The sequence below is a fragment of the Loktanella sp. 3ANDIMAR09 genome, assembly GCF_001420005.1.
Lineage (GTDB): Bacteria > Pseudomonadota > Alphaproteobacteria > Rhodobacterales > Rhodobacteraceae > Loktanella.
In genome coordinates, this window is record NZ_LJAK01000002.1 from 391,630 (window position 1) to 479,103 (window position 87,474).

At 61.6% G+C, this 87,474-nt stretch carries 93 protein-coding genes and 2 tRNA genes (1 of these 95 only partly in view); 60 read left to right on the forward strand and 35 right to left on the reverse strand.

Annotated features, from left to right (window positions below; genetic code table 11):
- The 3 genes from AN189_RS04810 to purB all read right to left on the reverse strand — a co-directional run.
- Positions 1-607, reverse strand: the 5' portion of a protein-coding gene (locus AN189_RS04810) for a FliG C-terminal domain-containing protein (protein ID WP_056031827.1). The gene continues 443 nt to the left of window position 1, outside the view; the window shows 607 of its 1,050 coding nt (coding positions 1-607); the start codon lies at positions 605-607; the stop codon falls past the left edge of the window.
- 66 nt (positions 608-673) lie between these two features.
- Positions 674-826 carry a hypothetical protein gene (locus tag AN189_RS19095; RefSeq protein ID WP_157057378.1) on the reverse strand — a complete coding sequence of 51 codons (153 nt, stop codon included), beginning with the start codon at positions 824-826 and terminating at the stop codon, positions 674-676.
- Between the two features lie 73 nt (positions 827-899).
- Complete coding sequence (gene purB / locus AN189_RS04815) at positions 900-2,201, reverse strand: adenylosuccinate lyase (RefSeq protein WP_056032163.1); 1,302 nt, start codon at positions 2,199-2,201, stop codon at positions 900-902.
- A gap of 75 nt (positions 2,202-2,276) precedes the next feature.
- Between purB and AN189_RS04820 the strand changes: the two genes are divergently transcribed.
- Entirely contained in the window at positions 2,277-2,696 is a 420-nt protein-coding gene (locus tag AN189_RS04820; RefSeq protein WP_056031830.1) for a DUF6314 family protein, read from the forward strand.
- Positions 2,697-2,763: 67 nt separating this feature from the next.
- The gene (locus tag AN189_RS04825; RefSeq protein WP_056031831.1) at positions 2,764-3,363 is read left to right on the forward strand and encodes a biotin transporter BioY; all 600 of its coding nucleotides are present in this window, start codon (positions 2,764-2,766) and stop codon (positions 3,361-3,363) included.
- A 13-nt stretch (positions 3,364-3,376) separates the two neighbouring features.
- Here the strand turns inward: AN189_RS04825 and AN189_RS04830 are convergent, their stop codons facing one another.
- The 3 genes from AN189_RS04830 to AN189_RS04840 form a co-directional block, all read right to left on the reverse strand.
- Positions 3,377-4,198 (reverse strand): GGDEF domain-containing protein, encoded by an 822-nt coding sequence (locus tag AN189_RS04830; RefSeq protein ID WP_056031834.1) that lies wholly within the window; start codon positions 4,196-4,198, stop codon positions 3,377-3,379.
- Positions 4,199-4,248: 50 nt separating this feature from the next.
- Positions 4,249-6,720 carry a penicillin acylase family protein gene (locus AN189_RS04835; protein ID WP_056031836.1) on the reverse strand — a complete coding sequence of 824 codons (2,472 nt, stop codon included), beginning with the start codon at positions 6,718-6,720 and terminating at the stop codon, positions 4,249-4,251.
- A gap of 68 nt (positions 6,721-6,788) precedes the next feature.
- Positions 6,789-7,136: a DUF4345 family protein gene (locus AN189_RS04840; protein ID WP_056031839.1), complete on the reverse strand. Its 348-nt coding sequence runs from the start codon at positions 7,134-7,136 to the stop codon at positions 6,789-6,791.
- A gap of 153 nt (positions 7,137-7,289) precedes the next feature.
- Between AN189_RS04840 and AN189_RS04845 the strand changes: the two genes are divergently transcribed.
- Complete coding sequence (locus AN189_RS04845; RefSeq protein WP_056032166.1) at positions 7,290-7,805, forward strand: NUDIX hydrolase; 516 nt, start codon at positions 7,290-7,292, stop codon at positions 7,803-7,805.
- Here AN189_RS04845 and AN189_RS04850 read toward each other — a convergent pair.
- Positions 7,802-8,845, reverse strand: a complete 1,044-nt coding sequence (locus AN189_RS04850; protein ID WP_056031841.1) for an extracellular solute-binding protein — start codon at positions 8,843-8,845, stop codon at positions 7,802-7,804. The genes AN189_RS04845 and AN189_RS04850 overlap by 4 nt on opposite strands.
- Before the next feature lie 145 nt (positions 8,846-8,990).
- Between AN189_RS04850 and AN189_RS04855 the strand changes: the two genes are divergently transcribed.
- The 14 genes from AN189_RS04855 (at position 8,991) to AN189_RS04920 (ending at position 24,674) form a co-directional block, all read left to right on the forward strand.
- On the forward strand, positions 8,991-9,728 hold the full coding sequence (locus tag AN189_RS04855) for a DUF2182 domain-containing protein (RefSeq protein WP_056032170.1): 738 nt from the start codon (positions 8,991-8,993) through the stop codon (positions 9,726-9,728).
- 11 nt (positions 9,729-9,739) lie between these two features.
- The gene (locus AN189_RS04860) at positions 9,740-10,435 is read left to right on the forward strand and encodes a DUF1326 domain-containing protein (RefSeq protein WP_056031842.1); all 696 of its coding nucleotides are present in this window, start codon (positions 9,740-9,742) and stop codon (positions 10,433-10,435) included.
- A complete protein-coding gene (locus AN189_RS04865; protein ID WP_056031845.1) occupies positions 10,432-10,935 on the forward strand; it encodes a DinB family protein in 504 nt (167 codons plus the stop codon). Before AN189_RS04860 ends, AN189_RS04865 begins: the two co-directional genes overlap by 4 nt.
- Before the next feature lie 215 nt (positions 10,936-11,150).
- Entirely contained in the window at positions 11,151-12,134 is a 984-nt protein-coding gene (acuI, locus tag AN189_RS04870) for an acryloyl-CoA reductase (RefSeq protein WP_056031848.1), read from the forward strand.
- 86 nt (positions 12,135-12,220) lie between these two features.
- Positions 12,221-13,876 carry a BCCT family transporter gene (locus AN189_RS04875; RefSeq protein WP_056031851.1) on the forward strand — a complete coding sequence of 552 codons (1,656 nt, stop codon included), beginning with the start codon at positions 12,221-12,223 and terminating at the stop codon, positions 13,874-13,876.
- Between the two features lie 73 nt (positions 13,877-13,949).
- Positions 13,950-15,587, forward strand: coding sequence for a BCCT family transporter (locus AN189_RS04880; protein WP_056031853.1), 1,638 nt, complete (start codon positions 13,950-13,952; stop codon positions 15,585-15,587).
- 77 nt (positions 15,588-15,664) lie between these two features.
- The gene (locus AN189_RS04885; protein WP_056031856.1) at positions 15,665-17,092 is read left to right on the forward strand and encodes a deoxyribodipyrimidine photo-lyase; all 1,428 of its coding nucleotides are present in this window, start codon (positions 15,665-15,667) and stop codon (positions 17,090-17,092) included.
- Between the two features lie 124 nt (positions 17,093-17,216).
- Complete coding sequence (locus tag AN189_RS04890) at positions 17,217-18,422, forward strand: cyclopropane-fatty-acyl-phospholipid synthase family protein (protein WP_056031860.1); 1,206 nt, start codon at positions 17,217-17,219, stop codon at positions 18,420-18,422.
- A 29-nt stretch (positions 18,423-18,451) separates the two neighbouring features.
- Positions 18,452-18,892 (forward strand): TrgA family protein, encoded by a 441-nt coding sequence (locus AN189_RS04895; protein ID WP_172794856.1) that lies wholly within the window; start codon positions 18,452-18,454, stop codon positions 18,890-18,892.
- A 2-nt stretch (positions 18,893-18,894) separates the two neighbouring features.
- A complete protein-coding gene (locus AN189_RS04900) occupies positions 18,895-20,031 on the forward strand; it encodes an NUDIX domain-containing protein (protein ID WP_056031866.1) in 1,137 nt (378 codons plus the stop codon).
- Between the two features lie 32 nt (positions 20,032-20,063).
- On the forward strand, positions 20,064-21,092 hold the full coding sequence (locus tag AN189_RS04905) for a cysteine synthase A (protein WP_056031869.1): 1,029 nt from the start codon (positions 20,064-20,066) through the stop codon (positions 21,090-21,092).
- 2 nt (positions 21,093-21,094) lie between these two features.
- The gene (locus AN189_RS04910; protein ID WP_056031872.1) at positions 21,095-23,602 is read left to right on the forward strand and encodes a mechanosensitive ion channel domain-containing protein; all 2,508 of its coding nucleotides are present in this window, start codon (positions 21,095-21,097) and stop codon (positions 23,600-23,602) included.
- Entirely contained in the window at positions 23,599-24,321 is a 723-nt protein-coding gene (locus AN189_RS04915; protein ID WP_056031875.1) for an alanyl-tRNA editing protein, read from the forward strand. The genes AN189_RS04910 and AN189_RS04915 overlap by 4 nt, the downstream gene beginning before the upstream one ends.
- Entirely contained in the window at positions 24,321-24,674 is a 354-nt protein-coding gene (locus tag AN189_RS04920) for a hypothetical protein (protein WP_056031878.1), read from the forward strand. The genes AN189_RS04915 and AN189_RS04920 overlap by 1 nt, the downstream gene beginning before the upstream one ends.
- Here the strand turns inward: AN189_RS04920 and AN189_RS04925 are convergent.
- Positions 24,671-25,729, reverse strand: a complete 1,059-nt coding sequence (locus AN189_RS04925; protein WP_056032173.1) for an AI-2E family transporter — start codon at positions 25,727-25,729, stop codon at positions 24,671-24,673. The two genes, AN189_RS04920 and AN189_RS04925, sit on opposite strands and share 4 nt — an antisense overlap.
- A 205-nt stretch (positions 25,730-25,934) precedes the next feature.
- On the opposite strand from AN189_RS04925, the gene AN189_RS04930 reads away from it, so the two are divergent.
- From AN189_RS04930 to katG, 5 genes are all read left to right on the forward strand, one after another.
- Positions 25,935-26,024, forward strand: a tRNA-Ser gene (locus AN189_RS04930).
- A gap of 134 nt (positions 26,025-26,158) precedes the next feature.
- Positions 26,159-26,839, forward strand: coding sequence for a DUF6538 domain-containing protein (locus AN189_RS04935; RefSeq protein ID WP_056031881.1), 681 nt, complete (start codon positions 26,159-26,161; stop codon positions 26,837-26,839).
- A gap of 319 nt (positions 26,840-27,158) precedes the next feature.
- On the forward strand, positions 27,159-27,611 hold the full coding sequence (locus AN189_RS04940) for a YeeE/YedE family protein (protein WP_056031884.1): 453 nt from the start codon (positions 27,159-27,161) through the stop codon (positions 27,609-27,611).
- 3 nt (positions 27,612-27,614) lie between these two features.
- Positions 27,615-28,034 (forward strand): DUF6691 family protein, encoded by a 420-nt coding sequence (locus AN189_RS04945; RefSeq protein ID WP_056031887.1) that lies wholly within the window; start codon positions 27,615-27,617, stop codon positions 28,032-28,034.
- Between the two features lie 284 nt (positions 28,035-28,318).
- On the forward strand, positions 28,319-30,625 hold the full coding sequence (gene katG / locus AN189_RS04950; RefSeq protein ID WP_056031890.1) for a catalase/peroxidase HPI: 2,307 nt from the start codon (positions 28,319-28,321) through the stop codon (positions 30,623-30,625).
- Between the two features lie 416 nt (positions 30,626-31,041).
- Here the strand turns inward: katG and AN189_RS04955 are convergent, their stop codons facing one another.
- Entirely contained in the window at positions 31,042-31,500 is a 459-nt protein-coding gene (locus AN189_RS04955; protein ID WP_056031893.1) for an Lrp/AsnC family transcriptional regulator, read from the reverse strand.
- Positions 31,501-31,653: 153 nt separating this feature from the next.
- Between AN189_RS04955 and AN189_RS04960 the strand changes: the two genes are divergently transcribed.
- Positions 31,654-32,667 carry a 1-aminocyclopropane-1-carboxylate deaminase gene (locus tag AN189_RS04960; RefSeq protein ID WP_056031896.1) on the forward strand — a complete coding sequence of 338 codons (1,014 nt, stop codon included), beginning with the start codon at positions 31,654-31,656 and terminating at the stop codon, positions 32,665-32,667.
- 126 nt (positions 32,668-32,793) lie between these two features.
- A complete protein-coding gene (locus AN189_RS04965; RefSeq protein WP_083484262.1) occupies positions 32,794-35,127 on the forward strand; it encodes a transketolase in 2,334 nt (777 codons plus the stop codon).
- A 226-nt stretch (positions 35,128-35,353) separates the two neighbouring features.
- On the opposite strand, the gene AN189_RS19720 is transcribed toward AN189_RS04965, so the two are convergent.
- Together AN189_RS19720 and AN189_RS04975 are read right to left on the reverse strand one after the other, a co-directional pair.
- Positions 35,354-35,602, reverse strand: coding sequence for a DUF6538 domain-containing protein (locus AN189_RS19720; protein WP_083484246.1), 249 nt, complete (start codon positions 35,600-35,602; stop codon positions 35,354-35,356).
- A gap of 65 nt (positions 35,603-35,667) precedes the next feature.
- A tRNA-Ser gene (locus AN189_RS04975) sits at positions 35,668-35,757 on the reverse strand.
- Positions 35,758-35,889: 132 nt separating this feature from the next.
- On the opposite strand from AN189_RS04975, the gene AN189_RS04980 reads away from it, so the two are divergent.
- Positions 35,890-36,717, forward strand: coding sequence for a DUF2059 domain-containing protein (locus tag AN189_RS04980; RefSeq protein WP_056031905.1), 828 nt, complete (start codon positions 35,890-35,892; stop codon positions 36,715-36,717).
- 1 nt (position 36,718) lies between these two features.
- On the opposite strand, the gene AN189_RS04985 is transcribed toward AN189_RS04980, so the two are convergent.
- Positions 36,719-37,048, reverse strand: a complete 330-nt coding sequence (locus AN189_RS04985) for a hypothetical protein (RefSeq protein ID WP_056031909.1) — start codon at positions 37,046-37,048, stop codon at positions 36,719-36,721.
- A gap of 180 nt (positions 37,049-37,228) precedes the next feature.
- Between AN189_RS04985 and AN189_RS04990 the strand changes: the two genes are divergently transcribed.
- The 8 genes from AN189_RS04990 to AN189_RS05025 all read left to right on the forward strand — a co-directional run bounded on the left by AN189_RS04990 (position 37,229) and on the right by AN189_RS05025 (position 43,319).
- Positions 37,229-37,942, forward strand: a complete 714-nt coding sequence (locus AN189_RS04990) for a 50S ribosomal protein L21 (protein ID WP_056032176.1) — start codon at positions 37,229-37,231, stop codon at positions 37,940-37,942.
- Positions 37,943-37,954: 12 nt separating this feature from the next.
- Positions 37,955-38,224, forward strand: coding sequence for a 50S ribosomal protein L27 (gene rpmA / locus AN189_RS04995; RefSeq protein ID WP_056031912.1), 270 nt, complete (start codon positions 37,955-37,957; stop codon positions 38,222-38,224).
- 102 nt (positions 38,225-38,326) lie between these two features.
- Positions 38,327-38,884 (forward strand): GNAT family N-acetyltransferase, encoded by a 558-nt coding sequence (locus AN189_RS05000; protein ID WP_056031915.1) that lies wholly within the window; start codon positions 38,327-38,329, stop codon positions 38,882-38,884.
- Positions 38,854-39,378, forward strand: coding sequence for a GNAT family N-acetyltransferase (locus AN189_RS05005; protein WP_083484248.1), 525 nt, complete (start codon positions 38,854-38,856; stop codon positions 39,376-39,378). Before AN189_RS05000 ends, AN189_RS05005 begins: the two co-directional genes overlap by 31 nt.
- Complete coding sequence (locus tag AN189_RS05010) at positions 39,368-39,871, forward strand: GNAT family N-acetyltransferase (protein WP_157057379.1); 504 nt, start codon at positions 39,368-39,370, stop codon at positions 39,869-39,871. The genes AN189_RS05005 and AN189_RS05010 overlap by 11 nt, the downstream gene beginning before the upstream one ends.
- Positions 39,872-39,907: 36 nt before the next feature.
- On the forward strand, positions 39,908-40,954 hold the full coding sequence (gene obgE, locus AN189_RS05015; protein ID WP_056031925.1) for a GTPase ObgE: 1,047 nt from the start codon (positions 39,908-39,910) through the stop codon (positions 40,952-40,954).
- Complete coding sequence (proB, locus tag AN189_RS05020; protein WP_056031928.1) at positions 40,942-42,066, forward strand: glutamate 5-kinase; 1,125 nt, start codon at positions 40,942-40,944, stop codon at positions 42,064-42,066. The genes obgE and proB overlap by 13 nt, the downstream gene beginning before the upstream one ends.
- Positions 42,063-43,319, forward strand: a complete 1,257-nt coding sequence (locus tag AN189_RS05025; RefSeq protein WP_056031931.1) for a glutamate-5-semialdehyde dehydrogenase — start codon at positions 42,063-42,065, stop codon at positions 43,317-43,319. The genes proB and AN189_RS05025 overlap by 4 nt, the downstream gene beginning before the upstream one ends.
- A gap of 8 nt (positions 43,320-43,327) precedes the next feature.
- Here the strand turns inward: AN189_RS05025 and AN189_RS05030 are convergent, their stop codons facing one another.
- The gene (locus AN189_RS05030; RefSeq protein ID WP_056032179.1) at positions 43,328-43,924 is read right to left on the reverse strand and encodes a histidine phosphotransferase family protein; all 597 of its coding nucleotides are present in this window, start codon (positions 43,922-43,924) and stop codon (positions 43,328-43,330) included.
- A gap of 32 nt (positions 43,925-43,956) precedes the next feature.
- Here AN189_RS05030 and AN189_RS05035 point away from each other — a divergent pair, with 32 nt between their 5' ends.
- The 3 genes from AN189_RS05035 (at position 43,957) to AN189_RS05045 (ending at position 45,861) form a co-directional block, all read left to right on the forward strand.
- Positions 43,957-44,139 (forward strand): DUF3553 domain-containing protein, encoded by a 183-nt coding sequence (locus AN189_RS05035; RefSeq protein ID WP_056031934.1) that lies wholly within the window; start codon positions 43,957-43,959, stop codon positions 44,137-44,139.
- Between the two features lie 134 nt (positions 44,140-44,273).
- A complete protein-coding gene (locus tag AN189_RS05040; RefSeq protein ID WP_056031937.1) occupies positions 44,274-45,044 on the forward strand; it encodes a GNAT family N-acetyltransferase in 771 nt (256 codons plus the stop codon).
- Positions 45,028-45,861: a 1-acyl-sn-glycerol-3-phosphate acyltransferase gene (locus AN189_RS05045; RefSeq protein ID WP_056032182.1), complete on the forward strand. Its 834-nt coding sequence runs from the start codon at positions 45,028-45,030 to the stop codon at positions 45,859-45,861. The genes AN189_RS05040 and AN189_RS05045 overlap by 17 nt, the downstream gene beginning before the upstream one ends.
- On the opposite strand, the gene AN189_RS05050 is transcribed toward AN189_RS05045, so the two are convergent.
- Together AN189_RS05050 and AN189_RS05055 are read right to left on the reverse strand one after the other, a co-directional pair.
- Positions 45,833-46,456, reverse strand: coding sequence for a thiamine phosphate synthase (locus tag AN189_RS05050; protein WP_056031940.1), 624 nt, complete (start codon positions 46,454-46,456; stop codon positions 45,833-45,835). The genes AN189_RS05045 and AN189_RS05050 overlap by 29 nt on opposite strands.
- 68 nt (positions 46,457-46,524) lie before the next feature.
- The gene (locus AN189_RS05055) at positions 46,525-46,854 is read right to left on the reverse strand and encodes a TfoX/Sxy family protein (RefSeq protein ID WP_056031943.1); all 330 of its coding nucleotides are present in this window, start codon (positions 46,852-46,854) and stop codon (positions 46,525-46,527) included.
- Positions 46,855-46,917: 63 nt separating this feature from the next.
- Here AN189_RS05055 and AN189_RS05060 point away from each other — a divergent pair, with 63 nt between their 5' ends.
- The 4 genes from AN189_RS05060 to AN189_RS05075 all read left to right on the forward strand — a co-directional run bounded on the left by AN189_RS05060 (position 46,918) and on the right by AN189_RS05075 (position 51,118).
- Positions 46,918-47,646 (forward strand): RNA methyltransferase, encoded by a 729-nt coding sequence (locus AN189_RS05060; protein ID WP_056031946.1) that lies wholly within the window; start codon positions 46,918-46,920, stop codon positions 47,644-47,646.
- 63 nt (positions 47,647-47,709) lie between these two features.
- On the forward strand, positions 47,710-48,426 hold the full coding sequence (locus AN189_RS05065; RefSeq protein WP_056031950.1) for an SGNH/GDSL hydrolase family protein: 717 nt from the start codon (positions 47,710-47,712) through the stop codon (positions 48,424-48,426).
- Between the two features lie 77 nt (positions 48,427-48,503).
- The gene (gene ctaA, locus AN189_RS05070; protein ID WP_056031953.1) at positions 48,504-49,649 is read left to right on the forward strand and encodes a heme A synthase; all 1,146 of its coding nucleotides are present in this window, start codon (positions 48,504-48,506) and stop codon (positions 49,647-49,649) included.
- Positions 49,646-51,118, forward strand: a complete 1,473-nt coding sequence (locus AN189_RS05075; RefSeq protein ID WP_056031954.1) for a carboxypeptidase M32 — start codon at positions 49,646-49,648, stop codon at positions 51,116-51,118. The genes ctaA and AN189_RS05075 overlap by 4 nt, the downstream gene beginning before the upstream one ends.
- Positions 51,119-51,192: 74 nt before the next feature.
- Here the strand turns inward: AN189_RS05075 and AN189_RS05080 are convergent, their stop codons facing one another.
- Positions 51,193-51,972: an enoyl-CoA hydratase gene (locus tag AN189_RS05080; RefSeq protein ID WP_056031957.1), complete on the reverse strand. Its 780-nt coding sequence runs from the start codon at positions 51,970-51,972 to the stop codon at positions 51,193-51,195.
- Between the two features lie 51 nt (positions 51,973-52,023).
- On the opposite strand from AN189_RS05080, the gene AN189_RS05085 reads away from it, so the two are divergent.
- On the forward strand, positions 52,024-52,446 hold the full coding sequence (locus AN189_RS05085; RefSeq protein WP_056031960.1) for a PaaI family thioesterase: 423 nt from the start codon (positions 52,024-52,026) through the stop codon (positions 52,444-52,446).
- 1 nt (position 52,447) lies between these two features.
- Here the strand turns inward: AN189_RS05085 and AN189_RS05090 are convergent, their stop codons facing one another.
- The gene (locus AN189_RS05090; protein WP_056031963.1) at positions 52,448-52,675 is read right to left on the reverse strand and encodes a DUF1127 domain-containing protein; all 228 of its coding nucleotides are present in this window, start codon (positions 52,673-52,675) and stop codon (positions 52,448-52,450) included.
- A 91-nt stretch (positions 52,676-52,766) separates the two neighbouring features.
- Here AN189_RS05090 and AN189_RS05095 point away from each other — a divergent pair, with 91 nt between their 5' ends.
- From AN189_RS05095 to AN189_RS19560, 6 genes are all read left to right on the forward strand, one after another.
- Entirely contained in the window at positions 52,767-54,167 is a 1,401-nt protein-coding gene (locus tag AN189_RS05095) for a PLP-dependent aminotransferase family protein (protein ID WP_157057380.1), read from the forward strand.
- 171 nt (positions 54,168-54,338) lie between these two features.
- Complete coding sequence (gene rplM, locus AN189_RS05100) at positions 54,339-54,800, forward strand: 50S ribosomal protein L13 (protein ID WP_056031966.1); 462 nt, start codon at positions 54,339-54,341, stop codon at positions 54,798-54,800.
- Positions 54,800-55,306 carry a 30S ribosomal protein S9 gene (gene rpsI / locus AN189_RS05105; protein ID WP_056031969.1) on the forward strand — a complete coding sequence of 169 codons (507 nt, stop codon included), beginning with the start codon at positions 54,800-54,802 and terminating at the stop codon, positions 55,304-55,306. The genes rplM and rpsI overlap by 1 nt, the downstream gene beginning before the upstream one ends.
- A gap of 94 nt (positions 55,307-55,400) precedes the next feature.
- On the forward strand, positions 55,401-56,276 hold the full coding sequence (locus AN189_RS05110) for an ABC transporter permease (RefSeq protein WP_056032189.1): 876 nt from the start codon (positions 55,401-55,403) through the stop codon (positions 56,274-56,276).
- Complete coding sequence (locus AN189_RS05115; protein WP_056031971.1) at positions 56,273-57,073, forward strand: ABC transporter permease; 801 nt, start codon at positions 56,273-56,275, stop codon at positions 57,071-57,073. Before AN189_RS05110 ends, AN189_RS05115 begins: the two co-directional genes overlap by 4 nt.
- Positions 57,070-58,317: an ABC transporter ATP-binding protein gene (locus AN189_RS19560; protein ID WP_056031974.1), complete on the forward strand. Its 1,248-nt coding sequence runs from the start codon at positions 57,070-57,072 to the stop codon at positions 58,315-58,317. Before AN189_RS05115 ends, AN189_RS19560 begins: the two co-directional genes overlap by 4 nt.
- Here AN189_RS19560 and AN189_RS05125 read toward each other — a convergent pair.
- From AN189_RS05125 to mnmA, 6 genes are read right to left on the reverse strand one after another with little or no spacing between them, the layout of a single operon-like run.
- Positions 58,314-58,931 (reverse strand): TetR/AcrR family transcriptional regulator, encoded by a 618-nt coding sequence (locus AN189_RS05125; RefSeq protein ID WP_056031977.1) that lies wholly within the window; start codon positions 58,929-58,931, stop codon positions 58,314-58,316. The genes AN189_RS19560 and AN189_RS05125 overlap by 4 nt on opposite strands.
- Complete coding sequence (ppk2, locus tag AN189_RS05130) at positions 58,924-59,805, reverse strand: polyphosphate kinase 2 (RefSeq protein WP_056032192.1); 882 nt, start codon at positions 59,803-59,805, stop codon at positions 58,924-58,926. The genes AN189_RS05125 and ppk2 overlap by 8 nt, the downstream gene beginning before the upstream one ends.
- A 39-nt stretch (positions 59,806-59,844) precedes the next feature.
- Positions 59,845-60,846, reverse strand: coding sequence for an alpha/beta fold hydrolase (locus AN189_RS05135; protein WP_056031980.1), 1,002 nt, complete (start codon positions 60,844-60,846; stop codon positions 59,845-59,847).
- Positions 60,830-61,753 carry a homoserine O-succinyltransferase gene (gene metA, locus AN189_RS05140; protein WP_056031983.1) on the reverse strand — a complete coding sequence of 308 codons (924 nt, stop codon included), beginning with the start codon at positions 61,751-61,753 and terminating at the stop codon, positions 60,830-60,832. Before metA ends, AN189_RS05135 begins: the two co-directional genes overlap by 17 nt.
- Before the next feature lie 37 nt (positions 61,754-61,790).
- Positions 61,791-62,654 carry a hypothetical protein gene (locus tag AN189_RS05145; protein ID WP_056032195.1) on the reverse strand — a complete coding sequence of 288 codons (864 nt, stop codon included), beginning with the start codon at positions 62,652-62,654 and terminating at the stop codon, positions 61,791-61,793.
- A gap of 50 nt (positions 62,655-62,704) precedes the next feature.
- The gene (gene mnmA, locus AN189_RS05150; RefSeq protein WP_056031986.1) at positions 62,705-63,844 is read right to left on the reverse strand and encodes a tRNA 2-thiouridine(34) synthase MnmA; all 1,140 of its coding nucleotides are present in this window, start codon (positions 63,842-63,844) and stop codon (positions 62,705-62,707) included.
- 123 nt (positions 63,845-63,967) lie between these two features.
- On the opposite strand from mnmA, the gene AN189_RS05155 reads away from it, so the two are divergent.
- The 4 genes from AN189_RS05155 to recG all read left to right on the forward strand — a co-directional run bounded on the left by AN189_RS05155 (position 63,968) and on the right by recG (position 69,573).
- Complete coding sequence (locus AN189_RS05155) at positions 63,968-64,246, forward strand: DUF1153 domain-containing protein (RefSeq protein ID WP_056031990.1); 279 nt, start codon at positions 63,968-63,970, stop codon at positions 64,244-64,246.
- A gap of 89 nt (positions 64,247-64,335) precedes the next feature.
- On the forward strand, positions 64,336-65,049 hold the full coding sequence (gene ctrA, locus AN189_RS05160; protein WP_056031993.1) for a response regulator transcription factor CtrA: 714 nt from the start codon (positions 64,336-64,338) through the stop codon (positions 65,047-65,049).
- Positions 65,050-65,224: 175 nt separating this feature from the next.
- Positions 65,225-67,486: an NAD-dependent DNA ligase LigA gene (gene ligA / locus AN189_RS05165; protein ID WP_056032199.1), complete on the forward strand. Its 2,262-nt coding sequence runs from the start codon at positions 65,225-65,227 to the stop codon at positions 67,484-67,486.
- Positions 67,483-69,573 carry an ATP-dependent DNA helicase RecG gene (recG, locus tag AN189_RS05170; protein WP_056031996.1) on the forward strand — a complete coding sequence of 697 codons (2,091 nt, stop codon included), beginning with the start codon at positions 67,483-67,485 and terminating at the stop codon, positions 69,571-69,573. Before ligA ends, recG begins: the two co-directional genes overlap by 4 nt.
- Here recG and AN189_RS05175 read toward each other — a convergent pair.
- Genes AN189_RS05175 through AN189_RS05195 form a run of 5 tightly spaced genes read right to left on the reverse strand, consistent with a single transcriptional unit; the run spans position 69,570 to position 74,258 of the window.
- Positions 69,570-69,668 carry a hypothetical protein gene (locus tag AN189_RS05175; RefSeq protein WP_056031999.1) on the reverse strand — a complete coding sequence of 33 codons (99 nt, stop codon included), beginning with the start codon at positions 69,666-69,668 and terminating at the stop codon, positions 69,570-69,572. The genes recG and AN189_RS05175 overlap by 4 nt on opposite strands.
- A gap of 9 nt (positions 69,669-69,677) precedes the next feature.
- On the reverse strand, positions 69,678-70,256 hold the full coding sequence (locus AN189_RS05180) for a TIGR02281 family clan AA aspartic protease (protein ID WP_056032002.1): 579 nt from the start codon (positions 70,254-70,256) through the stop codon (positions 69,678-69,680).
- Positions 70,257-70,272: 16 nt separating this feature from the next.
- A complete protein-coding gene (locus tag AN189_RS05185; RefSeq protein ID WP_056032005.1) occupies positions 70,273-70,899 on the reverse strand; it encodes a MarC family protein in 627 nt (208 codons plus the stop codon).
- A 23-nt stretch (positions 70,900-70,922) separates the two neighbouring features.
- Positions 70,923-72,776 carry an ABC-F family ATP-binding cassette domain-containing protein gene (locus AN189_RS05190; RefSeq protein ID WP_056032008.1) on the reverse strand — a complete coding sequence of 618 codons (1,854 nt, stop codon included), beginning with the start codon at positions 72,774-72,776 and terminating at the stop codon, positions 70,923-70,925.
- A gap of 42 nt (positions 72,777-72,818) precedes the next feature.
- Positions 72,819-74,258, reverse strand: coding sequence for a sodium:alanine symporter family protein (locus tag AN189_RS05195; RefSeq protein WP_056032207.1), 1,440 nt, complete (start codon positions 74,256-74,258; stop codon positions 72,819-72,821).
- A 135-nt stretch (positions 74,259-74,393) separates the two neighbouring features.
- Between AN189_RS05195 and ndk the strand changes: the two genes are divergently transcribed.
- Positions 74,394-74,816, forward strand: coding sequence for a nucleoside-diphosphate kinase (gene ndk, locus AN189_RS05200; RefSeq protein WP_056032011.1), 423 nt, complete (start codon positions 74,394-74,396; stop codon positions 74,814-74,816).
- A 32-nt stretch (positions 74,817-74,848) separates the two neighbouring features.
- Here ndk and AN189_RS05205 read toward each other — a convergent pair whose 3' ends face one another.
- From AN189_RS05205 to AN189_RS05225, 7 genes are all read right to left on the reverse strand, one after another.
- Positions 74,849-75,232, reverse strand: coding sequence for a DUF4112 domain-containing protein (locus tag AN189_RS05205; RefSeq protein WP_056032014.1), 384 nt, complete (start codon positions 75,230-75,232; stop codon positions 74,849-74,851).
- Positions 75,229-75,402, reverse strand: coding sequence for a YqaE/Pmp3 family membrane protein (locus AN189_RS18715; RefSeq protein WP_083484250.1), 174 nt, complete (start codon positions 75,400-75,402; stop codon positions 75,229-75,231). Before AN189_RS18715 ends, AN189_RS05205 begins: the two co-directional genes overlap by 4 nt.
- A 68-nt stretch (positions 75,403-75,470) precedes the next feature.
- A complete protein-coding gene (locus tag AN189_RS19100) occupies positions 75,471-75,617 on the reverse strand; it encodes a hypothetical protein (RefSeq protein WP_157057381.1) in 147 nt (48 codons plus the stop codon).
- A gap of 128 nt (positions 75,618-75,745) precedes the next feature.
- Positions 75,746-77,908 (reverse strand): DEAD/DEAH box helicase, encoded by a 2,163-nt coding sequence (locus AN189_RS05210; RefSeq protein ID WP_056032017.1) that lies wholly within the window; start codon positions 77,906-77,908, stop codon positions 75,746-75,748.
- A gap of 36 nt (positions 77,909-77,944) precedes the next feature.
- Positions 77,945-78,814 carry a CPBP family intramembrane glutamic endopeptidase gene (locus AN189_RS05215; RefSeq protein ID WP_056032020.1) on the reverse strand — a complete coding sequence of 290 codons (870 nt, stop codon included), beginning with the start codon at positions 78,812-78,814 and terminating at the stop codon, positions 77,945-77,947.
- Between the two features lie 25 nt (positions 78,815-78,839).
- Entirely contained in the window at positions 78,840-79,064 is a 225-nt protein-coding gene (locus AN189_RS05220; protein WP_056032023.1) for a hypothetical protein, read from the reverse strand.
- Positions 79,064-79,717 (reverse strand): alpha/beta hydrolase, encoded by a 654-nt coding sequence (locus AN189_RS05225; protein ID WP_056032026.1) that lies wholly within the window; start codon positions 79,715-79,717, stop codon positions 79,064-79,066. The genes AN189_RS05220 and AN189_RS05225 overlap by 1 nt, the downstream gene beginning before the upstream one ends.
- A gap of 163 nt (positions 79,718-79,880) precedes the next feature.
- On the opposite strand from AN189_RS05225, the gene AN189_RS05230 reads away from it, so the two are divergent.
- The 8 genes from AN189_RS05230 to AN189_RS05265 all read left to right on the forward strand — a co-directional run bounded on the left by AN189_RS05230 (position 79,881) and on the right by AN189_RS05265 (position 87,369).
- Positions 79,881-80,342 (forward strand): Rrf2 family transcriptional regulator, encoded by a 462-nt coding sequence (locus AN189_RS05230; protein ID WP_056032029.1) that lies wholly within the window; start codon positions 79,881-79,883, stop codon positions 80,340-80,342.
- A 64-nt stretch (positions 80,343-80,406) separates the two neighbouring features.
- Positions 80,407-81,441, forward strand: a complete 1,035-nt coding sequence (locus tag AN189_RS05235) for a cysteine desulfurase family protein (protein ID WP_056032032.1) — start codon at positions 80,407-80,409, stop codon at positions 81,439-81,441.
- Between the two features lie 21 nt (positions 81,442-81,462).
- Positions 81,463-82,986: a Fe-S cluster assembly protein SufB gene (gene sufB / locus AN189_RS05240; RefSeq protein ID WP_056032035.1), complete on the forward strand. Its 1,524-nt coding sequence runs from the start codon at positions 81,463-81,465 to the stop codon at positions 82,984-82,986.
- 58 nt (positions 82,987-83,044) lie between these two features.
- Positions 83,045-83,800 (forward strand): Fe-S cluster assembly ATPase SufC, encoded by a 756-nt coding sequence (gene sufC / locus AN189_RS05245; protein ID WP_056032039.1) that lies wholly within the window; start codon positions 83,045-83,047, stop codon positions 83,798-83,800.
- Positions 83,800-85,086 (forward strand): SufD family Fe-S cluster assembly protein, encoded by a 1,287-nt coding sequence (locus AN189_RS05250; RefSeq protein ID WP_056032042.1) that lies wholly within the window; start codon positions 83,800-83,802, stop codon positions 85,084-85,086. The genes sufC and AN189_RS05250 overlap by 1 nt, the downstream gene beginning before the upstream one ends.
- Positions 85,086-85,583 carry a YIP1 family protein gene (locus tag AN189_RS05255; protein WP_056032045.1) on the forward strand — a complete coding sequence of 166 codons (498 nt, stop codon included), beginning with the start codon at positions 85,086-85,088 and terminating at the stop codon, positions 85,581-85,583. Before AN189_RS05250 ends, AN189_RS05255 begins: the two co-directional genes overlap by 1 nt.
- On the forward strand, positions 85,580-86,149 hold the full coding sequence (locus AN189_RS05260) for a Yip1 family protein (RefSeq protein WP_056032048.1): 570 nt from the start codon (positions 85,580-85,582) through the stop codon (positions 86,147-86,149). Before AN189_RS05255 ends, AN189_RS05260 begins: the two co-directional genes overlap by 4 nt.
- Positions 86,149-87,369 carry a cysteine desulfurase gene (locus AN189_RS05265; protein ID WP_056032051.1) on the forward strand — a complete coding sequence of 407 codons (1,221 nt, stop codon included), beginning with the start codon at positions 86,149-86,151 and terminating at the stop codon, positions 87,367-87,369. The genes AN189_RS05260 and AN189_RS05265 overlap by 1 nt, the downstream gene beginning before the upstream one ends.
- Positions 87,370-87,474: the final 105 nt, after the last annotated feature.

An 87,474-nucleotide genomic window follows, 5' to 3' on the forward strand; every position in this document is an offset into this window, starting at 1 on the left:
CGGTGTCAAGCGTGGTGCTGTAGTTTGCGATCAACGCGGCCCCGATCCGTGCGACGGACTGCGGCGCGATTGTTTCGGTCTGTTTGATCCCCACGGCGAGGCGGCGCGCCAGATCGCCCGGCAGTTTCCCCAGCAGTTCTGCCGCGCGCGGAACGGGCAGTTTCGACATCAGGATCGCACCGATGTGGGTGTTTTCTGCCGTCAGGATGCGCTGGATCGTCTCGTTGTCGAGGTTGATCAGCCGGTCCCAGGGGTCGGCATTGGCAGATCCCGTGACCCGACCGCGCAGACGCGTCGCGATATCGGGCGACAGATGGTCTGACAGCGCATCCAGCGCTGCCGCAACCCCGCCCGGTGCGCTCAGTCCGATGGCATCCAGCAAATCCGCGAATTCCGCAGCGACGGCGTTGACCGTATCGCGGTCGACCAGACGAATGGAGGCAAGTTCGGCGGTCAGGTCCTCTTGCAGGCGGTCGGGCAGGTCCGCCAAGGACAATTTGCTGCCATCGCTGATCAGGAGTTGCACGATGATCGCAGCCTTGCGCCGTCGGGACAGCGGCAGGATGGGATCGGTCGCGGATTGGGGCAGGTCAGGTTCATGGCGCATGCCATGTTGATAGCCCTGCGTTCATGAACGGACCCTGAACGCAGGGGGTCCGTTCACAGATTTTGTTCAGCTGCTGGCGACGGGCACGCAGGTGCCGGTCTCGTGGTCCATCATCGCACCTTCGGGGCAGGACATGGCCGTCTCGCTGCTGCTGCACCCTGCGGCAAAGGCCGTCGCAGGGGACAAAAGAAACAGCGCAAGGATCGTTCGTGCAATCATCGTACTTCTCCCTTGTTGAGGTAGTCAGACGATAGCACGCGATTTACCCTGCGTCACCTGCGACAGATCGGAGCTATCCGAACACCCGGGCAAAGATCGTATCGACGTGTTTGGTATGATAGCCAAGGTCGAATTTCTCGCGGATCTCATCCTCGGACAACACGGCCGTCACTTCGGGGTCGGCCAGCAGTTCGGTCTGGAAATCCTTGCCTTCTTCCCACACCTTCATGGCGTTGCGCTGGACCAGACGATAGGCGTCTTCGCGGCTGGTGCCGGCCTGCGTGAGGGCCAGCAACACCCGCTGCGACATCACAAGGCCGCGGAACTTGTTCATGTTGTCCAGCATGTTCTGCGGATAGATGACCAGTTTCTCGATCAGACCGGCCAGACGGTGCAGGGCGAAATCCAGCGTGACGGTCGTGTCGGGACCGATGGCGCGTTCGACCGACGAATGGCTGATGTCGCGCTCGTGCCACAGGGTCACGTTTTCCAGCGCGGGGACCACCGACATGCGCACCAGACGCGCCAGACCGGTCAGGTTTTCGGTCAGGACCGGGTTGCGCTTGTGCGGCATGGCAGAGCTGCCTTTTTGTCCCTTGGAAAAGAACTCTTCGGCCTCCAGCACCTCGGTGCGCTGCATGTGACGCACCTCGGTGGCGATGTTTTCGATGCTGGATGCGATGACGCCCAGCGTGGCAAAGAACATGGCATGCCGGTCGCGGGGGATGACCTGCGTGCTGATCGGTTCGGGGGTCAGACCCATCTGCGCGCAGACGTGTTCCTCGACCGCGGGGTCGATATTGGCGAAAGTGCCGACAGCACCCGAAATCGCGCCCGTGGCGATTTCTTCGCGGGCGGCGACCAAACGACGCCGGCCACGGTCCATTTCGGCATAGAACCGGGCAAAGGTCAGGCCCATGGTCGTGGGTTCGGCGTGGATGCCGTGGCTGCGCCCGATGCGCACCGTGTCCTTGTGTTCCATCGCGCGGGTTTTCAGCGCGGCCAGAACGCGGTCCATGCCGTCCAGCAGAACATCGGCGGCGCGGGTCAGCTGCACGTTCAACGTCGTGTCCAGCACGTCCGATGAAGTCATGCCCTGATGAACGAAACGCGCGTCCTCGGACCCGATGTGTTCGGCCAGATGCGTGAGAAACGCGATGACGTCATGTTTGGTGACGGCCTCGATTTCGTCGATGCGGGCCACGTCAAACGTCACATCCTTGGCTTTCCACACCGCGTCGGCATTCGCCTGCGGGATCACGCCCAGCTTGGCCATGGCGTCGCAGGCATGCGCCTCGATTTCGTACCAGATGCGGTATTTCGTGGCGGGCTCCCAGATGGCGACCATGTCGGGGCGGGAATAACGTGGGATCATTGGGCGGGCCTTTCGGGTTGGCAGCAGGATCGCGCGCGTCATACTGCCGTCAGGCAGGAATGGAAAGGCACCGGCATGACCCTGGGGCAACAGGATTTCGCGGGCACATGGCAGATCGCCCGGCAGATCGACGACAGGCACGCGGGCCAGCGCGACACATTCGCAGGCCATGCCGTGCTGACACCGGACGGCGCGGATGGTCTGCGCTATCATGAAACCGGGGTGCTTCGACTGGGGGATGGTCAGGGTTTTCGGGCCGAGAGGGTCTATTTGTGGACCTTTGGTGCTGACGGGATCGCGGTGCGGTTCAGTGACGGGCGCGAGTTTCACACCTTTGCGCCCGATGGCATGGCGGCAGGCACAGACCACCCCTGCGGGGCCGATTATTACCGCGTCACCTATGATTTCACCCGCTGGCCCGCATGGCAGAGCGTCTGGAACGTCACGGGCCCGGCCAAGAATTATACGATGACCAGTGCATATCGCCGGGGTTGAGCCCTTGCGCCCCCGCAAACGCTGCGTCAAACATGGATGACCATTTGTTCGAACAGGAGTGACGCGCATGGCGCTGACATTGACAGATAAAGTGCTGGGTGAATCCTTTGGCGCGACCGAAGGCACGGCCCTGCGGGTTAAGCAGGTGGCGCTGGTCATCGCAGGCATCGCGTTCCTTGCGATTGCCGCCAAGATCAAGGTGCCGATGTGGCCGGTTCCGATCACGATGGGAACCTTTGCCGTGCTGACCCTCGGGGCGGCCTATGGTCCGCGTCTGGGTCTGGTCACGATCATGGGTTACATGATCCTGGGTGCGCTGGGGTTGGACGTTTTTGCAGGCACCGGTGCGGATGCATCCGGCCTGACCTACATGCTGGGCGGCACAGGCGGCTATCTGGTGGGCTATGTTCTGGCGACCGTGATGCTGGGTTTTGCCGCGCGCGCGGGCTATGACCGCAGCGTCAAGGGCATGGTTGCCGCGTTGATTGCAGGCAATGTGGCGATCTACGTTCCGGGTCTGCTGTGGCTTGGCGTGCTGTATGGTTGGGATCAGCCGATCCTTGCCTGGGGTCTGACACCGTTCCTGGTGGGCGACCTGGTCAAGCTGGTGCTGGCGGCGCTGTTGGTGCCCAGCCTGTGGAAACTGGTTGCAAACGCTCGCGGCTGACCGGCAACCGCAATCAATTCATGGGGGCGCTGCGTGATCGCAGCGCCCCTTTTTCATGGAAAATGGCCGTTTGCCCTGCTGCCGGGGCCTGTTGCTTGCCATAGACCAGACATGCGCCGCCTTTATTCTTGGCCGCATAAAGCGCCCAGTCAGCCTCTGCCATGATGCGAATGACGGTCTGATCTGGCGTCAATCGGGCAGCACCAGCCGACATCCGCAGCACGAGGTCCTGTCCCCCCTCGGAAATGCTGAACCGAACCCCCGCGCAGATCACGCTTTCGATGTGGTCGAGTTGCCGATGCGGGTTTTCCGCCAGAACCAGAATGCCGAATTCATCCCCGCCAAGTCGTGCAACGCAGATTTGCGGGCCCTGCAACCGATGGAGTCGCGCGGCAATCGCCAAGAGTGCGCGATCACCCGTCGCATGGCCCAGCGTGTCATTGATCGACTTGAAACAATCGCCATCCAGAATAGCAAGGTAGCCCGGCATCCTTGCGTCGATCGCGGCGGTGGTGGCTGCGATAAAGGCCCGCCGGTTCGGCAGGCTGGTCAATGTGTCCGTATCCGCCAAAGCACGCAGTCTCGCGCGGCTTTTCTCTGCAATGTGGAAGCTGACGACGACCATCGCCACAAAGGGGAATGCCGAAATGGCCGTCAGCATCAGACGCGGCCAGAACGGGTAGGCGATCTGTCCGATCAGAAACCATTCTGCGCTGACTGAAAACAGGTGAATGAAGACGGTCATCAGCGTGACCTTCAACATCAGGTCGATGCGCCCCTTTGGCATCATCCAGCGGGCAACGGAAATCATGAATGACAGCAGCTTTTGCAACATGCAAAAGCGTTAGGGCGCAGACGTTATCAATAGATTAACGCGCGCCGGAATCACTCATCATTCTGCTGTGGGACCAGCGTCATCACGCCCAATGCAGCCGCCCGCGCAAGCGCAGGGTCCAGCGACATCGGGATGTATTCGCCACGGCGCCACAGTTCCCCCAGGTTGTCATAGTAGCGCGACAGGAAATGCCCGGACTGGCCCGTGGCCGTCACGAAAACAGAGCTGTCGGGGTCGGCAAAGTCGTAGACGCCCCGATAGCCTGCGGCATGGACGTTGCGAAACGGATTCGCGCCTTCGCCCGCCGTGCGGCCGCGCATCAACGTGTTGTCCCCGCCGGACGTCGATTGGCGGATGTTCACGAACCATTGCAGGACGGGAACGCTGCCCAGCGTGGGATGGTCGTGGGTCGCCTGATGCACATCGCCCCAGCGCAGGGTTTCCAGGTTCGTGCCAAAGGAATCGTCGATCCACTGCAATGCGTCATCCAGGGCCAACCGCGCCATGTCCGTGCAGGTTTCGACCGGGGCAGACTGGATCACGTCACACCACGCCGATGCGCCGTCCACGTCGCGGAACACCCGTTCGACAAAGACCGGATCAACATGGGTGAATTCGGTCGCCAATGGCCCGAGGTCGTCCTGGATAAGGCGTGTTTGAAGCGCCCGCAACCAGGCGGCATAGATCAGCGGCTCTGGCAGGTGCTCGTTCATCTCTCCGTTCCAGTTGGCCAGCAGCGTCAGGGCGATCTGGCGGCGACGCTCGGGCGTGCCGTCCGCGGCCGCCTCTCCGGTGAACCACAGGTCGGCACCGATCAGTGGCAGCAGGGCGCGGGCCGTGAAACTGACGGTGTCCAGCTGCGCCTCGATGAAACTGTCGCGCGTGTGGACCTGCCGGCTTTGCATCAGGCGGCGCCAGCGGTTGATGCGCTGTGTGTCGCCCCAGCGATAGCTCACATGGTTGGGAAACGGCCGGTCCACCGTCTTGTTATTGGTATTTCCCAGAATGCCGCCTTCGGGGGCCACGAATTCGGGGTTGTCGGCATAGGGCATGCGGCCCTGCCAGCGGTTTTCCGGCAAATAGCCATAGGCTGGCAGGCGGCCCCGGCTGACGTGCATGGGATCGCGGCGCGGGATCAGGCCGATGGTTTTCATGGCGACATCGGTGCGGTCGGCCAGCGTCAGGTTCTGCGCGGGTGCAAGGTAGTCCTGGGCGGCGTCAATCGCGCCCTCGACCGTGCGGGCGCGCATCATGGCCATCGCGGCACTGACCGAGGTGTCGCGATCCGACAGGGCCGTCCATGACAGGGCCGCCACATGGCCGGGCGGTGTCACGCTGCCCACGTCGAACACATCTCCGGGCAGGACGGGTCCGTTTTCGGTCCAGCGCAAACGCAGTGTGATCGCGGGGGCACCCTTGATCCGGATGATGCTGTCGCGCGACCGGAAATCTGCCCAGCCATCCGGCGTGCGATACTGGTTGGCATTGTCGGGATTGATCTGCTCGAGGTGGATATCCTGATCGTCGACATAGGCTGTTGTCACGCCCCAGCCGATATCTGCGCTGCGGCCGGACAGGACCACGGGCAGGCCGGGGATCGTGGCCCCGATCACGTCGCCCGTTTCCAGTTGCAGCCGCGTCAGATACCAGATCGTCGGCGCGGTCAGTCCCAGGTGCGGGTCGTTCGCCAGAAGCGTCGATCCCGCGGCGGACCGGGTCAGACCGGCGGCCCAGGCGTTGGATGCGCCCGACAGCTCGTGTGATTTCAACGGCGACAGAGGGTCATCGTAGACCCGGGCGGGGGATGTCGGTTGGGGCAGGTCACCCACCATCGCGCTATATTCCGGAAGTGCGGCAACGCCGGACGATGGATCATCGGGCAGGATATCGGCCAGACGTGCGTTCGGCAGCATCAGCGAGGTTCGCGCGCGCAGGACCTCGTAATCGGCCTGACCGGAAAGTTGCAGCGCCATCAGTTTCAGCACGGCGATGCTGTCGGCAGGCTGCCAGGGTGCGATGGCATGATTGAACACCCACATTTCGGGCGCGCCGCGTCCGCGCGCGCCGCTGTTGATCTCGGCCAGCCAGGCATTGACCCCGGCGGCATAGGCATTCAGCGCCGCCATCGTCTGTGCGTCCTGCGCCTGCACCGAACTGACAGCAAGGTTGTATAGGTCGAGCCTGCGCAGCAGGTTGTCGATGCTGACCGTCCGTTGACCAAAGAGTTCGGACAGACGCCCCTGCGCCGTGCGGCGCAGCATGGTCATTTGCCACAACCGGTCCTGTGCATGGACATATCCCAGCGCATAAAAGGTGTCGGCATCGGTCTGGCCAAAGATATGCGGCACGGCGGCGTTGTCGCGCACGATCTCGACCGGGGCCGAGACACCAGCGACGGCGAAATTGCCTTCGTAGTCGGGCAGCGACCGCGATGCAAAATACCAGATCAGTGTCACCGCCGCGATGGACAGGACGAACAGACCCGTTGCGATCCGCAGTAGCCACCGAAACATGAACGCCATGTGCAAACCCCCAGTATGCGCCGATGGCCGTCTGTCTATCGACTAGGCAGGACCTGCGCCAGCGGGGTTCACAGGTTGATGACGATCGCCGTGACGCCAACCGCGGCTTCGACGGCGAAAAAGATCCATTTCAGGCGGCTGGGACCGTCCAGCACGATCGAGGTCAGACGCCCCACGGCACCGCCGCCCCAGGCAAATCCGATTGCCGCATAGGCACCGGGCAGGCCGGTCAAGAGCGCCCCCATACCCAGACCCACGAATAGTGCGCCGGATGCGGCGCGCACCTCTGACAGGCCCATGGTGCTGTTGTTCTTGGTCGCGGTATCCAGCACATCCATGGTGTAGCGTGGTGCCAGCCATCCGATCACACCGAAACCGATTGAAAGCAGAGCGAGCAGAATGTTGATGATGTCCATTGCGATGTGCCTTTGAAATTGCGTTGCGGTTCAACCTAGTGCGGTGGGTGGCCCCGCCCACCCACCCCTTTTCGGGGGTTTCACCCCCGGACCCCCGAGGATATTTTTGACCAGAAGAATGGTGCAAGGCGCGCGGCAGACAGAGGAATGCAGATGCAAGATACCACACCCCTTCGCTGGCGACCCGCCCCCGGAATCCGGTTCAAGGTGCTAGGCTTGCATTGGCGCGGCGCAGCCGTGCTGGCGGCCGAGGTGCCGGATGATGATGGGCGAATCAAGGGCATGCGGCCGCTGGGCGGGTCGGTCAATTTTGGCGAGACGGCGCAGGCGGCTGTCATCCGGGAATTCAGGGAAGAACTTGGTATCGACATCCGGACCGTCGGCGCGGCTGATTATGTCGAGAATCTGTTCGTGCATCATGGTGCGCCAGGTCACGAAGTCATTGCGGTCTTTGAGGTGGTTTTTCCGGAAGGGGCATATGAAAGTGTGGACCGGATCGCATTTCACGAAGATAGCGGCACCCTGTGTCACGCCAGTTGGGTCGATCCCGACACCCTTGATCTGCCGGGGCGTCCGGCGCTGTATCCGGATGGGTTGCGCGGCATCATTGACCGCAGGCGGCAGGCGGGCGGTCCGTTAAAGGGCCGCCCGCCGGTCACCGGATCCTAGAAGCCGGCCTTGATCAGTTCGAACGTCTCTGCCTGACGTTCGCGCATTTCGTTGCTCATGGGCAGCTGCGCGAGAACCGGCACGGCGATCGGTTCCAGACCGGAGGCTGCCAGGTCCTCCTCGCTGACCTGCTCGTTCAGGGCGACCTTGTTCGACGATCCAAAGCCCGCGTCCAGCAGCGGCACGACGGACGAGGCGGCCAGCATGGCGTTGACGTAGTCATAGGCCTTGTCTTCGGAACCTTCGCCGTCGGACAGGTTCACGTAGCCGCACAGCCATAGCGACGACCCTTCTGCGGCCTCACGCTGAAAGGCGATGGGGCGGCCTTCTTCGACCATGGTGGGGTAGGTTTCGTTCCAGGCCCAGCTGACCAGGATTTCGCCGGACGACATCAGCTGTGCCAGTTCGGCGGGGTCCGTCCAATAGGTCCGCAGGTTCGGGTGCACGGCGCGCAGCCAGTCGGATGCAGCCTGGAACTGTTCGTCGGTCGCATTCTGCCAGTTGTCCACGCCGGTCGCCAGGTAGGCCAGCGCATAGGCATCGTCCACGTTGTCGGGCAGCGTCATGCGACCCGCGTAGGCGGGGTTCTGAAACACCTGCAGCGAGGCGACATCCTCGGCCGGGACTTCTTCGGGGTTGTAGGCAATGGCGGTGGAGCCGAAATCTGTCGGCACAAAGAACACGCCGGCGGCATCCGCCACGTTTTCGCCTGTCAGGTTGCTGTCCAGATCGTCCCATGCGTCGATGCGGCTGGTGTCCCATTCATCCAGGATACCGCTTTCGGCCCAGCGTGTGACCGAACCTGCGCAGATATGCGCCACATCGGCCTGGAACCCGGAACGGATTTTCTGGAACGCCTCGTCCTCGTCCCCGAAAAAGCTGAAGGCGGGGCTGTCGCCATGTGCTTCGATATAGGCCTGGTGAAATTCGGGGTTTTCGAACCCGGGATAGTCAAAGACGAGCAGATCGCTGTCCTGCGCACCTGCGGCGCTCGCGATTGCTGCAGCGGCAGCTGTGCCAAGTAGACGTGCAAAGGTCATGGTGCATCCCCTGTGTGAACCTGTTGTCGCAAGAAACGCTAGAACCTCGTGCGGGTCGCGACAAGAGCGGATCGCACGGCTTGATCCCAAGATTGCGGGCTGGCACAAAACCGGTCTGACCAAATCGGAGATCGCGATGGAACGGATGGCCCGGCACGGGGTACGAACGGCACTGTGGCTGGGGTTTTTCATGGCGATCCTGCTGTCCTGGGCCTGGCTCTACATGATGTCGTTGATGGCGGGACTGGATGTCTGGGGGCGGGTGACCGGGCCCAACATGATGCCGCTGACGACCTTTGGAATGTTGTTTCCCATGTGGGCCGTGATGATGGCGGCGATGATGTTGCCCACGATGGTGCCGACCCTGACGACATACGAGGCATTGATGCGGTCGGCCGATGGCAGCCGTGCGGGCTGGGTGGGTGTCCTGTTGGGGTACCTGATCGTCTGGGTTGGATTCGCGGCGGTGATTTCCGTCGCACAACTGGTCCTGCTGGCCATTGGCGGTGTCGACGTGCTGGGTGCCGTTACGTCACGCTGGCTGTCGGCGGGCCTGTTGATCGTCGTCGGGGCGTTTCAGTTCACCCGCGCCAAGGAGGTCTGCCACGGGGTCTGCCATGCGCCGATGCACTATTTCCTTGGGTCATGGCGGCCCGGTTTCGGTGGCGGATTGCGCATGGGGCTGGGGCTGGGGGCCTTTTGCGTGGGGTGTTGCTGGGGGTTCATGGCGCTGGGTTTCGTGGGCGGCGTGATGTCTTTGTTGTGGATGGGGCTTGCCACGGTGTTCATGGTGTTTGAGAAATTACCACAGATCGGGCATCGTCTGATCAAACCTGCGGGATGGGCGCTGATTGCCGGTGGCCTGTTCGTTGCATTGCGCTGAGAGGATTGCCGATGGCCACGACGACCGATCGCCTGCCGATTTCGCAACGGATCGACAGCCGGATGCCCAATCCGCGGCGGCGCAAGATGCAGCCGACCGATTGGGCCATCAAGGGTGAGCTGTTTCTGAACTGTTCCTGCACGGTTTTCTGTCCCTGCGTGGTCTCATTGGGGGCGCATCCCCCGACCGAGGGGCATTGCCATGCGTGGATGGCCATCGCCATCGACGAAGGCCATTTCGAGGGTGAGGATCTGTCGGGCCTGAACGTCGGCCTGCTGGTCGACATCCCCGGCCGCATGGCCGAAGGCAACTGGAAGGTCGCGGCCTATGTCGACGACCGGTCCAGCCAAAAGGCCTATAACGGGTTGCTCAAGATCTTTTCGGGGCAGGCGGGGGGCACCACGGGGCTGTTCACGATGCTGGTGTCCGAGATCATCGGCGCCGAGCGTGAAAAGGTCGAAATCGTCCGCGACGGAAACAGGCGCGGTATTTATATCGGGCGCAAGATCCAGGGCGAAATCGAGATGCTGGCCGGCAAGGACAAGGACCACCCCGTCATGGTGTCCAACAGCAAATACTGGATGGGCCCGGACATCATTGCGGCCACCGGTCTGAAGTCCAAGGTGCGCGACTACGGGCGCGTCTGGGATTTCGGCGGCAAATCGGCAGAGGTCTGTCCGATCGACTGGAAAGGTCCCAAGCCTTGATCGACCGCGCCTACTGCCGGATGATGGCCCGCTATAATGCGTGGCAGAACAAGGCATTGTGGGATGTCTTTCAGAAGATGAGCGACGCTGATCTGGCAGCAAGGACCGCATCGCCCCACGGTTCGGTCCTGGGTGCGGTGAACCACCTTTTGTGGCTGGACCGGATGTGGCTGTCGCGGCTTTATGCGATCAAGCCGCCGGCACAGGACCTGTCCGAGAGCACGACATTGACCCCGGACATTCGCGCCTGGTGGCTGGACCGGTTTCGCACCGATGGTGCATTGCGGATGTGGGCCGATACGCTCAATTCCGTGGATCTGCTTGAACAAATCGCGTTCTGGTCGATTTCGCTGGAGCAGGACATCATCCTGCAAAAGGACGCCTGCGTGATGCATATGTTCAACCAGCAGACCGATCAGCGGGCGGTGATCCGCACGCATCTTGCGGCGATGGGTCATGCGTTGCCCAGCGTCAACCTGTTCGAGACGCCGCCCGCGTGACCCGTGTCACCGCCTGCCGCGCGAGGGATCAACCGACTTGCCTGCGCGCGAGCATGGCTGTGCGACGTGATGTGGCACGCGACGATCCGGAGGTTGCACGGAATGCGGCGTCGGCGCCTCCGGCGGGAGTATTTGGGGCAAGATGATACGACGGGCGCAGGCACATGGGGATTCGTGTGCTGTGGCGAAAAACTTTTACAAGCGAGGAGACAGCGATGTTCAATGCATTGATCGTGGACAAGGGCGAGGACGGCAAGACGACGGCCCAGGTGAAACAGATCGGGCTGGATGATCTGCCCGCAGGCGAGGTCACGGTCGCGGTCGAATATTCCACCGTCAACTACAAGGACGGTCTGTGCATCGGTCCGGGCGGTGGTCTGGTGCGCACCTATCCGCATGTGCCCGGCATCGATTTTGCGGGCACCGTCGAGGCGTCATCGGATGACCGCTATGCGGTCGGTGACAAGGTGGTCCTAACCGGTTGGCGCGTGGGTGAGGCGCATTGGGGTGGTTACGCGCAAAAGGCGCGGGTCAAGGCGGATTGGTTGGTGCCGCTGCCCGAGGGGCTGGATGCGCGCCGGGCGATGGCCGTGGGGACGGCCGGTTTCACGGCGATGCTGGCGGTCATGGCGCTGGAGGATCATGGCATCAAGGATGGACCAGTGCTGGTCACCGGGGCCTCTGGCGGCGTGGGATCGGTGGCCACCGCGATCCTGTCCAATCTGGGCTATCCCGTCGCTGCCGTCACCGGCCGGCCCGAGAGCGCGGATTATCTGCGCGAGCTGGGCGCGACCGAGATCGTGGCACGCGCTGATCTGAATGAGACCGTCAAGCGCCCGCTGGAAGGCGAGCGCTGGGGCGGCTGTGTCGATGCGGTCGGCGGCGATATGCTGGCGCGTCTGCTGGGCCAGATGCAATATGGTGCATCGGTTGCGGCAGTGGGGCTGGCCGGGGGTGCTGGTCTGCCCGCGACGGTCATCCCGTTCCTGCTACGCGGCGTGAACCTCCTGGGGATCGATTCCGTCATGCAGCCGTTTGAAAACCGTCAGCGGGCCTGGCGCCGGATCGCCACCGATCTGCCGATGGACAAGCTTGACGCGATGATCCAGCCTGCGACCTTGTCCGACCTGCCAAAGCTGGGCGCGGATATCCTGAAAGGTCAGGTGCGCGGGCGCGTTGTCGTCGACGTCAATCGCTGACGCGCAATTTTATTTCGCGCCGTCGGGTGTCATATCCGGCGGCGTGGGCTAGGTAGAGTGTCCTGTTCATAGCCGGAGACTCTCTGATGCCGCTCAAGCCACCCCTCACCGATCTTGATATTCAAACTGCCGACGACGGATTTTACGAGGGTTTCAACACCATCGTTTCCGTTGGATCCAAGGTCCTGATCGGCGTGCTGATCGTCTGGGCTGCCGTCTGGTCGATCCAGGCGGGGGAAATCCTGAGCAACATCCGTTCGACCATCGATGCGAATACCGGCCCCTGGTACATGTATGCGGTCGCGTTCTTTATCGTGACGGCACTGGGGCTTGCGCTTTATCCGACCACGGGTCGGTTGATGTTGGGGCAACCGGGCGATACGCCCGAATTCAGCAGTTTTTCCTGGTTTTCGATGATGTTCGGCGCGGGCATCGGGATCGGCATGCTGACCTATGCCACCGCAGAGCCGATCTACCATTTCGGCATCAATCCCGACACGATCACCGGGGCCACGACGGCCAGCGCGGCTGACAACGTGATTTCGGCCTACAAATGGTCGTTCCTGCATTGGGGATTTTCCGCATGGGGATGCTACGCGATCGTGGGTCTGGCACTGGCGTTTTTCAGCTATTCGCGGGGTCTGCCGTTGACGATCCGTTCTGGCCTGACGCCGCTGTTTGGTCGCGCACTGGAAGGACCGCTGGGCCACGTCATTGATATTGTCTCTGTCATCGCGACGATCCTGGGGGTCGCCGTAACCATCGGCTACGGCGTATCGCAGTTCGCATCCGGCGTGTTCAATATCACGGGCGCGGCCTGGCTGATGAACGCCGAAGGCACGCCGACTGTCGCCGGCATGCTGACGGCGCTGGTCGTGGTGATGTTCTGTTCCGTCCTGAGTGCGCTGTCCGGCGTCGGCAAGGGGATCAAGTGGCTGTCGAACCTGAACATGGGGCTTTCGTTTTTCATCCTCGCGTTTTTTCTGGTGTTCGGGTCCACGTTGTTCGCGTTCCGGTCGCTCTTTGTGGGGCTGTGGGATTATCTGATCAATCTGCCAGCCATGTCGCTGACGCTCTTTCGTCCTGATGGCACCGATGCGGACAACATGCAGAACGCCCTGGCCGGTTGGCAGGGGAGCTGGACCATCTTTTACTGGGCCTGGTGGATTGCCTTTGCGCCGTTCGTGGGGCTGTTCCTGGCGCGTATCAGTCGGGGACGCACGGTCCGCGAGTATGTGCTGGGGGCCATGATCGTGCCGTCACTGATGTGTTTCGTCTGGTTTGCCTTTGCGGGCGGCACGGCGATCGACCTGACGCTGAACGGCGGTGCAGGCGACCAGATCACAGGTGCCGGCATTTCCAGCCAGCTGTTCGCGATGATCAATTTCATGCTGTCGCCGCTGCTGGCCAAACTGATGAGTGCTGTGATCGTCGTGTTGTTGCTGACCTACCTCGTGACCTCTGCCGACAGCGCGATCCTGATCATCAACACGATCGCAGCCGCAGGTGACGAATCGCCAAAGGGCCGGCTGCATATCATCGCCTGGGGCTGCATCCTGGGCTTTGTGATCGGTGCCTTGCTGGTGGCTGGCGGGCTGGACGCGATCAACACCGCGATGATCATCGGCGCATTGCCGTTTTCGGTCGTCATGGTGCTGATGTGCCTGTCTTTGATCAAGGCGCTGTACCGCGACGGGCGCCGTGCCAAGGCCGCCGAAACGGTCGCCAATCCCGCCGAATAGGTGGGGTTGGTTTCATCTTGGGCAATTTTCCGCTAGTCGTTGCACGAGATTAACTGAACGGTAAGGAGACAAGATGACAGAAGTAACGCCAGAGGGCATTCCCGCCCCGGAAGGCGCTGTTGAGCAGATCCAGACCGATTACGAGATCGGTCAAGACAACTTTGAAGGCAATCTTGGCCGGATTGCCTTTGACATCCACAACCCGGTCTTTGCGATTTCGGGTGCCGCGGTCGTGGCATTCGTTTTCTATACCCTGGCGCTGCCCGAGCAGGCCGGCGCGGTATTCAGCTGGCTGTTTTCGACCGTCACCCAGAAATTCGACTGGTTCTTTTTGACGGCCGCAAACATCTTTGTGCTGTTTTGCCTATTCCTGATTGTCTCGCCGCTGGGCCGGGTCCGGCTGGGTGGCGCGGATGCGACCGCTGACTACAGCTATCTGGGCTGGTTCGCGATGCTGTTCGCAGCCGGGATGGGCATTGGCCTGATGTTCTACGGCGTGTCCGAACCGCTGACACATTTTTCCACCGCCCTGGGCGGCACAAGCGTAGAAGAGGGCGCGCGCACCGATTGGGCCCCGTTGGGGGCCGCTGCGGGCGATACCGAAGCGGCGATCCGGCTGGGCATGGCTGCGACCATTTTCCACTGGGGTCTGCACCCTTGGGGCATTTACGCCATCGTCGGCCTTTCGCTGGCGCTGTTCAGCTACAACAAGGGCCTGCCGCTGACGATCCGTTCGGCGTTTTATCCCATCTTTGGCGAACGCGTCTGGGGCTGGACAGGTCACGTGATCGACATCATCGCCGTGTTTGCGACATTGTTCGGTCTGGCGACATCGCTGGGGTTCGGTGCGACGCAGGCAAACGCCGGTCTGAACGCGTTGTTCGGCGTCCCCGTGGGAGCTACGACCGAGGTGCTGCTGATTACCGCGATCACCGCGGTTGCATTGGTGTCCGTTACGCGCGGCCTTGATGGTGGCGTGAAAATCCTGTCCGAAATCAACATGGGGCTGGCGGCACTGCTGCTGGTGTTCGTGCTATTGGTCGGCCCGACGGTCGCAATCCTTTCGACATTCGGATCGTCGTTGCTGGCCTATCTGGAATTCCTGCCCGCGCTGTCGAACCCGGTCGGCCGTGAGGACGCGAACTTTGTCCAGGGCTGGACGGCGTTCTACTGGGCGTGGTGGATCAGCTGGTCGCCCTTTGTGGGCATGTTCATCGCCCGTGTCAGCCGCGGCCGCACAGTGCGTGAGTTTGTGACATGCGTATTGCTGATCCCGTCGCTGGTTTGCGTGCTGTGGATGTCGGTCTTTGGTGGCGTGGCCATCCAGCAGGTCGTGCAGGACGGTTACACCGCCGCCCAGGACGCGGAACTGCCGGTGCAGCTGTTCGAGATGCTGGCAGCATTGCCGCTGGCGCAGATCACCAGTTTCATCGGGATCGTGCTGGTCATCGTGTTCTTTGTGACCTCGTCGGATTCGGGATCGCTGGTGATCGACACGATCACGGCAGGCGGCAAGATCGACGCCCCGGTGCCGCAGCGCGTGTTCTGGTGCGTATTCGAGGGTGCCGTGGCAATTGTCCTGTTGTTGTCCGCAGGCGGTCTGGGGTCGCTGCAATCCATGGTGATTTCGACCGGTTTGCCGTTCACGATCGTGCTGCTGATCATGTGCTACGCGATTTTCAAGGGTTTGCGCAGCGAACCAAAGGCGTGATGCCACTGCGGATGCCCGGTTGCGGGCATCCGCACTTTCCCGCTTGAACGCGGCGACGGGGCGCTAGATAGCAGCGCATGTCTGAAAATTCTCCTATCCTGCTTTGGTTTCGTCGCGACCTGCGATTGTCCGATCATCCCGCTCTGGACGCGGCCTGTGCAACGGGCCGTCCCGTCATTCCCGTTTTCATCAACGACGATGTGGTGGAAAACACCGGGGCTGCCGCGAAAATGCGCTGGGGCATGTCGATTGCCGCGCAGGCCGCTGCGCTGCACGACAAGGGCAGTCGCCTGATCCTGCGCCGTGGTGATGCGCTGGCCGTCTTGCGCGAACTGATCAAGGAAACGGGCGCCGGGTCGGTCTGGTGGTCGCGGCTCTATGATCCCGCATGCAAGGATCGGGATACGGCGGTCAAATCCGCGCTGACCGACGACGGGATCGACGCACATAGCCACGCTGGCCATCTGCTGTTCGAACCCTGGACGGTCAAGACCGGCAGCGGCGGTTTCTACAAGGTTTATACGCCGATGTGGAAAAATGTCCGCGACCGGCAATTGCCGGACAGCCTTGCGGCACCCTCGGCGATCCCTGCGCCGGACCAGTGGCCGGACAGCGATGATCTGGATGATTGGCAGATGTCTGCTGCCATGCAGCGCGGCGCCGATATCCTGCGGCCCTGGTGCACCGTGGGCGAGGAGGCGGCCATCCAGCGGCTGGCGACCTTTGTGCAGCACCGCGTCGCGGATTATCAGAAAAACCGCGACATTCCGGGCATGAAACACGGCACTTCTGGCCTGTCGGAAAACCTGACCTACGGCGAAATCAGCCCGCTGACCTGCTGGCACGCAGGCTGGCGCGCGATGGACCGGGCAGGGACCGGGGCCGAGACATTCCTCAAGGAACTGGTCTGGCGCGAATTTGCCTATCACCTGATCTATCACACGCCGCGCATCGTCGATCGCAACTGGCGCGAGGAATGGGACGGGTTCGACTGGAACACCGACGAACGTCTGGCCGAGGTCAAGGCCTGGAAACAGGGGCGCACGGGCATCCGGTTTGTCGATGCCGCGATGCGCGAGATGTATGTGACCGGCACGATGCACAACCGCGGCAGGATGATCGTTGCCAGCTACCTGACCAAGCACCTGCAATGTGACTGGCGGATCGGGCAGCGTTGGTTTGCAGATTGCCTGATCGACTGGGACCCGGCCAGCAACGCGATGGGCTGGCAATGGTCGGCCGGGTCGGGGCCTGATGCCACGCCGTATTTCCGCGTGTTCAACCCGGTCACGCAGCTGGATAAATTCGACGGCGACCGCGATTACGTGCGCGCCTGGCTGGCCGAAGGCTACGCCGATCCATCGGATACGGCGCTGTCTTACTTTGATGCGATCCCGCAGCGCTGGGGCATGTCGCCGGACGACAGCTATCCGGACCCGATCGTGGCAGCGGATGACGGGCGCAAGGCGGCGCTGGACGCTTATGAGCGGTTCAAGAATGGCTGATGGCTTGTGACATTGTGACCAAGGCCGCAACTATTCGGTCTGCCGTCTCGTGACTTTGGCATCATAATCACTAATGTCCGCAAAAGCCTGAAACGGCAGGACAAACCACGGGGACACATCGCGCATGATCTTGACGACCACCGAAGGGCAAAACGACCTTCCGCGTTATTTTTCGTCTGTTTTCAACATGCTGAAACTGAAACGCGGGCGGCTGGACGTGATCCTGCCCGACGGACGGCATTTCCGTGCCGAGGGTGCTGACCCCGGTCATGTGGCCGAGGTGACGGTCCACAACGCGGATCTGTTTGCCCGCACGATCCGCGAGGGCGATCTGGGTCTGTGTGATGCCTATCTTGACGGCTGGTGGAGCACGCCCGATTTGCAGGCTTTCATGGACCTTGTGCACGACGACGCCGAGGAAATGTACGACGGTTTTCCGGGCCAGTTCATCGTCCGCAGCTTTGAACGGCTGCGGTTCTGGTTGCAGCGCAATTCCAAGAAGCAGGCGCGCAAGAACATCGAATACCACTACGATCTGGGCAATGATTTCTACAGCCTCTGGCTGGACGAAACCATGACCTATTCCAGCGCGAAATTCGTGACGGGCCAAGAAAGCCTGGAGGCCGCGCAGACGCTCAAATATGCATCCATGGTTGACGAGATGGGCGCACAGCCCGGTGATCATGTGCTGGAAATCGGCTGTGGGTGGGGCGGGTTTGCCGAATACGCCGCCAGCCAGCGCGGCCTGCGGGTCACCTGCCTGACGATCAGCACGGAGCAGTTCAAGTACGCCGTGGATCGCATTGAAAAGGCAGGTCTTTCTGACAAGGTCGCGATCAAGTTGCAGGATTACCGCGACGAGACAGGCACCTATGACGGCATCGCCAGCATCGAAATGTTCGAGGCAGTGGGCGAGCAGTATTGGCCTGTCTATTTTGAGACGGTCAAAAACAGGCTCAAGCCCGGCAAGAACGCGACACTTCAGATCATCACCGTGGCGGACCGCCGCTGGAAGATCTACAAGCGAGGCCCTGATTTCATTCAGAAATACATCTTTCCGGGTGGCATGCTGCCCAGCCCGAGCATTCTGCGCGATACGGTGACGCGCGCGGGTATGAACGTGGTGAAATCGGTCGAATTCGGCCACAGCTATGACGTGACATTGCGGCGCTGGCACGAGACGTTCAACGCGAAATGGGATCAGGTTGCGGCCCTGGGCTTTGATGATCGATTCCGGCGCATGTGGAACTTTTATCTGACCTCTTGTGCATCGACATTTGCCAGTGAAAACTGCGACGTGACACAAATCACGATCGCACGGCCTGCCTGACGGTCTGCGCAAGCCGGGGAATGACCGCCATGCCAACAGCCGGAAAACTGACGGGGGCGATCCTTTATGCCGTTCTGGCCGGGGGGCTTGCCTATCTGACAGGCCCCTTGTTTGACGCAGGACGGGCACCGGGTTTCTGGTATCCGCTATGCATCGTTGCGGGATTGTTGTGCGGTTGGCGCATCATGGGCGCACGGGTTGGTCAGGGCTACAGCATCGCCATCGGCACGGCGCTGACGGCCGCCGGGGCCGTGGTGTTCTGGGCCTTGTTGATCCTGTCGGGACATACGATGATCACCCGGTCGATGCGTGGGCAATATGATGGCCCGATGGATGCACTGATTTCGACCTTTGGCTTGATGGCAGGCTACGGTCAGCAGTTTGCAACCCCCGTTGTGATCGGCGTGCTGGTGCTGGGCGGCCTCATCGCGGGGCTGATCACCGAGGCCGTCGGCAGCAAGTACCACTGACCATGCGTCTGTTCATCTACGGCACATTGCTGGACCAATCCTTGCGTGACGCGGTTGCGGGCGAGGGCGGCCAGCTGGTCGATGCAGTGCTGCCCGGCTATGCTGTGCGACCGCTGGCAGGCAGTGTTGTCCCGATCGTGCAGGCAGATGCGCAAGCCACCGCACAGGGCAAGCTGTGGGATGGCATCAATGCGGATCAGGCGGCACGGCTGGCGCTGTACGAAGGCATCTATGACTATCGTTTGATCGACGTGACGGTGACACTGGCGGACGGCACCGCTGCCGCGGCGCAGATGTGGGTCCCGCCGCAGGATGCGGGCCTAGGTGACGGCAGTTGGTCGCTGGCGCATTGGCAAACGCATTACGCAAAGGCGTCGGTGCTCGCGGCACAAGAGCTGTTTGCGATGGACCCGTTGCCCAGCCTGTCGGACCTCGCATGGCAATTTCCGATGATGCAGAAACGCGCCTGGGGGCAGGTGCAGGCCAGCCAGACCGCGGCCCCCGGCAGTCTGCGCCATTCACCCGGTGCGGGCGATGTGACGGTCACCCATCGCAAACCGCCTGTCGGCAGTTTTTTCCGCCTGCAAGGGTTCGGGGTCGAACATCGCAGGTTCGACGGAGGCAGGCAGGGGCCCTTGCCGCGCGAGGTCTTTGTCGGGATCGAGGCGGTGATCGTGCTGCCCTATGATCCGGTCAGTGAACGTCTGGTTCTGGTCGAACAGCTGCGCATGGGCGCACTGATCCGCAACGATCCGAACCCCTGGATTCTGGAACCGGTGGCCGGGATGATCGACGCCTTTGAGGCACCCGAAACCGCCGCCTTGCGCGAAACCAAGGAAGAGGCGGGGCTGGACGTGACCCTGCGCAAGGTCAGCGGCTGTTATCCGTCGCCGGGAAATGCCACCGATTTTTTTCATTGCTATGTCGGGCTCACCGATATTCCGGACACCGATCACTGGTCCGGCGGTCTTGCCGCGGAACACGAAGACCTGCGTTTGCACGTGGTCACGCTGGATCGCGCGCTGGAACTGGTCGCCAGCGGAGAGATGAATGTCGCCCCCGGCGTGATGCTGATCTACTGGTTGGCATTGCACCGGGCTGCGTTGCGGGTTGAGTTCAGCGGTGGCATCGCTAGTTAGGTGTGCGTAACACCGCGCGAAAGGCCGCAGCCATGACCATCAAATCAGATCTTGCCGATACCGTCGGAAACACCCCCCTGATCAAGCTCAAGGGCCCGTCCGAGGCGACAGGCTGCACGATCCTGGGCAAGGCTGAGTTCATGAACCCCGGCCAGTCGGTCAAGGACCGCGCCGCACTCTACATCATCAAGGATGCCGTGGAAAAAGGTCTGCTGAAGCCCGGCGGCACCATTGTCGAGGGAACGGCAGGCAACACCGGCATCGGTTTGGCGCTGGTCGGGGCCTCGATGGGGTTCAAGACCGTCATCGTCATCCCCGAAACCCAGTCCGAGGAAAAAAAGGACATGTTGCGTTTGGCGGGGGCAACGCTCGTGCAGGTGCCGGCGGTGCCCTACAAGAACCCGAACAATTACGTCAAATATTCCGGCAGGCTGGCCGAACAGATGGCCCGCGAGAGCAACGAGGGTGTGATCTGGGCCAACCAGTTCGACAACGTGGCGAACCGTCAGGCACATATCGAAACCACCGGACCCGAAATCTGGGACCAGACGGATGGCAAGGTTGACGGGTTCATCTGCGCCGTGGGGTCTGGCGGGACGCTGGCGGGTGTCGGCATGGCATTGCAGCCTAAGGGTGTCAAAATCGGTCTGGCCGATCCCGAAGGTGCCGGCCTGTTCAAGATCTACACTGGCGAGGAAAACCCCGGCGACAGTATCACCGAAGGGATTGGTCAGGGACGGATCACGGCCAACCTCGAAGGGTTCACGCCCGATTTCAACTACCGCATCCCCGATGCAGAGGCGCTGCCGGTCGTGTTCGATCTGTTGCAAACCGAAGGTCTGTGTCTGGGCGGATCGTCCGGCGTGAACGTAGCCGGTGCGATGCGCATGGCGCGTGACATGGGACCGGGCCACACCATCGTGACGATCCTGTGTGACTACGGCACCCGCTACCAGTCCAAGGTCTGGAACCCCTCGTTCCTGAAATCCAAGGGCCTGCCGGTTCCCGGCTGGCTGGATCAGGACCCGCAGTCCATACCCGGCGTGTTCGAGGACGTTTGACCATGTCGCAGCCCCTGATCGCGCTGATCGTCATGGTCGGTTTGATCATGGGCGGGCCTGTGGCCGCACAGGTTGGTCTGGACGGGCTGATCGGCGGCACATCCGCCGAAGAGGAACCCGCACCAGATGCCGCAGCGTCCGAAGCCGAGGCCGAGGCCGATACAGAAGCACTGGACGCAGCAGAGGCCGCATTTGCCGCCGCAGTGCCCGACCTGTCCGACTGGACCGACCTTGCGGCCGCCGTCGAACGCCAGCTTGATGATCCGGGTATCTCGGATGCGGCGCTGGCCGAGGCGCGCGATGCCCTGTTTGGCTGGCGGCAGCGCCTGTTGGAGCAGACGGACATCAACTCCGGGCGTATCAACACGGTCCAGAGCCAGATCGAGGCGCTGACGCCGGTGGCGGCGGATGCCACACCGTCGCCCGCGATTGCCGCACGCCTGGACACCTTGGGTCAAGAACTGGACCGCCTGCGCGCACCGGGCTTGCTGGCGGCAGAAGCAAGCGCACGCGCCAGCGGTCTGATTTCGGAAATCGACGGTCGCCTGCGGCAGGTCGGAACCGAACGCATGTGGTCCCGCGATAACGCCCTGTTCTGGCCCGGCAGCATCGCCGAAGGCGTCAGCGCAGCCCAAGGATCGCTGGCGCGGGCCATCCGTCGCTACCAGTTGCGGATCGCAGGTGTCGGAGAGGACCAGTTTCTGGCAAACCTGCCCGTCGGAATCGTGGCCTTGCTGGCCGCGTTGGGATTGCTGATCCGGTCGCCGCGTCTGCTCTTGCGGGCCCAAACCAAGGTGGAACAATCCCACGCACGTGGGCGCGCTGTCTGGGCATTCTTGCTGTCGGGCCTACAGATCGGCCTGCCGGTTGCCGGCATGTCGCTGCTGTTTCTGGCACTGCGTCAGTTCGGTGTGCTGCCAAGCGGTGACACCACGGTGACCAGTTCCGTCTATGCGGCGGGCGTTCTGGTGATCGTTGCCCGTTGGCTGAACGTGCAATTGTTCCCAAAGGGCGAATTTAACGGACCACTTGGCTACACAGCCGACGTCAGACGCAAGATCCGGCGCACGGGGATGGGGCTGGGCACTGCGGTTGCCGTCCTGTTGATCATGGCGGCAACACTGGAGGATGATAACGCATCGGCGCTGGCGCGGGCTGTCGTCACCTTTCCGGTACTAGTTCTGGCCAGCGTGCTCTTGTGGATGCTGGGCGCGCTGTTGCGGCGCGCGCCCACCGCCGAGACCGGCGAGGAAAGCAGTGGTCGGTTCAGGCATGCCCTGGGGCTGATCTACATGTCGGTCGCGGTGGTGACGCCGATCCTGGCCTTGTTGGGATATACGCAGGCTGCACGCGGTGTGTTTGCGCCGTCGGTCATGACACTGGCGATCCTGGGCGGGTTCATCGTGTTGCAACAGCTGATCACGCGGATCTATGCGCCTGATGATACGCAGGACGGCGGGTCGCTGGTGCCTTTTCTGGTCGGAACGGTGCTGTTCGTGCTGCTGATGCCGGTGACGGCATTGGTCTGGGGTGCCAGCGTCACCAATCTGCTGGAAATCTGGACGCAGTTCCTGGCCGGGTTCAGGATCGGGGAAACGGTGGTCTCGCCAACGGATTTCCTGACCTTTGCTGCGGTCTTTGCCGTGGGTTACCTGCTGACCCGTTTCATTCAGCGGTCGCTCAAGAATTCGGTGCTGCCGCGCACGAAACTCGATCTGGGTGGGCAAAACGCGGTTGTGTCCGGGTTGGGGTATGTCGGGATCACGCTGGCGGCGCTGATTGCGATCACGCTGGCCGGGATCGACCTGAGCAGCCTGGCGATCGTGGCGGGTGCACTGTCGGTGGGCATCGGTTTCGGTTTGCAGACGATCGTGCAGAACTTTGTGTCCGGCATCATCCTGCTGATCGAACGCCCCATCGGCGAGGGCGACATGATCGAGGTGAACGGACAGGTCGGTTTCGTGCGCGACATTTCGGTGCGGTCGACCCGGATCGAAACCTTTGACCGGACCGACGTGATCATTCCCAATGCCGATCTGGTCAGCGGACAGGTCACGAACTGGACACGCGGCAATCTGGTCGGTCGCCTGATCCTGCCGGTCGGCGTGGCATACGGGTCCGATATCGAACAGGTGCGCGACATTCTGCGTGCCGTAGGCAACAACCATCCGCTGGTGATCGCCGACCCCGAGCCGCAGGCGCTGTTCGTGGGCTTTGGCGCATCGTCGCTGGATTTCGAATTGCGGGTCATTCTGCGCGACGTGAACTGGAAAATGATCGTCACCGACGAAATGAACGGCGAGATCAATGCAAAACTGGCTGCGGCCGGAATCGAAATTCCGTTTCCGCAACAGGACGTCTGGCTGCGCCAGCCAAAATCATCCGACACGTCATCTGGCCCGTCCGAACCCGCGCCAAAGCGCCGTCCGTCAGAGCCGGAGGCCATGTTGACCTCGGACGATTTCGAGGCGGACGGCGACGCCGATCCCGATGCAGGGCAGGGTGCATGACGACAGCCTTGTATCTGGATGACGCCTATCAGCGGCAAGCCACAGGGCGTGTGACGGCCCTGACCGCCGAAGGCGGCATCGTGCTGGACGCCAGTCTGTTCTATCCCACCGCAGGCGGACAACCCGGCGATTCCGGTCATCTCGAATGGCAAGGGCGGCGGCTGATGATTGCCACAGCGATCAAGGGTGCAGGCAGCGATATCATTCTGGTGCCTGCCGAACCTGCGGCCCTGCCGCCCGTGGGAACCCATCTGACGCAAACGCTGGATTGGGAACGCCGTCACCGTCTGATGCGGATGCACACGGCGCTGCATCTGCTGTCTGTCGTTATTCCCCAACCCGTGACCGGCGGCCAGATCTCGGAGGCAAAGGGGCGGCTTGATTTCGACATGCAGGACCCGCCCGATGACCGCGATGGCTTGACGGACAGGCTGAACAGCATGATCGCCGCAGACTTGCCCGTGACATCGCAATGGATCACGCAGGCCGAGCTGGATGCGCAGCCCGCACTGATCAAGACCTTGTCCGTCAAACCGCCGCGCGGCGCGGATCAGGTCCGGCTGGTGCAGATCGGGCGGGGTGCCGAACAGATCGACCTGCAACCCTGTGGTGGCACCCATGTCCGCAGCACGATCGAGATCGGTGCGCTGCGTCTTGGCAAGATCGAAAAGAAGGGCCGTCAGAACCGGCGTGTCTATCTGCATTTGGAGGATGGCTGATGTTTCAACTGATCTGTTTCGCGACCGCGGTGATCTGTCTGGGGTTGTTCTGCGTTCTGCTGATTTCGCCGGGCCTCTATGTCGGGCTTTATGCGCAACCTGACGCGGGGGCTACATTCATGGGACGGCGGGCGGCGCCGATTTTCCTCGGCCTGGCGGTCCTGCTGTTCGTACTGCGGGATACGCCGCCGGGAACACTGCGCGATGCCGTGGCGTTCGGCATGGCTGCCACCTGGGCCGGTATCGCGCTGACCGGGATCTGGTCTTACGGTATGGGGCAGGCCAGCTATGCCATCCTTGTTGCCGCTGGGATCGAGCTTGCGATGGCCGCGGCATTCGTGATCGCCCGCTAGCGCTGGTCGAGTGCTGCTTCTTCTTCGGGCAGACCCTCGCGCGACAACAGGATTGCAAAGGGGCGCAAGGCCGCGACATGGCTGCAAACCACCAGCATCATCACCATGATCGGCACCGACAGGAACATGCCGGGAATGCCCCAGACCGCGCCCCAGAACGCCAGTGACAGCAGGATGCCGAAGCTGGACAGGCGCAGGGCGCGGCCCATCAGCATCGGATCAATGATCGACCCGTTCACGAACTGGATCGTGCCTGCAATGACAAAGATCAGCGACGTCATCCACGGATCGCCCAGCTGGATATAGGCGGCCAGAACCACAAGGCCGGTTGCGATGATGGACCCGATGTTGGGAATGAAATTCAGCACAAAGGTCACCACACCCAGCGGCATCGCGATCTCGAGGCCGAACGCCCGCGCAAGGGCATAGGTCATGGCCCCTGTGGCGAGGGAAATGATGGTCTTGACCAACAGGTAATAGTTCACGCGGCGAATGATGGACGCGATGATGCGACCGACCCGTTTGGCCTGCGCGGGGTCACCCGTGAAATTCAACAGCTTGGTCTGAAACCAGACGCGTTCCGCGAACAAAAATCCCACGAACAGGATCACCAGAACGGTGGCCTGCGTCAGGCTGGTGGCCCCGCCTGCCGCGCCGCGCAGGTAGCCAGACAGCTCGATGGACTGCATGGAATTGCGGACCGCACTTTCCACGTCTTCACCGGCCCAGGCAAAGAGCGCCGCCACGGCGTCCGGGGCTCTCTCGGCATAGGCGAGCGTCGTGACCAGCACCGTGTTGATCTGGGCCACCACGATCGAGGTCAGGGTGATCAGGGCTGTGGCGATCAACACGACAGCCGCGACACTCGCCAGCCAGTTCGGGACATGGAACGGACCGATGCGTGAACGCGCGATAAAATTGATCACGTCAGATGTCAGCGAGAACAGGATGATGGCGGTCGCCAGCGAAATCAGGATGAACCGCGCCTGCACCAGCAGGAACAACACTACGGCGAATGCAATGATGATCAGCGCGGCCGTCTGAACGCGGGTCATGTCTGACCGCTGATCCTGACCGTCTGGCGTTGGTTTCGGCGTGTGTTTCATCGGGCCGTGCTGTTTTGGAACGTGGATCGCTGATGCCAGCTGTGCGTGACAAAACTATGTCGGCTCTTGTCCGGGGTGACAATGCGATGCGCGATAATTTCCCGCTCTAACGGGCTTGCACGCCCCGAAAACCCCCGCTAAGTAGCCCAGCAACGGACAGGTGGCCGAGTGGTCGAAGGCGCACGCCTGGAAAGTGTGTAGGCGGGAGACCGTCTCCAGGGTTCGAATCCCTGTCTGTCCGCCATAAATCTTTGGTTCAGCTTCTTGATTGCCTAATAATATTCATAAGTTAGGGTAGTTGGGGCGATGTGACATAACCGTTGCGCCTTGATTTGCTACCCATTTCGCACCACATCCTGCTACCCGAGGGTTTCGGTGATGTGCGATGTCGGACAACCTCACCTTACGCGGCAGACGTATTACCTGAAGCGGCGCGTGCCTGCGCGGTTTGCTGAAGTGGCGCCGCGGCCGGTCATCTGGCACAGCTTAAAAACAGATTCTCGCGCGATTGCGCTGTCGAAGGTGGAACGTGTTCGGGCGGGATACCTCGATGGATGGGAAGCGCGGCTTGCGGGGCGTGACGGCGACGCGGAGGCCCGGTTTCGGGCGGCGCGCGATCTGGCCGCGAGACAGGGTTACGCTTTTCTTTCTGCGGACTCGGTTGCAAATCTTGAACTGATCGATCTGCTGCGCCGCGTTGAGGCGACGCAGGCACCGTCCAATGACGTGCAGCCAGAGGTCGCGGAGGCGCTGTTGGGCGGCGTTGAAGAGCCCGGCCTGATGCTGTCCGGGCTTGTCGCGCATACCGAAGATATTGCGTCACATGACAACCGGTTCAAAAGCGCCCAGCAGATGCGGTTGTGGCGGAACCCGCGCATTCGTGCGGTTCGCAACTTGATCGAGGCGATTGGTGAAGATCGTCGGGTGGTGGACGTAACCGCGGTAGAAGCGTTGCAGCATCGTCGGCTATGGCAGGACAGATTGAAAAGCGGAAAGCTGAAGGTCGCCTCTGCCAACAAGGATTTCCACTATATCGCAGGCATGCTGCGACGGTTTTAGGATGACCTTGGCCAAGCGGCACCGCCGCAACCTTATGCCGGTATCTCGATCCGTGACCGACATGCCAAACCGACCCGCAAGCGTGAAGTGCCCGTCGATTTGATCAAGGAGAAATGGTCGGCACCAGGTGCGTTGGACGGAATGAACGACGAAGCACGCGATATCCTATTGATCAGTATCGAGACAGGGTGCTGGAGTGCCCCCACTGAACGGTAGTCCTGCCTGCAATCGCGCAGACTGCCATCGTCATCTCTTGGCTTTGAAACGCAATGCGTCCAGAAATTGGCTTTCGTATCGTTCATGTTTGACAGGGAACATCATGCTGCCAGCCGTCACCACTGCATTCACGCCCTTTGCGTCGCTTTTCGGCGGCATCCTGATCGGGCTGTCGGCCGTCATGGTCATGGGGCTTTTCGGGCGCATTGCCGGAATCACGGGGATCACGTCGGGCGGCATCAGCGTGGTGGACCCCACGCAGGCGACCGCGCGCGACTGGTCCTGGCGTCTGGCGTTTCTGGCAGGCCTGATTGCCGCGCCGCTGCTCGTGACGGCGGTTGTGGGCGCGGTGCCGCACAGTGTCCCGACAAACCTGTGGGGCATGGCGGCAGCGGGTTTGATCGTCGGCACCGGCACCGCACTGGGCTCCGGCTGCACTTCGGGTCACGGCGTCTGCGGGTTGGCACGCCTGTCCAAGAGGTCCGCTGTTGCCGTGCTGACATTCATGGCCTTTGCCTTTGTCACCGTTTTCATCATGCGTCACGTCTGGGGCTAAAAAATGCGGATTCTCTTCGGTCTTTTGTCAGGTCTTGTCTTTGGTCTTGGCCTCGTGATTTCGGGCATGTCGGACCCGGCCAAGGTTCTGAATTTCCTTGATGTGTTTGGTGCCTGGGACCCGTCGCTTGCGTTTGTGATGGGTGGGGCGAGCGTGACGGCATTCATCGGTTATCGTCTGGTCTGGCGCAGACCGGCCCCAGTTTTGATGCAGACATTCGATATGCCCGACACCACGCGGGTTGATGCACCGTTGCTGACCGGGGCCGCATTGTTCGGGATTGGCTGGGGCATCGGCGGTTTTTGTCCGGGTCCGGCCTGGACCGCGCTGACATTCGCGGCACCGGGGACATTGGTGTTCCTGCCGATGATGCTGATCGGTCTATATGCAGGCCGCCAGATCAAGGCACGCATGCGCGCCTGAATCCGCGAAAAATAATACGAAATCATCAGGTTGCGGATGTTTCGCGTCTTTAGCATTCGGGCCGATGTTGCGATTTTTTCCGGCGGGGCGATGAATCCGCCAGGTTGATCCTGTTTGATACCTTTGGGTTTTGACCGTCCTGGCCGGTCAATCAACCGTGACCCCGGCGTTGATCCGATGGGGGCGGGCGCTAGCTCCCCGATCAGAGGCGGCACGCAGCTGTGCCGCAAAGTCAAATGCCACGCGCCCCCTTGGGCTGTGTCGGCAAACGAAAGGATCACCCCATGAAGGACCACGCTGCAACGCAAGGTGCCTGCCCATTTCGCGGAACGCGGATCGGTGGCGCACAGGGTTCAGAGCCGAATGTAAACCACTGGTGGCCGAACCGGCTCAAGGTCGAGGCACTGTATCAGGACCCGCCGCAGGCCAATGCCCTGGGCCGCGATTTCGACTATGCCGCGGCCAACGCCAAGATCGACCACAAGGCGCTGTGGGAAGACGTGCGCGCCTTTTTGCATACGCCCGTCGATTGGTGGCCATCGGATTACGGTCACTATGGCCCGCAGATGAACCGCATGTCGTGGCATTCGGCCGGCACATACCGGATCGCTGACGGGCGTGGTGGCGCGGGCGAAGGGATGCAGCGCTTTGCGCCGATCAATTCCTGGTGGGACAACGGCAACACGGACAAATCGCGCCGGCTGCTGGCCCCGATCAAGGCGAAATACGGTGCCGGTCTGAGCTGGGCCGACCTGATCGCACTGGCCGGCACCGTCGCGCTGGAGGACATGGGTCTGCCGGTGCAGGGTTTTGCCTATGGCCGCGAGGACGCATGGTCAGCCGATGTGAACACTTACTGGGGACCCGAAGGCTGGTTCGGCAAACCGCCGTCCGAACAGCCCGCAGACCCGCAGCTGGGTCACCCCGAACAGATGGTCAATCGCGGTCTGCGCTGGGAAGGCGGACCAAAGGACGACCACTATGATCTGGAAAACCCGCTTGCTGCGTCCCACCAGTCGCTGATCTACGTCGATCCCGAAGGTCCGGGCGGCAACGGCGACCCGATGGATGCCGCGCGTGACATCCGCGAAACCTTTGCGCGGATGGCGATGAACGACGAAGAAACGCTGGCACTTGTGGCCGGGGGGCACGCCTTTGGTAAATCGCACGGTGCCGTGCCTGCCTCTGAGATTGGTGGCGCACCGGAAATCGCCAAGATGTCCGAGCAGGGTCTGGGCTGGTCGAACCCGGTCGGATCCGGCAACGCCGAACATACCATGACGAACGGGATCGAAGGGTCCTGGACGCCGAACCCGACGCAATGGGACAACGATTATCTGACCAACCTGTTCAAATTCGAATGGGAACAGACCAAATCGCCCGCCGGTGCGCTTCAGTGGACGCCGACCGATCCTGACGCGCCGAAAACGCCTGATGCCCATCTGCCGGGCGTCATGAACCCGCTGATGATGATGACCACGGATATCGCGTTCAAGGTCGATCCCGCCTACCGCAAGATCGCCGAAAGGTTCCTTGAGGATTTCGACTATTTCACCGAAACCTTTTCCAAGGCGTGGCATAAACTGATGCACCGTGATCTGGGTCCGACCTCGCGTTGGCTGGGGCCGGATCAGGGCGGCACGTTCATCTGGCAGGACCCGGTGCCCGAGGTTGACCACCCGCTGATCGACGCGACGCAGATTGCCGACCTCAAGGCGCGTGCGCTGGATCTGGATGTCGCTGCGACCGATCTGATCGCGGCGGCATGGGCTGCGGCATCGACATACCGCGACAGCGACAAACGCGGTGGTGCCAACGGTGCGCGGGTGCAATTGGCACCGCAGCGTGGCTGGGCCGTGAACAACCCCGCCCGTCTGGACCGTGTTCTGGATGCGCTGACCGGGTTGAAATCGGACTTTGACGCAGAGGGCGCGGCAAAGGTGTCGATGGCTGACCTGATCGTGCTGGCCGGATGCGCCGGGGTTGAGGCCGCCGCCAAGGCAGGCGGACACGACGTGACGGTGCCGTTCGTGCCGGGCCGCACTGATGCCACGGCCGACATGACCGACGACGAAAGCTTTGAATGGCTGCGCCCGGTTGTGGACGGTTTCCGAAACTATGTGGACGATGCGGTGGGCTACAACGTTCCGCCCGAACAGATCGCGCTGGACAAGGCGGCGTTGCTGTCGCTGTCGGCACCGGAGTGGACTGCATTGACCGGTGGCCTGCGCGTGCTGGATCAGAACTGGGACGGGTCGGACAAGGGCGTGTTCACGGATCGCCCCGGCACGCTGTCGGCTGATTTCTTTCGTGAACTGGTGTCCACGGATCTGGACTGGCGGCCTGAAACGGACGCTGAAACGGCCTTTGATCTGGTGGATCGTGCGACCGGCCAGACGCGCTGGCATGCCACGCGTCTGGATCTGGTCTTCGGTGCGAATGCCGAGTTGCGCCAGATTTCAGAACTGTATGCAGGTGTCGATGGGGAAGGGTATTTTGTCGATACCTTTGTGCGCGCCTGGCACAAGGTGATGATGCTGGACCGTTTCGATGCCAAGGCCGAACGCAAGGCCGCAGTCAGCGACTGCTGATCGCGCGCGGGCGCATGAAAACGCAGGACGCCGCCCCGGGGGCGGCGTCCATGCATCTGGCCGTCAGGATCACACTGACATGAAACGTGCCGCCGCCAGGGCAGGGCACAAACAGAATCACAAAGGGACGTGTGGCGGAGAGACAGTCCGAAAATTCATACACATCAATGACTTAAATCTTTGATATTGCGAGAAAAGTAGTTCTGCAGTGTTGCATTTTGTGCAGCAAAATGTGCAGCAAAAAGTTTCTTAGATCGTGATCATGTGACATTCAAGCCAGAGAAACATTGTCTGGTAATGGACCGATCACCTTCAATGTGGGCCATACCAGCCATTTAACCTTATCGCAGCAAACGTCGACTCCGAGCCCAAGATGACCGATGCTGCGCCTGACACGAACGTCCGCTTTGGGAATTTCAGAAATCTAGCGGAGCACCGTCCTTCACTTCCTTCATGACAAAAAACGTTCGAGCCTGTCTGACTTCTGGCAACGCAATGAGGACCTTTCCGTGGAAGCTATTAAAGTCTGCCATGTCGGCTACTCGGATTTTCAACAGGTAGTCGAAGTCACCGGCGACGAGGTGACAATCGAGGATCATTGGCAGATCAAGGACTGCTGCCTCGAATTTGGCAAAACTCTCGGGCGTTGAGCGATCCAGCACAACACCAACCATCGCAATCGCGCCCAGCCCCACGCTTTCAGGGTTCACAACCGCCCGAACGGTTTGAATATAGCCATCATCAAACAGCCTTTGGGTGCGCCTATGGCACGTCGCAGGGCTGACGTTCACTGCCATAGCAAGGTCTGCGTTGCTCATTCTGCCGTCCGCTTGCAACAAGCGAAGCATCCGTTTGTCGATTCGATCCAGGGGCATGGTGAGAGATTCTTCCGTTATCGGGTCCCATAGTGGAATTACCACGCTGAATTCTCCGATCCAATAATCTTCTTGTCAAAGTTTTGATACAACTTTGAAAGCACCCCTCACGCGACCTTTGTTACTCTCGACAGTAGAAAAAAGGAGCACACCATGCTGGAAAAATTTGAACGCTATCCTCTCACTTTTGGTAAAACGCCGATCGAGCATCTTCCCCGTCTGACCCAGACCCTCGGCGGCAAAGTCGAGATTTACGCCAAGCGTGAGGATTGCAACTCGGGCCTCGCCCAAGGCGGCAACAAGCTTCGCAAGCTTGAATACATCGTGCCGGATGCAATTGCGTCGGGGGCCGATACACTGGTGTCTATTGGCGGCGTTCAATCCAACCATACGCGCATGGTCGCGGCGACGGCGGCCAAGATTGGGATGAAATGCCGGTTGGTGCAAGAGGCGTGGGTGCCTCATGATGATGCGGTCTATGACCGTGTCGGCAACATTATGATGACCCGCCTGATGGGCGCGGACAGCCGTTTGGTGGACGATGGCTTCGATATCGGCATCCGCACCAGCTATGAAAAAGCCATTGAGGATGTGAAGAAGGAAGGGGGCAAGCCCTACGGCATCCCCGCCGGTGCGTCTGTGCATCCGTATGGTTGCCTTGGCTATGTGGGCTTTGCCGAAGAAGTCCGCGAACAAGAGGCAGAGCTTGGGTTCAAGTTCGACTACATCGTGGTTTGTGTTGTCACCGGATCGACCCAAGGCGGCATGATCGTCGGCTTTAAAAAAGATGGTCGCGCGGATCGTGTGATCGGCATCGATGCGTCAGGCACGGTTGATCAGACACGCGCACAGGTCAAAGAGATTGCCAATAAGACCTGCGATTTGATCGAGTGCGGCTATTCGATTGAAGACGAGGACATTCATATCAACCCCGACTACGCCTATCCAGCCTACGGCGTGCCAAGCGCCGAGACCAATGATGCGATCCGTCTGGCCGCGCGCACGGAGGCGATGATCACGGACCCTGTCTATGAAGGTAAATCCATGCAGGGGATGATCGACCTGATTAAGAAGGGCTTCTTCCCCGACGGATCAAAAGTGCTCTACGCGCATCTGGGCGGTCAGCCTGCGCTGAACGGCTACAGCTACACCTACCGTAACGGCTGATCCCACTTGCTGCGCCGCTGAACGGGCGGCGCGGCGATCCAATTTCCCCGCGAGGCGTCAAACGTGACTGAGCAAAACTCCCACCTGAAAACCGTGGAACAACGGCTGCTGTGGCTGTCCCACTGGATGATCCACCATGCCAACCACATCCGCCCCAAGGCGGACGGGATCAAGGTTGGCGGGCATCAGGCGTCGTCTGCATCCATGGTGTCGATCATGACCGCGCTTTATTTTGGCGTGCTGCGGCCCGAAGACCGCGTGGCGGTCAAACCCCATGCTTCGCCCATTTTCCACGCCATGCAGTACCTCATGGGCAACATGACACGCGAGAAGATGGAGAACTTTCGCGGGCTTGGCGGTGTGCAAAGCTATCCGTCGCGCACCAAGGACATTGATGATGTGGATTTTTCGACCGGTTCTGTTGGGCTTGGAGTGGCAATTACGTCCTTTGCGTCGTTGATACAGGATTATGTGCAGGCCAAATCGTGGGGTAGAGACCTGCCGCTTGGCCGCATGATCGCGCTCATGGGCGACGCCGAACTGGACGAAGGCAACATCTATGAATGCCTGCAAGAGGGCTGGAAAAACGATCTGCGCAATACGTGGTGGGTGATCGATTACAACCGCCAATCGCTTGACGGGATCGTGCGCGAAGGGTTGTTCGAGAGGGCCGAGAAGGTCTTTGATGCCTTCGGCTGGGACGTGGTGCGCGTAAAATACGGCACCTTGCAACGGGCCGCTTTTGCCGAACCCGGTGGCGACAAGTTGCAGGCATGGATCGATGATTGCCCCAACCAGCTTTATTCCGCGCTGACCTATATGGGCGGGGCCGTTTGGCGCAAACATTTGATGGACGATCTGGGCGATCAAGGTGATGTCACGGCGTTGCTGGATGCACGCAACGATGACGACCTTGCCGCTTTGATGGAAAATCTCGGCGGCAACTGCGTGGACACGATGGCCGAAACATTCGCCGCCATTGACCATGACCGCCCCGTCTGTTTCCTCGCCTATACGATCAAAGGCTGGGGCACGCCGATTGCAGGCCACAAAGACAACCACGGCGGCCTGATGAGCAAGGCGCAGATGGCCGATTGGCAGGCGGATATGGGTGTGGATACGGGCGATGAGTGGGAGCCGTTGGCGACTGTGAGCGACCCCGCCGCGTTCCAAAAACACCTCAAGACGGTTCCGTTTTTCGCCAAGGGTTCGCGCCGATATACTGACGATGCGATCAGCGTACCCAAGATCGACATTGCCAGTGACCGTGAAATCTCAACCCAAATGGGGTTTGGCAAAATCCTTGATGATCTGTCAAAAGGCGACAGCGAATTGGCGTCACGGATCGTCACCACGTCGCCCGATGTCACCGGCACGACGAACCTTGGCCCATGGGTTAACAGGCGCAAGCTGTTCGCACGCAAAGCGCAGGCTGACACCTTCAAAGACCACAAAATCCCGTCAACCGCGAAATGGGAATTCGACCCCGAAGGCCAGCATATCGAGCTTGGCATCGCCGAGATGAACCTGATGCTGCTCTTGGGCGCTGCGGGGCTGTCGCATTCGCTGTTTGGCAAACGCTTGATCCCGATTGGCACGGTCTATGATCCCTTCGTGTCCCGCGGCCTCGATGCGTTGAACTACGCCTGCTACCAAGACGCGCGGTTCATGTTGGTGGGCACCCCGTCCGGCGTCACGTTGGCCCCCGAAGGCGGGGCGCACCAATCCATCGCCTCGCCCCTGATCGGCATGTCACAGGACGGGCTGGCCGCGTTTGAACCTGCATTCGTGGATGAGCTTTCGGTCATCATGGAATGGGCTTTTGATTACATGCAACGCAGTGGCGATGGCGACCCTGACGAGCGCACATGGCTGCGCGATGAAACCGGCGGGTCAGTCTATCTGCGGCTGACAACCAACCCGATTGAACAACCGGGCAAGCGGGTTGACAATGGCTTTCGCCAAGGTGCGATTGACGGGGCGTACTGGCTGCGCAAACCCGGTCCAAACTGCGCAATCGTATTCGCGTACCAAGGGGCCGTCGCCCCCGAAGCCATCGCCGCAGCGGGTATCATCGGCGAATACCGCCGCGACGTCGGTGTGCTGGCCGTCACCTCCGCAGACCGTCTGAATGCCGGTTGGACGGCGGCCCAACGCGAACGCGCGCGGGGCAATCCAGAGGCCGTGAGCCATGTTGAGACGCTGCTGAATACACTGCCAAACACCTGCACAATCGTCACCGTGATCGACGGCCACCCTGCAACGCTGTCATGGCTTGGGGCCGTCGCAGGCCACAAAACCATCCCACACGGCGTTGAACACTTCGGCCAAACCGGCACGATAAATGACCTCTACCGCCACTTCCGCATCGATCGCCACTCGCTTGCTGAATCTGTCAGCGAACTGACGACAGGCGACCGATCGCCATCTGCGGCTTGGAATACCCTTTTGCCATCGTGAAAGTGTAAAAGCGGAGATTGGCGCGGATGCAGCGAATGGCAACTTGGTCCGCATTGCAGGCTTTGACTCGGATTACGCCGAAGGTCTGCAACCGTCGCTTTCGTGACAACCTCCCAACCTTCCCCTAGCCTGGCATGATGTCGAGCCAAGCGTGGACAGATGCTGAAAATGACCTGATCGTCGCGGACTATTTCGCGATGCAGTCCGACGATGTGGCAGGCCGTCCCTATAACAAGGCCGAGCATCGGCGGCTGGCCCGATCCGCCTTGCCATGGGCGATTGTCTCCGAGTCGGTATGCAGGCTGATCCAGACGGTTTCGCGCGGCTCGATCCCCCGATACCGGCGCGGGACGCGGCGGCGGAGGTGGTAGAGACGGCCTCTTTTTGCGATGCTCATGGCGGAAATCCTCCGCGTTTGTGCAGCAAATTGTGCCGTAAAAAAATGCAGCAAATCAAGCGGATCAAGAGCCGCCATAAGCGCGAAAATGCCGAATTTCGCCCTACTATCAGCGCGTTACGCAACAGCGATCTTGGGGTAAATGGCGGAGAGACAGGGATTCGAACCCTGGGAACCCTTGCAGGCTCAACGGTTTTCGAGACCGCCCCGTTCGACCACTCCGGCACCTCTCCGCACCAAGGGTCAACGGTGGGGCGTGTAATCGGCCTTGCGCGGGTCTGCAAGCCCCAAGATGCGGCCTTTGTCCTTGTCTGTAGCCGATGGTCGGTTACCTATTTGAAATAGCCAATCCGAAGGACCTCTTCATGTTTTCAGCACTTCGACAGTCCACGCTCATAGCGGCCCTCGTCTTTGGCAGCGCGACGGTGGTCACCGCGCAGGATATCGACCCGGTCTATGATGCGCTGCGCATGGATGAACTTGTCACCATCCTGCGTGCCGAGGGGTTGCATTATGGCGATGACATCGCTGCCGAATTGTTCAACGGTCCGGTCAGTGGCGCGTGGGATGGCGCGGTGGACGCGGTATTCGACACCACGGTCATGGCCGACACCTTGCGCAGCGGTTTGGCCGCAGGGCTGGACGATACTGATACCGATGCGATCGTGGCGTTCTACGACAGCCCATTGGGGCAGCAGATCACCACGTTGGAACTGTCCGCACGCGAGGCGTTTCTGGACGAGACCATTGAAGAGGCGGCAACAGAGGCCGCGGCCATCGCGGTGGCGGATGGCGGCCCGCGCATCGATCAGATGAACGCCTATCTGGCGGCCAATGATGTCATCGAACAGGAAGTCACATCGACCATGAACGCAAGCGTCGCGTTCTACATGGGGCTGATGGACGGTGGCGCGCTGCCACCGTCACTGACCGAGGACGAGGTCCTGCGCGACGTTTACAGCCGTCAGGACGAAATCCGGCGCGACGTGACCTCGCGGGTCTATGCGTTTCTCTATCTTGCCTACGATCCGCTGAGCGATGCGGATATCGACGCCTATATTACTTTCATGGAATCCCAGCCCGGTCAGGCGCTGAGCCGGGCGACGTATGCGGCCTTTGACGCCTACTATATCGACGCATCACGGCAATTGGCGCTGGCGGCGGCCGCTCAGATGCGGGTGTCTGACCTGTAGATCAGCGCCCCCAGACCAGCAGGGCGTTGCCCAGTGCGGCAGGGCTGGCGGCGTATAGCCCGGTATCCGATTGCAACTGAATGATGCGGGCAGGGCGGTCAGCCGCAGGAACCGAGGCTGCGTCGAAAGCGCGGGTCAGCGCCGGGCCACCGCCCGCCGCGATGTCGGCGTTGATCGCGGGGAATTCGGATTTCACCGCCAGTTCAACTGCGCCACGCGTCTGATCGGGCACTGTCGGACGCGACAGCTTACCTGTAAACGGGTTCTGAAACGCCACGCCCGCCGGGGCGCAAGCCGTGAGAAAGATCAGGCAGATCGGTCCTGCGCGCATGGTATTTCCCTTTGCCGTGGGGTTGACTTGATCCCCGGTTGATCAGATAAGCCGCCATCCGCGCAAGTCTCTTGTGTCGGACCTACATGAATTCGCCCAAGGGCGCGCTGTTGACAGGTGGCTTGGCCGCAAATGCCCCGCGGGGAACCTGACCGACGCGAAAGACAAAAGGAAGACCATATGTTCGCGGTTATGAAAACCGGTGGCAAACAGTATCGCGTCCAGTCGGGCGACGTTCTGCGTGTCGAAAAGCTGAACGCCGAAGCTGGCGATGAAATCCAGTTCAACGAAATCCTGATGGTTGGCGACACCGTCGGTGCGCCGCTGGTCGAAGGTGCCGGCGTCAAGGCAACCGTGATCGACCAGATCAAGGGCCCCAAGACCATCAACTTCGTCAAGCGTCGTCGTAAGCACGGTTCGCAGCGCCGCAAGGGTCACCGTCAGCAGCTGACGCTGGTGCGCATCGGCGACATCCTTGAATCCGGTGCAGACAAGTCCGGGATCAAGGCTGCCGTGTCCGGCCGTGGCATTGCATTCGCAATCGCCGGTGTTGCCGCAGCAGCTGGTGCTGCCGCCGCCTATGCCGCGACCCGCAGCGACGACAAGGCGGAGGCCGCGCCGAAAAAGGCCAAGCCGTCCGCCACTGAAAAAGCGGCCCCCAAGGCCAAGACCGCCAAAGAGGCATCTGTCACCGGCGGTGCGGACGACCTCAAGCAGCTGTCGGGCGTAGGCCCCGCGCTGGAAAAGAAACTGCATGCCGAAGGTATCACGACCTTTGCGCAGATCGCTGCATGGACCGATGCGGACGTCGAAAAATTCGGCGAGCTGCTGTCGTTCAAGGGCCGCATCGAGCGTGAAGGCTGGATCGAGCAAGCAAAAGAACTTTCGAAGTAAGGAGACCGACACATGGCACACAAAAAAGCAGGCGGCTCATCCCGTAACGGACGCGACTCAGCTGGTCGTCGTCTTGGCGTCAAGAAGTTCGGCGGCGAAGTCGTCATTCCTGGCAACATCATCATGCGTCAGCGCGGCACGAAAATGTGGCCGGGCGCAGGCGTCGGCATGGGCAAGGATCACACGATCTTTGCGACCGTCGAAGGCAACGTTCAGTTCCACAAGGGCCTGAAGGGGCGGACATTCATTTCCGTCCTGCCCGTGGCCGAGGCCGCCGAGTAAGCGCCAGACCCATCGACAATTTGGGGGACCGGCGCGCAGCCGGTCCCCCTTTTGCGTTTTCGGACCCCGGTTCCGGGGTCCACATCTTTGGGAGGAGATGTCATGACCTACGCACCTGTCACGCCGGTTCCGCCCGCCGTGCAACCGACCATTCCGTCGGACCGTTTCGTGTTGCGTCCGCTGCAAACCTCGGATGTTGGCCTGATCAGCATGTATGCGGCCGATCCCGTTCTGGCACGCGGCACCCGGTCGATCCCGCACCCGCTGCCGGACGGGGTGATTGCCGCGATGATCGCGCGTGCGTCGCAGCCCGGCCGGGTCGAGGACGTTTGGGCCATGGACGGATCGCGCGCAGGCCACGCCGAGGTGTTGGGCCTTGTCAGCCTTGTGCGGATGGATCGCGCCCAGTCAGAGGTGTTTTTCTGGGTCGCCCCCGCATTCTGGAATGTGGGTTTCGCGACCGAGGCCTTGCGCGCCTTGCTGACGGCCAATCCACATGGGGCGCACCAGTATTTCGCGGAAAGCTTTCAGGACAACCCCGGTTCGGCCCGCGTGCTGACGAACTGCGGCTTTGATTATCTGGGCGATGCAGAGGCGTTCAGCCTCGCACGGAATGCGGTGGTGCCGACATGGACCTACATGATGAAAACCGGGCTCTAGCGTCGCGGATCAATACGGCGCGGCTGACACTGCGTCCATTGGTGCAGGCCGATGCGGCCCCTGTTGTCGCGGCCTTGAACGATTGGTCCGTGACGCGATGGCTGACCAATGTGCCCTTTCCCTACGGTGCCGACGATGCGGCGGGTTGGATTACAGCGTCTCAACGCGACATATGGGCGATTGATGCAGGTGCAGGGTTGATCGGTGTGATCGATGTGATGGGTGGTGATCTGGGCTATTGGCTGGCACCGGCGGCGCAGGGTCATGGATATATGAAAGAGGCAGCGCGCGCCGTCGTCGCGGCCTATTTCACACAGAAAAGCCTGCTGGTGTCGGGCCATTATCCAGACAACGCGCCGTCACGGGCTGTTCTGCTGGGGCTGGGTTTCAGCGATACCCATGTCGCCATGCATGATCAGATTGCGATGGGGCGGGCGGTTTCCTGCCAGCGCATGCAGTTGACCCGGCAGGACTGGCTGGACCGTGTTCCGTAACATCACAACCCGCAATCTATGCGCGTCCGATCTGGGCGATCTGCACGCGATGGCCAGCCATTGGCCAACGGTTCGTCAACTGGGCGGCTGGCCCTGGCCTGCGGATCTGTCATTCACCGCGTCGCGGGCGCAGCCCTTTGACGGAGATGGTTTCGTCTGGGGGATCGTGCGGGCGGGCCGGGTTATCGGGACGGTCGGAGTGACGAACGGCAGCCTGGGCTATATGCTGCAGAGGGACGTCTGGGGGCAGGGGATCGCGACCGTCATGGCAGGGCGGGCTATTGCCCATGCATTCCAAACCACGGATCACGACTGGATCGATGCGACCGTCTGGGCCGACAACGCGGCATCACGCCGGGTGCTGGACAAACTGGGGTTTCAGCATTGGCATACCTGCTTTGAACATGCCAAGGCCCGGCGCACCCCCATGCTGTCGCATCACCTGCGCCTGAGGCGCGCGCAATGGCGCGACTTGAGTGCGGACGCACAATAGACTACGTGCAGCCCAAACCGCAAAAGGCACCCAGACATGAAATTTCTCGATCTCTCCAAGGTCTACATCCGCTCTGGCGGTGGTGGTGCGGGCTGCGTGTCGTTCCGGCGCGAGAAATTCATCGAATACGGCGGACCGGACGGCGGTGATGGCGGCAATGGCGGATCGGTCATCGCCGAGGCGGTGGACGGTCTGAATACGCTGATCGACTTTCGCTATCAGCAGCATTGGTTCGCCAAATCCGGCCAGCACGGCATGGGCAGTCAGAAAACCGGCAAATCAGGCGAGGACGTGATCCTGCGGGTTCCCGTCGGCACGCAGATCCTGGACGAGGATCAGGAAACCATGATCGCCGACATGACCGAAGTCGGTCAGCGTGTCGTTCTGGCCAAGGGCGGCAATGGCGGATGGGGCAACCTGCATTTCAAATCCGCCACCCATCAGGCGCCGCGCCGTGCAAACCCCGGTCAAGAGGGCGTTGAACGGACGCTTTGGTTGCGGCTGAAACTGATTGCGGATGCAGGATTGCTGGGGATGCCGAACGCGGGCAAATCCACTTTTCTTGCGGCGACGTCCAATGCGCGGCCGAAAATCGCGGATTATCCCTTTACCACACTGGTGCCGAACTTGGGCGTTGTGGGTGTGGATGGTGTCGAATTCGTCGTGGCGGACATCCCGGGCCTGATCGAAGGCGCATCCGAAGGGCGCGGTCTGGGCGATCTGTTTTTGGGGCATGTGGAACGGTGCAACGTGCTGTTGCATCTGGTCGATGGCACCAGTGGCGACCCGATGGGCGACGCCAAGACGATCATCCACGAAATCCAGTCCTATGCGACCGAACTGGCAGACAAGCCGCGCGTGACGGTCCTGAACAAGATCGACGCGCTGGACGATGAGGAACGCGCCTTTCTCAAGGACGAAATGGAAGCGGCGCTTGGCACCGAGGTGCTGATGATGTCGGCTGTCAGCGGTGAAGGCGTGGTCGAGGTCCTGCGCGCCCTGCGCACCCAGATCGACGAGGGCCGCCTGCGCCACAAGATCGCCGAGGAGACCCCCCAAGAGGACGACACGTGGCAGCCCTGACCGACGCAAAGCGGCTGGTCGTCAAGATCGGGTCGGCCCTGCTGGTGGACCGCGCGACGAACGGTCTGCGCCGGGATTGGCTTGCCTCGCTGGCGCAGGATGTTGCCCGACTGCGCGCACGTGGAACCGATGTGATCCTTGTCTCTTCGGGATCCATCGCGCTGGGGCGCGGCGTGCTGGGATTGCCGGCAGGCGACCTGCCACTGGAACAGAGCCAGGCCGCCGCTGCCGTGGGTCAGATCCAGCTGGCGCAGGCCTATCAGGATGTCTTGGGGCCGCTGGGAATCACCACCGCGCAGGTGCTGGTGACCCTGGACGACAGCAGCGACAGGCGTCGCTATCTCAATTCGCGCGCGACGCTGTCGACACTTCTGTCGCTGGGGGTGGTGCCGATCGTGAACGAAAACGACACCATTGCCACCGATGAAATTCGCTATGGCGACAATGACCGGTTGGCCGCACAGGTCGCGGTGACCGTCGGGGCCGATCAGCTGGTGCTGCTGTCGGATGTGGATGGGCTTTATACGGCAAACCCGAATACCGATGCAACGGCCCGGCACATTCCCATTGTCGCAGCGCTGAACAGCGACATCCTTGCCATGGCGGGTGACGCGGTTTCGGGGCTGTCCAAAGGTGGCATGAAAACCAAGGTGATGGCCGCGCGGGTGGCGACCGAGGCAGGCTGCGCGCTGGCGATTACATTGGGATCGCCTCTCAACCCATTGTTGCAGCTTGAAAATGGCGCGCGGTGCACATGGTTTACGGCGCAGATCACACCGCAGGCCGCGCGCAAACGCTGGATCGCGGCGATGAAACCGCGTGGCACGCTGGTCCTGGACGCCGGTGCCATCGCCGCCCTGAACAGCGGCAAAAGCCTGCTGCCTGCCGGGGTGACGGCGGCCAGAGGTGATTTCGAACGGGGCGACCCTGTCGATCTGGACGGGCCAACCGGGGTGCATCTGGGGATCGGCCTGTCGGCCTATGCCGCCAGCGAGGCACGGATCATTGCAGGTCATCAAAGCGGTGAAATCGCAGATTTGCTGGGCTACAAGGGTCGCCCCGCGCTGGTTCATCGCGACGACATGGTGCTGTCAGACAGAGGAACGACATGACCGAAAACGCCACAGACATGATGAACCGCATTGGCACCGCCGCCCGCGCCGCGGCGCGCAGGCTGGCAATGGCATCCGCACAGGCCAAGACAGAGGCGCTGACCGTTGCTGCCGATACGGTCTGGACCCGGCGCGATGCGATCATCGCGGCCAATGCCAAGGACATGGCGTTTGGCCGGGACAGGGGGCTGTCGGACGCCATGCTGGACCGCCTGATGCTGGATGAGGACCGGATCGCGGGCATCGTGGCTGGCCTGCGGGCCGTCGCAGCACAGGATGACCCGATCGGAGAGGTCATCGCGGACTGGGATCAGCCATCGGGCCTGAACATCCGCCGCGTGCGCACGCCCATCGGCGTGATCGGCGTGATCTACGAATCGCGGCCCAATGTAACCGCGGATGCGGGCGCGCTGTGCCTGAAGTCTGGCAATGCCGTCATCCTGCGTGGCGGATCAGAGAGTTTTCATTCATCCGGCGCGATCCATGACTGCCTCGTGGCGGGGCTGCGGGCTGCGGGCCTGCCCGAGGCTGCGATCCAGCTGGTGCCGACGCGGGACCGGGCTGCGGTGTCGGCCATGCTGGCGGCCGTCGACCATATCGACGTGATCGTGCCCCGTGGTGGCAAGGGTCTGGTCGGGCTGGTGCAACGTGAGGCGCGTGTGCCGGTCTTTGCGCATCTCGAAGGGATCTGCCACGTCTACGTCGATGCCGCAGCCGACCCGGCCAAGGCCACGGCCGTGGTGCTGAATGCCAAGACGCGCCGGACAGGCATCTGCGGGTCTGCGGAATGCGTGCTGATCGACCGCGCCTATTGGGATGCGCAAGGGCCTGACCTGATCCGGGCGTTGATGGAGGCGGGTGTCGAGGTCCACGCCGAAGGCGACGCAGCGATCGCCGGCACGGTCAAGGCCGTGGCCGAAGATTTCGGGCGCGAATTCCTGGACATGATCATCGCGGCCAAGGTGGTGGATGGTGTCGAAGACGCCATGGATCATATCCGGACCTATGGATCGGGTCACACGGACGCGATCCTGACCGAGGACGACGCAACGGCAGAGGCGTTTTTTCGCGGCCTCGACAGCGCAATTCTGATGCGCAATGCCTCGACCCAATTTGCCGATGGGGGCAAATTCGGGATGGGGGCCGAAATCGGTATCGCCACAGGCAAACTGCATGCGCGTGGCCCGGTGGGCGCTGTGCAATTGACCAGTTTCAAATATTTGGTGACAGGTGACGGGACTGTCCGGGGCTGAGTGCCGGATCAGGTTTCCCGAAACTGCATGGATATTGTGGTGTCTGACTGCATGATGGTCAGCGTCAGTCCCGCCTCGAGAACAGCACGCGGCAGCAACGCAAACTGAACCTGTGCTGCGGAATGAACATGTTCCGTAGCCAGATCCTCTAGCGGCAACCACAAGGCGGGATCGGCGGCGATGCGGTCCGCGTTGCCGATCACATGAAGTGCATCGTCCAGCATCACGGTGATCTGGCCGCCACCGGGCATCGCTGATTCCATGCATTGCGCGGATAACAGGGCAATCCGCGCCAGGGGACGCGACATTTGCCCTGTGATGGTCCAATCGTATTGCACCCGCGCTGCGGCTGACATGGCCCGCAGGATCGTCGCGACCTCTGTCCCGGCGATGGTCTGCTCTGCATGTGCGGCACCATAGGCAATGCGAAAAAACCGGATGCGCGCGCTGGCCTGTTCAACGGATCCGCTGATCAGGTCGATTTCATCGGTCCCGCCGCCGCCGCCCATGGAAAGCAGTTCGACCCCATTGCCGATTGCGCCGATGGGACTGATAAGGTCATGGCAAATACGCGATCCCACCAGTGTTGCCAGATCACGCGACACGGGATTGTCCCCCAAGCCCAGGATGATGGACCATGCCGCACGACCTGAACGACATGCTGGAACCGGGAATGCTGGTCCAGAACCCGGACGCACCCCACTGGGGGACAGGCCAGGTGCAGTCCAACATCAACGGCAAGGTCACGGTCAATTTCCGCGAAGAGGGCAAGGTCGTGATCGACGCAAAGCAGGTCATGCTGATCCCGGTCTATGAATAATTGCAATCATTGGTAGCAGGGTGCCGTATGCGATCAACCCTGCTATGCACAGCTTGCAAGCAAATGGTTTCCAACTGGTTAAGCGGTGCCTATATGTCCGGCGAGCGAAACGGCTTTGAACAGAGGGGGATTTGATGCTGGCAGTCGCGCCATCCTTTGCGTTGCGTTATGCGCGTGGTGCTGACGATCTCGCTGCCGTGCAACGGTTGAGATACGAGGTCTTTGCCGCCGAACTGGGGGCCGCCGGACCGGGGGTCTGCCATGTCGCCCAGCGCGAGGCGGATGCATTCGATCCCCATGCCAGTCATCTCATGCTCGAGGATATCGCGGGCGAGCGCCCTCATCTCGCTGGTGTTTACCGCATCATGGACCGCGCGCAGGCTTCGGCGGCGGGTGGCTTTTCCTCTGCTGCGGAATTCGACCTTGGACCGCTGATCGACAGTGGCCGGCCCCTGTTGGAACTGGGACGGTCCTGCCTGCGCCCCGCCTATCGCGGTGGGCGCGCGATGCACGTGCTTTGGGCCGGTCTGGCGGCCCATATCCGGACAACGGGTGCCGAGGTGTTGTTCGGTGCGGCATCTTTTGCGGGGACTGATCCCGATGCCCTGTCCGCGCCCTTGCAGATGCTGATGGCCGATCACCTTGCTCCGGTTGATCTGCGCACCCGTGCATGGGGGGCGGGGGCCGTCAGGGTGACACCTGCAGGACCGGGCGACCGCAAGGCCGCGATGCGTGCCACGCCGCCACTGATCAAGGCCTATCTGCGAATCGGCGGGGTCGTGGGGCAGGATGCCTATGTCGATCGTCATTTCGGCACCACCGATGTCTGCATGATCCTTGATGTCACGACCCTGCCGCCGCAGGTGGCGGCCCAATACGGACGGCGCGGTGACTTGGGCCGCTGAACCTACACCACCGCCTGTGCAGTTGAACCTGCGGGATTGGTTGCGGGTGCTGCGGCGCGGCGTCCCGATGGCGGTTCTGGTGTTCGGCGGGTTGGCGTTGCTGTTGCTGATCCGCGTGATCGAGCGTCCGCTCTTTGGCAAGGACAGACCGTGGACCCCGCATCTGACACGTCTGGTCTGCATCGGTGCGCTGGCTTTGATGGGGCTGCGACGGGTCCAGATCGGCAAACCGATGCAGGGCGCTGGCGCATTGGTCGCCAATCACGCAAGCTGGCTCGATATCTTTGCGTTGAACGCAGGCAGTTGCGTGGCCTTTGTCGCCAAATCCGAGGTCGCAGGCTGGCCGGGCATCGGTTGGCTGGCTCGTGCGACGGGGACCTTGTTCATCGCGCGGGACCGCAGGCGGGCCCGCGATCACGTCGATGCCATCGCCGACAGGCTGTCACAGGGTCAGACGCTGGTGTTTTTCCCCGAAGGCACGTCCAGCGACGGTTTGCGCGTCCTGCCGTTCAAGCCGACGTTGTTTGCCCCGTTCATCGGGTCAGAGACGGTGTTGCAGCCGGTCACGCTGGATTACCGCGCGCCCGCGGGGGGCGACCCCCGGTCCTACGGTTGGTGGGGCGACATGGATTTCGCCCCGCATCTGCTGGCCACGCTGGCATTGCGCCGCCAAGGGCAGGTCACGGTGACCTATCATGATCCCGTCATGGCGGATCCCGGCACCGACCGCAAAGTCATCGCGCGGCAGATGGAACAGACCGTCCGGTCCGCCCTGATCGCGCACCCCGTCAGCGGAACGCTGCCTGAAGGGTTCTGAGCGCCGCCGCCGCGTCATCCTGCGACCAGATTTCGTCGCCGATGCCAAAGAAATCGGTATGCGGCGCGATCTGGGCAATCAGTGCTGCGTCCAGCGCGCCTTCGGCAACGACCGGTACCTCGATCATCTGGCTCCACCAGTCGAACAGTTCCAATTCGGCGCGCGCGCCGTCGTCCAGCGCGGTCTGGCCCACAGGGCCAAAGCTGACGTAATCGACGTTCAGTTCTCCGGCTGTCATGCCGTCATGACGCGACTGCGCGCAATAGGCGCCGACGATGGCGTCTTCGCCCAGCGTCTTGCGTGCTGCGGCGACCCCCCGCGATCCATCCAGCAGGTGGACCCCGTCCAGACCGTGCCGCGCAACCAGCCCGGTGTGACGTTCGATCACCAGCGCCACATCGCGGGTTTCCGTCACCGCACGTAACGCATCGGCGGCGCGCCCAAGACGGTCCTCGTCGCGGGTGGCCAGCGCCATGCGCAGGCAGGCAACGGGCACAGCATCCAGACAGGCTGCCAGCCGGTCGGGATAGGTCATCAGGTCGATTTCGGTCGGCGTGATCAGGTAGATCTGCGGAAAGTCTTCGGCGTCGGTCATGGCGTGTCTCCCTTGCGGATGTCGCGCACACTTAGGGTGATTGGCCCCTGTCTGTCCATGCCGGACCGCTATTTCGGTGGCAGCGATCCCGTGAAATCCAGCGCCATGCGCAAGAGCGTGTTTCTGATGTCATCCTCCGCCATGGCATCGGGGTCGATCGTGACGAGGCCGCCCATTGTCCGTGCGCCAAACACCAGGGGCGTCACACCGGGCAGATCCAGCGCAGCCGTCGTCGATCCCTTTCCGACACGTGCCATGCCCGCATCGCCGATCACGCCGCACAGCATGTGGCCGAACGACAAGAAACACAGGCCGCCGAACATCCTGCGTTCCGCGATACCGGGGTGGTCGATCAGCTCTTCGCGCCACAGGTGCGCCAGTCCGTCATCAAAGGCCACGGGCTGCTCCTTGTTCCGGGGCTGTGGGTATCATACAGGGGTGCGACCCAACCGGAAGTGACCATGACCGATCCACAACCAGCATTCGTATTGATCCGTCCTCAGATGGGCGAAAACATCGGTGCCGCTGCGCGCGCAATGTGGAATTTCGGGTTGGATCGCATGCGGCTGACCGCACCGCGCGATGGCTGGCCGAACCCGGCGGCCAATGCGATGGCGTCCGGGGCCGGGCGCCTGCTGGACGCGGCCCGGCTGTTCGACACCACCGCAGCCGCGCTGGAGGATTGCCATTATACCTACGCCACCACCGCCCGCCCGCGCGAGTTGACCAAACCCGTCATGACCCCCGAACAGGCGATGCGCGACGCGGCATTGCGCCTGTCGCGCGGCGAGAGGGTCGCGGTCATGTTCGGACCGGAACGGGCAGGGCTGGAAAATGCCGATATCGCGCAGGCCAATGCGATCATTTCAGTGCCGGTGAACCCGCAGTTTCCATCGTTGAACCTGGCGCAATGCGTGCTGCTGACGGCCTATGAATGGCAACGCGTCAGGGACGACAGCCTGCGCGACGCCTTTGCGCAGCCCGATCTGGCCATGGGTCAGGAAATCGAGGCGCTGTCGCGCCACTACGAGGATCAGCTGGACACGTCGGGATTTTTCTACCCCGACCACAAGGCCGAGAGCATGAAACTGAACCTGCGCAACATGTGGAGCAGGATGCCGCTGACATCGCATGACGTGCGGATGCTGCACGGCATGCTGCGCCAGCTTGTGCGCGGTCGGAGTGACTGACTGCGAACGCAACGTTACTGCGGGCGGACTTGCCGGGGTCTGATCCGCGCCTAGCTTTTGGGTATGAAACCCACCGATCTTGCCATTGCTCCACTCGTTGCCGTGCAGGCGCTGGCCGTCAAGGCGTTGGCGTCGCGCATGCCAGAGGCCGAAGGTCCGCGTCACGGCGAAATCGGGACAGGACCGGCGCTGCGCATTCTGATTGCGGGTGATAGTTCGGCGGCCGGTGTCGGTGTGCGCACGCAGGCCGAGGCCCTGGCCGGACAGCTGACCGCTGCCTTGTCGCGCCACCACCGGGTTGACTGGTTCCTGCACGCAAAATCCGGTGCGACGACGGCCTCGACGCTGCGACGGATGCGGTTGGTGCCGAAACGGGGGTTTGACGTTGCACTGGTGGCGCTTGGGGTCAATGACGCCAAGAACGGTGTCCGCGCAGGCGCGTTCGAAGCGCGGTATCACCGCATTCTGAACCAACTGCGTGATGATTTCGGCGTGAGGCGCGTCTATCTCAGCGGGATGCCGCCCGGTGATCTGGTCCCCGTGATGCCCAATCCGTTGCGTGACCTGCTGATCGGCAGGCTCGAACACTTTGACCGGATGTTGCAACGCATCGCGGCAGCGCGGGGTGGCACTGCCGTGCATCTGCCGTTCGACGTCACGCGTGACCCATACCTCATGGCAGCCGACCGGTTTCACCCCGGTCCGCGCATGTATGCCGAATGGGCATCATTGGCCGCGGCGGCCATTCACCGTGATGCCGTTCATTTGCCGCGTCACTGACGACCCGCGACAGTCGTGCACCTTGCCCCCGGCGGTCCCCCTCCATAGGGTGCGCGCAGCACGAACCGGAGGCCGAGATGGCACAAAAAACCCGCAGTATTTTCGAAGAGGTGGGCACCACCCAAAAGCAGGTCGCAACACCCGGGGGCATTGATGCCCGTGGGCAGGGGGCGCGCGGCGCCATTCGCATCTGGCTGATGATGCTTTTTGCGCTGCTGGTGGTGATGATCGCGGTGGGTGGCCTGACCCGCCTGACGGATTCGGGGCTGTCGATTACGGAATGGGCGCCCATTTCGGGGGCCGTGCCGCCGTTGAATGACGCCGACTGGCAGGCAGAGTTCGAGGCCTACAAGCAAATCCCTGAATATCAGTTGCAAAATGCCGGCATGTCGCTGGCGGAATTCAAGGTGATCTATTGGTGGGAATGGGGCCACCGTCAGTTGGGACGGGTGATCGGTCTGGTCTGGGCCGTCGGATTCTTCGGGTTTCTGGCTGCGCGCAAAATTCCGCAGGGCTGGACGGGACGGCTGTTTTTCATCGGTGCATTGGGTGGTCTGCAGGGGGCGATTGGCTGGTGGATGGTGTCCAGCGGCCTGACCGGCGAACAGTTGGACGTGAAATCCTACCGCCTTGCGACGCACCTGGGGCTGGCCTTTGTCATCTTTGGGTTCATCACCTGGTACATCATGAAAATCGCGCGGCGCAGCGCGGATCTGCTGACGGCGCGACGCGCCAGTGATGCGACATTGGTGACACTGACGAACGTGCTGATCGGTCTGACGTTCCTGCAAATCATCCTCGGCGCGCTGGTGGCAGGCATCGACGCGGGTCGCGCCTATCCCGATTGGCCCCTGATGGCGGGTGGGTTCCTGCCGCCGCAGATGTGGGAATTGACGCCCGTCTGGCGCAACCTGTTCGAAAACAACGGCACGGTTCAGTTCATTCACCGGATGAGCGGTTACTTCTTGTTCGCCTTTGCCCTGTTCGTCTGGTGGCGGAGCCGCCGCAGCGCGAATACACGCACCCGGCAAGCCTTTGCCCTGATGATGGGGATGATGGTGGTGCAGATGGCCATCGGGATCTGGACCGTCATGATGATGGCGCCCGCGCATATCGCGATCCTGCACCAGTTCGGTGCGGTCGTGCTCTGGGTGCTGGTGCTGCGCACGCGGTTCGTGTCGCGTTACCCCTTTGCCCAATCCGTCCGGGAGGCCCGTGCATGACCACTGCATACGATGATCTGATGGCGTTCCAGCGCGAAACCGAGGCGCTGTCACAGGTGGCTGGCCGTCTGGGCTGGGATCAGGAAACCATGATGCCTGACGGGTCGGTCGATCAGCGTGCCGAAGAGCATGGCGCGATGGCATCCGTCCTGCATGCGCGCCGGATTGATCCGCGGATCGGTGCGTGGCTGGAGGATGCCGAGGCCCCGGATGCGACGGGTGCTGCGAACCTGCGCCTGATAAGACGCAGCTATGACAGGACGGCCAAGGTGCCCGGCCAGCTGGCAGCCGCGCTGGCACGCGAAACCTCGCGCGCGCACCGCATCTGGGCCGGGGCCCGTGCCGACGAGGACGTCGCTGCCTTTCTGCCAGCCCTGTCGCGGGTATTGGATTTGCGCCGCGAAGAGGCCGCCTGCATTGCCGGCAACGCCGATCCCTATGACGCGCTGCTGGACGACTATGAGCCGGGGGCGACAGGTGCGCAGTTGTCCGCGATGTTTGGCGCGTTGCGCCCACGTCTGGCCGCACTGCGGGCCGCCATACTGGACCGCCCCACCGCGCCGAAACTGTCAGGTAATTTCCCGGAGGCAGGCCAGTTGGCGCTGAGCAGGGAACTTGCGCTGGCCTTCGGCTATGACATGAACCTTGGTCGCATCGACAAGGCCGTGCATCCGTTTTCCAGCGGGTCAGGACTGGACGTGCGGATCACCACGCGCACGGCAGCGGATGATCCGTTCAACTGTTTTTATTCCACCGTCCACGAGGTCGGCCATGCCTGCTACGAGCAAGGGATCGACCGCGCCCATCTGCTGACCCCGGTCGGCGGCGGCGTCTCCATGGGGGTGCATGAGAGCCAGAGCCGGATTTATGAAAATCAGCTCGGCCGGTCAGAGGCATTCACGGGATGGCTCTACGGTCGGATGCGCGACACCTTTGGCGATATCGGTATTGCGAACGCCGCTGATTTCTACGCCTGCGTGAACGGTGTCGGGTCCGGATTTATCCGCACCGAGGCGGACGAGGTGCAATACAATCTGCACGTGCTGCTGCGGTTCGATCTGGAACGCGCGCTGGTCAGTGGCGATCTGGCCGTGACTGATCTGGAGGCCGCGTGGAACGATCGGTTCATGGCCGACTTCGGGTTCGCCGTGGACAAGCCGTCCAACGGTGTTTTGCAGGATGTGCATTGGTCCGAGGGGCTGTTCGGATATTTCCCGACCTACACATTGGGCAATGTCTATGCCGGGTGCCTGCATCAGGCGTTGCGCGCGGCCGTGCCGACGCTGGATGATGATCTGGCACGTGGTGACACGTCAGCGGCCACGGGCTGGCTGCGGTCCAATGTGCAGCAATTCGGCGGTCTGTTCGCGCCGGTCGATCTGATCACCCGCGCTGCGGGGCAGGCACCATCCGAGGCACCCCTGCTGACCTATCTGGAGCAGAAATTCGGCGGAATCTACGGATTGTAGCGGCGAGGGGGCGCTGCCCCCGCTGCGGATTTCATCCGCAGCCCCCCGGGATATTTGCAAAACAGCGATGCCTGTCAGGACCAGTTGGGGTCGCGTTTTTCAAGGAATGCCGCGATCCCCTCTGCCGTGTCGTCATCGGCCATGTTCTGCACCATGACATCGCCCGTATAGGCATAGGCCTGTGCCGTGGTCATCTGGGCCTGCGCGTAAAAGGCCTGTTTGCCGATGCGCACGGCAGAGCCGAGTTTCTGGGCGATACTGGCAGCGAATGACCGGGTGTCGCGGGTCAGATTGTCCAGTTTCGCCGTGCGGTTGATGAGGCCCAGATGCTGGGCCTCATCGGCCGAGAGGAACCGTCCGGTTGTCAGCATCTCGAAGGCGGGTTTGGCCGCGATGTTGCGGGTCAGTGCCACCATCGGGGTCGAGCAGAACAACCCGATGTTCACACCGTTCACCCCAAAGCGCGCATCCACGCTGGCCGTCGCAAGATCACAGGTCGCAACCAGCTGGCATCCGGCAGCCGCGGCCAGACCGTGGACCTGCGCGATGACGGGCTGGGGCAGGGACTGGATGCGGGTCATCATGGCCGTGCAGCGGTCGAACAGGGCGCGCAGCTGTGCCGGGCCGTCCGCGCCCGCGCGCATGGCCCGCATTTCCGACAGGTCGTGGCCCGCGCAGAACGTCCGGCCTGCGCCCTGGATGATGACGACGCGGATCGCATCATCTGCTGCGATCCGGTCCAGTTCCGCGTGCAGCGCCGTCAGCATTGCGACCGACAGCGCGTTCAGCTTGTCCGGGTCGTTCAGGGTCAGGGTCGCAATCTGGTCTTGATCCGTGCGCAGCAGGATTGTCATGGGGATGTGTCCGTGGTTGCCTGTCCCCAGACTAGGTGAGGGGACGCGCGAATGGAACTGAAGATGACGCCGGATGACCTGAGCGCGTTTCTGGACCGGGAGTTTCCGCAAGTCAGCGCAGATTTCGCGATTGATGCGCTGACGCAGGATGAGTTGACCGTGCGGCTGCGCGTGGGCGATCGCCATTTGCGGCCCGGTGGGACGGTTTCGGGGCCGTCGATGTTTGCGCTGGCGGATGTGGGTGTCTATCTTGCCGTTCTGGCCCGGCTGGGGCCGGTGGCATTGGCGGTGACCACGAATTGTTCCATCGATTTCATGCGCAAGCCTGCCGCCGGTGTCGATCTGATCTGCCGGACCAAGCTGCTCAAGCTGGGTCGGTCGCTCGCCGTGGGTGATGCACTGATCTATTCCGAGGGTCTGGATGCGCCTGTGGCGCGGGCGACGCTGACATACGCCATTCCGCCCGCCCGCTAGTTCAGGGCTGGTAGAACGGTTTGGCCGCCTCGCGCCGCGCCGCTGTCGCGGTCAGCCCGATGTCGCGCAGCTGTACCGGGTCAAGTTTGCGCAGATGTTTGCGGGTGCGGTGGCGCAGATCCCAGACGGTCAGCATCACGGCCAGCGACACGCAAACCCGTGCGGCCTTTGGCAAAACGGTCTGACCGTTCAACAGGGCAAGCTGGGCAGGGTTGATCGCATGTGACATGACGTGACCTTTTCTAATTGTATTGACACAATATGCTATTCCGCATACGAGAGGGATACAAAGTGAATACAATCTGTGCCAGAGAAACATTGTGACCGATACAACTTGGGTTCCCGATCTTGACGCCTTGCCTGATCGGCGACCGAAATACGACCGTCTGGCCGCAGCGATCCGGGCAGGTATCGCGGGCGGCGACCTTGTGCCGGGTCAAAAACTGCCACCGGTGCGGGATCTGGCGTGGAAGGTCGGGGTGACACCGGGCACAGCCGCGCGTGCCTATCGATTGCTGACGGATGCCGGGGTGCTGACAGCAGGCGTGGGGCGCGGCACCTATGTGGCCGAAACCAAATCCCAGCCAAGCCCGGTGCTGTTGGCCGAACATGTCTTTGATGCAAGTGGCGACGTGAACCTGTTCAGCCCTAAAATGCCGGATCTGGGACAGGGACACCTGATTGCGACGCTGGCCGCGCAGGTGGTGGCACAGATGCCCGCTGACCGTTTGATGCGCTACCCCAGCCGTGTCACCGATCTGGCCGCGCGTCAGGCCTGCCTCGCGGGGCTGCATGCTGATGTGGGGCCTGCCGAAGTGGAGGATATCGTCGCGACCAACGGCGGTCAGAACGCGATTGTCCTGATCCTGCAGACCATCCTGCGCGGTCCGGCACCCGTGATACTGGGCGATGCGATCAGCTATAACGGGTTTCGCAGTGCTGCCGAAATGTGCAGGGCAGAGCTGCTGGCCGTCCCTTGGGATGACGATGGTCCCGACCCGCAGGTGTTCGAAAACCTGGTGCGGCAGCATGGTGCGCAGGTCTATTGCACGGCGTCAGAGGTGAACAACCCCACAGGACAGGCCACGTCAGTCGCCCGCAGACAGCAGATTGCAGCGATTGCCAGGGCGCATGGCGTGCATGTGATCGACGACGATTGCTACGCAAGGATCAACCGCGTGGGACCCAGCTATCGCGCTTTGCTGCCTGATCTGGGCTGGCATGTGGCCAGTCCGTCCAAGACGATTTCACCCGCCTTGCGCATCGGGTTCGCGGTGGCACCCAAGGCGCATGCGGCGGCACTGGTCCGGTCTGCCATCGGGCAGTCGTTTGGCGTCTCTCCCTTGCTGACGGATCTGTATGCCGCGCTGATGCGGTCGCCCGAGATTGATGGGATCGTGCAGGCGGTCCGGGCGCGGATCGACCGGGATGTGGGTGTGGTCGTGACAACCTTTGCCGATTGCGCGCCGGGCTATGCACCGGGCATCCCGTTTGTCTGGCTTGTGTTGCCGCGGACCTGGCGGGCGAATGATTTCGTGGCAGCGGCCAAGGCGCGGGGCATTCATCTGAAATCGTCGGAATCGTTCCTGCACCGTGACAGCCGGATGGTGCATGCGGTGCGGATTGCGGTGAATGGCCTGCTGGCCCCCGACCGTTTTGATGCGGCAATTGCGGACCTGCGGGATCTGATGGACACGCCGGCGGCGCGGATCTCGGTCTGATGGTGTGTTTGCCTGCAAAATTTATGGGGTAAATTGATACCGTAATTTCAAGGTATTGATTTTGCAGTGTTTTGTCGGGTATCTGGCGCTTGACGTGGCTTGCAGCTGCCGTATAAGCCGCACATCCGAATGACGGGCCCTGCGTGGCCCCTTAGACCTCTGGTGAGATTAATGAAAACTTATACCGCGACCCCGGCGGATATCGACAAGAAATGGATCCTGATCGACGCCGAAGGCCTCGTTCTGGGTCGTCTTGCGTCCATCGTGGCCATGCGCCTGCGTGGCAAGCACAAGCCGTCCTTCACACCGCACATGGATATGGGCGACAATGTCATCATCATCAACGCCGACAAGGTGCAGATGACGGGCAAAAAGCGTGAAGAGAAATTCTACTGGCACACCGGCCACCCCGGCGGGATCAAGTCCAAGACCAAGGCTGACATCCTCGAGGGTGATCACCCCGAGCGCGTGCTGTTCCAGGCCGTCAAGCGCATGCTGCCCGGCAACAAGCTGCGCAACAAGCAGCTGACCAACATGCGTATCTTTGCTGGTGCAGAGCACGGCATGGAAGCCCAAAAGCCCGAAGTTCTGGACGTCGCGTCCATGAACAAAAAGAACACGAGGACCGCATAATGGCCGATCAGATCAATTCTCTGGAAGAGCTGGGCGGCGCAGTCACCGCTGACATCGGCGGCGTGCAGGGCACTGACGCGGAAACCGTGGTTGCACCGCGTGAACCGGTCAAGGACGAGTTCGGCCGCAGCTATGCCACCGGCAAGCGCAAGGACGCGGTTGCACGCGTCTGGATCAAGCCGGGTTCCGGTAAGGTCACCGTCAACGGCAAAGAGATGAACGCCTATTTTGCACGCCCCGTGTTGCAGATGATCCTGGCACAGCCGTTCTCGGTTGCCGGCGTTGCAGGTCAGTTCGACGTTGTCGCCACCGTCAAGGGCGGCGGCCTTTCCGGTCAGGCCGGTGCGGTCAAGCACGGCGTGTCCAAAGCACTGCAATTGTTCGACCCGTCGCTGCGTCCGGCCCTGAAGGCCGCAGGGTTCCTGACCCGCGACAGCCGCGTCGTCGAGCGCAAGAAGTACGGCAAAGCCAAGGCCCGCAAGAGCTTCCAGTTCTCCAAGCGCTAAGCCTTGCTTTAAAATTGTGCAAAGGGCGGTCCGAGCGGGCCGCCCTTTTGTTTTGCCCATTGATCTTTCGCGTGAACGCTTTGAACATGAAAACATGAACGCGGGAACAGCACTTACACAGGATCAGTCACGGGCGATTCGCCTGTTGGGCGTGCCTTTCGTCTATGCGGTGCTGCTGCTGGCGGTGCCGCTGGGTGCAATCGTGCTGTTCAGCTTCTGGACGCAGGATTTCATGGCCGTCGATACGACGTTCACCCTCGACAACTACCGCGAAATTGCGGACAGCCCGATCTACGCGATGCTGTTGCAGCGGTCATTGATGGTGTCGGGGATCGTGACGGCCGTGACAGTCGTGCTCGCTTATCCGGTCGCCTATTTCATCAGTTTCCACGTGGCCCCGTCGAAAAAGTCGCTGTGGCTGTTTCTGATCACCATTCCGTTCTGGACCAGCTACCTGATCCGGGTGTTCCTGTGGAAAGTGATCCTGGGCTACAATGGGGTCATCAATTCCGGCCTGATACAGGTCGGCCTGATCGAAGAGCCGCTGACCTTTATCCTCTATAACGTCAACGCGGTCATTATCACGCTGGCCCACGCCTTTGCGCCATTCGCGATCCTGCCGATCTTTGTCGTGCTGGAGAAAATCGACCGGTCTCTGCTGGAGGCATCCCAGGATCTGGGCGAGAGCAGGTTGTCGACGTTCTTTCGCGTGACCTTGCCGCTGTCGATGCCCGGGGTGGTGGGCGCGGTGTTGATCGTGTTCATTCCGACGGTGGGTGATTACGTCACCCCCGAACTGATGGGCGGTGCAGGTGGCAAACTGATTGCCAACATGATCCAGACCCAGTTCCTGCAGTTGAACAACGCACCACTGGGTGCTGCACTGGCCATTGTGGCGATGCTGTGCGTCACGGCCATCGCGCTGGTATTCGTATTCCTGAACCGCCGCTGGCTGAGGGGCCGCCGATGAGTTTGCGCGTCTATGCCATTGCCTATCTGATCTTTCTCTATGCGCCGATCGTGTTGTTGCCGCTGTTTGCGTTCAACGACGCGACCATCATCGCATTTCCGCTGTCGGGGTTCACGACGGAATGGTTTTCGGCGCTGAAAACGAATGGATCGCTGCACGGGGCGCTGACAAATTCGCTGATCATCGCGGGCTGTACGGCTGTCTTTTCCACGCTGCTCGGCATGTGCGCCGCGCGGGCGGCCGCCATGTCGCATTTTCCGGGCAAGGGGGGCATCACGGGTTTCGTCATGTTGCCACTGGTGCTGCCTGAAATCATCGTCGCCGTGTCCTTGCTGGTGATCTTGCGGCAGGTGCTGGGCCTTGATCTGGGCAACTGGACCATCATCATGGCGCATGTGCTGATCTGCACGCCGTTTTCCATCGCGATCCTGAACGGTGCCTTCGGCAACCTCGACCCCTCGATGGAAGAAGCGGCACTGGATCTGGGCGAATCCCGCTGGTCCGCCTTCCGGCTGGTGACGCTGCCGCTGGTCATGCCAGGCATCATTTCGTCCATGCTGATTTCCTTTACCATTTCGCTGGATGAATTCATTATCGCGTTCTTCCTGACCGGGTCTGACCCGACCTTGCCCGTCTATATCTGGGGATTGCTGCGGTTCCCGGCACAGCTGCCCGTCGTCATGGCGCTGGGGACGATCCTTGTGGCGCTGTCCATCATTCTGCTGACGATTGCAGAACTATTCCGCCGCCGTGGGATCAAACGGTCCGGCGCCAAAGACACCGGGGGTTTCCTGTGACCGACCTGATCAAGCTGCGTGGCGTAAACAAGTATTACGGCACCTATCACGCCTTGCGCGATATCGACCTGACGATCCGTGCGGGTGAATTCTTTTCGCTGCTTGGCCCGTCGGGCTGTGGCAAGACGACATTGCTGCGGGTCATCGCGGGTTTCGAGGGGGTGTCTGCCGGGACGGTCATGATTTCCGACCGGGACATGGCCAATGTGCCGCCGAACCAGCGCCCGACGAACATGGTATTTCAGTCCTATGCGATCTTTCCGCATCTGACAGTCGCGGAAAACGTGGCCTTTGGCCTGCGCAAGCGTTCGGACATCGCAAAATCCGCCCGCGCCGGTCTGGTCGAAGAAGCCTTGGAGATGGTGGGATTGGGGGGCTACGGCAAGCGGGCGGCACATGCGCTGTCGGGTGGTCAGCGTCAGCGCGTCGCCCTCGCACGGGCCCTGATCCTGAAACCTAAGGTGCTGCTGCTGGACGAACCGTTGTCGGCCTTGGACAAGAAAATGCGCGAACATATGCAGGTGGAATTGATCCGTCTGCAACGCCACGTCGGCATCACGTTCATCCTCGTGACCCACGACCAGGAAGAGGCGCTGGTCATGTCCGACCGGATTGCGGTCATGTTCGCAGGCGAGATCGGCCAGATGGACGATCCCGAAACGCTGTATCGTCGCCCCAAGAGCCGCCGCGTCGCCGAATTCATCGGCAAGATGAATTTCCTGCCGGGGCAGGTCGTGGCACTGTCAGGGACGGATGCAAAGGCTGATGTCGCAACGGGTGCGGGGCAGGCACCGGGAACCGTTCCCCCGAACCGGACCAACCGGTTGCTGACAGACCTGATGGACAAGATCGCACCGGGGACCGACACGACCGAGGACACGGAAACGCCTGCGGACACCGCACCCGCGCCAGAGTTGATGACCGTCGAGATTGCAGGGCTGGGTACGGCGCAGATCAGCGTCGATCAGGCCCCCGAAGGTGCAAAATTGGGCGATGCTGCGGTCGGTATCCGGCCCGAAACGCTGGCGATCCTGTTCGAGGGCGAGAGCCCCAAGCGTCATGAATGCCCGGGCGTCGTGGACGAGGTCGTGTACTACGGCGATATGACCTATTATGACGTGCGTATCAAAGACGTCCCGCAACCGCTTACGATTGCGATGAAAAACCTGATCGGCAGGCCCGTGCTGGAGGTTGGTGCCACATGTCGTGTCGCCTGGGACGACCGCGCGCTGGTGCTGTTCTAGGCGTCTGGCGGCAGGATACCCAGACCGCGCAGATAGATCCCGATCCCGGTTTCCAGCAGATCATCAGCGGGATAGGGGCTTTGCGTGCCGGGCGCACCGCGTGCGAACAATTCCACGACACCGTGCGACATGGCCCAGATATGGGCGGCAAACATTTGTGGCGGTGGTCTGCGGTCCGCCGGGATATGCTGCGACAGCACGGCGGCGGCGGTTTCCATGACCCCCAACGCCCGGCTCGCGGTCTTGTACAGTTCCGTTGATCGGTTGATCGAAATGCCGCTTTCGAACATCGCCACATAGTGACCTGGTTGTTCGCGCGCAAAGGCGAGATAGGCCTGTCCGGTGTTCAAAAAGGCGGTCAAGGCGGATGGTTTGCCACCGTCATACGCGGTTTCCATCCGGTCGGCAAAGATCGCATAGCCCTGTAGTGCGGCCTCTGCGATCAGATCCTCGCGCCCCTCAAAGTGGCGATAAACGGCTGCGGGTGTGACGCCTGCCTCGCGCGCGGCCTCTGACAGGGTGAACCCGGTCGGGCCCTTGACCTTGATCAGGTCCAGACAGGCCTCGACCAGCGCCTGCGCGAGGTTGCCGTGGTGATATCCGCGTTTAGCCATGACCACGGGCGTGCCACAGGTCGGGTCCGCCGACAATGGCTTGGTCGATCTCTCCCAGGGCGGCCAGATCCTTTTGGTCGTAGTCGATCCCCGACAACACGGCACGGATCGCGTTCAGCCGCGCGCGGCGTTTGTCGTCGGTCATGATGACGGTCCAGGGCGCTGCGGTGGTATGGGTGCGGTCCAGCGTTTCGCCGATGGCCGTGGTGTAGTCGTCCCAGCGCGACAATCCCTTGACGTCGATGCCGGACAGTTTCCACTGTTTCAATGGATCGCTTTCGCGGGCCAGAAACCGGTTCAATTGTTCAGCCCGACCCACCGTCAGCCAAAGTTTGAACAGCTGTACGCCGTCATCGACGATCATGGCCTCGAACGGATTGACCTGATCGAACCAATGGGCGCGTTGGCTGTCGGTGCAGAACCCGAACACCTTTTCCACCACGCCGCGATTATACCAGGACCGGTCAAAGAACGTGACATCACCTGCGGCGGGCAGGTGTTTGATATAACGCTGAAAATACCATTGAGACGCCTCGTCCTCGTTCGGTTTAGACAAGGCCACGATATGTGCGGACCGTGGGTTCAGGTTTTCGCGGAAACGGCCGATTGTGCCGCCTTTGCCTGCCGCGTCGCGTCCCTCGAAGACGACGGCAATGCGTGCGCCCGTGGCCTTGGCCCAGGTCTGCATCTTGACCAGTTCGATCTGGAGCAGGTGCAGCTGGTCCTCGTAGTCGGATTTGTCCATCCGGTCGTCGTGCGGATATCCGGCGGTCAGGATGGGCTTGCCGTCGCTGTCGGCAATGGCCGCGCGCACGGCCTCTGGTGCGTCGTTTTCGTGGAATGCGCTGATTGCGCCGTCAAAGGGAAGTGTCATGGCCGTATCCTTTTGGCCCACATTGCCCGGTGTCGGGGGTCAGCGCAATCCGGCGCGGCTGGCGGCCCGGTCGATCGCGGCAATCGCTGCATCTGGGTCGATGTGATGCGGCATGTGACCGACGCCGGGCAGGCGGGTCAGATTGGCTGACGGCACGATCTTGATGACCTCTTCGGCGTGGATGTCGATGGGGACGGTCGTGTCCTCGAGCCCGTGCAGGATTTCGATCGGCAGCGTCAGTTCCGGATAGCGCTGCGCCATCTCGACGACATGGGGGCGCAGCGTATTGACCTGTCGCGCATTTGCGCGGAACGAGTCCGCCCGTAGCGTCAGGGGGGCACCGATGAATGCGCCATAGCCCTCGGGCGCTGGGTTCGGCGCGAATGTCGCGGTGATCGCGTCGTCAACCGTCCCATTCGGCACAAAGGCCGCAATCAGCGGCACGACCACGGCACCGCCAAGTGCTGACCCGTTGACCGTGTAGTACAGGCCCAGATCGCCGGGCCATGGCATCGTGACGCCGGCAAAGCTGACCATCGCCGCGGCATTCACCGGATCATCACTGTCCAGCCCCATCAGCGACCACTGATAGGCGACGATCCCGCCAAAGCTGTGGCCGACGACAACCGGATCATTGATGCCCAGTTGCCCCGCCGCCTGGCGCAGCATCATGGCCTGTTGCAGCGGGCTTTCGCCGGCGCTGGCCAGCGCCCCGTCGGGCAGACCCGGAAAACGGTCGGTGTATCCCAGGCCCGGACGGTCAAACGCCGTCACGCGGTAGTTTTGCGCCAGCTTGTCGAACAGGTCGAACTTGAAATCCCGCAGGTTGCCGCCAGCCCCGTGGATCAGGACGACATCGGGTCCGCTGCCAGCCTGCAGGTAATGCACCCGCGCGCCACCATCGACCGTGACGAATTCACCCAAGGGGGGATAGTCGCGCTCTGCGGCGGCGGTGCGCATGGTCGATGTGCATCCCGTCACGATGCTGCCAAACCCGACCGCAAGGGCCGCCCACGTCAGTGCTTTAACGGCCAATTGCATTCAGGTCATATTCCGTCGTCTGGTAAATCTGGTTGATCCAGTTGCCATATAGAAGGTGCGCATGCGACCGCCACCTGTTTTGCGGCGGCCTCAACGGATCGTCATCGGGATAGTAGTTCACCGGCACGTTGATCGGGGTGCCCTGTGCCACGTCGCGGTCGTATTCCTGTTTCAGCGTGTCTGTGTCGTATTCGAAATGGTTGAACACATAGAGCGCGCGATGGGCCGGGTCCTCGACCAGCGCGGGACCGGCATGGGGGCTGGTGATCAGCGTGCGCAACCCGTTCGCCGCGTCCACGTCGGCCTGCCGCATTTCGGTCCAGCGGCTGACCGGCATCACGCAATCGTCCGAGAATCCGCGCAGATAGGGCGAGGCCGGATCGGTGACGGTATGGCGGAAACAGCCGAACATCTTGGTGTCCAGCAGGTGTTTGGGCACGCCGTGAAAGTGGTTGATCATCGCCATGCCACCCCAGCAGACGCCGAATGTCGAATGCACATGCGTCTGGGTCCAGTCGAACACCTGCTGCAATTCGGACCAATAGGTGACATCGGTGAAATCCAGATGTTCGATCGGGGCGCCAGTGATGATCAGACCGTCGAATTTCTCGCCGCTGGCCGCGACTTCGGAAAATGGACGGTAAAAGGTTTCCATGTGATCCGCGGCGGTGTTTTTTGTCTGATGTTCCGACATGCGGATCAGTGACAGTTCGATCTGCAAGGGAGTTGCCCCGATCAGCCGGGCAAACTGGTTTTCGGTCGCGATCTTTTTCGGCATCAGGTTCAGCAGCGCGATGCGTAGCGGGCGAATGTCCTGACGGTCTGCGGCGTCATCGGCCAGCACCATCACGCCTTCTGCATTCAGAACGCTGTAGGCGGGCAGATTGGATGGCAGTTTGATCGGCATGGTCTATTCCCCGGTGAAGGCGGCACAGATAGGCGCGTCAGCCGCGCGCCTCAAGGGCTGTGGCAATCATCGCGTCAAAGCTGGCCGCGTCATGCACCTGCATCACGTCCGACATGCCAACCGTCAGGCCCCAGTTGTCGGCCATCGCGCGATAGCGTGGCTGGCGATGATTCAGCGCCTTGGCAAAGGCCCAGCGGATGAACGTATCGGGATCAACCTTGTCCGGCGCCACATCAAATTCGCTCAGGTATGCGTTCCAGGTGTCCAGCAAGAAGACCGGGTCATAGGACATCGGTTTGGGTTCACGATCAAACCGGCGCACCAGTTCGTCGATATGTTCGTCCGACCCTTCGATCCAGACCATCAGCGTGCGTGCCGACAGGGCGGTCATGATCGGATCGCGGGGATTATGCGCATCAACCCATTCACAGATCGACCCGCCGGTGTCGCAGACGAAATGGGGGTATTGGTACAGGTCGTGTGACCGGTCGATGAAATGGCCCGTGTCCATCAGGGCCGCGACCTCGGCCAGCTGGAACTGATCCTGACGCCGGGTGTATTCGTCCCAGGGCAGGCCGCCACGGTCAGGATCACCGGGTTTGCCCAGATAGGACGACATCGGCTTGAGATCGTTGAACGAGATGTTCGACCCGATGTAGATGCTGTCCGACCGCAAGAGGTCGCGCAGAAACGGCACTTTCATCGCCTCGCGCTTGGCATTGTCCGCGATCAGCTCGCCCATGTAGCGTGTGCCGATGCGGTAATCGATGGAATAGTGAAACCAGTCACCCGTCGCACGCAGCATGGAGGACAGATAGGTTTTACCAAGCCCGGACATCCCGAAAAACAGGACACGTTTCTGCGGGGCGTTCAGCCAGTCGGATGCGGTTTTGTAAATCATGACCTTGGCATATTTCACGCAAGCCGCGGATGCCAGACCTGATCGGGGCGTCAGTAGCCCCGCCAGATCCAGCCGCCGCCCAGCACGCGGGTGCTGTCGGGGTCATAGAACACGCAGGCCTGGCCTGGGCTGATGCCTTCTTCGGCGACCAGCAGTTCGATTTCCGCCTCTGTATCGGAAATCGGGCGCAGGATTGCGTCGGTCGGCGGCTTGGTGGACCGGCATTTCACCGCGATCTGGCGCGTGCCACCGGCCAGAAAACCGCCGTCACCCAGCCAGTTGATTTCACGCAGCGGCACCTTGCGGGTGGCCAGCAGGTCCTTGGGGCCGACGATCACCTGCCGGGCCGCGACATCCAGTTTCACCACATACAACGGGTCAGCCAGACCACCGATGCCAAGCCCACGGCGCTGGCCGATCGTATAGTGGATCACGCCGTTATGCTGGCCCAGCACGCGGCCGTCCGTGTCGACGATATCACCCGGTTCAGCCGCACCGGGGCGCAGTTTTTCGATCACGGCAGCATAGTTGCCGTTGGGGACGAAACAGATGTCCTGACTGTCGGGTTTGTCCGCCACGCTCAGCCCGTATTTCGCGGCCAAAGCGCGGGTTTCTTCCTTGGATTTCAGATGCCCCAAGGGGAACCGCAGATAGTCCAGCTGTTCGGGGGTGGTGGAAAACAGGAAATAGCTTTGATCCTTGGCCGCATCCGCCGCGCAATGCAGTTCCGCACCCTGCGCACCCATCTTGCGCTGGATATAGTGGCCGGTCGCCATGCAATCGGCGTCCAGATCACGGGCTGTTTCCAGCAGGTCCTTGAATTTCACCCGTTCATTGCACCGAATGCAGGGGACAGGGGTCGCACCAGCCAGATAGCTGTCGGCGAATTCATCCATCACCGCCTCGCGAAAGGTGTTTTCGTAATCCAGAACGTAATGGGGGAACCCCATTTCTTCGGCAACGCGGCGCGCATCATGGATGTCACGGCCCGCGCAACAGGCCCCTTTTTTCGCCAAGGCCGCGCCGTGATCATAAAGTTGCAGCGTAACGCCGACCACGTCGTAGCCTTCTTCGGCCAATTGTGCTGCCACGACGGAACTGTCCACGCCACCCGACATCGCGACGACCACGCGGGTCTGTGCGGGCGGCTTTGCAAAACCGAGGCTGTTGAGCGTCTGATCGAGAGGCATGTCGCACCACCTGTATGGACAAGGGTTGTCAATAGGGCCTTGGCCCTACACCCGCTTGCGCTGGCTTACCAGTCTTTAAATGTTTTCGCCCAGTCTCTGCGCGATCAACAAAAGGACAACGCGATGTATCTACGCAAAATCAACGGCCCGCGGTCCGTGACATTGCCTGACGGTTCCATTCTGACCCGGGCCGATCTGCCACCTGCACGCACGCGTCGCTGGGTCGCGTCACGCAAGGCCAAGGTCGTGTCGGCCGTGACCTACGGGCTGCTGACGCGCGACGATGCGCTGACCATGTATGACCTGTCGGACGAGGAATTCACGGAATGGGAAAACGCGCTGACCATCCATGGCAAGGACGCCCTGAAAACCACCGCCTTGCAAAAATATAGACAACCATGACGTGCGTGATGCACACTTTTAAGGATACGCTAATCGCTCGTTAACGATTCCGGGGCAGGTTGCTGGTGCACAGATGAACGGAGAACCGTATGCGAGTCCTACTGATTGAAGACGACCCCACCACGTCCAAGAGCATCGAACTGATGCTGAGCCATGCCAATCTGAATGTCTACGCGACCGATCTGGGCGAGGAGGGGATCGATCTGGCAAAACTCTATGACTATGACCTTGTGCTGCTGGACCTGAACCTGCCCGACATGACCGGCTACGATGTGTTGCGCCAATTGCGCCTGGCCCGCATCGATACCCCCATCCTGATCCTGTCAGGCGATGATGACACCGACAGCAAGCTCAAGGGATTCGGTTTTGGTGCTGACGATTACCTGACCAAACCCTTCCACCGCGAGGAACTGGTCGCACGGATTCATGCGATCATTCGGCGGTCCAAGGGGCACGCCCAATCCATCATCAAGACCGGTTCGATTGCGGTCAACCTGGACGGCAAGACAGTCGATGTCGATGGCAAGACGGTCCATCTGACCGGTAAGGAATATCAGATGATGGAATTGCTGTCGCTGCGCAAAGGGACGACCCTGACCAAGGAGATGTTCCTCAATCATCTGTATGGCGGCATGGATGAGCCGGAACTCAAGATCATCGACGTGTTCATCTGCAAGCTGCGCAAGAAGCTGAGCGAGGCGACCGGCGGTGATAATTTCATCGAAACCGTCTGGGGGCGCGGATATGTCCTGCGCGATCCGGAGGTGCGCCAGGATCATGCGGCGGTGGCGGTCGGCGCCTGATGTCGGGTTCTGTCCCGGCGCATGATGACTGCAGTCGGGACGGCCCGGAAATACCCTGAACAGGCGCGTCAAATCTGGACGCCATGCACTGCGGCCCCTAGGTTCACGGCAAGGTCCGCAACGACGGGCAACCAGTTTGACAGGGGGTCCGATGGGACAGCGCGATACGGCCGGGATGGCCAATCCGATCACGGCGGTTCCGGTCGGCGACCTGACCGCGGACGATGCGGCGCGCGAACTGGCGGAGCTGGCCCGGACACTTGCGCAGGCCAATCTGGCCTATCACCGCGATGATGCACCTGCGATCGACGATGCCACCTATGACGCACTCAAGCGTCGCAATGCGGAAATCGAGGGCGCTTTTCCGGACCTCAAACGCGCTGACAGCCCCAGCGAGGCTGTTGGTGCCACCGTGGCCGATGGATTCGGCAAGGTCACCCATGCGGTCCGGATGATGTCGCTGGGCAATGCCTTTGCGACCGAAGATGTGACCGATTTTGACGCAGGCATCCGGCGATATCTCAACCTTGGTGGGGATGCAGCACTACGCTATACCGCCGAACCCAAGATCGACGGTCTGTCACTGTCCGTCCGATACGAGGATGGTCATCTGGTGCAGGCCGCCACGCGCGGTGACGGTGCGGTCGGCGAAAACGTGACCGAAAACGCAAGGACCATTTCGTCGATACCTCACCGGTTGACCGGCGCGCCGGCCGTGCTTGAGGTGCGTGGCGAGGTCTACATGACCCACGCGGATTTTGCAGCACTCAATGAACGCCAGACGGCCGCCGGGGCGAAACCCTTTGCCAATCCCCGCAATGCAGCGGCAGGATCGCTGCGCCAGTTGGATCCCGACATCACCCGATCGCGTCCGTTGCATTTTTTCGCCTACGCCTGGGGCGAGGTGTCGGCCCCGCTGGCGCAGACCCAATCGGGTGCGATCGCGCGGCTGGCTGAGCTGGGCTTTGCGACCAATCCGCTGACGCTGACCTGTGAAACCCCCGATGACCTGGTGGCACATTATGACCGCATCGCCGCCGACCGTGCCGCCCTGGGCTATGATATCGACGGCGTCGTCTACAAGGTTGACGATCTCGACTATCAGCGCCGTCTGGGGTTTCGATCCACCACGCCGCGGTGGGCCATCGCGCACAAGTTTCCTGCCGAACTGGCCTGGACGCAGGTTGAATCCATCGACATCCAGGTGGGCCGCACCGGTGCGCTTTCGCCGGTTGCGCGGCTGACACCTGTCACGGTCGGTGGCGTCGTGGTGTCGAACGCCACCTTGCATAACGAGGATTACATCGCCGGGCGCAGTGCGGACGGTAGCGAAATCCGCGGTGGAACAGATATTCGCGTTGGCGACTGGGTCGAGGTTTACCGCGCGGGCGACGTCATTCCCAAGGTGTCCAGTGTCGATCTGTCCCGCAGGCCGGAGGATGCGACGCGCTACGACTTTCCGACACGATGCCCCGAATGCGGATCGGATGCGGTGCGCGATGACGGCGACGCGGTCCGTCGCTGCACGGGCGGTCTGATTTGCCCCGCGCAAGCGATTGAAAAGCTGCGCCATTTCGTCAGCCGCTCTGCCTTTGACATCGAAGGGCTCGGGGCGAAACAGGTCGAATATTTCTTTGCCGATGAGATACTGCCCGTGCGCGAGCCTGCGGATATCTTTACCTTGCGTGCGCGCAATGCGGCAAACCTGGCCAAGCTGGAAAACCGCGAGGGTTTTGGCAAGACAAGTGCGAACAACCTCTTTGACGCCATTGATGCGAAACGCGCGATCCCTTTGAACCGCTTGATCTTTGCGCTGGGTATCCGCCATGTCGGGGAGGTGGCAGCGGCCGATCTGGCGCGGCATTTCCTGACATGGGATGCCCTGATGCAGGCGGTGGATCAGGCCGGGCCAGCCGCCCAGGCACATCTGGCAGCCGATGCCGCAGAACAGGCGGAACGGCAGGCTGCGACCGCGGAAAATCGCCGGGCGCGGATCAAACCCGTACGTGATGCCCTCTGGACTGATGTAGAGACACAGGCCCGTGCCGCCTGGGACGATCTGGTCGGGATCGACGGCATCGGTGCCTCTGTTGCCGTATCGCTTGTCACGACATTTCAGCAAGAAAAGGAAAGAGCGTCCATCGCGCGGCTTGTTGCGGAACTGACCGACATCGTGCCCGTTGCAGCGCCTGCAACCTCGGGCAGCCCCGTTGCGGGCAAGACCGTGGTCTTTACCGGCACGTTGGAAAAGATGACCCGCGCCGAAGCCAAGGCCCGCGCCGAGGCCTTGGGGGCCAAGGTTGCAGGATCGGTCAGTGCCAAGACCGACATCCTGATCGCGGGGCCGGGTGCGGGATCAAAGGCGGACAAGGCGGCCAAACTGGGCGTCCAGACCATTGACGAGGACGCCTGGCTCGCGCTGATCGGCGACGCATGAGCCAACGTCCAGAGAGCCTGTTTCCGCTGTTTGCGGCCCTGCCGACCCTGGCGGGGATTGGGCCAAAATCAGCCAAGGCGTTGGAACAGATCGGTGTCCGGACCCCGCGCGATCTGCTGATGACCTTGCCGGTGTCAGGTGTCGACCGCCACCGGCGTGCCAGTATCGCAGAGGTGGTCCCGCCCGCTGTCGCTACGGTTGAGGTGATGGTCGGCCAGCATTATCCCCCCAGCACCAAGGGGCGCCCCTACCGGATCGCGGTCCGTGACGAGGCTGTGGATTTCACGCTGATCTATTTTCACGCGCGCGGTGATTATCTGCAAAAACTCTTGCCGACGGGACAGCGGCGCATCGTGTCTGGCAAGGTCGAATTATTCGACGGGATCGCGCAGATGACCCATCCCGATCACATCGTCCTGCCTGATGAGGGGGACGAACTGCCCGCGTTCGAACCTGTTTATCCGCTGACCTCTGGTGTGACGCAAAAGCTGATGTTCAAGGCGACGCGTGACGCCTTGTCCAAGGCACCCGAATTGGCGGAATGGATTGATCCATCACTCAAACAGCGAGAAGGCTGGCCGGATTGGCACAGCGCCCTGACGGCCGCCCATGCACCGCAGGCAACGACAGACCTGTCGCATATGGCCGTGTCGCGCGTGCGTCTGGCCTATGATGAGCTGTTTGCCCACCAGCTTACACTCGCGCTGGCGCGGGCGCAGGTGCGGCAGAAACCGGGCCGTGTCAGCGCGGGAGATGGCAGGTTGCGCAAGCGTGTCCTTGCCGCCTTGCCCTATCGCCCGACGGGGGCGCAGACCCGTGCCATTGCAGAAATCGCCGCTGACCTGGGCACACCGCAGCGGATGAATCGCCTGCTGCAAGGTGATGTGGGTGCCGGCAAGACGCTGGTCGCCCTGATGGCCTTGCTTGTCGCTGTGGAGGCAGGCGGGCAGGGTGTCATGATGGCCCCGACCGAAATCCTCGCCCGGCAGCATTTGCAGGGGTTGCGGCCACTGGCCGAAAAAGCCGGTGTCGTGCTGGAAATCCTGACCGGCCGCGACAAGGGACGCGAACGGCAGGCAAAACTTGCCGCCCTTGCAGCGGGCGATATCCAGATCCTTGTGGGCACCCATGCGGTGTTTCAGCCTGACGTGCAGTTTCACGACCTGCGCCTTGCGGTGGTGGACGAACAGCACCGGTTTGGCGTGACCCAGCGGATGGAACTTGGGTCCAAGGGGCAGGCGGTTGATGTGCTTGTGATGACCGCGACGCCGATCCCCCGATCACTGTCGCTGACGCAATTCGGTGAAATGGACCTGAGTGTGCTGGACGAAAAACCGCCAGGACGCACACCGGTGACGACAGCGCTGGTTTCGACCGAGCGGATGGACCAGGTGGTAGACCGCCTGCGCACCGCCGTGGCAGAGGGGCGTCAGGCCTATTGGGTATGCCCACTGGTCGAGGAATCAGAGGTCAGCGACATGACCGCCGCCGAAGAGCGGTTCAAACGATTGCGCAGCGCGCTGGGTGAGGGCGTTGTGGGGCTGGTGCATGGTCAGATGCCACCGGCGGACAAGGACGCGGCGATGGCGCGATTTGCCGCTGGCGAAACCAAGGTGCTGGTTGCGACCACGGTGATCGAGGTCGGCGTGGATGTGCCCAACGCATCGATCATGGTGATCGAACGCGCCGAAAGTTTCGGTCTGGCGCAGTTGCATCAGCTGCGCGGGCGCGTCGGGCGCGGGGCTGCGGCCTCGACCTGTTTGCTGCTGTATCAGGCACCGCTGTCGAAAACCGGCGAACGGCGCCTCGCGATCCTGCGTGAAACTGAGGACGGTTTCGTCATCGCCGAAGAGGACCTTGCGATGCGGGGGGCGGGCGACATGATCGGGACCGCGCAATCGGGCCTGCCGCGATTTCGCATCGCCGATCTGGAACGGCAGACGGCGCTGCTGGAACTGGCGCGGTCAGACGCACGCAAGCTGTTGCATGACGATCCTGACCTCGAAACTCCGCGCGGCAAGGCGGCGCGCGTTTTGTTGTGGTTGATGGAACAGGACCGGGCGATCCGTCTGATTTCAGTGGGTTAGAACGCGAAGGTCGCGTCGAAATCCTCTGGCAATTCGGGTTGCGGGGCGCAGGCCGCAAGGCCCAGCATCAGCGTGAACAGCAAGATCAGGCGCATGGAAAGATCCTATCGCGTCAGGACCAGTTCGCCATCGCGAATCTGGATGTTTGAAAATCGGCTGAGGTAGGACATGCCCAGCAGGGACCCGAACATGTCACCACCATTGACCACGGCGGGGACACGGGTTTCGGTTACATCGCCCAGCGTGACCCGGTCCAGCGTCACGGGGGCGGTTTGCACGATGCCGTTTGCGGTGCTGGCACTGCCCAGATAACGCAATGTGTCAGGGTCCAGACCGATGCGCTGTGCGTCCTGCTGGCTCAGGACGATCTGCGATGCGCCGGTGTCGATGACGAAATCCACGGGCACGTCGTTCACACCCAGCCGGATGTAATAATGCCCGTCCGCCTGTTGAGGCAGCACGATGTCACCGCCGCTGGTCACCGATTGCCGAGGCAGCACATCCCGGCTGATATCGCCCCATAGGCCGATCGCGCCGATTGCCCCGATAAAGATCAGGCCCCAGATGCTGGCCTGTTGGGCCACCTTGCCCATGCGGCCCCGTTGACTGACGAGGTAGCTGACAAAGATCGCCCCACCCATCAGGGTGAGAAAGGTCGCCTGCATGATCTGGTCAGTGCTCATACCGCAGATATAGGGCTCAGCCGCCCAGACCGAAACCCCGCAGACCGTCCAGAATGAACTGCACGGCCAGGGCGGCCAGCAGCATCCCCAGCAGGCGGGTCACCACGTTGATACCCGTTTTGCCCAGCAGGCGTTCCAGCAATCCTGCTGCCATGAACAACACAAAGACGATGCCGATTACCAGCACCATGATGCCCAGCACTGCGCCAAAACCGAGTGCGCTGTCGGTCTGGCCGGTCAACAGAATGATCGTCGCAATACTGCCGGGGCCCGCGATCAATGGAATGGCGATGGGATAGATCGACGGGTCGGAATCAGGGTCGACATGGTCTGACGAATTGTCCTCGCGGCGGGCCTGCCTGCGTTCGAACAACATGTCGAGCGCGGTCAGAAACAGAAGAACGCCGCCAGCGATCCGGAAGGCAGGCATGGAAATGCCGATGAAATCCAGCAAGGCCTCGCCCGAAAAGGCAAAGATCAGCAGCAAGCCGATCGATACCAGACAGGCGCGGATCGCGATGGCCTGCCGCTGACGACGGGTCATGCCTTGGGTCATGGCCACGAACAGCGGTGCCAGTCCCAGCGGGTCGATCACGATGAACATGGCGGTAAAGGCCGTGATGAGCGTGGGAATATCAGTCATGTCTCACCCTCGCAGGTCTCGTTTCAGGCCTTTTCGGCCTTTTCCAGTTTTTCCAATGCCTGCATCCACATCGTCTCGGCGCGGGACAGGCCGTCCATGACCTCGGCGTATTTCTTGTTCCAGGTCGCAAGTTCGCCAATGCGCGTATCATCATACAGTGCCGGATCGGCCAGCTTCTTGGCCAGCTTGTCGCGCATGTCGTTGATTTTCGTCACGCGTTCCTCGGCCTTGCGCGCCTCTGCACGCAGCGCGAGGATTTCGTCGCGTGTGGGTTTGCGCACCTTGGGGGCGACAGGCTTTTCGACCTTGGCGGGTTTGTCCGGGGTCAACAGCAGTTTGCGATAGCTGGCAAGGTCGTCGTCATAGGGTTTGACGTGCCCGCCTTTGACCAGCCACAGACGGTCGGCGACCATCGACAACAGGTGCATGTCGTGGCTGACAAGGATGACCGCACCGGTGTAGGCGGTCAGCGCCTCGACCAGCGCCTCGCGGCTTTCGATGTCGAGGTGGTTGGTCGGTTCGTCAAGGATCAGCAGATGCGGCGCGGGCAGGGTGGCCAACAGCAGCGACAGACGTGCCTTTTGCCCGCCTGACAGACGCCCCACGGCGGTTTCGGCCTGATCGGCGCCCAGACCAAAGCCTGCCAGCCGTGCACGCAGTTTTGCCTGACCCTCTTCGGGGCGTTCGCGGAACAGGTGGTCCAGCGGCGTTTCTTCAATCCGCAGCTCGTCCACCTGATGCTGGGCAAAGAAACCGATGCGCAGCTTGTTGGAACTGACCATCTTGCCGCGCGCGACCTCCAGCCGGCCGGACAGCATCTTGGACAGGGTCGATTTGCCCTCGCCGTTGCGGCCCAGCAGGGCGATCCGGTCGTCCTGGTCGATGCGCAGGTTCAGGTCGTGCAGGATGATCTGGTTGCCATAGCCGACGGCAGCGCCTTCGGTTGCGATGATGGGGGGCGACAGTTCCTCGGGCTCTGGAAAGGTGAACACGGTGCGTGCCGCGTCCGCAGGCACGCGGATGGTTTCCATCTTTTCCAGCGCCTTCACGCGCGATTGCGCCTGTTTCGCCTTGGATGCCTTGGCCTTGAACCGGTCGACAAAGGCTTGCAGGTGTTCGCGCTTGGCATCCTGCTTTTTCGCAGCAGAGGTCAGCAGCGCGATTTTTTCAGCGCGCTGGCGGGCGAATTGGTCGTATGGGCCAGTGTAGTAGGTCAGCCCCTTGTTTTCGAGGTGCAGAATCCCGCCCACGGACCGGTTCAACAACTCGCGGTCGTGGCTGACGATCAGCACGGTATGGGGGTATTTGCCGATATAGGCCTCGAGCCACAGCGCACCCTCAAGGTCGAGGTAGTTCGTCGGTTCGTCCAGCAGCAGCAGGTCAGGTTCGGAAAACAGCACGGCGGCCAGCGCCACGCGCATCCGCCAACCACCCGAGAATGCAGAACAGGGCATACGCTGTTCTTCGTCGGTGAACCCAAGCCCCTTGAGGATGGTGCTGGCGCGGGCTTCGGCGCTCCATGCGTCGATATCGGTCAGACGGACCTGAATGTCCGCGATGCGGGTCGGGTCAGTGGCGGTTTCCGCCTCGGCCAACAGGGATTCCCGTTCGGTATCGGCGCGCAGCACCGTGTCGATCAGGCTGACCTCGTTGCCGGGAACCTCTTGGCTGACGCCACCGATCTTCCAGCCGCGCGGCATGTCGATCGTGCCGGTATCCAGCACCATTTCACCGCGAATGATGCGGAACAGCGTGGTCTTGCCGGTGCCGTTACGCCCCACCAATCCCACCTTGTGGCCCGTGGGAATGGTGACGGTCGCGCCCTCCAGCAGGGTGCGGCCTTCGACGGAGTATGTGATGTCAGATATTTTCAGCATGGGCGGCGCATAGCAGAGGCCCCGCCCATGTGAAAGTGGTCATCATTCGCGTTCGGCGGCGACGTCGCGGTTCCAGATCGTAGGGTCGATCCCCTTGTCCAGATCGGGGTGATCGGCAAACCGGAACAGTGGTTCCTTGCCCGCTTTGCGCTGCTTGAAATAATCGATGGTCAGCGCGCGCACGGTGCCGGACAGGATCACGATGGCCACAAGGTTGATCGTCGCCATCACGGCCATGCTGGCATCGGCAAAGTTGAACACCGTGGATACCGGCTGCACGGCCCCCCAGATCACCATTGCCATCGCCGCGACCTTGAGGATCAACAGCGGCATCCGCCCGCCAAGCCCCAGAAACTCCATCGCGTTTTCGGCATAGGAATAGTTGCCGATGATCGAGGTAAAGGCAAAGAACAGGATGGCGATGGCGATGAACGCGGGTCCGGCGGCACCGATGTGCGCGGACAGCGCGTTTTGCGTCAGCACCATGCCTTGCGCCCCATCGGGTCCATAGTCGACGACGCCGGACAACAGGATCATCAGTGCGGTTGCGGTACAGATCACCAGCGTGTCGATGAACACGCCCAGCCCTTGCACCAGTCCCTGACTGGACGGGTGATGCGGGTCCGGCACGGCCGTTGCCGCGATATTGGGCGCAGAGCCCATGCCGGCCTCGTTGCTGAACAGACCACGTTTCACGCCGTTCATCAGGGCCGCCATGATTCCGCCGGTGAAACCGCCGGCCGCCTGTTCGAACCCGAACGACGATTTCACGATCAGGGCGAACATGGCCGGCACCTCGGTGATGTTGGCGACCAACACGTAAACTGCGACGAGGATATAAATCCCCGCCATGGCAGGCACGATGCGTTCCGCGACCTTTGCAATCGACCGGATCCCGCCAAAGATCACGATACCGGCCACGGCCGCGAGGGCCACACCGGTGGCAATTCCCGGCACACCAAAGGCGGCGGTCATCGATTCGGAAATCGAATTGGACTGCACGGCAGAGAAGATCAGGCCAAAGGACAGGATCAGGCAGATCGAAAACGCGTAGCCCATCGCGCGGCTGCCGACGCCGTTGGCCATGTAGAACGCAGGGCCGCCACGGTATTGGCTATCGGCGTTGCGCACCTTGTAAAGCTGGGCGAGCGTCGATTCCGCATAGGCCGTGGCCATGCCGACCAGTGCCACCATCCACATCCAGAAAATCGCACCGGGTCCGCCCAGATAGATCGCGACGGCCACACCCGCGAGGTTGCCCGTCCCGACGCGGCTGGCCAGTGAAATTGTCAGCGCCTGCAACGGCGAGATGCCAGAGGGCGAGGTGTTGTTCGACCCGATGATGACGCGGAAATATTCGGGAAAATGGCGAAACTGGATAAACCCAAGGCGGATCGTGAAAAACACGCCGACCCCCAGCAATCCCCAGACCAGAACATAGCCCCACAGGATACTATTCAAAAAATCGACAATGAGGGTCATGGTTTTCTCCCTTTGGTTGTTTTCCATCGCATGGCACATCGGGGCTGCCATGGAAATGTGATTGCCCGCTTTTCAGCGGGGCGGCTGCATGGTAGGGCCGCGCCAGAAATGCATTTCATCTGAAAGAGGCTAAACATGGCTGTTGAACGCACCCTGTCCATCATCAAACCCGACGCCACCAAGCGCAACCTGACTGGCAAGATCGTTGCCAAGTTCGAGGATGCTGGTCTGCGCGTCGTCGCATCCAAGCGCATCCACCTGACGCAGGCGCAGGCCGGCAAGTTCTACGCTGTTCATTCCGAGCGTCCGTTCTTTGGCGAACTGACCGAATTCATGGCGTCCGGCCCGGTTGTGGTGCAGGTCCTCGAGGGTGAAGGCGCAATCGCCAAGAACCGCGAAGTCATGGGTGCAACCAACCCCGCAGACGCCGCAGCAGGCACCATTCGTGCAGAGTTTGCTGAATCCGTCGGCGAAAACTCGGTCCATGGGTCTGACTCTCCCGAGGCAGCGGCAGAAGAGATCGCATTCTTCTTCTCCGGCCTCGAACTGGTTGGCTAAATAAAGAGGGCGGACGCAATGGTCTGCCCTGTTCAGGCTGTTTGAAGGGGGCTGTTCCGTTCGGGGACGGCCCCTTTTTCATGCAGATGTGCGCGCAGGATCGCGACGTTGCGGCGGTTGGACTTGAACTTGGCGTCGAAAAGGTCGCCGATGACAGGCACCGATCCGACCAGAACATCCAGTGCGGTGTTCAATCCCATGCGCCCCATGACATGCGGGGCAGCGCCCAGACGCTTGGCCTCGGCCAGAATGATCAGGGCGGGGATCAGGGTCAGCGCATCACCGATCCCCGGCACAAGGCCGATGATCGCATCATAGCCGACGCGCATCCCGACCACGGGGATCCGGAACGCGCTGTCCATGCTGTGCGCCAGTTTCTCCAGCCGCGCCAGCCGCTGTGTGTGCGTCCGGGTCATGCGCCAACCGGTTCGGCGCGGGCCATCAGCCAGATCGCATGGACCAGACCGGGCACATAGCCCAGGATCGTCAGCAGCACGTTGATCAGGAACGCCTTGCCAAAGCCTTCCTGGATCAGGACGGCCAATGGGGGCAGAATGATTGCGAGCAAAATCTTGAGAAGTTTCATGATTGGTCTCCGTTGGTTCACCTCACCAATGCGTGAGCCCCCCAATCGGTTCCAGATCGTGTCACATCTCAGATGCTGGCGTAGTCCTGAAACCGGAACGTGACCGGCTGGGACGTGCCCGACGGGGCCTGCCGTTGTGCCGCGGTCTGTGTCTGACCGGATTGTGCGGATTTTTCGTTGGGTGTCGTGGAGTTGGTGTCTGTATGCGTAGCCATTGGAGTCCCTTTCGGCCGCTGTTCCCCCCCACAGGCACAGCCTGCGGGATCTGGACAGCGTCCCAAAGCAATTTCAGGGTTTGAGGGCGGAATTCAGGTGTTTTCGGGCCGATTGTGTCGATTCGGTCCTATTTCTTTTTCGGTCCACTGCGTTTCAGCGTGCTGGCGCCGCCCTTGCGTGGGCCCGCAGGCTTACCACCGGGGGGCGTGAACCGCTTGGACGTATCCGATGCACTGGCCTTGGGCTTGGGGCCGCCGGGGCCTGACTTACCCTTGAAGCCTGCGCCGTCGGATTTGCCCTTATAGGCCGGTTTGCCATCGGATTTTGCGCGAAACGGCTTGTCGTCGGACTTGCCCTTGTAGGGTTTGCCGTCAGATTTTCCCTGGTAGGGCTTTGCGTCGCCCTTGCCTGCGTAGGGTTTCTTCGCACCTGCTTCACCGGTGCCGCCCTTGTCCTTCCAGACGGGTTTCGCGCGCGGTTTTGCCGGAGTGACAGCGCCGTCATAGTCACGCTTTTCCGGCTTTGATCGCGGTTTGCGCGGCGCGATCGCGGCCACATCGTCCTGACGGGACGGCGGGGGCGGCGCTGTATCGCGCGGTTTGGCGTCGCGCGGCTTGTCCTTTTTAAACGGGGGACGATCATCGCGTGGGCTGTCGTAGTCGCGCTTGCTGGGGCGTGGGCCACGGCTGCCGATGTTTGGCACGCCGTCCACGGCAGACAGTTTCGCCTGATTTTCCAGCGTCATATCCGACCCGATCGACCGCAGGAAACCGGCGACGGCACCTTCGGAAATCTCGACAAAGGTTTCATCGGGCTGAATGCGGATGGCGCCAATTTCCTTTTTCGTGATGTCACCGGCCTTGCACAGCATCGGCAAGAGCCAGCGTGCCTCTGCCTTTTGTTCACGGCCGACGTCAACGCGGAACCACTTGGACGGGCCGAATGCCTCCTTGCGTTCGCGCGGGGGGCGGTCGTCGCGTGGTGCGCCGGGGGTCGGGGCCTCTGACAGGTCTTCGGGCGCGGATTGGCGACCCTGATAAAGACGCAGATAGGCCGCAGCGATCTGTTCTGGCGAATGTTGTTCCAGCAGGCGCGCGGCAAATGCCGTTTCGCCATCGGTGAATGTTTCGGACCAGATGTCATCCGCCAGCAGGCGTTCCTCGTCCTTTTGCAGGATTTCGTCTGCGGTCGGGGCCTTGCCCCAATCGGCGTTCAGCTTGCCCCATGTCAGCAGGTTCTGCGCACGGCGGAACATCTTGGGCGGCACGACCATCGCACTGACGCCCTTGCGCCCGGCACGTCCCGTCCGACCCGAGCGGTGCAACAGGATTTCAGCGTTGGTCGGCAGTTCGGCGTGGATCACCAGTTCGAGGTTCGGCAAATCAATGCCGCGCGCGGCCACGTCGGTTGCCACGCAGACGCGGGCACGCCCGTCGCGCATGGCTTGCAGCGCATGTGTGCGTTCCTGCTGCGACAATTCCCCGGACAGGGCGACAACCGCAAAGCCGCGGTTCGACAGGCGCGTGGTCAGTCGGGTGACCATCGCACGCGTGTTGCAGAACACGATGGCATTGGGTGCCTCGTAATAGCGCAGCAGGTTGATGATGGCGTTGTCGGCATCATGCTGTGCGACGCTCAGCGCGCGGTATTCGATGTCGGAATGCTGCTTTTCCTTGCTGGCGGTGACGATCCGCTTGGCGTCGGTCTGGTATTCCTTGGCCAGCCGTTCGATCATCGGCGGCACGGTGGCCGAGAACATCAGCGTGCGACGATCGGGCGGCGCCTCGCCCAGGATGAATTCCAGATCTTCCTTGAACCCCAGGTCCAGCATCTCGTCCGCCTCGTCCAGCACCACGGCGCGGGTGTCGGACAGGTCGATATTGCCGCGGGTGATGTGGTCGCGCAGACGGCCTGGCGTTGCCACGACGATATGCGCACCGCGATCCAGTGCGCGGCGTTCGTCGCGCACATCCATGCCACCCACGCAAGAGGCCAATACCGCACCGGTCGGCGCATAAAGCCAGGTCAGTTCGCGTTTCACCTGCATGGCAAGTTCGCGTGTCGGTGCCACGATCAGCGCCAGCGGACGCCCGGCGGGGCCAAAGGTGCCGTCCTCTGCCAGAATGGTCGAACCGATCGCAAGGCCGAATCCAACCGTCTTGCCGGACCCGGTTTGTGCCGACACCAGCAGGTCCTGACCTGTCAGCGCGTCGTCGGTGACGGCCTCCTGTACGGGGGTCAGGCTATCATAGCCCTTGTCTGCAAGGGCTTTGGCGAGGGTCGAGATCATAATAAATTGCGTCCGGCTAATGGGTCAGACCGCGCCTTAGGCTTGTTGCGCCGCGCTGTCCAGCATCATTCGCCGCAACCATCGGCGGTAGATCACCCATGCGAGAACGGAAAAAACGACAAATTGGACCGAGACACCGGCGACCAGCGGCAGCAGGGCACCGGCATTCTGTGCGGCCGGTTCGCCTGCATCCGCAACCGTTGTGCCGTCAATCGCGTCAGCGTCGATCATGCCCGCGGTAAAGACGTTGAGGTTCCAGAGCGCGTGCAGAATGATCGCGGGCCACAGGTTCACGGCTTGCAGCGTGATGGCACCCAGCAGGGCGCCAAAGGCGGTGGCAAAGACGATTTGCAAGACGGTCTGGACCACGTCCTGTCCATACAATGCATTGGCACCATGATAGATCCCGAACAGGACCGAACAGAGGATCAGTGCCCAGCCCGGCGACAGCCTGTGCCGCAGACCGTTCATCAGCAAGCCGCGGAACATCAGTTCTTCGCTCAGCCCGATGAACAGGGCAAAGAGGATTGCCGCCAGAATGGCCGTGCCGACCTGTTCGGGCAGCGGATAGACGATCACAGCCGCCACAAGCATGAAGTAGAGCGACGCCGGCACGATCATGATCCAGAGCCACAAGCGCACACCGGCCCAGTCAGGTGCAACGATCAGCCCCGTCGCGCGGGTCCAGCCGAACAGGGCAACCACAAGAACAACGACCAACGCCGAAATCGCCTGAAAAAGGCTGGTGGTCAGGTCGGGGGCGTAGGTGATTTCACCTGTGCCGTCCGTCACATCGACAGCACCAAAGACGATCAGCGGCCACGCAAACAACACTGTCAGGAACAGCGTGCCCACGATCGCGGCGGTCAGCGGCCGTTTGTCAGCAAATGTCGAAAACGGCCGCATTGTCATCCATCCATTCGCTGTGGCGTCAGTCCGCGGACCCCTTGTCCGCGCGGCTTGCCAGCAGGGTCCGCGCACGCTTTTCCGCGCGACGCACCCTGATGAATGTCATGTAGCTTTCCTGCAGGGTCTGAGAAGACGTGCCGAGGATTTCCGAGATCTGGTCCACGATCTTTTCGTCACCCGTGCGGGCCTCGTCCTCGAGCGCCTTGGCGGCCAGTTCGTTGGCCACTTCGTCAACGTAGGATGCCATCAGCGCGTGTTCTCCGTCAGGCGGCGACGCACATAGGTTTTCACGCTGTCGATCATCGGATCCATATGCGGATCCTCAAAGAAATGTCCCGCACCGGGAACCTCTTCGTGGGTGACCGTGATGCCCTTTTGTTCGTGCAGCTTGTTCACGAGGTTCACGGTATCGGCGGGCGGGGCCACGCGGTCAGCTGCACCGTTGATGATCAAACCCGAGGACGGGCAGGGGGCGAGAAAGCTGAAATCATACATGTTGGCGGGGGGCGATACGCTGATGAAGCCCGTGATTTCGGGGCGGCGCATCAACAATTGCATCCCGATCCATGCGCCAAAGCTGAAGCCTGCAACCCAGCAATGTTTCGCGTTGCTGTTCATGGATTGCAGGTAATCCAGCGCCGAGGCGGCATCCGACAACTCTCCGATGCCCTGGTCGTATTCACCTTGACTGCGCCCGACGCCACGGAAATTGAACCGCAAAACGGTAAAACCCATCTGGTAAAATGCGTAGTGCAGGTTGTAGACAACCTTGTTGTTCATCGTGCCGCCGAACTGCGGATGCGGATGCAGCACGATGGCGATGGGCGCGTCGCGGTCTTTTTGCGGATGGTAGCGACCTTCGAGGCGACCTTCGGGGCCGGGGAAAATGACTTCGGGCATTTGGGTCTTACCTGCTTTGGGAGGGGCGCTTGACGATCGTCGGGCACCACCTTAGAACAATTCTAAATGCGCAGCAGAGGTGCCGCGCGGGTTGACGTGACCTAATCAGGCTACGGCTTTTCGTCAATGAATTTACGACCCAACGGGTCGGTCAGGGGTTGGAATGAAGTTAAGCACCAAGGGACGCTACGCCATGGTCGCATTGGCGGACCTCGCTTTGCAGCCGGGGGACGGGCTGACCAGCCTGACCGAAATATCCAAGCGGCAGGACATTTCGCTGCCCTACCTCGAACAGTTGTTCGTGAAACTGCGGCGGGCTGAATTGGTTGAATCGGTGCGTGGGCCGGGTGGTGGTTACCGTCTGGCGCGGCCCGCGTCCGAAATCCGCGTGGCCGACATCCTGGGGGCCGTCGATGAAACGGTCAGTGCGATGCACAAGGGCGCGGGTGCGTCCGGTGCGACCTCTGGCAGCCGCGCACAATCGCTGACCAATCGTCTGTGGGAGGGGTTGAGTGCACATGTCTATGTGTTCCTCCACCAGACCCGGCTGTCGGATGTGGTCGGCAATGCGATGGCACCCTGTCCGGCCGTGCCTGCGCTGTTCGAAGTGGTCGACGAGACCTGAACGCCGGACCGGGGCGCTGCCCCGGACCCCGGAGTATTTTTGGCAAGATGATACCAAGGACCGCATGACCCGCAGCTATCTGGATCACAACGCAACGACACCGCTGCGGGCCGAGGCCCGCGACGCGATGATCGCGGCGATGGATGTGGCGGGCAACCCGTCGTCTGTCCACGCCGAGGGGCGCGCGGCAAAAGGGCTGGTCGAGCGCGCGCGGGGGCAACTGGCCGATGCGCTGGGTGCATCCAACGCCGACATCGTTTTCGTGTCTGGATCAACCGAGGCGGCGGCGCTGTCGCTGGCCGGGCGTGGTTTGCGCTGTGCGGGCATCGAGCACGAGGCCGTGCGCGTCTGGTGCGACGCGACGCTGAGCCTGTCGGCCGGGCAGGTGATCTGTGACGATCCTGCGCGTGCGACGGTCCAGCTTGCCAATTCCGAAACCGGAGTGCTGCAGGATTTGCCGCAGGGACTGGCTGTCAGCGATATCACCCAAGGGTTCGGGCGCGTGCCCTTTGCCTATGGGTGGGCAGGGGTCGACATGGTGTTTCTGTCGGCCCACAAATTCGGCGGACCAAAGGGTGTGGGCGCATTGATCGTGCCGCAAGGCGCTGAGGTTGCCGCACAAATACGTGGTGGCGGCCAGGAGATGGGGCGCAGGTCCGGGACCGAGAATGTCATCGCAATCGCCGGTATGGGGGCCGCTGCCGCAGCGGCACAAAAAGATTTGGCAAATGGTGTCTGGGACCGGGTTGCGCAACTTAGAAATATTCTAGAAAAGGCCATTGCAGAGCAGTCTTCGCAGACTATTTTTGTAGGGAATGATCTGCGCAGGCTGCCCAATACGTCGTGTTTTATCACGCCCGGCTGGAAGGGTGAGACACAGGTCATGGCGATGGACCTTGCCGGTTTTGCCGTGAGCGCAGGATCGGCCTGTTCCAGCGGCAAGGTCAAGGCAAGCCAAGTGCTGCAGTCGCTGGGGTTTGATGATGACCAGGCGGGATGCGCGTTGCGGGTGTCGCTGGGACCCGAGACGACAGAAGACATGGTCTTGCGCTTTGCCGAGGCGTGGGGCCGGAAAATCAAACGGATGCAGGCGGCATGACGCCGCAAGAGAGGTAAGGACATGACAGCTTTGGATCAGGTAGAGGTCAAAGAGGGCGTCGATCAGGAAACCGTGGATGCGGTGGCCCAACTCTCTGGTGCGTATAAATACGGCTGGAACGACGACGACATCGAGATGGATTACGCCCCCAAGGGCGTGAACCCCGATATCGTTTCGCTGATTTCGTCCAAGAACGAGGAACCGCAGTGGATGCTGGACTGGCGTCAGGCTGCGTTTACCCGCTGGGAAGGCATGTCCGTGCCGAACTGGGCGATGCTCAAGGTTGCGGATATCGATTTCCAGGATCTGTATTACTATGCCCGGCCCAAGAGCATGGAGGTCAAGCCCAAGTCGTTGGACGAGGTCGACCCCAAGCTGTTGGAAACCTACAAGAAGCTGGGAATTCCGCTGAAGGAACAGGCCATTCTGGCCGGTGTGGAGGGCGCTGAAAACGATCTGCCAGAGCGCAAGGTTGCCGTGGATGCGGTGTTCGATTCCGTGTCTGTCGGCACGACGTTCCAGGCAGAGCTGAAAAAGGCTGGCGTGATCTTTTGTTCGATTTCGGAGGCGATCCGCGAGCATCCCGAGCTGGTCAAGAAATACCTGGGCACCGTCGTGCCGCCGTCGGATAATTTCTATGCGACGCTGAACTCGGCCGTGTTTTCCGACGGATCGTTCGTCTATGTGCCGCCCGGCGTGCGCTGCCCGATGGAGCTGTCGACCTATTTCCGCATCAACGCCGAAAACACCGGTCAGTTCGAGCGGACGCTGATCATCGCGGACAAGGGCAGCTATGTGTCCTACCTCGAAGGGTGTACCGCACCGAAACGCGATGTGGCGCAGCTGCATGCGGCGGTGGTCGAGATCATCATCGAAGAAGACGCCGAGGTGAAATACTCGACCGTCCAGAACTGGTATCCGGGCGACGAAGAAGGCAAGGGCGGCATCTACAACTTTGTCACCAAACGCGCTGATTGCCGTGGCGCGCGGTCCAAGGTGATGTGGACACAGGTCGAAACCGGGTCGGCGGTGACGTGGAAGTACCCGTCCTGCATTCTGCGCGGTGACGACAGTCAGGGCGAGTTCTATTCCATCGCCATCGCCAACAACTATCAGCAGGCGGATACGGGCACCAAGATGGTGCACCTGGGCAAGCGCACCAAGTCGCGCATCGTGTCCAAGGGCATTTCCGCAGGCCGCGCCCAGAATACCTATCGCGGTTTGGTGTCGATGCACCCCAAGGCCAAGGAATCGCGCAATTACACCCAGTGCGACAGCCTGTTGATCGGCTCGCAGTGCGGGGCGCATACGGTGCCCTATATCGAGGTCAAGAACAACTCGAGCCGGGTCGAGCACGAGGCGACGACATCCAAGGTGGACGACGATCAGCTGTTCTACTGCCGTTCGCGCGGGATGGACGAAGAAGAGGCCGTCGCTTTGGTCGTGAACGGATTCTGCAAGGAAGTGCTGCAGGCCCTGCCGATGGAGTTCGCGATGGAAGCCCAGGCGCTGGTAGCGATCAGCCTCGAAGGATCGGTCGGCTAAACAGCCGCACCCCAGGGAATGCGACGATTGTCGCCAAGGAATACTGAAGGAAGAAAAGATGCTGGAAATCAAAGGCCTGAAGGTCGATCTTGAAGAAGAAGAAAAGTCGATCCTCAAGGGTGTCGATCTGACCGTCGGCGCAGGCGAGGTCCACGCGATCATGGGTCCGAACGGGTCGGGCAAATCCACCCTGTCGTATGTGCTGTCCGGCAAGGACGGCTATGAGGTGACGGCAGGGTCTGCGACGCTGGATGGCGCCGACCTGCTGGACATGGAACCCGAGGAGCGCGCGGCTGCCGGCCTGTTCCTGGCATTTCAGTACCCGGTCGAAATCCCCGGTGTGGGCAACATGACGTTTCTGCGCACCGCGGTGAATGCACAGCGCAAGGCGCGCGGTCAGGACGAATTGTCTGCCGGTGATTTCCTCAAGGAAGTCCGCGCCCGCGCCAAGGATCTGAAGATCGATGCCGAGATGCTCAAGCGTCCGGTCAATGTCGGTTTTTCGGGCGGCGAGAAAAAGCGCAACGAGATCCTGCAAATGGCGATGCTGGAACCCAAGATGTGCATTCTGGACGAGACCGACTCTGGTCTTGATGTGGATGCCATGAAACTGGTGTCCGAGGGCGTGAACGCGCTGCGGTCCGAGGGTCGTTCGTTCCTGGTTATCACGCATTATCAGCGGCTTTTGGACCATATCAAACCTGATGTCGTGCACATCATGTCCAACGGTCGCATCATCAAGACCGGTGGTCCTGATCTCGCACTCGAGGTCGAGAACAACGGTTATGCGGACCTGTTGGCGGAGGCCGAGTAATGGCTTTGCCGCAATTCAAACAGGACGCGACCGACGCGCGGCTGGATGCGGTCACGGTGCCTGAGGGTGCTGCGTGGCTGACACAGGCGCGCAAGGATGCAATGACCCGCACGGCCACGATGGGCCTGCCGCATCGGCGTGACGAATATTGGAAATACACCGATCCTGCGACGCTTGTGGCCGTGGATGCCCCCGCGGCAGAGGTTCTGGATGATGATGACGCGATCTTTTCGGACGCGAAACCTCTGACGCTCGTGTTTGTGGACGGTGTGTTTGATGCCGCGGCCTCTGACGACCTGACGGGTGAGAACCTGGACATCGCGCGTCTGGCAGAGGCCGGTGCGCAGGATATCCACTGGGCCAAGGACATCTATGGCGTCCTGGAACTGGCCGGTCAAAACCCGGTGCAGCGTCCGCTGGCGTCGCTGAATACTGCGACGGCGACGGATGGTGTGCTGATCCGCGCCACGGGACCGGTAGATCGCCCCGTCTGCCTGCGGTATCGCCGCAAGGAGTCTGGCACGGACGCGGTCCTGCATCACGTTGTCCGGGTCGAGCCCGGGGCAAAGGTCACGCTGCTGGAAACCGGATCGGCTGCTGCGCGACTGTCCACGGTCACCGAAGTGTCAGTTGCCGATGGTGGTGAATTCCACCACGTCCGCCAGCAGGGCCGCGATCACGGCCGCCGCATGAACACGCATACCTTTGCCCGGATCGGTGAAGGGTCTGTTTTCAAATCCTTTACCCTGTCGCTGAACGGCGTGCTGACGCGCAATGACTGTGTGATCGAGATGCTGGGCGACGATGCGGTGGCCCATGTCGCGGGTGCCTGCGTGGGTGACGGCGACGGTTTCCACCACGACGACACCGTGTTCATCACCCACGACGCCCTGCGCGGCGAGTCACGTCAGGTGTTCAAGAAGGTGCTGCGCAACGGTGCGGTCGGCGTCTTCCAAGGCAAGATCCTGGTGAAGGAAGGCGCGCAAAAGACCGATGGCTATCAGATCAGCCAGTCGCTGCTGCTGGACGACGACAGCCAGTTTCTGGCCAAGCCGGAACTGGAAATCTACGCCGATGACGTCGCGTGTTCGCACGGGTCCACCTCTGGTGCGATTTCCGAAGAGGCATTGTTCTACCTGCGGTCCCGTGGCGTGTCGGAAAAGGCGGCAACCAACCTGCTGACGCTGGCTTTCCTTGCCGAAGCATTGGAAGAAATCGCAGACGAAGGTCTGGCAGAGGATCTGCGCGATCGTCTGGCAGGCTGGCTGGACCGCCACGCAGGCTGATGGCCGTCTCGACAAACATCATGCGGGCCTGGCGCAGACCGCGCCAGGTCATGCGCGAGCTGCTGGATCAGGGCAAACGCGAAGATCGGGCGATTGCCTATCTCTTTGTGTTCTGCATCCTGGTTTTCATCGCACAATGGCCTCGTCTGTCACGCAGGGCAGCCGGGTTCGAGCTGGCACCGGGGGCAGAGCCGCCGGAGCTGTCACAGCTGATGACCTATGAACTCTTTGCCTGGCTGATGGTCTGGCCGCTTGTGCTTTATGGTCTCGCGGCGATTTCTCATCTGGTCGCCCGGTTGTTTGGCGGGCAAGGCAGTTTCTTTAGCGCGCGACTGGCGTTGTTCTGGTCGTTGCTGGCGAGTGTGCCGCTGCTGCTGCTTTATGGTCTGATGGCCGGTTTTCTGGGTCCGGCTCCGGGCACGCAACTGGTGGGCGCGGTCTGGCTGGTGGTTTTCGGCTACATCTGGCTTCAGTCGCTGCGCGAGGCGGAAAAGTGATCAACGCCGACTTTATCAAGCGGTCACTGGTCGATCCTGCGGGGACGGCACGCGGGCTGATGTCATATCATCTGGCCCCCCTGACGCTGTGGTCGATCCTTGCGGTCGTGGCGATCTGTTCCACGATCCTTGTCGCGGTCGGCAGCATGATCCTGGGCAGCGCGCCCGACACGATGGCCATGATGCCCTTTGTCGTGGCCATCGTGCTGGCCTCGTCGCTGGTGGTGCTGATCTTTGCCATTTACCTGACCGGACGCAGTCTGGGCGGGCAGGGACGGTTGGATCAGACGATCCTATTGGTCGCATGGTGGCAGGGCATCGGCCTTGTTATTCAACTGGTCCAGACGTTTGTGATGGTTCTGCTGCCGCCGCTGTCCGGGATTGTCACGCTGGCCGGTTTTGCCTGGCTGCTCTTTGCCTTGCTGCATTTCGTGAATGTCCTGCACGGGTTTGACAGTCTGCTCAAATCGCTTGGCACCGTTGCCTTGGGGATCATCGGATTCTCGTTTGGCATTGCACTTTTTCTGACGCTGATTGGCGTCGGGGTCCAAGGGGGATCCATTTGATGTTCGATATCGCTGATATCCGGTCGCAGTTTCCGATCCTGTCCCGTCAGGTGAACGGCAAGCCGCTGGTCTATCTGGACAACGGTGCCTCGGCGCAGAAACCGCAGGTCGTCATTGATGCCGTGACCCGTGGCTACGCCGAGGAATATTCCAACGTGCACCGCGGCCTGCACTACCTGTCCAATCTGGCGACCGACCGCTACGAATCCGTGCGCGGCGTTGTGGCGCGGTTCCTGAACGCCGCCTCGGAGGATGATATCGTGCTCAATTCCGGCACGACCGAGGGGATCAACATGGTGTCCTACGGCTGGGCGGCACCCCGGCTGCAGGCAGGGGACGAGATCGTCCTGTCGATCATGGAACACCACGCCAATATCGTGCCGTGGCATTTCCTGCGGGAACGGCAGGGGGTCGTGATCAAATGGGTCGATTGCGACGCGGATGGCAACCTTGATCCGCAGGCGGTCATCGACGCCATCGGACCCAAGACGAAATTGGTTGCAATAACGCATATGTCCAATGTGTTGGGGACCGTTGTTGATGTGAAATCCATCTGTACCGCTGCCCGCGCGCGTGGCGTGCCCGTTCTGGTGGATGGGTCACAGGCCGCCGTTCACATGGCGGTCGATGTGCAGGACATCGGCTGTGATTTCTACGCGGTCACGGGGCACAAGCTCTATGGTCCTTCGGGGTCCGGTGCGATCTGGGTCCATCCCGACCGGATGCGCGAAATGCGTCCCTTCATGGGGGGCGGCGACATGATCCGCGAGGTGGGGCGCGATGTGGTCACCTACAACGATCCGCCCATGATGTTCGAGGCCGGCACCCCCGGTATCGTGCAGACGATCGGTCTGGGCGTGGCGCTGGACTGGATGATGGACATTGGCATGGACAATATCGCAACCCACGAAGCCGATCTGCGCGACTATGCGCAATCGCGCCTGCACGGGTTGAACTGGTTGCAGGTGCAGGGCAACGCACCGGGCAAAGGCGCGATCTTCTCCTTCAAGATCGAAGGGGCCGCCCATGCGCACGACATATCGACCGTGCTGGACAAAAAGGGCGTCGCCGTTCGGGCAGGGTCGCATTGCGCGATGCCGTTGATGGACCATCTGGGTGTTCCGGCGACCTGCCGCGCGTCGTTCGGCGTTTACAATACCCGCGGCGAAGTGGACGTCCTCGTCGAGGCACTGGAACTTTGTCACGAACTTTTCGCCTGATTTCCCGTTGCGGGGCCGCGGCCCCGCAGCTATAGCAGGCGCAACGGTCCGTTAGCTCAGCTGGATAGAGCGCTGCCCTCCGAAGGCAGAGGCCAGAGGTTCGAA

What these genes read in the sequence shown, in the direction of transcription:
- AN189_RS04860 (WP_056031842.1), top strand. Translation starts at nt 9,740, where the DNA reads ATGGCCACGACGACCGATCGCCTGCCGATTTCGCAACGGATCGACAGC.
- AN189_RS05145 (WP_056032195.1), bottom strand. Translation starts at nt 62,654, where the DNA reads ATGATTTACAAAACCGCATCCGACTGGCTGAACGCCCCGCAGAAACGT.
- AN189_RS04895 (WP_172794856.1), top strand. Translation starts at nt 18,452, where the DNA reads ATGCCAACAGCCGGAAAACTGACGGGGGCGATCCTTTATGCCGTTCTG.
- AN189_RS05250 (WP_056032042.1), top strand. Translation starts at nt 83,800, where the DNA reads ATGGCTTTGCCGCAATTCAAACAGGACGCGACCGACGCGCGGCTGGAT.
- AN189_RS04955 (WP_056031893.1), bottom strand. Translation starts at nt 31,500, where the DNA reads ATGCCCCTGGATCGAATCGACAAACGGATGCTTCGCTTGTTGCAAGCG.
- AN189_RS05175 (WP_056031999.1), bottom strand. Translation starts at nt 69,668, where the DNA reads ATGCGCCTGATCTTGCTGTTCACGCTGATGCTGGGCCTTGCGGCCTGC.
- AN189_RS05125 (WP_056031977.1), bottom strand. Translation starts at nt 58,931, where the DNA reads ATGGCTAAACGCGGATATCACCACGGCAACCTCGCGCAGGCGCTGGTC.
- AN189_RS04890 (WP_056031860.1), top strand. Translation starts at nt 17,217, where the DNA reads ATGATCTTGACGACCACCGAAGGGCAAAACGACCTTCCGCGTTATTTT.
- AN189_RS19095 (WP_157057378.1), bottom strand. Translation starts at nt 826, where the DNA reads ATGATTGCACGAACGATCCTTGCGCTGTTTCTTTTGTCCCCTGCGACG.
- AN189_RS05075 (WP_056031954.1), top strand. Translation starts at nt 49,646, where the DNA reads ATGACCACTGCATACGATGATCTGATGGCGTTCCAGCGCGAAACCGAG.
- rplM (WP_056031966.1), top strand. Translation starts at nt 54,339, where the DNA reads ATGAAAACTTATACCGCGACCCCGGCGGATATCGACAAGAAATGGATC.
- AN189_RS18715 (WP_083484250.1), bottom strand. Translation starts at nt 75,402, where the DNA reads ATGAAACTTCTCAAGATTTTGCTCGCAATCATTCTGCCCCCATTGGCC.
- AN189_RS04845 (WP_056032166.1), top strand. Translation starts at nt 7,290, where the DNA reads ATGCAAGATACCACACCCCTTCGCTGGCGACCCGCCCCCGGAATCCGG.
- recG (WP_056031996.1), top strand. Translation starts at nt 67,483, where the DNA reads ATGAGCCAACGTCCAGAGAGCCTGTTTCCGCTGTTTGCGGCCCTGCCG.
- mnmA (WP_056031986.1), bottom strand. Translation starts at nt 63,844, where the DNA reads ATGCCTCTCGATCAGACGCTCAACAGCCTCGGTTTTGCAAAGCCGCCC.
- AN189_RS04820 (WP_056031830.1), top strand. Translation starts at nt 2,277, where the DNA reads ATGACCCTGGGGCAACAGGATTTCGCGGGCACATGGCAGATCGCCCGG.
- sufC (WP_056032039.1), top strand. Translation starts at nt 83,045, where the DNA reads ATGCTGGAAATCAAAGGCCTGAAGGTCGATCTTGAAGAAGAAGAAAAG.
- AN189_RS04925 (WP_056032173.1), bottom strand. Translation starts at nt 25,729, where the DNA reads ATGACCCGCGTTCAGACGGCCGCGCTGATCATCATTGCATTCGCCGTA.
- AN189_RS04920 (WP_056031878.1), top strand. Translation starts at nt 24,321, where the DNA reads ATGTTTCAACTGATCTGTTTCGCGACCGCGGTGATCTGTCTGGGGTTG.
- AN189_RS04960 (WP_056031896.1), top strand. Translation starts at nt 31,654, where the DNA reads ATGCTGGAAAAATTTGAACGCTATCCTCTCACTTTTGGTAAAACGCCG.
- AN189_RS05155 (WP_056031990.1), top strand. Translation starts at nt 63,968, where the DNA reads ATGTATCTACGCAAAATCAACGGCCCGCGGTCCGTGACATTGCCTGAC.
- AN189_RS04830 (WP_056031834.1), bottom strand. Translation starts at nt 4,198, where the DNA reads ATGTTGCAAAAGCTGCTGTCATTCATGATTTCCGTTGCCCGCTGGATG.
- AN189_RS19720 (WP_083484246.1), bottom strand. Translation starts at nt 35,602, where the DNA reads ATGGCGGCTCTTGATCCGCTTGATTTGCTGCATTTTTTTACGGCACAA.
- AN189_RS05025 (WP_056031931.1), top strand. Translation starts at nt 42,063, where the DNA reads ATGACCGAAAACGCCACAGACATGATGAACCGCATTGGCACCGCCGCC.
- AN189_RS05005 (WP_083484248.1), top strand. Translation starts at nt 38,854, where the DNA reads ATGGACCTACATGATGAAAACCGGGCTCTAGCGTCGCGGATCAATACG.
- AN189_RS04985 (WP_056031909.1), bottom strand. Translation starts at nt 37,048, where the DNA reads ATGCGCGCAGGACCGATCTGCCTGATCTTTCTCACGGCTTGCGCCCCG.
- AN189_RS04850 (WP_056031841.1), bottom strand. Translation starts at nt 8,845, where the DNA reads ATGACCTTTGCACGTCTACTTGGCACAGCTGCCGCTGCAGCAATCGCG.
- ligA (WP_056032199.1), top strand. Translation starts at nt 65,225, where the DNA reads ATGGCCAATCCGATCACGGCGGTTCCGGTCGGCGACCTGACCGCGGAC.
- AN189_RS05110 (WP_056032189.1), top strand. Translation starts at nt 55,401, where the DNA reads ATGAACGCGGGAACAGCACTTACACAGGATCAGTCACGGGCGATTCGC.
- AN189_RS05035 (WP_056031934.1), top strand. Translation starts at nt 43,957, where the DNA reads ATGCCGCACGACCTGAACGACATGCTGGAACCGGGAATGCTGGTCCAG.
- rpsI (WP_056031969.1), top strand. Translation starts at nt 54,800, where the DNA reads ATGGCCGATCAGATCAATTCTCTGGAAGAGCTGGGCGGCGCAGTCACC.
- AN189_RS04835 (WP_056031836.1), bottom strand. Translation starts at nt 6,720, where the DNA reads ATGGCGTTCATGTTTCGGTGGCTACTGCGGATCGCAACGGGTCTGTTC.
- AN189_RS05205 (WP_056032014.1), bottom strand. Translation starts at nt 75,232, where the DNA reads ATGACCCGGACGCACACACAGCGGCTGGCGCGGCTGGAGAAACTGGCG.
- AN189_RS05235 (WP_056032032.1), top strand. Translation starts at nt 80,407, where the DNA reads ATGACCCGCAGCTATCTGGATCACAACGCAACGACACCGCTGCGGGCC.
- AN189_RS04840 (WP_056031839.1), bottom strand. Translation starts at nt 7,136, where the DNA reads ATGGACATCATCAACATTCTGCTCGCTCTGCTTTCAATCGGTTTCGGT.
- purB (WP_056032163.1), bottom strand. Translation starts at nt 2,201, where the DNA reads ATGATCCCACGTTATTCCCGCCCCGACATGGTCGCCATCTGGGAGCCC.
- AN189_RS05180 (WP_056032002.1), bottom strand. Translation starts at nt 70,256, where the DNA reads ATGAGCACTGACCAGATCATGCAGGCGACCTTTCTCACCCTGATGGGT.
- AN189_RS05040 (WP_056031937.1), top strand. Translation starts at nt 44,274, where the DNA reads ATGCTGGCAGTCGCGCCATCCTTTGCGTTGCGTTATGCGCGTGGTGCT.
- AN189_RS04980 (WP_056031905.1), top strand. Translation starts at nt 35,890, where the DNA reads ATGTTTTCAGCACTTCGACAGTCCACGCTCATAGCGGCCCTCGTCTTT.
- rpmA (WP_056031912.1), top strand. Translation starts at nt 37,955, where the DNA reads ATGGCACACAAAAAAGCAGGCGGCTCATCCCGTAACGGACGCGACTCA.
- AN189_RS05050 (WP_056031940.1), bottom strand. Translation starts at nt 46,456, where the DNA reads ATGACCGACGCCGAAGACTTTCCGCAGATCTACCTGATCACGCCGACC.
- AN189_RS04905 (WP_056031869.1), top strand. Translation starts at nt 20,064, where the DNA reads ATGACCATCAAATCAGATCTTGCCGATACCGTCGGAAACACCCCCCTG.
- AN189_RS05225 (WP_056032026.1), bottom strand. Translation starts at nt 79,717, where the DNA reads ATGCCCGAAGTCATTTTCCCCGGCCCCGAAGGTCGCCTCGAAGGTCGC.
- AN189_RS05195 (WP_056032207.1), bottom strand. Translation starts at nt 74,258, where the DNA reads ATGACCCTCATTGTCGATTTTTTGAATAGTATCCTGTGGGGCTATGTT.
- ctrA (WP_056031993.1), top strand. Translation starts at nt 64,336, where the DNA reads ATGCGAGTCCTACTGATTGAAGACGACCCCACCACGTCCAAGAGCATC.
- AN189_RS04945 (WP_056031887.1), top strand. Translation starts at nt 27,615, where the DNA reads ATGCGGATTCTCTTCGGTCTTTTGTCAGGTCTTGTCTTTGGTCTTGGC.
- AN189_RS04940 (WP_056031884.1), top strand. Translation starts at nt 27,159, where the DNA reads ATGCTGCCAGCCGTCACCACTGCATTCACGCCCTTTGCGTCGCTTTTC.
- AN189_RS05230 (WP_056032029.1), top strand. Translation starts at nt 79,881, where the DNA reads ATGAAGTTAAGCACCAAGGGACGCTACGCCATGGTCGCATTGGCGGAC.
- AN189_RS05255 (WP_056032045.1), top strand. Translation starts at nt 85,086, where the DNA reads ATGGCCGTCTCGACAAACATCATGCGGGCCTGGCGCAGACCGCGCCAG.
- AN189_RS05115 (WP_056031971.1), top strand. Translation starts at nt 56,273, where the DNA reads ATGAGTTTGCGCGTCTATGCCATTGCCTATCTGATCTTTCTCTATGCG.
- AN189_RS04965 (WP_083484262.1), top strand. Translation starts at nt 32,794, where the DNA reads ATGATCCACCATGCCAACCACATCCGCCCCAAGGCGGACGGGATCAAG.
- AN189_RS05265 (WP_056032051.1), top strand. Translation starts at nt 86,149, where the DNA reads ATGTTCGATATCGCTGATATCCGGTCGCAGTTTCCGATCCTGTCCCGT.
- AN189_RS05060 (WP_056031946.1), top strand. Translation starts at nt 46,918, where the DNA reads ATGACCGATCCACAACCAGCATTCGTATTGATCCGTCCTCAGATGGGC.
- AN189_RS05080 (WP_056031957.1), bottom strand. Translation starts at nt 51,972, where the DNA reads ATGACAATCCTGCTGCGCACGGATCAAGACCAGATTGCGACCCTGACC.
- AN189_RS05215 (WP_056032020.1), bottom strand. Translation starts at nt 78,814, where the DNA reads ATGCGGCCGTTTTCGACATTTGCTGACAAACGGCCGCTGACCGCCGCG.
- AN189_RS05190 (WP_056032008.1), bottom strand. Translation starts at nt 72,776, where the DNA reads ATGCTGAAAATATCTGACATCACATACTCCGTCGAAGGCCGCACCCTG.
- AN189_RS05090 (WP_056031963.1), bottom strand. Translation starts at nt 52,675, where the DNA reads ATGTCACATGCGATCAACCCTGCCCAGCTTGCCCTGTTGAACGGTCAG.
- AN189_RS05065 (WP_056031950.1), top strand. Translation starts at nt 47,710, where the DNA reads ATGAAACCCACCGATCTTGCCATTGCTCCACTCGTTGCCGTGCAGGCG.
- AN189_RS05185 (WP_056032005.1), bottom strand. Translation starts at nt 70,899, where the DNA reads ATGACTGATATTCCCACGCTCATCACGGCCTTTACCGCCATGTTCATC.
- AN189_RS04900 (WP_056031866.1), top strand. Translation starts at nt 18,895, where the DNA reads ATGCGTCTGTTCATCTACGGCACATTGCTGGACCAATCCTTGCGTGAC.
- ndk (WP_056032011.1), top strand. Translation starts at nt 74,394, where the DNA reads ATGGCTGTTGAACGCACCCTGTCCATCATCAAACCCGACGCCACCAAG.
- AN189_RS04915 (WP_056031875.1), top strand. Translation starts at nt 23,599, where the DNA reads ATGACGACAGCCTTGTATCTGGATGACGCCTATCAGCGGCAAGCCACA.
- ctaA (WP_056031953.1), top strand. Translation starts at nt 48,504, where the DNA reads ATGGCACAAAAAACCCGCAGTATTTTCGAAGAGGTGGGCACCACCCAA.
- AN189_RS04990 (WP_056032176.1), top strand. Translation starts at nt 37,229, where the DNA reads ATGTTCGCGGTTATGAAAACCGGTGGCAAACAGTATCGCGTCCAGTCG.
- obgE (WP_056031925.1), top strand. Translation starts at nt 39,908, where the DNA reads ATGAAATTTCTCGATCTCTCCAAGGTCTACATCCGCTCTGGCGGTGGT.
- AN189_RS04935 (WP_056031881.1), top strand. Translation starts at nt 26,159, where the DNA reads ATGTGCGATGTCGGACAACCTCACCTTACGCGGCAGACGTATTACCTG.
- sufB (WP_056032035.1), top strand. Translation starts at nt 81,463, where the DNA reads ATGACAGCTTTGGATCAGGTAGAGGTCAAAGAGGGCGTCGATCAGGAA.
- acuI (WP_056031848.1), top strand. Translation starts at nt 11,151, where the DNA reads ATGTTCAATGCATTGATCGTGGACAAGGGCGAGGACGGCAAGACGACG.
- AN189_RS19100 (WP_157057381.1), bottom strand. Translation starts at nt 75,617, where the DNA reads ATGGCTACGCATACAGACACCAACTCCACGACACCCAACGAAAAATCC.
- AN189_RS04910 (WP_056031872.1), top strand. Translation starts at nt 21,095, where the DNA reads ATGTCGCAGCCCCTGATCGCGCTGATCGTCATGGTCGGTTTGATCATG.
- metA (WP_056031983.1), bottom strand. Translation starts at nt 61,753, where the DNA reads ATGCCGATCAAACTGCCATCCAATCTGCCCGCCTACAGCGTTCTGAAT.
- AN189_RS04855 (WP_056032170.1), top strand. Translation starts at nt 8,991, where the DNA reads ATGGCCCGGCACGGGGTACGAACGGCACTGTGGCTGGGGTTTTTCATG.
- AN189_RS05000 (WP_056031915.1), top strand. Translation starts at nt 38,327, where the DNA reads ATGACCTACGCACCTGTCACGCCGGTTCCGCCCGCCGTGCAACCGACC.
- AN189_RS05085 (WP_056031960.1), top strand. Translation starts at nt 52,024, where the DNA reads ATGGAACTGAAGATGACGCCGGATGACCTGAGCGCGTTTCTGGACCGG.
- AN189_RS05135 (WP_056031980.1), bottom strand. Translation starts at nt 60,846, where the DNA reads ATGCAATTGGCCGTTAAAGCACTGACGTGGGCGGCCCTTGCGGTCGGG.
- AN189_RS05220 (WP_056032023.1), bottom strand. Translation starts at nt 79,064, where the DNA reads ATGGCATCCTACGTTGACGAAGTGGCCAACGAACTGGCCGCCAAGGCG.
- AN189_RS04875 (WP_056031851.1), top strand. Translation starts at nt 12,221, where the DNA reads ATGCCGCTCAAGCCACCCCTCACCGATCTTGATATTCAAACTGCCGAC.
- AN189_RS05210 (WP_056032017.1), bottom strand. Translation starts at nt 77,908, where the DNA reads ATGATCTCGACCCTCGCCAAAGCCCTTGCAGACAAGGGCTATGATAGC.
- AN189_RS04825 (WP_056031831.1), top strand. Translation starts at nt 2,764, where the DNA reads ATGGCGCTGACATTGACAGATAAAGTGCTGGGTGAATCCTTTGGCGCG.
- AN189_RS04880 (WP_056031853.1), top strand. Translation starts at nt 13,950, where the DNA reads ATGACAGAAGTAACGCCAGAGGGCATTCCCGCCCCGGAAGGCGCTGTT.
- AN189_RS04885 (WP_056031856.1), top strand. Translation starts at nt 15,665, where the DNA reads ATGTCTGAAAATTCTCCTATCCTGCTTTGGTTTCGTCGCGACCTGCGA.
- ppk2 (WP_056032192.1), bottom strand. Translation starts at nt 59,805, where the DNA reads ATGACACTTCCCTTTGACGGCGCAATCAGCGCATTCCACGAAAACGAC.
- katG (WP_056031890.1), top strand. Translation starts at nt 28,319, where the DNA reads ATGAAGGACCACGCTGCAACGCAAGGTGCCTGCCCATTTCGCGGAACG.